The organism is Actinoallomurus oryzae, assembly GCF_039541955.1.
Taxonomy (GTDB): Bacteria; Actinomycetota; Actinomycetes; order Streptosporangiales; family Streptosporangiaceae; genus Actinoallomurus; species Actinoallomurus oryzae.
On the sequence record NZ_BAABHF010000017.1, the window covers coordinates 167,148 to 282,490 of the forward strand.

Annotated in this window: 99 protein-coding genes and 3 pseudogenes (2 of these 102 cut by a window edge); 47 read left to right on the forward strand and 55 right to left on the reverse strand. The window is 71.5% G+C overall.

What is annotated here, in order from left to right; all coding sequences use genetic code 11:
• Together ABEA10_RS51520 and ABEA10_RS13675 are read right to left on the reverse strand one after the other, a co-directional pair.
• Window positions 1-346 (reverse strand): annotated as a pseudogene (locus ABEA10_RS51520) (PhoH family protein) (its annotated part extends 308 nt beyond the left edge of the window); the annotation flags it as partial.
• A gap of 118 nt (window positions 347-464) precedes the next feature.
• Complete coding sequence (locus ABEA10_RS13675) at window positions 465-815, reverse strand: histidine triad nucleotide-binding protein (protein WP_329257135.1); 351 nt, start codon at window positions 813-815, stop codon at window positions 465-467.
• 361 nt (window positions 816-1,176) lie between these two features.
• On the opposite strand from ABEA10_RS13675, the gene ABEA10_RS13680 reads away from it, so the two are divergent.
• The gene (locus tag ABEA10_RS13680; protein WP_425550901.1) at window positions 1,177-1,761 is read left to right on the forward strand and encodes a SigE family RNA polymerase sigma factor; all 585 of its coding nucleotides are present in this window, start codon (window positions 1,177-1,179) and stop codon (window positions 1,759-1,761) included.
• Window positions 1,761-2,423, forward strand: a complete 663-nt coding sequence (locus ABEA10_RS13685; RefSeq protein WP_345462698.1) for a hypothetical protein — start codon at window positions 1,761-1,763, stop codon at window positions 2,421-2,423. Before ABEA10_RS13680 ends, ABEA10_RS13685 begins: the two co-directional genes overlap by 1 nt.
• 43 nt (window positions 2,424-2,466) lie before the next feature.
• Here the strand turns inward: ABEA10_RS13685 and ABEA10_RS13690 are convergent, their stop codons facing one another.
• Window positions 2,467-3,198: a 16S rRNA (uracil(1498)-N(3))-methyltransferase gene (locus ABEA10_RS13690; protein WP_345462701.1), complete on the reverse strand. Its 732-nt coding sequence runs from the start codon at window positions 3,196-3,198 to the stop codon at window positions 2,467-2,469.
• A gap of 87 nt (window positions 3,199-3,285) precedes the next feature.
• Here ABEA10_RS13690 and ABEA10_RS13695 point away from each other — a divergent pair, with 87 nt between their 5' ends.
• Window positions 3,286-3,597, forward strand: coding sequence for a YciI family protein (locus tag ABEA10_RS13695; RefSeq protein ID WP_345462704.1), 312 nt, complete (start codon window positions 3,286-3,288; stop codon window positions 3,595-3,597).
• A gap of 84 nt (window positions 3,598-3,681) precedes the next feature.
• Here ABEA10_RS13695 and dnaJ read toward each other — a convergent pair whose 3' ends face one another.
• Both dnaJ and hrcA read right to left on the reverse strand, forming a co-directional pair.
• Window positions 3,682-4,812, reverse strand: a complete 1,131-nt coding sequence (gene dnaJ / locus ABEA10_RS13700; protein WP_345462707.1) for a molecular chaperone DnaJ — start codon at window positions 4,810-4,812, stop codon at window positions 3,682-3,684.
• Complete coding sequence (gene hrcA, locus ABEA10_RS13705; RefSeq protein ID WP_345462710.1) at window positions 4,813-5,826, reverse strand: heat-inducible transcriptional repressor HrcA; 1,014 nt, start codon at window positions 5,824-5,826, stop codon at window positions 4,813-4,815.
• Between the two features lie 257 nt (window positions 5,827-6,083).
• Between hrcA and ABEA10_RS13710 the strand changes: the two genes are divergently transcribed.
• From ABEA10_RS13710 to ABEA10_RS13720, 3 genes are all read left to right on the forward strand, one after another.
• A complete protein-coding gene (locus ABEA10_RS13710; protein WP_345462713.1) occupies window positions 6,084-6,908 on the forward strand; it encodes a DUF3097 domain-containing protein in 825 nt (274 codons plus the stop codon).
• Window positions 6,909-7,041: 133 nt separating this feature from the next.
• Window positions 7,042-7,698: a magnetosome magnetite crystal formation protein family gene (locus ABEA10_RS13715; RefSeq protein WP_345462716.1), complete on the forward strand. Its 657-nt coding sequence runs from the start codon at window positions 7,042-7,044 to the stop codon at window positions 7,696-7,698.
• Window positions 7,699-7,707: 9 nt separating this feature from the next.
• Window positions 7,708-8,328 carry a DUF4870 domain-containing protein gene (locus ABEA10_RS13720; RefSeq protein ID WP_345462719.1) on the forward strand — a complete coding sequence of 207 codons (621 nt, stop codon included), beginning with the start codon at window positions 7,708-7,710 and terminating at the stop codon, window positions 8,326-8,328.
• On the opposite strand, the gene hemW is transcribed toward ABEA10_RS13720, so the two are convergent.
• From hemW to lepA, 4 genes are all read right to left on the reverse strand, one after another.
• Window positions 8,321-9,529: a radical SAM family heme chaperone HemW gene (gene hemW / locus ABEA10_RS13725; protein WP_345462722.1), complete on the reverse strand. Its 1,209-nt coding sequence runs from the start codon at window positions 9,527-9,529 to the stop codon at window positions 8,321-8,323. The genes ABEA10_RS13720 and hemW overlap by 8 nt on opposite strands.
• Before the next feature lie 99 nt (window positions 9,530-9,628).
• On the reverse strand, window positions 9,629-10,105 hold the full coding sequence (locus ABEA10_RS13730; RefSeq protein ID WP_345462725.1) for an ATP-binding protein: 477 nt from the start codon (window positions 10,103-10,105) through the stop codon (window positions 9,629-9,631).
• Window positions 10,106-10,244: 139 nt separating this feature from the next.
• Window positions 10,245-11,105, reverse strand: a complete 861-nt coding sequence (locus ABEA10_RS13735; RefSeq protein WP_345462728.1) for an LLM class F420-dependent oxidoreductase — start codon at window positions 11,103-11,105, stop codon at window positions 10,245-10,247.
• Window positions 11,106-11,162: 57 nt separating this feature from the next.
• Window positions 11,163-12,992, reverse strand: coding sequence for a translation elongation factor 4 (lepA, locus tag ABEA10_RS13740; RefSeq protein ID WP_345462731.1), 1,830 nt, complete (start codon window positions 12,990-12,992; stop codon window positions 11,163-11,165).
• Window positions 12,993-13,129: 137 nt separating this feature from the next.
• On the opposite strand from lepA, the gene ABEA10_RS13745 reads away from it, so the two are divergent.
• On the forward strand, window positions 13,130-14,074 hold the full coding sequence (locus ABEA10_RS13745; RefSeq protein ID WP_345462735.1) for a phosphotransferase family protein: 945 nt from the start codon (window positions 13,130-13,132) through the stop codon (window positions 14,072-14,074).
• A gap of 82 nt (window positions 14,075-14,156) precedes the next feature.
• Complete coding sequence (gene rpsT / locus ABEA10_RS13750; RefSeq protein ID WP_345462738.1) at window positions 14,157-14,426, forward strand: 30S ribosomal protein S20; 270 nt, start codon at window positions 14,157-14,159, stop codon at window positions 14,424-14,426.
• Window positions 14,427-14,488: 62 nt separating this feature from the next.
• Here the strand turns inward: rpsT and ABEA10_RS13755 are convergent, their stop codons facing one another.
• From ABEA10_RS13755 to ABEA10_RS13775, 5 genes are all read right to left on the reverse strand, one after another.
• Complete coding sequence (locus ABEA10_RS13755) at window positions 14,489-15,238, reverse strand: N-acetyltransferase (protein WP_345462741.1); 750 nt, start codon at window positions 15,236-15,238, stop codon at window positions 14,489-14,491.
• 111 nt (window positions 15,239-15,349) lie between these two features.
• Window positions 15,350-15,856 carry a hypothetical protein gene (locus tag ABEA10_RS13760; RefSeq protein WP_345462744.1) on the reverse strand — a complete coding sequence of 169 codons (507 nt, stop codon included), beginning with the start codon at window positions 15,854-15,856 and terminating at the stop codon, window positions 15,350-15,352.
• 65 nt (window positions 15,857-15,921) lie between these two features.
• A complete protein-coding gene (locus ABEA10_RS13765; protein ID WP_345462747.1) occupies window positions 15,922-16,137 on the reverse strand; it encodes a hypothetical protein in 216 nt (71 codons plus the stop codon).
• Between the two features lie 42 nt (window positions 16,138-16,179).
• Complete coding sequence (gene holA / locus ABEA10_RS13770; protein ID WP_345462750.1) at window positions 16,180-17,139, reverse strand: DNA polymerase III subunit delta; 960 nt, start codon at window positions 17,137-17,139, stop codon at window positions 16,180-16,182.
• Window positions 17,140-17,572: 433 nt separating this feature from the next.
• Window positions 17,573-18,061 (reverse strand): nitroreductase/quinone reductase family protein, encoded by a 489-nt coding sequence (locus ABEA10_RS13775; RefSeq protein ID WP_345462754.1) that lies wholly within the window; start codon window positions 18,059-18,061, stop codon window positions 17,573-17,575.
• 118 nt (window positions 18,062-18,179) lie between these two features.
• On the opposite strand from ABEA10_RS13775, the gene ABEA10_RS13780 reads away from it, so the two are divergent.
• Window positions 18,180-19,178, forward strand: coding sequence for an LLM class flavin-dependent oxidoreductase (locus tag ABEA10_RS13780; protein WP_345462757.1), 999 nt, complete (start codon window positions 18,180-18,182; stop codon window positions 19,176-19,178).
• 153 nt (window positions 19,179-19,331) lie between these two features.
• Here ABEA10_RS13780 and ABEA10_RS13785 read toward each other — a convergent pair whose 3' ends face one another.
• Both ABEA10_RS13785 and ABEA10_RS13790 read right to left on the reverse strand, forming a co-directional pair.
• Window positions 19,332-22,682 carry an NACHT N-terminal Helical domain 1-containing protein gene (locus tag ABEA10_RS13785; RefSeq protein WP_345462760.1) on the reverse strand — a complete coding sequence of 1,117 codons (3,351 nt, stop codon included), beginning with the start codon at window positions 22,680-22,682 and terminating at the stop codon, window positions 19,332-19,334.
• A gap of 296 nt (window positions 22,683-22,978) precedes the next feature.
• Window positions 22,979-25,492, reverse strand: a complete 2,514-nt coding sequence (locus ABEA10_RS13790; RefSeq protein ID WP_345462763.1) for a ComEC/Rec2 family competence protein — start codon at window positions 25,490-25,492, stop codon at window positions 22,979-22,981.
• 152 nt (window positions 25,493-25,644) lie between these two features.
• On the opposite strand from ABEA10_RS13790, the gene ABEA10_RS13795 reads away from it, so the two are divergent.
• Window positions 25,645-26,514, forward strand: coding sequence for an RNA-guided endonuclease TnpB family protein (locus ABEA10_RS13795; protein ID WP_345462766.1), 870 nt, complete (start codon window positions 25,645-25,647; stop codon window positions 26,512-26,514).
• A gap of 30 nt (window positions 26,515-26,544) precedes the next feature.
• On the opposite strand, the gene ABEA10_RS13800 is transcribed toward ABEA10_RS13795, so the two are convergent.
• The gene (locus ABEA10_RS13800) at window positions 26,545-27,372 is read right to left on the reverse strand and encodes a ComEA family DNA-binding protein (protein WP_345462769.1); all 828 of its coding nucleotides are present in this window, start codon (window positions 27,370-27,372) and stop codon (window positions 26,545-26,547) included.
• Between the two features lie 364 nt (window positions 27,373-27,736).
• Between ABEA10_RS13800 and ABEA10_RS13805 the strand changes: the two genes are divergently transcribed.
• Window positions 27,737-29,368, forward strand: a complete 1,632-nt coding sequence (locus ABEA10_RS13805) for a carboxylesterase/lipase family protein (RefSeq protein ID WP_345462772.1) — start codon at window positions 27,737-27,739, stop codon at window positions 29,366-29,368.
• Between the two features lie 40 nt (window positions 29,369-29,408).
• Here the strand turns inward: ABEA10_RS13805 and ABEA10_RS13810 are convergent, their stop codons facing one another.
• The 3 genes from ABEA10_RS13810 to ABEA10_RS13820 all read right to left on the reverse strand — a co-directional run bounded on the left by ABEA10_RS13810 (window position 29,409) and on the right by ABEA10_RS13820 (window position 31,735).
• The gene (locus ABEA10_RS13810; RefSeq protein ID WP_345462775.1) at window positions 29,409-30,251 is read right to left on the reverse strand and encodes a DegV family protein; all 843 of its coding nucleotides are present in this window, start codon (window positions 30,249-30,251) and stop codon (window positions 29,409-29,411) included.
• Between the two features lie 31 nt (window positions 30,252-30,282).
• Window positions 30,283-30,798, reverse strand: coding sequence for a TrmH family RNA methyltransferase (locus tag ABEA10_RS13815; protein WP_329257042.1), 516 nt, complete (start codon window positions 30,796-30,798; stop codon window positions 30,283-30,285).
• A 142-nt stretch (window positions 30,799-30,940) separates the two neighbouring features.
• Window positions 30,941-31,735: a hypothetical protein gene (locus ABEA10_RS13820; protein ID WP_345462782.1), complete on the reverse strand. Its 795-nt coding sequence runs from the start codon at window positions 31,733-31,735 to the stop codon at window positions 30,941-30,943.
• A gap of 132 nt (window positions 31,736-31,867) precedes the next feature.
• Here ABEA10_RS13820 and ABEA10_RS13825 point away from each other — a divergent pair.
• Window positions 31,868-32,266, forward strand: a pseudogene (locus ABEA10_RS13825) (GyrI-like domain-containing protein); the annotation flags it as partial.
• Between the two features lie 55 nt (window positions 32,267-32,321).
• Here the strand turns inward: ABEA10_RS13825 and ABEA10_RS13830 are convergent.
• Both ABEA10_RS13830 and ABEA10_RS13835 read right to left on the reverse strand, forming a co-directional pair.
• The gene (locus ABEA10_RS13830; protein ID WP_345462785.1) at window positions 32,322-33,008 is read right to left on the reverse strand and encodes an alpha/beta hydrolase; all 687 of its coding nucleotides are present in this window, start codon (window positions 33,006-33,008) and stop codon (window positions 32,322-32,324) included.
• Window positions 33,008-33,139: a hypothetical protein gene (locus tag ABEA10_RS13835; protein WP_345462788.1), complete on the reverse strand. Its 132-nt coding sequence runs from the start codon at window positions 33,137-33,139 to the stop codon at window positions 33,008-33,010. The genes ABEA10_RS13830 and ABEA10_RS13835 overlap by 1 nt, the downstream gene beginning before the upstream one ends.
• A 55-nt stretch (window positions 33,140-33,194) precedes the next feature.
• Between ABEA10_RS13835 and ABEA10_RS13840 the strand changes: the two genes are divergently transcribed.
• Window positions 33,195-33,860: a winged helix-turn-helix transcriptional regulator gene (locus tag ABEA10_RS13840; RefSeq protein WP_345462791.1), complete on the forward strand. Its 666-nt coding sequence runs from the start codon at window positions 33,195-33,197 to the stop codon at window positions 33,858-33,860.
• Window positions 33,861-33,888: 28 nt separating this feature from the next.
• Here the strand turns inward: ABEA10_RS13840 and hutI are convergent, their stop codons facing one another.
• Together hutI and hflX are read right to left on the reverse strand one after the other, a co-directional pair.
• Window positions 33,889-35,100: an imidazolonepropionase gene (hutI, locus tag ABEA10_RS13845; RefSeq protein ID WP_285580707.1), complete on the reverse strand. Its 1,212-nt coding sequence runs from the start codon at window positions 35,098-35,100 to the stop codon at window positions 33,889-33,891.
• A 425-nt stretch (window positions 35,101-35,525) separates the two neighbouring features.
• Window positions 35,526-36,929, reverse strand: coding sequence for a GTPase HflX (gene hflX / locus ABEA10_RS13850; RefSeq protein ID WP_329257029.1), 1,404 nt, complete (start codon window positions 36,927-36,929; stop codon window positions 35,526-35,528).
• A gap of 290 nt (window positions 36,930-37,219) precedes the next feature.
• Here hflX and aceB point away from each other — a divergent pair, with 290 nt between their 5' ends.
• The 11 genes from aceB (at window position 37,220) to ABEA10_RS13905 (ending at window position 53,260) form a co-directional block, all read left to right on the forward strand.
• The gene (gene aceB / locus ABEA10_RS13855) at window positions 37,220-38,821 is read left to right on the forward strand and encodes a malate synthase A (protein WP_345462802.1); all 1,602 of its coding nucleotides are present in this window, start codon (window positions 37,220-37,222) and stop codon (window positions 38,819-38,821) included.
• A gap of 128 nt (window positions 38,822-38,949) precedes the next feature.
• Entirely contained in the window at window positions 38,950-40,407 is a 1,458-nt protein-coding gene (locus ABEA10_RS13860) for an FAD-linked oxidase C-terminal domain-containing protein (protein WP_425550902.1), read from the forward strand.
• The gene (locus ABEA10_RS13865) at window positions 40,407-41,567 is read left to right on the forward strand and encodes an FAD-binding oxidoreductase (protein ID WP_345462808.1); all 1,161 of its coding nucleotides are present in this window, start codon (window positions 40,407-40,409) and stop codon (window positions 41,565-41,567) included. The genes ABEA10_RS13860 and ABEA10_RS13865 overlap by 1 nt, the downstream gene beginning before the upstream one ends.
• Window positions 41,567-42,829 carry a (Fe-S)-binding protein gene (locus ABEA10_RS13870; protein WP_345462812.1) on the forward strand — a complete coding sequence of 421 codons (1,263 nt, stop codon included), beginning with the start codon at window positions 41,567-41,569 and terminating at the stop codon, window positions 42,827-42,829. The genes ABEA10_RS13865 and ABEA10_RS13870 overlap by 1 nt, the downstream gene beginning before the upstream one ends.
• A gap of 6 nt (window positions 42,830-42,835) precedes the next feature.
• Window positions 42,836-44,485: an L-lactate permease gene (locus ABEA10_RS13875; RefSeq protein ID WP_345462815.1), complete on the forward strand. Its 1,650-nt coding sequence runs from the start codon at window positions 42,836-42,838 to the stop codon at window positions 44,483-44,485.
• 229 nt (window positions 44,486-44,714) lie between these two features.
• The gene (locus ABEA10_RS13880; protein ID WP_345462819.1) at window positions 44,715-45,335 is read left to right on the forward strand and encodes a hypothetical protein; all 621 of its coding nucleotides are present in this window, start codon (window positions 44,715-44,717) and stop codon (window positions 45,333-45,335) included.
• A 77-nt stretch (window positions 45,336-45,412) separates the two neighbouring features.
• The gene (locus ABEA10_RS13885) at window positions 45,413-46,075 is read left to right on the forward strand and encodes a response regulator transcription factor (protein WP_425550907.1); all 663 of its coding nucleotides are present in this window, start codon (window positions 45,413-45,415) and stop codon (window positions 46,073-46,075) included.
• Between the two features lie 29 nt (window positions 46,076-46,104).
• Entirely contained in the window at window positions 46,105-47,487 is a 1,383-nt protein-coding gene (locus tag ABEA10_RS13890) for a HAMP domain-containing sensor histidine kinase (RefSeq protein ID WP_345462825.1), read from the forward strand.
• A 137-nt stretch (window positions 47,488-47,624) separates the two neighbouring features.
• Complete coding sequence (locus ABEA10_RS13895) at window positions 47,625-48,854, forward strand: bifunctional glycosyltransferase family 2/GtrA family protein (RefSeq protein ID WP_345462829.1); 1,230 nt, start codon at window positions 47,625-47,627, stop codon at window positions 48,852-48,854.
• On the forward strand, window positions 48,851-51,787 hold the full coding sequence (locus tag ABEA10_RS13900) for a glycosyltransferase family 39 protein (protein ID WP_345462832.1): 2,937 nt from the start codon (window positions 48,851-48,853) through the stop codon (window positions 51,785-51,787). The genes ABEA10_RS13895 and ABEA10_RS13900 overlap by 4 nt, the downstream gene beginning before the upstream one ends.
• A gap of 1,281 nt (window positions 51,788-53,068) precedes the next feature.
• Window positions 53,069-53,260: a hypothetical protein gene (locus ABEA10_RS13905; RefSeq protein WP_345462835.1), complete on the forward strand. Its 192-nt coding sequence runs from the start codon at window positions 53,069-53,071 to the stop codon at window positions 53,258-53,260.
• A gap of 284 nt (window positions 53,261-53,544) precedes the next feature.
• On the opposite strand, the gene ABEA10_RS13910 is transcribed toward ABEA10_RS13905, so the two are convergent.
• The 9 genes from ABEA10_RS13910 to ABEA10_RS13945 all read right to left on the reverse strand — a co-directional run bounded on the left by ABEA10_RS13910 (window position 53,545) and on the right by ABEA10_RS13945 (window position 64,439).
• Window positions 53,545-55,200 carry an ABC transporter family substrate-binding protein gene (locus ABEA10_RS13910; RefSeq protein WP_345462838.1) on the reverse strand — a complete coding sequence of 552 codons (1,656 nt, stop codon included), beginning with the start codon at window positions 55,198-55,200 and terminating at the stop codon, window positions 53,545-53,547.
• A gap of 158 nt (window positions 55,201-55,358) precedes the next feature.
• Window positions 55,359-55,805, reverse strand: coding sequence for an ABC transporter ATP-binding protein (locus tag ABEA10_RS51115; protein WP_425550903.1), 447 nt, complete (start codon window positions 55,803-55,805; stop codon window positions 55,359-55,361).
• A gap of 393 nt (window positions 55,806-56,198) precedes the next feature.
• Complete coding sequence (locus ABEA10_RS13915; protein ID WP_345462841.1) at window positions 56,199-58,022, reverse strand: dipeptide ABC transporter ATP-binding protein; 1,824 nt, start codon at window positions 58,020-58,022, stop codon at window positions 56,199-56,201.
• Between the two features lie 94 nt (window positions 58,023-58,116).
• Window positions 58,117-58,878, reverse strand: coding sequence for an ABC transporter permease (locus ABEA10_RS13920; protein WP_345462844.1), 762 nt, complete (start codon window positions 58,876-58,878; stop codon window positions 58,117-58,119).
• A gap of 199 nt (window positions 58,879-59,077) precedes the next feature.
• Window positions 59,078-60,028: an ABC transporter permease gene (locus ABEA10_RS13925; protein ID WP_345462847.1), complete on the reverse strand. Its 951-nt coding sequence runs from the start codon at window positions 60,026-60,028 to the stop codon at window positions 59,078-59,080.
• Between the two features lie 91 nt (window positions 60,029-60,119).
• Window positions 60,120-61,154, reverse strand: coding sequence for an acyl-CoA dehydrogenase family protein (locus ABEA10_RS13930; protein WP_345462850.1), 1,035 nt, complete (start codon window positions 61,152-61,154; stop codon window positions 60,120-60,122).
• 3 nt (window positions 61,155-61,157) lie between these two features.
• The gene (locus ABEA10_RS13935; RefSeq protein ID WP_329256979.1) at window positions 61,158-62,324 is read right to left on the reverse strand and encodes an acyl-CoA dehydrogenase family protein; all 1,167 of its coding nucleotides are present in this window, start codon (window positions 62,322-62,324) and stop codon (window positions 61,158-61,160) included.
• Between the two features lie 13 nt (window positions 62,325-62,337).
• A complete protein-coding gene (locus ABEA10_RS13940) occupies window positions 62,338-62,931 on the reverse strand; it encodes a TetR/AcrR family transcriptional regulator (protein WP_345462858.1) in 594 nt (197 codons plus the stop codon).
• Window positions 62,932-62,984: 53 nt separating this feature from the next.
• Window positions 62,985-64,439: an MFS transporter gene (locus ABEA10_RS13945; RefSeq protein WP_345462861.1), complete on the reverse strand. Its 1,455-nt coding sequence runs from the start codon at window positions 64,437-64,439 to the stop codon at window positions 62,985-62,987.
• Between the two features lie 98 nt (window positions 64,440-64,537).
• Between ABEA10_RS13945 and ABEA10_RS13950 the strand changes: the two genes are divergently transcribed.
• Complete coding sequence (locus tag ABEA10_RS13950; protein WP_345462864.1) at window positions 64,538-65,128, forward strand: TetR/AcrR family transcriptional regulator; 591 nt, start codon at window positions 64,538-64,540, stop codon at window positions 65,126-65,128.
• Between the two features lie 83 nt (window positions 65,129-65,211).
• On the opposite strand, the gene dapF is transcribed toward ABEA10_RS13950, so the two are convergent.
• A complete protein-coding gene (dapF, locus tag ABEA10_RS13955; protein WP_345462867.1) occupies window positions 65,212-66,009 on the reverse strand; it encodes a diaminopimelate epimerase in 798 nt (265 codons plus the stop codon).
• The gene (gene miaA, locus ABEA10_RS13960; RefSeq protein ID WP_345463091.1) at window positions 65,997-66,893 is read right to left on the reverse strand and encodes a tRNA (adenosine(37)-N6)-dimethylallyltransferase MiaA; all 897 of its coding nucleotides are present in this window, start codon (window positions 66,891-66,893) and stop codon (window positions 65,997-65,999) included. The genes dapF and miaA overlap by 13 nt, the downstream gene beginning before the upstream one ends.
• A 139-nt stretch (window positions 66,894-67,032) precedes the next feature.
• Here miaA and ABEA10_RS13965 point away from each other — a divergent pair, with 139 nt between their 5' ends.
• The gene (locus ABEA10_RS13965; protein WP_345462870.1) at window positions 67,033-67,236 is read left to right on the forward strand and encodes an antitoxin; all 204 of its coding nucleotides are present in this window, start codon (window positions 67,033-67,035) and stop codon (window positions 67,234-67,236) included.
• Window positions 67,237-67,275: 39 nt separating this feature from the next.
• Here the strand turns inward: ABEA10_RS13965 and miaB are convergent, their stop codons facing one another.
• Window positions 67,276-68,760, reverse strand: a complete 1,485-nt coding sequence (gene miaB / locus ABEA10_RS13970) for a tRNA (N6-isopentenyl adenosine(37)-C2)-methylthiotransferase MiaB (protein WP_345462873.1) — start codon at window positions 68,758-68,760, stop codon at window positions 67,276-67,278.
• A gap of 165 nt (window positions 68,761-68,925) precedes the next feature.
• Between miaB and ABEA10_RS13975 the strand changes: the two genes are divergently transcribed.
• The 4 genes from ABEA10_RS13975 to ABEA10_RS13990 all read left to right on the forward strand — a co-directional run bounded on the left by ABEA10_RS13975 (window position 68,926) and on the right by ABEA10_RS13990 (window position 72,325).
• Window positions 68,926-69,708 (forward strand): amino acid ABC transporter ATP-binding protein, encoded by a 783-nt coding sequence (locus ABEA10_RS13975; protein ID WP_329256960.1) that lies wholly within the window; start codon window positions 68,926-68,928, stop codon window positions 69,706-69,708.
• 57 nt (window positions 69,709-69,765) lie between these two features.
• On the forward strand, window positions 69,766-70,623 hold the full coding sequence (locus tag ABEA10_RS13980) for a glutamate ABC transporter substrate-binding protein (RefSeq protein WP_345462878.1): 858 nt from the start codon (window positions 69,766-69,768) through the stop codon (window positions 70,621-70,623).
• Between the two features lie 68 nt (window positions 70,624-70,691).
• On the forward strand, window positions 70,692-71,381 hold the full coding sequence (locus ABEA10_RS13985) for an amino acid ABC transporter permease (RefSeq protein ID WP_425550904.1): 690 nt from the start codon (window positions 70,692-70,694) through the stop codon (window positions 71,379-71,381).
• On the forward strand, window positions 71,378-72,325 hold the full coding sequence (locus ABEA10_RS13990) for an amino acid ABC transporter permease (RefSeq protein WP_345462881.1): 948 nt from the start codon (window positions 71,378-71,380) through the stop codon (window positions 72,323-72,325). The genes ABEA10_RS13985 and ABEA10_RS13990 overlap by 4 nt, the downstream gene beginning before the upstream one ends.
• 108 nt (window positions 72,326-72,433) lie before the next feature.
• Here ABEA10_RS13990 and ABEA10_RS13995 read toward each other — a convergent pair whose 3' ends face one another.
• Window positions 72,434-73,276 carry an MOSC domain-containing protein gene (locus ABEA10_RS13995; RefSeq protein ID WP_345462884.1) on the reverse strand — a complete coding sequence of 281 codons (843 nt, stop codon included), beginning with the start codon at window positions 73,274-73,276 and terminating at the stop codon, window positions 72,434-72,436.
• A gap of 283 nt (window positions 73,277-73,559) precedes the next feature.
• Here ABEA10_RS13995 and ABEA10_RS14000 point away from each other — a divergent pair, with 283 nt between their 5' ends.
• Window positions 73,560-75,572: a S9 family peptidase gene (locus ABEA10_RS14000; RefSeq protein ID WP_345462887.1), complete on the forward strand. Its 2,013-nt coding sequence runs from the start codon at window positions 73,560-73,562 to the stop codon at window positions 75,570-75,572.
• Window positions 75,573-75,928: 356 nt separating this feature from the next.
• Window positions 75,929-76,063 (forward strand): hypothetical protein, encoded by a 135-nt coding sequence (locus ABEA10_RS14005; RefSeq protein ID WP_345462890.1) that lies wholly within the window; start codon window positions 75,929-75,931, stop codon window positions 76,061-76,063.
• Window positions 76,064-76,139: 76 nt separating this feature from the next.
• Here the strand turns inward: ABEA10_RS14005 and ABEA10_RS14010 are convergent, their stop codons facing one another.
• Window positions 76,140-76,691, reverse strand: coding sequence for a TetR/AcrR family transcriptional regulator (locus ABEA10_RS14010; protein WP_345462893.1), 552 nt, complete (start codon window positions 76,689-76,691; stop codon window positions 76,140-76,142).
• A gap of 190 nt (window positions 76,692-76,881) precedes the next feature.
• On the opposite strand from ABEA10_RS14010, the gene ABEA10_RS14015 reads away from it, so the two are divergent.
• Window positions 76,882-78,063, forward strand: a complete 1,182-nt coding sequence (locus ABEA10_RS14015; RefSeq protein WP_345462896.1) for a 4-hydroxybenzoate 3-monooxygenase — start codon at window positions 76,882-76,884, stop codon at window positions 78,061-78,063.
• A gap of 277 nt (window positions 78,064-78,340) precedes the next feature.
• Here the strand turns inward: ABEA10_RS14015 and ABEA10_RS14020 are convergent, their stop codons facing one another.
• The 4 genes from ABEA10_RS14020 to recA all read right to left on the reverse strand — a co-directional run bounded on the left by ABEA10_RS14020 (window position 78,341) and on the right by recA (window position 83,439).
• Window positions 78,341-78,502 carry a hypothetical protein gene (locus ABEA10_RS14020; RefSeq protein ID WP_345462899.1) on the reverse strand — a complete coding sequence of 54 codons (162 nt, stop codon included), beginning with the start codon at window positions 78,500-78,502 and terminating at the stop codon, window positions 78,341-78,343.
• Window positions 78,503-78,533: 31 nt separating this feature from the next.
• On the reverse strand, window positions 78,534-80,123 hold the full coding sequence (rny, locus tag ABEA10_RS14025; RefSeq protein ID WP_345462902.1) for a ribonuclease Y: 1,590 nt from the start codon (window positions 80,121-80,123) through the stop codon (window positions 78,534-78,536).
• 475 nt (window positions 80,124-80,598) lie between these two features.
• Window positions 80,599-81,069 (reverse strand): regulatory protein RecX, encoded by a 471-nt coding sequence (locus tag ABEA10_RS14030; protein ID WP_425550908.1) that lies wholly within the window; start codon window positions 81,067-81,069, stop codon window positions 80,599-80,601.
• Window positions 81,070-82,311: 1,242 nt separating this feature from the next.
• Window positions 82,312-83,439: a recombinase RecA gene (gene recA / locus ABEA10_RS14035; protein WP_345462908.1), complete on the reverse strand. Its 1,128-nt coding sequence runs from the start codon at window positions 83,437-83,439 to the stop codon at window positions 82,312-82,314.
• A 198-nt stretch (window positions 83,440-83,637) separates the two neighbouring features.
• Between recA and ABEA10_RS14040 the strand changes: the two genes are divergently transcribed.
• The 4 genes from ABEA10_RS14040 (at window position 83,638) to ABEA10_RS14055 (ending at window position 86,531) form a co-directional block, all read left to right on the forward strand.
• Entirely contained in the window at window positions 83,638-84,498 is an 861-nt protein-coding gene (locus ABEA10_RS14040) for an ATP-grasp domain-containing protein (RefSeq protein ID WP_345462911.1), read from the forward strand.
• A gap of 116 nt (window positions 84,499-84,614) precedes the next feature.
• Entirely contained in the window at window positions 84,615-84,917 is a 303-nt protein-coding gene (locus ABEA10_RS14045; protein ID WP_345462914.1) for a hypothetical protein, read from the forward strand.
• Window positions 84,918-84,919: 2 nt separating this feature from the next.
• Window positions 84,920-86,062: a glutathionylspermidine synthase family protein gene (locus tag ABEA10_RS14050; RefSeq protein ID WP_345462916.1), complete on the forward strand. Its 1,143-nt coding sequence runs from the start codon at window positions 84,920-84,922 to the stop codon at window positions 86,060-86,062.
• A 19-nt stretch (window positions 86,063-86,081) separates the two neighbouring features.
• A complete protein-coding gene (locus ABEA10_RS14055) occupies window positions 86,082-86,531 on the forward strand; it encodes a DUF350 domain-containing protein (protein ID WP_329256933.1) in 450 nt (149 codons plus the stop codon).
• Window positions 86,532-86,590: 59 nt separating this feature from the next.
• On the opposite strand, the gene ABEA10_RS14060 is transcribed toward ABEA10_RS14055, so the two are convergent.
• The gene (locus tag ABEA10_RS14060; protein WP_329256928.1) at window positions 86,591-86,785 is read right to left on the reverse strand and encodes a DUF3046 domain-containing protein; all 195 of its coding nucleotides are present in this window, start codon (window positions 86,783-86,785) and stop codon (window positions 86,591-86,593) included.
• A 55-nt stretch (window positions 86,786-86,840) separates the two neighbouring features.
• Here ABEA10_RS14060 and ABEA10_RS14065 point away from each other — a divergent pair, with 55 nt between their 5' ends.
• The gene (locus ABEA10_RS14065; RefSeq protein WP_345462920.1) at window positions 86,841-91,313 is read left to right on the forward strand and encodes an ATP-dependent helicase; all 4,473 of its coding nucleotides are present in this window, start codon (window positions 86,841-86,843) and stop codon (window positions 91,311-91,313) included.
• 152 nt (window positions 91,314-91,465) lie between these two features.
• Entirely contained in the window at window positions 91,466-92,026 is a 561-nt protein-coding gene (locus ABEA10_RS14070; RefSeq protein WP_345462922.1) for a GrpB family protein, read from the forward strand.
• Between the two features lie 1,066 nt (window positions 92,027-93,092).
• Here ABEA10_RS14070 and ABEA10_RS14075 read toward each other — a convergent pair.
• On the reverse strand, window positions 93,093-93,368 hold the full coding sequence (locus ABEA10_RS14075; RefSeq protein WP_345462925.1) for a hypothetical protein: 276 nt from the start codon (window positions 93,366-93,368) through the stop codon (window positions 93,093-93,095).
• Between the two features lie 482 nt (window positions 93,369-93,850).
• On the opposite strand from ABEA10_RS14075, the pseudogene ABEA10_RS14085 reads away from it, so the two are divergent.
• Both ABEA10_RS14085 and ABEA10_RS14090 read left to right on the forward strand, forming a co-directional pair.
• Window positions 93,851-94,076 (forward strand): annotated as a pseudogene (locus tag ABEA10_RS14085) (aldehyde dehydrogenase family protein); the annotation flags it as partial.
• 107 nt (window positions 94,077-94,183) lie between these two features.
• Window positions 94,184-95,221 carry a questin oxidase family protein gene (locus ABEA10_RS14090; protein ID WP_345462928.1) on the forward strand — a complete coding sequence of 346 codons (1,038 nt, stop codon included), beginning with the start codon at window positions 94,184-94,186 and terminating at the stop codon, window positions 95,219-95,221.
• A 118-nt stretch (window positions 95,222-95,339) separates the two neighbouring features.
• Here ABEA10_RS14090 and ABEA10_RS14095 read toward each other — a convergent pair whose 3' ends face one another.
• From ABEA10_RS14095 to ABEA10_RS14105, 3 genes are all read right to left on the reverse strand, one after another.
• Complete coding sequence (locus ABEA10_RS14095) at window positions 95,340-96,266, reverse strand: hypothetical protein (RefSeq protein ID WP_345462931.1); 927 nt, start codon at window positions 96,264-96,266, stop codon at window positions 95,340-95,342.
• A gap of 62 nt (window positions 96,267-96,328) precedes the next feature.
• Window positions 96,329-98,008, reverse strand: coding sequence for a serine/threonine protein kinase (locus ABEA10_RS14100; protein WP_345462934.1), 1,680 nt, complete (start codon window positions 98,006-98,008; stop codon window positions 96,329-96,331).
• A gap of 124 nt (window positions 98,009-98,132) precedes the next feature.
• Window positions 98,133-99,314, reverse strand: a complete 1,182-nt coding sequence (locus ABEA10_RS14105) for an ROK family transcriptional regulator (RefSeq protein WP_345462937.1) — start codon at window positions 99,312-99,314, stop codon at window positions 98,133-98,135.
• 206 nt (window positions 99,315-99,520) lie between these two features.
• Between ABEA10_RS14105 and ABEA10_RS14110 the strand changes: the two genes are divergently transcribed.
• The 6 genes from ABEA10_RS14110 to ABEA10_RS14135 all read left to right on the forward strand — a co-directional run bounded on the left by ABEA10_RS14110 (window position 99,521) and on the right by ABEA10_RS14135 (window position 105,694).
• Window positions 99,521-100,807 (forward strand): extracellular solute-binding protein, encoded by a 1,287-nt coding sequence (locus tag ABEA10_RS14110; RefSeq protein ID WP_345462940.1) that lies wholly within the window; start codon window positions 99,521-99,523, stop codon window positions 100,805-100,807.
• Window positions 100,808-100,816: 9 nt separating this feature from the next.
• A complete protein-coding gene (locus ABEA10_RS14115) occupies window positions 100,817-101,791 on the forward strand; it encodes a carbohydrate ABC transporter permease (RefSeq protein WP_345462943.1) in 975 nt (324 codons plus the stop codon).
• Window positions 101,788-102,630, forward strand: a complete 843-nt coding sequence (locus tag ABEA10_RS14120; protein ID WP_329256902.1) for a carbohydrate ABC transporter permease — start codon at window positions 101,788-101,790, stop codon at window positions 102,628-102,630. Before ABEA10_RS14115 ends, ABEA10_RS14120 begins: the two co-directional genes overlap by 4 nt.
• 295 nt (window positions 102,631-102,925) lie before the next feature.
• Window positions 102,926-104,407 (forward strand): glycoside hydrolase family 3 protein, encoded by a 1,482-nt coding sequence (locus ABEA10_RS14125; RefSeq protein ID WP_345462948.1) that lies wholly within the window; start codon window positions 102,926-102,928, stop codon window positions 104,405-104,407.
• A gap of 7 nt (window positions 104,408-104,414) precedes the next feature.
• Complete coding sequence (locus ABEA10_RS14130) at window positions 104,415-104,882, forward strand: RrF2 family transcriptional regulator (protein ID WP_345462951.1); 468 nt, start codon at window positions 104,415-104,417, stop codon at window positions 104,880-104,882.
• 32 nt (window positions 104,883-104,914) lie between these two features.
• Window positions 104,915-105,694, forward strand: a complete 780-nt coding sequence (locus ABEA10_RS14135) for an Fpg/Nei family DNA glycosylase (RefSeq protein ID WP_345462954.1) — start codon at window positions 104,915-104,917, stop codon at window positions 105,692-105,694.
• Between the two features lie 7 nt (window positions 105,695-105,701).
• Here the strand turns inward: ABEA10_RS14135 and ABEA10_RS14140 are convergent, their stop codons facing one another.
• From ABEA10_RS14140 to ABEA10_RS14175, 8 genes are all read right to left on the reverse strand, one after another.
• Window positions 105,702-106,169, reverse strand: coding sequence for a Dps family protein (locus tag ABEA10_RS14140; protein WP_345462957.1), 468 nt, complete (start codon window positions 106,167-106,169; stop codon window positions 105,702-105,704).
• A gap of 171 nt (window positions 106,170-106,340) precedes the next feature.
• A complete protein-coding gene (locus ABEA10_RS14145; protein ID WP_285580770.1) occupies window positions 106,341-106,709 on the reverse strand; it encodes a helix-turn-helix domain-containing protein in 369 nt (122 codons plus the stop codon).
• Between the two features lie 112 nt (window positions 106,710-106,821).
• Window positions 106,822-108,102, reverse strand: a complete 1,281-nt coding sequence (locus tag ABEA10_RS14150) for a CinA family nicotinamide mononucleotide deamidase-related protein (RefSeq protein ID WP_345462961.1) — start codon at window positions 108,100-108,102, stop codon at window positions 106,822-106,824.
• On the reverse strand, window positions 108,068-108,691 hold the full coding sequence (locus ABEA10_RS14155; protein ID WP_345462964.1) for a CDP-alcohol phosphatidyltransferase family protein: 624 nt from the start codon (window positions 108,689-108,691) through the stop codon (window positions 108,068-108,070). Before ABEA10_RS14155 ends, ABEA10_RS14150 begins: the two co-directional genes overlap by 35 nt.
• Window positions 108,688-110,112, reverse strand: coding sequence for a 30S ribosomal protein S12 methylthiotransferase RimO (gene rimO, locus ABEA10_RS14160; RefSeq protein ID WP_345462967.1), 1,425 nt, complete (start codon window positions 110,110-110,112; stop codon window positions 108,688-108,690). The genes ABEA10_RS14155 and rimO overlap by 4 nt, the downstream gene beginning before the upstream one ends.
• A 180-nt stretch (window positions 110,113-110,292) precedes the next feature.
• Window positions 110,293-111,159 carry a helix-turn-helix domain-containing protein gene (locus ABEA10_RS14165; protein ID WP_345462970.1) on the reverse strand — a complete coding sequence of 289 codons (867 nt, stop codon included), beginning with the start codon at window positions 111,157-111,159 and terminating at the stop codon, window positions 110,293-110,295.
• Between the two features lie 137 nt (window positions 111,160-111,296).
• Window positions 111,297-113,870, reverse strand: a complete 2,574-nt coding sequence (locus ABEA10_RS14170; RefSeq protein WP_345462973.1) for an FtsK/SpoIIIE family DNA translocase — start codon at window positions 113,868-113,870, stop codon at window positions 111,297-111,299.
• 162 nt (window positions 113,871-114,032) lie between these two features.
• On the reverse strand, window positions 114,033-115,343 hold the 3' portion of the coding sequence (locus ABEA10_RS14175) for a ribonuclease J (RefSeq protein ID WP_345462976.1). 369 nt of this gene lie beyond the right edge of the window; only the last 1,311 of its 1,680 coding nucleotides appear in the window; its start codon lies off the right edge, out of view; its stop codon occupies window positions 114,033-114,035.

Below are 115,343 nucleotides of genomic sequence, written 5' to 3' on the forward strand. Positions count from 1 at the left end.
GGATGTCGAGGGTGAGCACCTCGGCGGGGCGTTCGGCGGTCTCGGCGCGGAGCATCGCCACGCTGCGTTCGATCGCGTCGGGCGTGATCGGCGTGCCGGTCTTGAGCAGGTCGAGCAGCTCTTCGAAGAGCTTGGCGACGAGCTCGGTCTCCTCGGCGGGGCCGGTGATCGTGATCTCGTTGCCACGGACGTGGACGTCGCTGGCGAAGGTCTTCTCGACGACGTCGAGAAGCTCGTCGCGCGAGCCGAGCAGGGCGACCATCGAGAGGTCGTCCGGAATCACGATCTTGACTTGCGTGCGCGCGCTGTCCGGTGCGGCGTCAGCGGTGTGAGTTGAATCGGCCATAGGCCCGGCCTTGCGGCCTTTCCGTCCCTGCCTTCCGGTTGTGTGCGGTCCCCGGCTGCGTCGTACTCATGGTACCGGCACGGGGCCAACCATTTTCGGGTCGCTCACCAGCGGTAAGTCACCCGGGCGGCCAGTTGAGGCCGCGCCCGCCGAGCACGTGGGCGTGCACGTGGAAGACGGTTTGGCCCGCTCCAGGGCCGGTGTTGAAGACCACCCGGTAACCGGACTCGGCGACTCCCTCGGCGACCGCCACCTCGTGCGTGCCGCGTACGAGCTCGGCGAGCAGGCCGGCGTCGGAGGAGGCGAGGTCGGCCGCGGTCGGGTGGTGGGCCTTGGGAACCACCAGCACGTGGGTGGGCGCTTGCGGGTTGATGTCGCGAAATGCCAGCGTACGGTCGGTCTCGCGGACCACGGTCGCCGGCACGTCACCAGACACGATCTTGCAGAACAAGCAGTCCTGTTCTGTCACGGAACCCTCCTCACGCCCCATGGGTCTGCGCATGTTATCGCGGTCCAGGGACAGGACCGCCGCCGTCGGAGCCGCGAACGGCCGGCGCCCTCACCACAGGCGGATCCGCGGTGCCGCCCGGCCCGTACGGGACGCGTCTACGAATCGTTACGCGCACGGGGCGTCGCTATGGCCCAGAACCCCCCTCCTCTGGTTAGGGTTGCTGTCGCGAACCCCCGGCGCGCACGGGCCTCCAGCCCCATCAGATCTCCCCGATCCGTGCCCCGGGCCCTGTTCGCGGGAACTTGCGGATCCGGCGTGGTCTCTAACAGAGAAGGCACATGCCGGGCAACTGATGGGCGGGATAAAGGCGAGACGAGGTATGCCCCTTCGTAAACCTCACAGTGAGGGTGCGCGTCCCACTGATGTGACCGAAACCCTCGTAGCCAGGAGCACGGCGGGAGCTGTGGCGGTCGCCTGGGACGCAGACCAGGCGGTCACCGCTCTCTACAGTGCCCACTACCGCTCGTTGGTACGTCTCGCGACGCTGCTCGTACGCGACGTCGCGACGGCGGAAGAGGTGGTTCAGGACGCGTTCGTGGCCATGCACGGCGCATGGCGGCGGCTGCGCGAGCCCGACAAGGCTCTGTCGTACCTACGGCAGTCCGTGGTGAACCGGTCGCGGTCAGTGTTGCGGCACCGTGCCGTCGTGGAGAAGTACGCCCCCAAGGGGCTTCCCGACGCGCCGAGCGCGGAGAACGGCGCGATCGTGGAGCTCGAGCGCTCCGCGGTCGTGAAAGCACTCGGCGCTCTGCCGAATCGGCAGCGCGAAGCGCTGGTGCTTCGTTATTACGGCGATCTGTCCGAAGCGGAGATCGCCAAGACGATGGGCATCAGCCGGGGGGCCGTCAAGAGCCACACCGCGCGCGGTATGGCCGCGCTACGCAGCGTCCTGGAGCAGCAGTAATGACCCAACCCTTCGACGACGAGTACGGCGACCGTCTTCGCCGTGCCCTGCACGCGGAGGCGGAAGCGGTCACGCCCTCTGCGGAGGGACTCGAGCGCATTCGCGCCAAGATCAACCAGCGGCACGAGCGGCGCTTCGGCGTCTTCTCCCTGTCCGCTTCCTGGTTGCGTCCGCTGGCGGCCGTCGCCGCCGCCGCCGTCGTGTGCGTCGTCGCGCTATCCGTCACACCCGGCCTGGCCAACTTCGTCCAGACCGGCCACTTCAGCCCGGACTCCGGCGGCCACAAGGGAAATTCGGCGGCCACCGACGGTCACTCCCAGGGCCAACCGCCACCGGGCGGTCCGTCGACTCCCAATCCGAGCTCCTCCCCCAGTCCGACCTCGATCCACCCGTCCGACTCGGGCAAGCACGTGGTCACCGGCACGTGCCCGCCCGGCGAGACCACGGTCACGCCCACCGCCACGCCGACGCCCGACGGCCCGGTCCACGTCGGCCCGAGCGCGCGCGTGACGTGCCAGGCGCCCCCTGGCGGCGGCACCACGACACCACCGAGTTCGGGCGGGACGACCCCGCCGACGGAGTCGTCCCCGCCGGCCGCCCCGTCGAGCGACCAGCCGACGTCGGACTCGGCCCCCACGACGGCGCCGAACCAGTCGCCCTGACCCGGTGGCGCCGTCCCGGAAACATCCGGCACGGCGCCGCCGGTCACCAGCGGCCCGTGCGGCTCAGCAGCACCGAGGCGGCGGCCACGCCCGCCGTCGAGGTGCGCAGCACCGTCGGGCCGAGCACGGACGGCACGCCGCCCGCCGCCGCGAACGCCGCGACCTCCTCGTCGGTCAGGCCGCCCTCCGGGCCGACGACCAGGACGATGTCTCCGGTGTCGGGCACCGGCAGGCCGCTCAGCGGGTGTTCGGCCTCCTCGTGCAGCACCACCGCCAGCCGCGCGTCCGCGACCCGCGCGACCGCGTCGGCGGTGGTGGCCAGGTCGGTGACCTCCGGAAGCCAGGCGCGACGGGCCTGCTTGGCGGCCTCCCGCGCCGTGCTGCGCCAGCGCGCGAGGGCCTTGGCCCGGCGTTCGGGACGCCACTGGGTCACGCAGCGCGCCGCCGCCCAGGGGACGATCACGTCCACCCCGACCTCGGTCATCGTCTCGACCGCCAGCTCTCCGCGGTCGCCCTTGGGCAGGGCCTGCACCACCACGATCCGCGGGTCCGGGCGGGGGACGTGCCGGCGTACGCGGGCCTCGAGGTGGAGGCTGTCCCGTGCGGCGGAGGTCACGACGCACTCGACGAGCCGGCCCTCTCCGTCGCCGAGGTCGACCCGCTCCCCCGGCCGCAGCCGGCGTACGGCCGCCGCGTGGCGCCCCTCGGGCCCGTCGAGGACGATCCGGTCGGACTCCAGGCGGGCGGGATCGCTGAGGAAGAGGGGTGGGCTCATGGCCCCGATCGTAGGCGTGCGGCGGGATCGAGTAGGCCCGCGGCCGTCGCGACGGCAGAGCGGATGAGACGGCGGAGGGCGGAACGAATGCATTTCCTGGTCATCGCTTACGACCACCCTGGTGAGGAAGGGCGGCGGCGCCGTGCCGCCGCCCGCGAGCGACATCTGGCGCAGGCCGCGTCGATGAGCGAGGTCGAAGCCGTGTTCGGCACGGCCATCCTCGACGATGACGGCGCCATGATCGGCTCGATGCTGGTGATGGCGGCCGAGTCCCGGGCGGCGTTGGACTCGTGGTTGCGGGTCGAGCCCTACGTGGTCGAGGACGTCTGGCGTGAGGTGCGCGTCAACCGGTGCGCGATAGGACCTTCGTTCCTACCGGCCGGCGAAACCTCCCCATGACCTCTGCCCCGGCGGCCGAGGACGCGTGAGCCGACGCGCCCCCGGTTCCGCCTTGAAGGGGAGCCGGGGGCGTCGTCTGCGGTCTCAGCGGCCGTTGAAGGCGTCGCGCAGCCGGGAGAAGAAGCCCTGCTGTCCGGGGGAGAACTTGCCGGGCGGGCGCTCCTCGCCGCGCAGCACGGCCAGGCGGCGCAGGAGCTCCTCCTGCTCCTCGTCGAGCTTGGTGGGCGTCTCGATGTTCACGTGGATCATCAGGTCGCCGCGGCCGTTCTCGTTGAGGTGCTTGACGCCCCGTCCGTACATCGGGATCTGCTGGCCGGACTGCGTGCCGGGCCGGATGTCGATTTCCTCCGGGCCGTCGAGGGTCTCCACGGTCAGCGACGTGCCGAGCGCGGCGGCGGTCATCGGCACCTGGACGGTGCAGTGCAGGTCGTCGCCCTGCCGCTCGAAGATCGCGTGCGGGCGTTCGACGATCTCCAGGAACAGGTCGCCGGCCGGGCCTCCGCCCGGGCCGACCTCGCCCTCGCCGGCGAGCTGGATGTGCGTGCCGTTCTCCACGCCGGCCGGGATGCGGACCTTGATCGTACGGCGGGTGCGGACCCGGCCGTCACCGGAGCACTCGGGGCACGGGGTGCGGATCACGCTGCCGTAGCCGCCGCACTGCGGGCAGGCGCGGGAGGTCATGACCTGGCCGAGGAAGGACCGGGTGACCTGCTGCACCTCGCCACGGCCGTGGCACATGTCGCAGGTCTCCGGCTGGGTGCCGGGCGCGGTGCCGGCTCCCGTGCAGTTGGTGCAGACGATCGCGGTGTCGACGGTCAGCTCGCGCGTGGTGCCGAACGCGGTCTCGGCCAGGTCGAGCTCGACGCGGATCGTGCCGTTGCGGCCGCGGCGCGCCCGGCTGCGCGGACCGCGCTGGGTCTGCGTGCCGAAGAAGGCGTCCATGATGTCGCTGAACGGGAAGCCCGCCCCGAATCCGCCGCCCGCGGCGCCGCCGCCGGGCGCGAAGGGGTCCGCGCCCAGGTCGTACATCTCGCGCTTCTTGGGGTCGGAGAGCACCTCGTACGCCTGGGTGATCTCCTTGAACCGGTCCTGGGTCTCGGGATCGGGGTTGACGTCCGGGTGCAGCTCTCGTGCGAGTCTGCGGTAGGCCTTCTTGATCTCGTCCGCACCCGCGTCGCGGCGTACTCCGAGGGTCGCGTAGTAGTCGTTCGCCACTTATGACCCCGCCAGTATCTGACCGACGTAACGTGCCACTGCGCGTACCGCTCCCATCGTGCCGGGGTAGTCCATCCGCGTCGGGCCGAGCACGCCGAGCCGCGCCACGGTCTGGTCGCCGGCGCCGTATCCGCTGGCGACCACCGAGGTCGTGAACAGGCTCTCGTGGGGATTCTCGGTGCCGATCCGTACGGTGAGGCCGGCGGGATCACCCATCTCGCCGAGCAGCCGCATCAGGACGACCTGTTCTTCCAAGGCCTCCAGCACCTCGCGGAGGCTCTGGGACAAGTCGGCGCGGGCGAGGTTCGCCGCGCCGGCGATGACGATCTTTTCTTCGTGTTTCTCGATCAGCGTCTCGAGCAGCACCGACAGCACGGTCGCGGCGAGCGGCCGTTCGTCGGGCGGCAGCCGGTCGGGCACCTCGGCGACGACGCCGGGCACGTCGTTCAGCCAGCAGCCGTCGAGGTGGGCGTTGAGCAGCGCGCGCAGGTGCGCGATGGACTCCTCCGAGACGCCCTCGGGCATCTCGATGGTCCGCTGCTCGACCCGGCCGGTGTTGGTGATGATGACCAGCAGCAGCCGCTCCGGGCCGATCGGCACCAGCTCGACGTGGCGTACCGCCGAGCGCGTGAGCGAGGGGTACTGCACGACGGCGACCTGCCGGGTCAGCTGCGCCAGCAGCCGTACGGTGCGGGTCACGACGTCGTCGAGGTCGTAGGCGCCGCCGAGGAACGTCTCGATGGCGCGCCGCTCCGCCACGGACAGCGGCTTGATCGTCGACAGCCGGTCGACGAAGAGCCGGTATCCCTTGTCGGTGGGCACGCGGCCCGCGCTCGTGTGCGGCTGGGCGATGTAGCCCTGCTCCTCGAGCATCGCCATGTCGTTACGGATCGTGGCCGGGGAGACGCCGAGATTGTGCCGGTCGGCCAGCGCCTTGGAACCCACGGGTTCATTGGTGGACACGTAGTCCTCAACGATGGCACGGAGCACCGCCAGCTTGCGATCGTCGAGCACGCACTCACCTCCCACGGTCGGCTTGGCACTCCACGTTCTTGAGTGCCAAGTGTACGGCGATCGGCGACCTTCGCGGTGAGTCGGCGGCGATGAACGACGGCGCGAATGGGTCGCTTCCTCAGATCGCCACGCAGTGGCGCAACGCCGTGCGCCACACCGGTATTCCGGCGTTCGCGGTGGCGTCGGCGCGCAAGCGTACCGGTTCGCGGGCGTGTTGGTCCCGGCTCGGCCGGGTTGGTCCCGGTACGTTGCGGCCCGTGCGGAGCAAGGATTACGGCGATGACGTTCTCGCGGGCGACTGGCGGCGTCCGCGCAAGGGCCAGATCCCCGAGATCGCGGCCGAGCCCGGCCTGGTGGCCGAAGATCCCTCCAGCGGCTTCTGCGGTGCGGTCGTGGCCTGTGCGAAGGACGCGGTGACCCTGGAGGACCGATTCGGCAAGCGGCGGGTGTTCCCGCTCGCCAAGGCCGGGTTCCTGATCGACGGCAAGCCGGTGACGCTCGTCCGCCCCACGTCAGCGCCGGGCCGTGCGCTGTCGGCCTCCGGCTCCGTCGCGGTACGGGACCTGCGCGCCCGGGTCGCACGGGAGAGCCGCATCTACGTCGAGGGCAAGCACGACGCGGAGCTGGTGGAGAAGATCTGGGGTCACGACCTGCGCGTCGAGGGGGTGGTCGTGGAGTTCCTCGAGGGCGTCGACCACCTGCCGGAGATCGCCGAGGAGTTCGGCCCCGGACCGGGCCGCCGCCTGGGCGTGCTGGTGGACCACCTGGTCACGGGCTCGAAGGAGTCGCGGATCGCCGACCAGGTCGCGTCGCCGTACGTTCTGGTCACCGGGCATCCGTTCATCGACATCTGGCAGGCGGTCAAGCCGGCCGCGCTCGGCATCCGCGCCTGGCCGGACGTCCCGCGCGGCGTTCCGTGGAAGGAGGGCGTGATCGCGGCGCTCGGCTGGAAGGGCGAGCCGGGCGAGGTCTGGCAGACCATCCTCGGCCGGGTGCGCAGCTACACGGACCTGGAGCCCGCGCTCCTCGGCCGGGTCGAGGAGCTGATCGACTTCGTCACCGATCCCTCGGCCGACGACTGACCGCGCGGCCCCCGGCGGGCGCCTGACCACGTGACCCCACAGGCGACGGCTGACCGCGCGGTCTCCCCGGCCGGCGGCTGACCGCGCAACCATCCGCGGCGCGCCCGCGTCTCATAGACTGCGACACCGCATCATGGGGACATTTCAGCACCTGTCCCTGCCGGAGGGGGCACGCGCGATGACCTACGGCCAGCACCACGGCGGGCCGCCGTACGCGGGACAGCCGCACGGCCGGCCACCGCATGGGCAGCCGCCGTACGGGCAACCGCCGTACGGCCCGCCGCCGGACGAGCCGGGACAGCCGCCGTACGGGCCGCCGCAGTACCCCCGGCCGGGGTACGCGCTTCCGGGGCATCCGGCGCCGCCCGGCCACGGGCTGCCGCCCCAGGGACACCACGACCCGTACTCCGGGCAGCCCACGCGCCGCCGCCGGCCGGAGACGCCGACCGGCGGGCCGGTCGACGACGAGGACGAGCGCTGGGCGGTACCCGCCTACGTCGGGATGTTCGTGTCCGGCTTCGTCGCCCCGGCCGTCGTCCTGGCCGCCAAGGGACGGACGTCGAACTTCGCGCGTTTCCACGCGACACAGGCGCTCAACCTGTTCGTGGCGATGTTCGTCTGCACGTCTCTGTCGCTCCTGCTGGCCTACTTCAAGGGACCGGACTGGCTGCCGCTCGTGCTGCTCGCGCTGGCGGCCGACTGCTTCTTCGTGATCAGAGCGGCGATCGGCGCGAACCGCTGCGAGTGGTACCGTCTGCCCGCGCTCGTCGCCTGGCGCATCTTCCGGTGAGGAGTCTCCATGGCCGATTCCGAGCACGAGAGTGAGCCGCCGCACGACGGCTGGCACCCTCCGTCGGGTCCCGCCGGCCCGCCGCCTCCCGACGCTCCTCCGTGGCCGCCGTACGGCGGCGCTCCCCCGCCTCCTCCCGGCCCGGGCCCCTACCACGGCCCACCGCCCGGCTACCACGGCCCACCGCCGGGCTACACCGGTCCGCCTCCGGGTTCCGGCGGCCCGCCGCCGGGCGGGTACTACGGTCCGCCGCCCCCGTACGGGCCGGGCATCACCGGGCCGGACGACACGACGTGGGCTCTCCTGGGGTACCTGGGCCAGTTCCTCATCGGCTTCATCGCCCCGCTGATCGTCTATCTGGCCCGCAAGGACCAGTCGCCGTTCGTCCGCTTTCACGGCGCGCAGGCCCTCAACCTGGCTCTGAGCTACCTGGCCGTCTTCTTCGGCGCCATCGCCATCGCCATCATCGGCGGGGCGGCGCGGATGCCCGCGGTGGCGATCGTCGCGATCCTGCTGATGTTCGCCTTCGCCATCGTGCACCTCGTGTACCTGATCGTCGGTGCGGTCAAGGCCGGCCGTCGCGAGATGTACCCGATCCCGACGTGGCTCTGCTGGCGGATGATCAGGTGAGGTCGCGGACGACGGCGTCGGCCAGGAGTCGTCCGCGCAGGGTGAGCACGGCGCGCCCCGCGTCGTACGCCTCGGGGACCAGCAGGCCGTCGCCGACCGCACGGCGGACCGCGGCCGGGTCGTCGAACAGGCCGAGCGGGCAGCCGTCCGCCAGCCGCAGCTCCAGCATGATGCGTTCGAAGCGGCGGTCGGCGTCCTCCAGCACCTCGCGGGCGTGCGCGGGGGTGGTCTCCTCCGCGAGCCGGGAGGCGTACGCGGCCGGGTGCTTGACGTTCCACCAGCGTGTGCCGCCGACGTGGCTGTGCGCGCCGGGGCCCACGCCCCACCAGTCGCCACCGGTCCAGTAGAGCAGGTTGTGGCGGCAGCGGGCCTCCTCGCTCGCCGCCCAGTTGGAGATCTCGTACCAGCCGAGGCCGTGCCCGGTGAGAGCGGCCTCGGCGGCGAGGTAGCGGTCGGCCATCGCGTCGTCGTCGGGCTGGGCCAGCTCACCGCGGCGCACCCGCGCGGCCAGGCGGGTGCCCTCCTCGACGATCAGGGCGTACGCGGAGACGTGGTCGGGCCCGGCGGCGACCGCGGCGTCGAGGCTGGCCTGCCAGTCGGCGTCGCTCTCGCCCGGCGTGCCGTAGATCAGGTCGAGGTTGACGTGGTCGAACCCGGCCTCCCGCGCCCAGGTCACGCACTGCTGCGGTCGGCCCGGGGTGTGCGTGCGGTCGAGCACGGCCAGGACGTGCTCCCGTACGCTCTGCATGCCGAACGACACGCGGGTGAAGCCCGCCTCGCGCAGCTCGGTCAGGTACGCCGGGCCGGCCGTCTCGGGGTTGGACTCGGTGGTGACCTCCGCGCCGGCGGCCAGCCCGAACTCCTTGCCGATCGCCTCCAGCACCCGGCCGAGGTCGCCCGCGGGCAGCAGCGTGGGCGTGCCGCCGCCGACGAACACCGTCTCCACCGGCAGGTCGACGTCGCCCAGCACACGCCGCGCCATGCGGATCTCGGCGATCGCCGTGTCGGCGTAGGACTCGCGTGAGGCACCGCGGAGTTCGGTCGCGGTGTAGGTGTTGAAGTCGCAGTAGCCGCAGCGCGTGACGCAGAACGGCACGTGCACGTAGAAGCCGAACGGCCGGCCGCCCAGGCCGGTCAGGGCGCTCGCGGGCAGCGCTCCGTCTCTCGGAACCGGGTCCCCGTCGGGCAGCGTCGATGGCACGTCTCAAGTGTGCCGCCCCCGGGAGGGTGCCCGCGCCGTGGCCCTGCCCGGAACCCCACCCGCATCGCTCGCGGCGGGCGAGGTTCTCCGGGCGGTCCCTCAGGCGCCGGGGACCGGCAGAGACCAGGACGCGGCGCGGAACTCCGCCCACACCGTCGTACGCCCGGAGTGCTCGGTCACCCCCCAGGCGTCCGCGAGCGCGTCGACGATCAGGATGCCCCGGCCGCTCTCCGCCTGAGCGTCGCGGCGGATCCGCGGCCGGCCCGCCGTCGTGCCGTCGTTGGTGACCTCGGCGCGGACGACCTCCCCGTACGCGGACAGGCCGATGGTGATCTGTCCCCCGTCGCCGCTCGGCGTGTGCACGATCGCGTTGGTGGCGAGCTCGCTCACCCCCAGGGCGACCTTCTCCAGAGCGGGATGCCGCGACCCGAGCGTCTCGCGTACGAACCGGCGGCCGTTCGCCACCGAACGCTCGACGCCCGGCAGGGTGATGGTGCTGCGCGGCGCCGTGTCCCCCGCGGCGCCGCCATCCACATCGCGCGGGGAGCCGTCACGGTGAACCCCCCGCCCTGCCATAGCAGCGTCCAATCTTCCTCCCGTCGAACCGCGACCACGGCGTGTCTACCCTCGTGTGACGCAAAAACACCGAATCTCGTTCCGGTGGCCGGGTGAGGACCGTCGATCAGGCCGGCCCGCCGTTTCGCGGGAGGCGGTCTCAGGCGTGCTGCCGCAGCTCCAGCCCGTCGGCGAGCTCGCGCCACTGCGACCGGGGCAGGGACCCCTGCTCGTCGGTCGTGACCTGCAGGACCACATGATCGGCACCGGCCTCGCGGTGCGCGGCGATCCGCTCGCGGATCGCGTCCATGCCGCCCCAGGCGAACAGGGCGTCGACCAGCCGGTCGCTGCCGCCGTCGCGGAGGTCGTCGTCGGTGAAGCCGTAGCGGCGCAGGTTGCTCGTGTAGTTCGGCAGCTTGAGGTAGCCCGCGAGGCGGCCGCGCGCGGTGGTGCGGGCGCGTTCGGGATCGGTCTGGAGGACGACCTTCATCTCCGGGGCCAGCAGCGGGTCCGGCCCGAGGATCTCGCGGGCGGTGGCGGTGTGCTCGGGGGTGATGAGGTACGGGTGGGCGCCCGCGGCGCGGTCCCGTGACAGCGCGAGCATGCGGGGCCCGAGCGCGGCGAGCACCCGGCCGTCCTTGGGCGACCCGGCCGCGTCGAGCCGGTCGAGGAAGCCCACCATCGCGGAGTACGGCTTGGAGTAGTCCTTGGCCAGGGCGCCGTGGCTGGCGCCGAGGCCGAGCAGGAAGCGGCCGGGGTACTCGGCGGCGACGGCGGCCTGTTCCTCGGCCACCTCGGCGGCCTCGTAGTCCCAGATGCTCAGGATGCCGGTCGCGACGACGACGCGGGAGGTCGCCGCCAGGAGCGGGCGCGCGTGGCGTACGCCGGGACTGGCGCCGAGCCAGATCGCGCCGTAGCCGAGCTCCTCCAGCTCCGCCGCGGCCTCACGTATCTCGCCCGCGGCGCGCGGGTCCTCGTCGCGCAGCCCGGCGTCCCAGATGCCGATCCGGCCCAGTTCCATGTCCGGCTCCACCCTTCGGTCGACTTGTGAGAGGCGACAACCCGGCCGGACGGCGCGTTATTTCTTGCCCTTCTCCGGAGCGGCCGTGGTGGACAGGGCGGCGACGAAGGCCTCCTGCGGGACGTCGACCCGGCCGATCGTCTTCATCCGCTTCTTGCCCTCCTTCTGCTTCTCCAGCAGCTTGCGCTTACGGGAGATGTCACCGCCGTAGCACTTGGCGAGGACGTCCTTGCGGATGGCGCGGATGTTCTCGCGGGCGATGATCCGCGAACCGACCGCGGCCTGGATCGGCACCTCGAACTGCTGGCGCGGGATCAGCTCCTTGAGCTTGGCCGTCATCATCAGGCCGTACTCGCGGGACTTGTCCTTGTGCACGATCTGGCTGAACGCGTCCACCGACTCGCCCTGGAGCAGGATGTCGACCTTGACCAGGTCGGCCTCCTGCTCGCCGCTGGGCTCGTAGTCGAGCGAGGCGTATCCGCGTGTACGGGACTTCAGCTGGTCGAAGAAGTCGAAGATGATCTCGGCCAGCGGCAGCGTGTAGCGGATCTCGACGCGGTCCTCGGACAGGTAGTCCATGCCGAGCAGCACGCCGCGGCGGCTCTGGCACAGCTCCATGATCGCGCCGATGTGCTCGGCCGGCGACAGGAGCGTGGCCCGCACCACCGGCTCGTACACCGTGTTGATCTTTCCCTCGGGGAACTCGCTCGGGTTGGTGACCCGGTGCTCCTCGCCGTTCTCCATCACGACGCGGTAGACGACGTTCGGCGCGGTGGAGATCAGCGACAGGTCGAACTCCCGCTCGAGCCGCTCGCGGACGATCTCCATGTGCAGCAGGCCCAGGAACCCGCAGCGGAACCCGAAGCCGAGCGCCAGCGAGGTCTCCGGCTCGTACACGAGCGCGGCGTCGTTGAGCCGCAGCTTGTCGAGGGCGTCGCGCAGCTCGGGGTAGTCGTCGCCGTCCACGGGATAGAGGCCGGAGAAGACCATGGGCCGGGGGTTGCGGTAGCCGCCGAGAGGGTCGTCGGCCCGGCGGCTCGCGCTGGTCACCGTGTCGCCGACGCGTGCCTGGCGGACGTCCTTCACGCCGGTGATGAGGTAGCCGACCTCGCCGACCCCGAGCCCGTCGACCGGCTTGGGCTCGGGCGAGATCACCCCCACCTCGAGGGTGTCGTGCGCCGCGCCGGTGGACATCATGAGGCTCTTCTCACGCCGCGACAGGCGCCCGTCGACCACCCGTACGTAGGTGACGACGCCGCGGTAGGTGTCGTACACCGAGTCGAAGATCAGCGCCCGCGCGGGCCCGTCGGGGTCGCCCGTCGGCGGCGGCACGGTCGCGACGATGTTGTCGAGCAGGTCCGCGACGCCCTCGCCGGTCTTACCGGAGACCCGCAGGACCTCGGACGGGTCGCAGCCGATGATCCCGGCGATCTCCTCGGCGTACTTGTCCGGCTGCGCGGCCGGCAGGTCGATCTTGTTGAGGACCGGGATGATGTGCAGGTCCGCCTCGAGCGCGAGGTAGAGGTTGGCGAGCGTCTGCGCCTCGATGCCCTGGGCGGCGTCCACGAGGAGCACCGCGCCCTCACACGCCTCGAGCGACCGGGAGACCTCGTAGGAGAAGTCGACGTGCCCGGGGGTGTCGATGAGGTTGAGGACGTAGTCCTTCCACGGCAGGCGCACGGCCTGGCTCTTGATGGTGATGCCGCGCTCACGCTCGATGTCCATGCGGTCGAGGTACTGCGCGCGCATCTGGCGCTCCTCGACCACACCGGTGAGCTGCAGCATGCGGTCGGCGAGCGTCGACTTGCCATGGTCGATGTGCGCGATGATGCAGAAGTTGCGAATCACCGCGGGATCGGTGTGGGTCTGGTTCGGTACGGGCGGCACCGGCGTCCTCGGGAAGTGATGGAACTAGCGTTATCCATGGTCCCATGCCGCGCGCGATGCTCGGTTCCGCGCCCGCCCGGACCCCGCGTCTCCTCCCAGTCGTTGAAGGGGCGGCGGAAGTCGGCGAGGATCCGGACATGGCTTCGCCTCCACCCGCCGCCGGCCCGCGGCTGGCCTGGGCCGCCCTGCCGGCGTCCGTACGGTCGGCCGTCGAGGCACGCGCGGGCGCGGCCGTCGTACGGGCACGCGACCAGCGGGGCGGGTTCTCGCCCGGCGTGGCGGCGCGGCTGCTGCTGGAGGACGGGCGCCGGTTGTTCGTCAAGGCGGTGGCGCCGTCGATCAATCCGGTCTCCCCGGACCTCCACCGCGGCGAGGCCCGTACGCTCGCCGCACTGCCGGCCACCGCGCCCGCGCCGCGCCTGCTCTGGAGTTACGACGACGGTGACTGGGTGGTGCTCGGCATCGAGGACGTCGAGGGGCGTACGCCCGCGCTGCCGTGGCGCCGCGACGACCTCGACCGGGTCGTGGCGGCGGTCGCGGCGATGGCGCGGGCACTGACCCCGGCACCAGAGGGCTTTCCCGCCGTGGCGGAGAAGATGGACGCCGCGTTCACCGGCTGGCGGACGCTCGCCGCGGACCCGCCGCCGGACCTGGGCCCGTGGGAGTCGCGGCGGCTCGACCGGCTCGCCGCGGTGGAGGAGTCGTGGAGCGATCACGTGGCCGGCGACACGCTCCTCCACCTCGACCTGCGCGCCGACAACGTGCTGCTCGACCGCTCCGGCGGCGTGCACGTCGTCGACTGGGCCCACGCGTGCGTGGGCGCGCCCTGGGTCGATCTCGCGCTGCTCCTGGCCGAGGTGGACGATCCGGCCGCCGACGAGATCCTCGCCGATGCCGGAGCACCTCGCGAGGGCGTGGACGCGCTGCTGTGCGCGTTCGCCGGGCTGCTGGCCGAGCACTGCCGCCGCCCGTCCCCGCCCGGCCTGCCGACGATCCGCGCCTACCAGCGCGCGTACGCTGAGAGCACGATCGGCTGGCTGGCACGACGCTGGGAATCCGGTTCGGTTTGGGCGTTGGAGTAGGGCTTGGTAGGCTGTCCCACTGCGTGTGGGCGCGTTAGGTCCCGCGCCCCATCCCATCGACTTCATACCTGAGGCTTCTTTCGTGGCGAACATCAAGTCCCAGATCAAGCGGAACAAGCAGAACGAAAAGGCTCGTCTGCGTAACAAGGCGGTCAAGTCGGAGCTGAAGACCGAGATCCGCAAGTTCCGCGAGGCCGCGGAGTCGGGCGACGCCGACGCGGCCAACGCCCAGCTGCGCGTCGCGCTCCGCAAGCTCGACAAGGCCGCCAGCAAGGGCGTCATCCACAAGAACCAGGCCGCCAACCGCAAGTCGGCGATCGCCAAGCGCGCCGCCGCCCTGCAGGCCAAGTAAGGTTCTGAAGCTCTTCTGACGCCGCGCCCGACCGGGCGCGGCGTCGTTGTGCTGTCTCGACGTCAGGACAGCCGGTGGCGCACCCAGACGCACGGTTCGCAGTAGACCGCGTGACCATGCACGGTTTCGCAGTGCACCGGGACCAACGCGCCCGGCACCTCGACGGGGCCGGTGGTGTCGAACGGCAGCCCGGTCCAGGCGCGCCAGTCCGCGATGCTCCCGGCGATGGTCATCGCCCGTGCCGACGTCCCGGTGATCCGGCCCCCGGCCCGGACATGGACCCGTAGCCACGGATCGACCGGCAGGCCGTCCTCGCGGCGCAGGTTCGCGTAGTCGACGATCGACATCTGCGGATGATGATGTTTGGCATTGGGCCTCACCGGCGCGACCAGGTCGGCGTAGCCCTGGTCAGCGGCGTTGCGGCGCATCGCGGCGAGCATGATCGATGACATGCCCTTGCCCTTGAGATCCGCCCGGACGGAGATCTCCAGTGCGGACACCATCGTGCCTCGACGGCGGACCGACCGGTCGCGCGCCGCGATGAGAACGACCTGGTCCCAGCCACCGGCCGGAAGTGACTCCTCTGGGTCACTCGCCCAGGTGAACGGCACGCTGTAGCCCTTGGCGACCAGGCGGTCCGGACGGTTCCGGTCGATCGCGATCAGCACGAACTCGGGGTAGGCCGTGACGGCGTCGCCGTAGTACAGCGGAGCGACCGGATCCTGCCGCATGAACGCGGGCCAGTCGTTGAAGTCCTCCAGCAGCGGCACGAGGTCGGGCCGCTGCGCTGCGGTGGTCACCAGTAGATCCATGGTGCCGCTCCCTCGTGCTCCCGGGTCCAGGCCCGGCGCACGCTACCGAGCCGGCCCCGGGCACGCACCTGGTTTTCGCCGGCGCCGGGATCGCGCCCCGTGGGTGATGGTTCAGGGGGTCGCGGGCCAGGAGCCGGTGATCTGCCGGTCGAGTTCCGCCCAGGTGGCGACCGGGTGTACCCAGCCGGGCGGCGTGGCGGGCTGGGGGCCGAACAGGTACAGGTGCGGCACCAGTCCCCGCAGGGTCGTGTGCACCGAGAGGCGGTCGTCGACCATGTGGGTGATGCCGAGTTCGGCGCAGTGGCCGGCCTTGTCGGCGCGTTTTCGGCAGAAGCGGACGTGCTGCGGTGCGATTCCCGTGCGCCGGTAGAAATCGTGGCGGTCGAGCCATTCCAGCGTGCGGCGTTGAATGCGCTCGCCGCACTTCGATATCACCCAGACACGGCCGCCGAAGCGGTCGACCAGTCCCGGCAGCGTCTCGAACATGCCCTCCGTGGCCGGGGACCGCATCGCCTCCTCGGCGTCTCCGTCGAGGAAGGCGGTGTCCGCCTCACCCGATTCCGCCGCGCCGCCGTGGATGACCCGGCCGAAATCCACTCCCAGGCGCGGTTGTGTCATGACATTCATCGCACCAGATTGCGGCATATCCCGCCCGGCGGTAAACCGATTATCCCGACCGCCGTCTAACGGCCGAATCCATTGATATACCGCTCGACCGCCCGCCGGTCGTATCCCCGGAACACCACGTCGAACAACGGAGGCGGCCCGCCGGGCCGGGGACCGGTGGTGCCGCCCGTCGTCAGATTTCGTACGTACTCGTCCACCTGCCGCCGGTCGTACCCTCGCCAGACGACCGGGAAGTCCGGTCCTTGCGCCGCAGGCTCCCACAGCTCTTCCACGCGCTCACCCGTCCTGACCCGGCGCCCGCCCACCGAGGCGCGTCAGCGCGTGCCGCGGGCGGCGACGATCTGGTTGATCGCCTTCTCCAGAGCGTATGCCGGATCGGCACCCGCGCCCTTCACTTGAGCATCGGTCTCGGCCACCACCTGGAGGGCCTGCGCGACGCCCTCCGGGGTCCAGCCGCGCAGCTGCTGCCGTACGCGGTCGACCTTCCACGGCGGCATGCCCAGCTCCTTGGCGAGCCCGGCGCCGCGCAGCCCGCGGGGAGCGCCGCCGACCTTGGCGAGTGAACGGACGCCCTGAGCCAGCGCGCTCGTGATCAGCACCGGGGCGACGCCCGTGGCCAGGGCCCAGCGCAGCTGTTCGAGCGCGTCCGCGAGCTTGCCCTCCACCGCGCGGTCGGCGACGTTGAATCCGCTGACCTCCGCGCGCCCGCGGTGGTAGCGCGCGACCGCCGCGTCGCCGACCTTGCCGCCGGTGTCGGCGACGAGCTGGCTGCAGGCGCTGGCGAGCTCACGCAGGTCGTTGCCCACGGCGTCGAGCAGGCTGCGCGCGGCGTCCTCACCGATGCTGCCGCCGGCCCGGCGTACCTCGGACCGTACGAACGCGACCCGCTCCCCCGGCCGGGTGATCTTCTGACAGGTCACCTTGCGCGCGCCCGCCTTGGTGAGGGCGTCGACCAGCGCCTTGCCCTTGACACCGCCCGCGTGCACGACGACGAAGTCGATGTCGTCGGCGGGATCCCGGGCGTACGCGCCGATCTCGGCGATCAGGTCCTTGCCGAAGTCCTGCGCGGAGCGGAGCACGACGACCCGGCCCCCACCGAACAGCGACGGCGACGTCAGCTCGGCGAGCGCCCCGCGGTTCAGCGTCGCCGGGGTCAGCTCGTGCACGTCGACATCGGACTCGCGCGCGCGTGCGGCGCTGACGACGTCGGCGATCGCCCGGTCGACCAGCAGTTCTTCGTCACCGACGATCAGGGTGAGGCGTTCGGAGGACACGCTTGCAGCATGCCATGCCACGAGGATCCCCCGCGCCGTACCGGCGACTTCAGCCATTGCCCGGCGGCCGGATCCCACAACGGCGACTTCGCGGTGATGCTGCTCGCCAACGGCCGCACCATCCGTCCTCGCCGACACCGACGGGCCCGCGGCCTGGACATGGCGCGGGCGCCGTCCTGCTGCGCGCCAGAGCCGCGGCCGCCCCGTGCCGAACCGCGGCCACGACCGACCAGGAGCCGCACTCCGACACGACACGGGCAGGCCACAACCGTGCGCGGGGCGGTGGCGGGACCACACGATGACCGCGTCGCAGCGGCACGGTCTCCGCCGCGCGACCGGCGGCCCCGGCGCCGCCCGCGGCCAGGCTGTCGCCGCCGAGCACGCGGGCGCGACCGGCCGGGGAACCGTGAAGGGGCGCGTTCGGTGGCTGTCGTCAGCCGGTGCCGGCGGGTACGTGTGGGCGGAAGGCGACGGCGCGTACCGGACCGAGGTCGTCGTTCTTCGGGTCGGGTGGCAGCGGGAACACCGTCGTCAGCAGCCGCCAGCCGAGCGGATGCGTCTCGCTGAGGGAGACGAGCAGCGAACGGCACTCCTCGGCGGGCAGGAAGCGGTGCTCGGGCTCGGCGAACCGGAGATGGCCGATGCGCAGTTCGAGCGCGCGGCCGGCGCGGATGTTGCGCACCCAGTCGGCGCGGTTCCCCCATGCGGCGACCACGACGACCTCGCCGGTCTCGTGGTCGAGACGGGCGACCTCCAGCACGGTCTCGCGGCGCAGCCCGGTGAGCCGTCCCTGGTGGGCCAGATAGAGGAAGCGCTTGCCGAGAAGGAAACCCAGGTCGCGGCGGTACACCCAACGCGGTGCCCGCAGAGCGTGGAGCAACAACCCCTCGGGTCTACGGGCGCCGGACGCTTCTCGGCTCATCGTCCAATAATGCCCGATCGAATCCGGGATGGGCGCTTGGAACGAGCTCGTCCGGATCTCGTGCGGCCTCCGGCGGGACGGCGGGAATCGCCATTACCCGCGGCCGGTTACGTGGTACATGGCCGAATTCAGTGATGTGCGCTGGTCAGTGCTGGACCTCGTGCCGGTGAGCACGGCGACGACCCCCGCGGAGGCGTTGCGGGCGTCCGTCGATCTCGCCCCGGTGGTGGAACGGCTCGGTTACCACCGCCTGTGGGTGGCCGAGCACCACGGCATGCCCGGTATCGCCAGTTCTTCCCCCGCCGTCCTCATCGCGCATCTCGCGGAGGCCACGACGACCCTCCGGGTGGGTTCGGGCGGCGTGATGCTGCCGAATCACGCGCCGCTGGTCGTGGCGGAACAGTTCGGCACGCTGGAGGCGCTGCACCCGGGCCGCATCGACCTGGGCATCGGCCGCGCACCGGGCACGGACCAGGCGACGGCGTACGCCCTGCGCCGCAGCCCCGACCTGAGCGCCGACGCGTTCCCCGAGGACCTGGCCCAGTTGCGGGCGTTCCTCGACGGCACGTACCCGCGGATCCGCGCGGTGCCCACCGGCGCCAACCCGCCGGCCGTCTGGCTCCTGGGCTCGAGCGGGTACAGCGCGCAGCTCGCGGGCGTTCTCGGCCTGCCGTTCGCGTTCGCGCACCACTTCAGCGCCCGGTTCACCGATCCCGCGCTGGAGCTGTACCGGTCGAGCTTCGAACCGGCCGGTGGCCTGGACCGGCCGTACGCGATGGTGACCGCGGCGGTGTTCGCCGCCGACACCGATGAGGAGGCACAGCGCCTCGCCGCCCCGCAGGGCCTGTCGATCCTGCGGCTGCGCTCGGGCAATCCGGGCCTGCTGCCGACTCCGGAGGAGGCACAGGCGTACGAGTACACGGCGCAGGAGCGCGAGGCGATCGCGGCGTTCACCGAGTCGCACATCGTGGGCGGCCCGGACACCGTCCGCAAGGGTCTGCTGGAACTGCTCGAACGCACCCGTCCGCAGGAACTCATGGTCTCCATGAACATCGGCGACCCGACCGCCCGCCGCCGCTCGTACGAGATCGTCGCGGAGATCGCCGAAGACCTCTGACCGCCCGGCCCCGACACCGGCGACGCCCGCGCCGCACCTCGCCGTGCTGCCGTACGGTACGAGCCGGCCTCCGGCCCGCCACCCGGACACGCCTACGGTTCCCACGGTCCGTGGCTCACCGTACGGCGGCCCCGAACGACCACCCATCGGTGTTCAGTCGGCGCGGAGGCGGCGGCCGAGTGACGTTGCGTTGCGTACGTCCTGGCGCTTGCGGACGTAGACCGTGACGTGCCGATTGTCCGCGAGGGGCGCCAGGTCCACGCCGGGGGCGATGTTCGCGATGAAGAGCTCACTCAGCTCGGGCAGGGCGGCCAGCGGGGCCAAATCGGTGACGTTTTCGCAGGCACGGAGCCAGAGCGTCTTCAGCTGAGCCAGTTCGCCGATCGGCGTCAGGTCGGCGATGTTCGTGTCCTCCAGGTCGAGGAAGGTGAGTCCGCGCATCTGGGCCAGCGGGGTGAAGTCGGTGATGGCACGGCAGCCCCACAGACCGAGTTCGCGCGGATTCAGCGGGACGAGCTGCCCGAGGTCTTCCAGCCGGGGCGAATGGTTGAGCAGCAGAGTCCTGACGCGGGGCATGCGCTCGGCCAGGGTCTCAAGGCCGGTGCTCAGGGAGGACGCCCGCAGCGCGAGCTGGGTGAGCGACCGGGGAACGGGCAGGTCGCGGATGTCCTCCAACGCGTGGCAGTTGGTCAGGGTCAGCGACGTCAGCGAACCCTGCTCGCGCAGCGGGGACAGGTCCGTGACGTTCGTCAACCGGCCGAGAAGCAGCTGCCGCAGCTCCGGAAGGCCCCGGACGAAGTGCAGGTCGGTGATGCCGTGGGCGGTCAGCGCAAGGGCGTGGAGCCTTCGCAGCCGATGCAACGGCGTGAAGTCCTCCACGCTCGCTTCGGTGGAGACGGTGAGGTCTTCGAGGGTCTCGGCGTAGGCCGTGAGCGGCTCCAGGCCGCCGGAGCGCAACCCGTGGATCGACAGCCGTGTGAACGGCTTGTCCAGGTCGCTAAGGAGGGACAGGTCGTCCATGACCTGCGGGTCGAGGTGGAGCGACGTCAGCCGCCGGAGATGGCGTGCCGCGGGGAGCAGACGCGGCTCCGACAGGCGGAGGCTTCCGGCGATCAACGGCGCGTCGGCCAGGACCTCCGAGGCGTACCGGTCCGCGTCGAAGTACTCCCAGCCCTTGACCAGTTCCTCCTGCACCTCCTCCCGGGGATCCGCTCCGTACCCGGCGAGCAGGTCGAGAGCGCCGGGCCCGTTGACCAGCCACGCGGTGCGGACGACGGCTCGGGCCGCCGCGGCGGACAGCCCGTCCGGTGTACGGGGAAGGCGGTCGAGGATCGGCTCGCCGACGTTCGACAGCGAACGGGCGGAGGCCAGGTCGCGCGGCGGGACGAGGTCGTCGAGGCAGTTCTCGATGTCCCCGCGCAGCTCGCCGGGGATGGCGGGGAGGGTCTCCAGGCATCCGGCGACCAGCAGTTTCAGCCGCCGCGCGTTACGCGGCTCCGCGCGGGCCCGGGCGAGCAGGCCGCCCAGCAGCTCCGCGCGCTGCGGCGCGTTGGCGTGGCCCGCGGCCATGATGATGGTCTCGTGCCACTGGTCCTTGTGCGCCTGGGCGACCAGCGGTTCCAGGTCGCCGTCGTCGGCGAACTGCTTGGCGGTGAGGTATTCCTGCACGGTCCGGTGCACGAAGTCGATCCGGCCGGGCACGGGCTCGCGCAGGACACCGCTGCGCTCCAGGAGGTGGGCGAGCACGGCCTCGGCGTCGCCCGGTGCGCTCGGCATCGCGGCGAGCTTCTCGGCGGTCCGGCGGATCACCGCGTCTCTCGGCAGCTCGGTGCGTCCGGTGATCGACAGACGCCAGGCGAGCTCCTGCAGGATCAGCAGTTTGTGCGCGCGCTGGAGCGTGATGCCGTCGTCGGCCTGGATCTGGCGTTCGACGTCACGGCGCTCGAGCAGGAGCTCGAGCGCCGCCGCGTACAGGCCCATCCGGTCGCGCGGCAGCTGTTTCTCCCGGTCGAGGTTGAGCGCGCAGAGCATCGCGGCGAGCAGCGGGCTGCCGGCGAGCGCGCGCAGGTGAGGCGCCGACTCCATGCGCGCCAGCAGCGCCGCCTCGAAGCCCGGCAGTTGCTCCGGCGCGCACGGAAGGTCCCCCGCGTCACGGACCGCGGCGTGCCAGTGCCGGATCAGTGCCTTGATGTCGTCGGGTGTCATCCGCTCCAGCAGCGCGGTCGTGAACCCCTCCGCCCCGAGCCAGTCGGCCCCGGCCGCCGCGGGCCGCGACGTGACCACGACGCGCAGCCCCGGATACTGGGCGATGAGGCCGGCGAGCCACGGGCGTACGGCCCGTCGCTGCGCGCTCGGCAGCTCGTCGACTCCGTCGACCATGAGCAGAACGCGGCCGTCCTGGAGACGGCGGTGCACCCAGCCGGCCGGCATCAGCCCGGCGATGGAGTCCGCCACCCCTTCGAGGAACCGCTCTGGCGGCGGCAGCGCACGCCCGGTGTGGCTGCGCAGCTTGATCAGGAACGGCACGCGGCCGTTCCATTCCGCGAGATCCCCGGTGAAGGTGCCCCGGGCGGCGGAGATCGCCAGCCAGCGGAGCAGGGTGCTCTTGCCGGACCCCGCCTCACCTCTGATGAGCGTCAGCGGGGCGCGGGCCAGCGCGGCCTCCACCCGGAGCGTCGCCTCGCCGGGCTCGCGCTCGCGCGTGCGCCATTCGTCGAGGTGCGGCGTGCGAATGGTGCGGCGCCGGCGGTCGCCGGTGGGGTCGCCGGCCGAGACGCTGAGGCTGATGTAGGCCACGCTCAGCGTCGTACGGGGACGGTAACGCTCGACGCGCACGCCGAAGAGCTCGAGAACGTCGAGGGTGACGCTGATGTGCTCGAGGTAGCGGCGGCGGAACGCCTCGTCGGTCGCCGCGCCCTCCGGAGCGTCGAGCGTGCGGACCGGCAGACGGGCCAGGAGCAGTTCGACCTGTTCGGAGACGCTGGAGAGACGTGCGAGCGCCTCGGTGGAGGCCCGGGGCCCGAACAGCGGCAGCTGCTGGACGATGCGCACGAAGCAGTCACAGCATTCGTCCAGCACGACGTCGTACAGACGGGCACCCGTGTGTCCGAGCTGAGCCTCGATGCGGCGCTGGGGCAGGCCCGCGCGGATCCGGGCGGCGACGCGCGCGGGGTCCAGGTCCGCAGCGAACAGCGCGCGGTCGGACAGATCGGCGTCGCTCAGCGTCAGCACGACTTCCGCGAGCGCGGCCGCCTTGCCGCCCTCGTCCAGCCCGCCGTACTCATGGCCGCACACGGCGAGCAGCCGTTCGGCGAACTGGTCGGCGACGTCGGCGACCTGGCGTTCGAACCGCCGGCGCGCGATCCGGTCGGGGAACCGCGCCCGGGTCAGCTCGATGAGGTCCTTGCCCCGGTCTCTCTCGCCGGCACGGGCGGTGAGCCATGCCTGCGCCAGATGGCTCCCCAGCGCCTTGCCGACCGCGACCGCCGCGGTTTCCAGCGTCATCCAGGCCTCCCGCAGCCAGAGCGTGAGGGCATTATCGAGGAATAGGAGGACACGAGCACATACGCCCGCCCACACCCGGCGGAGGCCACGTGTACCCCGGAGGGCGGCGCGCCCGGCCATGAGCCCGCCTTCGCCGGAGGCGGCGACCGCCCAGGGCCGTGCCCTCGGTCCGCCCGGCCCCAGTCCTTTTTTCGCCGGAGGTTCGACCGGTTCCCCCGGTTCGCCCGGCCACGGACCTTCCTTCACCGGAGGATGCGGCCGCCGGAACGTGCCTGCGGTTTCCTCACTTCGCACTGTCATGGTCTGTTCCTCCGGGTCACGACGGCGGGGCCTGAGGGGGAGCCGATGACGGCGACGTCGCCGTCACGGTCGGTGCGGTAGACGCGCTCGCCGAGACGGGCCAGCGCGGACATGGTCGACGGCGCCGGATGGCCGTAGTCGTTGCCCGCCCCCACGGAGGCGATCGCCACCCGGGCGCGCACGGCGGCGAGGAAGGCCGGATCCTGATGTGACGAGCCGTGGTGCGGGATCTTCAGCACCTGTGCGGAGGGAACACCGGCCGCCAGGAGCTCGCGCTGCGCCTCGATCTCGACGTCGCCGGAGAGCATGACGCTGAGGTGCGGCCAGCGCGCGAGCATGACGATGCTGGCGTTGTTGACCGTCGTGCCGGTGTCCCGCTCGGTCACGCGCGCGGTGCTGAGAGGGCCGAGGACGGCCAGGGTGAGCGGGCCGACCGTCCAGACGTCCCCGATGCCGGCCGTGCGGGGCGTCCGGCCGTTCAGGAGGTGCCGCTCCTCACCGTCGCTGTCCGGGCTCGTCATGACGGTGCCGACGACCCGGCCGCGCAGCACCCCGGGCAGGCCGTCGATGTGGTCGGCGTGCGGATGGGTGAGGACCAGCAGCGGAACGGTGTGGACCCCGAGGTCGTGCAGGCACCGGTCCATCGCCCGCGGATCGGGGCCGGTGTCGACGACGACGGCCTGCCCGGGGCCGGTGGACAGCGCCAGCCCGTCGCCCTGACCGACGTCGCAGGCCACGAACAGCCAGCCGCGCGGCGGCCAGGAGGGCGCGAAGACGTGCATGCCGACGGCGATGAGCGCGACGCCCGCCAGGACCGCCGCGGCGATGCCGCGGGGCAACGGCCTGCGGAGCACGAGGACACCCGCGAGGACGGCGGCGAGCAGGAGCGTGACGCCCGTGAGGCCGGCCGGCCATCCGATCACCGCGTACGGCATCGAGGCGAAGAACCGGGCGACGCTCGTGATCCAGCCGACGGCCAGGCCCGCCGGCCACACGATGAGGCGGGCGGCGCCGAGGGAGAACGGCGCGACCGTCGCGGCGAGGACGCCGAGCAGCGTCGCGGGCGCGACGGCCGGAGCGGCGAGGAGGTTGGCCGGTATCGCGGACAGGCTGACGCCGGTGCCGAGCATCGCGAGCAGGGGCGCGCAGGCGAGATGCGCGGCGGCGGACACGGCGAGAGCCTCGGCGAGGCCTCGTGGCATCCGCCCGCTGAGCCGGTCGCGCCAGGCCGGGGCGAGCACGAGGATGCCCGCCGTCGCGAACGCCGAGAGCGCGAAGCCGTACGACCGGGCCAGCTCCGGATCGGCGAGAACGAGGACCAGGACGGCGGCGCAGAGCGCGGGAACGCCCTGGCGCTCGCGCCCGCCGACCACCGCGACCAGTGCGACGCCGCCCATGACGGCGGCACGCAGCACGCTCGGCGAGGGACGCGCCAGCACGACGAAGCCGACGATGGCGGCGCCGGCGAGCAGCGGGCCCGCCCGCCGGCCCAGCCCCGCGAACCGGCCGAGGCCGAGCACGGCACCCAGGATCAGCGAGAGGTTCTCGCCGCTGACGGCCATGAGGTGGGTGAGCCCGGCCTTCTCGAACGCGTCGGCCAGGTCGGGCCGGAGCAGCGAGGTGTCGCCGTCGACCATGCCGGGCAGCACTCCGCGCTGGTCGCCCGGCAGGTGACTCACCGCGGCCCGCAGCCGCAGGCGGATGGCGCCGGCCACACGTTGTGGCATCGAGGGCGCCCCGAGCGTCGTCGGCGGGCCGCGGACCAGGGCGATGGCCGCCAGGAGTCGACCGCCGTGCGGCGTCGTCAGGCGAGCGGTGAAGCGGACGTGACGGCTCGGCAGCAGCCCCTTCCAGGACGGGCCCGCGGCGAAGACGAGGACGGGCACCCGTACGCGCTGGGATCCGACCCGCTCGACGCGGACAGGGACGATCACCGTTTCGCGGTGGTGGACCGCACCGGTCTTGACGACCGTTTTCGGGTCGCCGGTCACGACCGCGTCGAGACGGGCCGTGGACTCGCGCTTCGCCAACGCGCGCACCGGCCCGGACGCGACGGCCGCCAGCCGCGCCCCGACGCCGAGCGCGGAGGCCGCGACGCAGATCAGGACGGCCGCCGTCGCCGTACGCATCGCACCGAAGCGCTCAGGGCGACGGACCTCGTCCGGAGACCGGGCCGGAAGCGCCGGGTCCGCCGCGGCCGGGACGTCACGGTCTTGGGGCGCACGGCTGTGTGCGGAACGGAGGCGAGCATCCGCCGGAGCCGGGCGAGCGAAGGCGCGCCCGATCGGCCGGATGAGCAGGACGGCGACCGCGGTCAGAGAAGCTCCGGCGACGAGGTACGCGACCGCGGCACTCACGCCGAGCAGGATCAGCGCCGTCAGCCAGGCCGCGGCGGCCGGACCGACGAGCCGCAGATCGGGCCCGGCGGGAACGGGAGATGGGTGCTCCCCCGGCGGCGCATCACCCGCCGCGGGAGTCAGACGTTCGTCGTCCGTCGGCGGGGCGTTCATCCGAATCCTTCGAGGAAAGCCCGTCCTTCAGGGCGGGGAGAATCGGTCCCCTGCGGGGCAGGGCGTGGGTAGCCGCATCGCCGCCACGATGCGGCGTTCACCTCCCGAAAACCCGGTACACGGTCACACATTGACGCGATGGTTCGCGGTCTGTGACCGCCCGTCGTGTGAAGCGTGCTTTCAAGTACCGCTTCTGTCCCACCGATGTGCAGGCAGCGGAGCCGTCGCGCACGTTCGGGTGCGTGCGGAAGGTCTACAACCTGGCGCTGGAGGCCCGCACCGACGCCTGGCGGTCGCGCCGCGAACACGTCGGCCACAAGGCCACCGCGGCGATGTTGACGGTGTGGAAGAAGACCGAGGAACCGGCGTTCTTGAACGAGGTGTCCTCGGTTCCGCTCCAGCAGGCGCTGACCTTGTCCACTGGGGAGAAGGTCACGAACCCCCGGCACGAGCGCCGCGACCGCAAACGCTTGGCCCGGGCGCAGCGGGAGTTGTCTCGTAAGGCCGAGGGGGATGGATCCAACCGGGCCAAGGCCCGGCGCAGGGTCGCCTGCATCCACGCGCGGATCGCCGACCGGCGCCGTGACGGTCTGCACAAGCTCACCACTCGGCTCGTTCGTGAGAGCCAAACGATCGTGATCGAGGATCTGACCGTCCGGAACATGCTGAAGAACGGCCATCTGGCGCGCGCCATCTCCGACGCCGCATGGTCGGAGTTCCAGAGCATGCTGAAGTACAAAGCGACCTGGTACGGCCGCGAGGTGATCATGGTCGACCGCTGGTTCCCCTCCTCCAAACCGTGCTCGGTCTGCGGCGACGTGGCCCGCACGCTGCCCTTGGACGTCCGCATATGGACGTGCGGCTGCGGCACGACTCACGACCGGGACGTGAACGCGGCGAAGAACCTTCTGGCCGCTGGGCCGGCGGTGTCGGCCTGTGGAGCCGGTGTAAGACCTCAACGGGGCTCCTCCCGGTCGGGGCTGTCGGCACTGAAACAGGAAGCCCTACAGCGCGAGCCGTAGGAAACCCCCTCGTCCACGAGAGGGAGGAAGTCAAACCCGGACGAGGTCCTTCACATCGGCGAACTTGGCCTCGCCGATGCCCGACACCTGCCGCAGCTCGTCGACCGAGCGGAAGCCGCCGTGCTGGGTGCGGTAGTCGACGATGCGCTGGGCCAGCACCGGGCCCACGCCCGGTAGCTGGTCGAGCTGACCGGCCGTCGCGGTGTTCAGGTCGAGCGGGGCGCCGGGCACCGAGGTCCCCGAAGCGCCGGGTGCGGCCGGCGGGGGCGCCCCGGGCGCGGGGGTGGCGGTGACGCCGACGAGGATCTGCTCGCCGTCGACGACCCGGCGGGCCAGGTTGAGGGTGCCGGTCTTGGCACCGGGCCGGACGCCGCCCGCCTCCTTGATGGCGTCGATGACCCTCGATCCGGCGGGCAGAGTGACGACGCCGGGGTGGCGGACCTTTCCCGCCACGTCGACGACCAGGACGGCCGGGGTGGGAGAGGGCGTGGCGGCGACCGCCGGCGCCGCGGCCGTCTGCGCCGCGGCCGTCTGCGCCGCGGGGTGGACGACGGGTGCCCGGACCGGCTGCGGCCTGGGCCGCGACCACCAGAAGAAGGCACCCGCCACCAAGGCGGCCAGCAGCCCGACCAGCGCCAGCACCCGCACACCGGGCAGGCCGGGGTCCAGGCGCGGACGGCCACGCCGGGCGTCGTCCTCCATCCAGGCGGCACCCTCTTCCGGGTCGTCGGGCGAAGCGCGTAACGCCGCCGCAGGAGGGCCTTGCGATGGCGGCACGGGCCCGCCGCCGAACGACCGCGGCGCCCGGAACGCCTCACGAAGCCGGTCGAGCGCGGAGGGATCCATCGGATGTTTCATGGCCGAGAAGCTAATCGGGCCGATACCCAGAGCGACAGACCGAAAGCGATCTGTGGATAACTCGGAGATCGAGGCGACGCGCCGCGTGGCTGCCACGAGCTCGGGCGGCCCGTACCGAACGACCGCTCACCCCGGTGGCGGACACGGCCGAGGCAGGTCGCGCGGCACGTACACAGGACGCGACCAGAGCGTTCGCGCCGCCCCATGCCGCCGGTCCGGGCACGATGCCTCGCCGCGGTCGGCGGAACGTGCGGGCGTGGTGGTGGCAGGTCCACCACGCACCGAGTTTCAGCCCCACTGACACCGCCTGCCCCGTGCCGGAGAGTCGTGCGTACCTGATCCGGCACGACACCGAGGGGTTCTCATGGGGCAGCGACCAGCCCGTTCGACGGTACGGCGCATCATCGGCGGAACGTCCATCCGTATGGCGGCGGCGGCCGGGATCGCCGGCGCGCTCGCCGCCGGGCTCGCCGGGCCCGCGCTCGGAGCGCAGAGGAACGGTGACCCCGCCGTCGTCCGCGTCGGCGACGGGCTCGTACGCGGCAGCGTCGGTGACGGGTACCGGCGGTTCGACGGGATTCCCTACGCCGCGCCGCCCGTCGGCGGCCTGCGGTGGGCCTCGCCGCAGCCGCCGCGACGATGGTCCGGTGTACGCGAGGCCACCGAGCCGCGCGGCTCGTGCCCGCAGACCGCCGGGTTCCTCGGGGACCCGGCCAGCGCCGACGAGGACTGCCTCTACCTGAACGTCACCACCCCCGCGAACAGCCACGGCAAGAAGCTCCCCGTCATGTTCTGGATCCACGGCGGCGGCTTCTACTCCGGCTCCGGCAGCCTGTACGGCGCCCAGCGCCTGGCCACCGAGGGCAACGTGGTCGTCGTCACGCTCAACTACCGGCTGGGGGTCTTCGGCTTCCTCGACCACCCGGCGCTGGACGGCGCGGGGGGCGAGTCGGGCGACTACGGGATCGAGGACCAGCAGGCCGCGCTGCGCTGGGTGCGGCGGAACGCCGCGGCGTTCGGCGGAGACGCGGGCAACGTGACGCTCTTCGGCGAGTCGGCCGGCGGCGTGAGCACCTGCGCGCACCTGGCCTCCCCCGCCTCGGCCGGGCTGTTCCGCCGCGCGATCGTGCAGAGCGGCCCGTGCACGATGGCCTCGGAGTGGCCCTACCCCGACGGAAACTGGGTCGTACGGCCGCGGGCGACCGCGGAGAAGCAGGGCGAGGAGGTCGCCGCCAGGCTCGGCTGCGAGCAGAACACCGTCGCGTGCCTGCGCGGCAAATCGGTGGCCGAGCTGCTCGACGCCTCCGACGGCGGTCAGGGGTACGGGCCGGCGGCGGGAGGCGGCGTACTGCCCCTGTCCCCGAAGACGGCGCTGGCCACCGGCCGGTTCAACCGGGTGCCGGTGATCCACGGCACCACCCACGACGAGCACCGCACGTTCGTCGCCGCCATCGAGACGTTCACCGGGCACACCGTCACCGACGCCGACTACCGGCAGGACATCGAGGACTTCTTCGGCAAGGACAAGGCGGCCGAGGTCTTGAAGGAGTACCCGGCCGCCGCGTACGAGTCGCCGAGTGTGGCCCTCTCGACCGTCTGGACCGACTCCGCCTGGGCCTGCACGGCGCTGGACACCGACCGGCTGCTCGGCGCCCGCGTGCCCACGTACGCGTACGAGTTCTCCGACGCGACGGCGCCGTGGGCGAGCGACGGGTCCTCACCGAGCTTCGCGACCGGCGCGTTCCACGCCTCCGAGCTGCAGTACCTGTTCGCCGACGAACAGTTCCGCACCCCGCTGAACGCCGGTCAGCGGCGGCTGTCGGAGCAGATGATCCGCTACTGGACGAACTTCGCGCACACCGGCGACCCGAACGGCGGCGGCACGACGGCCTGGCCTCGCTTCGCCGGGACGAACGTACGGTCCCTGACCACCGGTGGGGACGCGCAGGCCGACCTGTCGACCGAGCACCGCTGCGGGTTCTGGAAGTCGTTGTGACACGCGAACGGCGGCCGGGGTGCACTCCCGGCCGCCGTTTCTAGAACCGCCGCCGCGACACCACCACGCCGAGCATCCCCGGCCCGACGTGTGCGCCCACGACCGGACCCGCCTCGCCGACGTACAGCTCGAACAGCCGGGGGATGCGCTCGCGCAGCCGCGCCGCGAGGGCGGCGGCCCGCGAGGAGGCCGCCACGTGCTGGACGGCCACGTCGACCTCCCGGTCCCCGGCGAGTTCGACCGCGAGTTCCTCCAGCCGGGCGAGCGCCCGCGAGGTCGTCCGCACCTTCTCCAGCGGCGCGATCCGCCCGCCCGTGATGCGCAGCAGCGGCTTGATCATCAACGCCGAGCCCAGCAGGCTCGCCGCCGCGCCGATGCGGCCGCCGCGGCGCAGATGCTCCAGGGTGTCGACGTAGAACAGCGAGCGCGTGGCGCGTACGCGGCGCATCGCGGCGTCCGCGACCTCGTCCAGGCCGGCGCCTGACGCGGCGGCCTCGGCCGCCGCCATGACCCCGAACCCCAGCCCCATCCCGATCGAACGGCTGTCCACCACCCGGACGGGGATCGGCGCGTCATCCGCGGCGAGGCGGGCGCTGTCCACGGTGCCCGACATCTCGCCGGAAAGGTGCACGGACGCGACCGCCCGCGCACCGGCGCCGGCCGCCTCCTCGTACGCGCGGCCGAAGCGTTCGGGTGAGGGCCGCGACGTCGTGAGCGCCCGCCAGTCGCGCGGCCCCTCGGACGCCGTACGGCCCCGGCCCTCCTCACGGACGTCGCCGCCGGCCGCGACCTGGAGCGGAACGACTCTCACACCGTGCGCGGAGACGACGTCCTCCGGAAGATACGCGGTGGAGTCGGTGACGATCGCGACCGCTGCTCCCATGCCCGGAGTCTAGGACCCCGTCCGGCGGCGCCTACGACATCCCGGCCAGTTTGTAGAGGACGAGCGAGCCCGCGACCGCGACGTTCAGGCTCGCTCCCGTGCCGACCATCGGGATCTCCACCACCTCGTCCAGCAGGTCGAGCGCCTCGGGCGGGATGCCCGTTCGCTCGTTCCCGAGGACCGCGACCGTACGGCCGCGGGCCATCGGCAGGTCGGCGAGGCGTACGGCGTCCTCCGCGAGCTCGACGCCGATGACGTGGGTGTCGCGTTGGTTCCGCAGCCACCGCAACGGCCCGTGGACCCAGTGGACGCAGGACCGCTCGCGCAGCGTGTCGCCGCGGGCGAGCGCCTCGGGCACCCACGGAAGGCGGGGTACGGCCATGCAGGCGCCGACGGCGTCACACGTGCGCAGGAGAGTGCCGAGGTTGGCTCCGTGCAGGGGCCACAGCGGAGCGACGATCAGATGGTCCCAGCAGCGATGCGAACGCCGCCGGCGCGCTTGGTGCAGGTCGCGGGGCGTGCGCACCCGGATCGACCGCGCGCTCACCGCTCCCGGGCGGTGACGCCCCCTGTCGCGAGAGTCATGAGAAGTGCGCCCTTTCAGCGGCGGGCGCGGGCCATCGACGAGCATGTCGGTCACCCGAATGATAACCCCGCCGGACATCCCCGGAGCGAGGCCGGACACCGCGTCAGACCCGACGGCGAGCGTGCCGCGCCGCCACGGCCGTCGCGAGAAGGAGACCGGCCAGCGCGGCGTGGTAGAGGACGTCCTGGGGGCTGACCGGACGGTGCGGATCGTCGAGGTAGCCGAGGACGGCGGGGAGGAGGTAGACGGCGGAGGCCAGGAGCCGGCGAAGGTCGCGGGCGGCCACGGTCGCGCACAGGCCCGCGGCCATCAGCCCCAGCTCGAGGAAGGCCATGAGCTCCCTCGGGCCCACCGTGAGAGACAGGGAGTCGACCAGAATGGCGGCCGGGACGACGAGCCACCACCGGGCGCGCGGACACGCGTGGCGCCGTACGGCGAGGACGAGCAGGACGCCCGCCAGCAGCCAGAGCGACGCGCCGAACCGCACGTCGGTGCTCTGCACGCGCATCCACGGGAAGACGCCCACGCCGTTCTGAACGGCGGCGAACACGGCGATCGGCGCCGCCACCCGGAACCGGCCGTACAGCACGGTCGCGACCAGCAGCGCGAACACGGCGGGCCGTAGCGGCCAGTCCGGCAGCTCCGGTGTCACAGCGCCGAACGCGGCGACGGCCAGGGCCAGGGCCGCGAGATGCAGACCATCGGCCCACCAGCGGAGCGGGAGGTCCACCCGTCGCCGCGCGCGGGCGGCGAACGCGCCGCGCACCAGCGCCACGCTCTCCCGCGCCGAGGACGTACGACGGTCCGCACCGGTCTCGAGCAGCGTGCCGAGCAGTTCGTCGCGGTGACCGGCGGGGTAGGCGCGCAGCAGCAGCCGGTACCAGCGCTCCGCGCTCACGGGTGCACCGGCCGGAGTCGTACGATGCTCGCCGCCGCCGCCATCCGCGCGGCCTCCTTCGTGACGGCCGCGACGCCGTCGTCTCGGTGATGCGGAAGTAGGCTCACCGCCGTCGCCGCGAGCTACGAGCCCGGCGACATCGGGCCGGTCATCCAGCCGCTCTACCCCGAACTCGACCGCCGCTTGGCCCGGGCCGGCGTCACGGCGACCGGGCCGGGCATCGCCTACTACGAGGACTCCCCCGACGGCACGATCGTCGTGCACGCGTGCCTGCCGGTCGCGGTGCGGCCGGGTGAGGAGTGCGACTTCGCGGTCCTGGACCTGCCGGGGATCGCGTCGGCCGCGACGATCGTGCACCGGGGACCGATGGACGCGGTCGTCGCGAGCGAGCAGCTCCTGGCGCGCTGGATCGAGGCCCGCGGCCACCGCTCCGCCGCGTACGCGCGTGAGCTGTACCTGGACTGTCCGTCCGGCTCTCCCGAGCGGTGGGTCACCGAGCTGCAGGTGCCGATCGAGCCGGCGACCGCCTGACGGACCCGGGTCGCGCGTTCCAGGAGCCGCTCCTGGAACGCGCGGCGGGGGCGGGTCAGCCGGCCGTGACCTCCAGGCGGTAGGACTCCAGACGGTCCGCGAGGTCCTTGGGACGGCTCAGCGCGGGCAGGTGGCCGCCGTCCATCTCGTCCGGGACGATGGCCAGCCGTTCGCGTACGACGCGGCGCTGGAACGACGCGGGAAAGAACCGGTCGTGGCGGCACAGCAGGAAACGCGTCGGGACGTCCGGCCACGCCTCCAGCGGCCACGGGTCCGTCCACATCGAGGCCGACTCGCTCCGCTGCTCGCGTGCCATCGTCTCGGCGGCGATCTCCGGGGGAACGTCGTGAAAGAAGCCCTCCACCAGGTCGAACTCCGGTGAGCGCCCGTCGCGGACGGCCTGTTCGCGGCGGGCCCGCTCCGCACCGGTGTTCTCCCACCAGTCCCCCGCCGTCTCGCCGGGCGTGGGAACCATCGCGGCGAGCATCACCAGCAGCCGCACCGGCACGCGGTCGCACACCAGCGGGCCGGTGAAGCCGCCCAGCGACTGCGCCACCACGACCAGGTCCGTACGGCCGCCGATGGCCGAGACGACCGTGTCGGTGTACCCGGCCAGGCCGGCGGCGGCGTCGCTCGGCAGCTCGGGCGCCACCACGTCATGGCCCCGCCCGCGCAGCTCGGGGACGAGCCGCTGCCAGTACGAGGCGTCGCCCGCGCCGTGGATCAGGACGTAGGTGGCCATCAGCGCCCCCTCACCTGGAACTCCTCGACGCTCTCGCCGCCGGGGAAGCGCGTACGGAAGCCGATGACGCCGGCCCACGACGGCCGCGCCCGCAGTGCCGCGATCTCGTGCGCGCCCGCGAAGGTCGGCATGACGAGCATGTTGCTCCTAAAAGAGGAGTAATCGGTCCTGGATAAGATAGCAACCGTGTCCGACAAACGTCGATACGACGATCCGTGCGGGATCGCTCGCGGCCTCAATGTGATCGGGGAGCGCTGGGCACTCCTCGTGGTGCGCGAGCTGGTGTTCGGCCCCAAGCGCTTCACCGACCTGCACCGCGGCCTGCCCACGGCGAGCCAGAACGTCCTGTCCCAGCGTCTGCGGGAGCTCGAGGCCGCCGACGTCGTCCGCCGCCGCAGGCTCGGCCCGCCGGCGGCCACCTGGGTGTACGAGCTGACCGAATGGGGCCGCGATCTGGAACCGGTGCTGTTCCACCTCGCCCGCTGGGGCAGCCGGTCGCCACTGACCTGCGGCAACGAGCTCAGCGCCGACGCGCTGATGTTCGCGCTGAGGACCGGCTTCGACGCGGACGCCGCCCGGGACGGGACCTATGAGATCCGTCTCGGCGACGACCGCTTCCACGCCGTGGTCACGGACGGGCGGCTACGGCTCGAACGCGGAACGGCGGACGAGCCGGACGCGGTGCTCGTCACCGACGTCACCACGCTGAGGTCGGTGGTGTTCGGCGACCGTGGCCTCCGCGAGGCCGTGGATGACGGGACGCTGCACGTCGAGCGCGATGAAGAGGCCGCCGCCCGCTTCGCCGCGAGTTTCCGCCGCCCGGCACCGCTGAAGCCGGCCCAGACACGATAGTAGGTCTCGTTAGCGGGCCGGCGTTGGCTCAGACCTGGACGGGGACGCCGCCGCGCCAGACGCGCTGGGCGCGGAGGCCGAACGCCCACGCGAAGGCGCCCTCGTGGTCGGCGTCCCAGAGCACGATGTCGGCGTACATGCCGGGGGCGAGCGCGCCGCGGTCGGACACGCGCAGGGCGGCCGCGCCGCCGAGCGTCGCGGCCCGCAGCGCCTCGTTGACGCTGAGGCCGAACATCGCGACGGACAGGCCGACGACGAGGGGCATCGAGGTGATGCCGCACTGACCCGGGTTGTGGTCGGTGCCGAGCGCGAGCGTCACACCGCGGTCGAGCAGGGCGCGCACGGGCGGGGTGCGGCCGTTGTGCAGGGCGCTGCCCGGGCAGATCGTCGCGGCGACGCCTCCGTGGTGGAGCGCCTTGATGTCGTCCTCGTTGGCCTCGGTCAGCAGGTCGGCCGACGCGCAGCCGACCTCGGCGGCGACCTGCGCGGCGCCGACGCGCTCGTTGGCGCAGGCGTGGATGCGGGCCTTGAGCCCGACCCGCTGGCCGGTCATCAGCAGGACGCGGGCCTCGTCGGGCGTGAAGTGGCCCTCGTCGCAGTAGACGTCGATGCTGTCGGCACCGGCCGCGGCGGCGTCGCCGGCCCAGAGGCGAACGGCCTCGATGTAGTCGCGGCGGCGGCCGAAGTATTCGGGCGGCAGGACGTGCGCGGCGAGGAAGGTGGCGTGGATGCGCGGCATCGACGGCTCTTCCTCGAGCGAGCGCAGCATCCGGATGTCGGCCAGCTCACCGTCGCGGGTGAGGTGGTAGCCGGTCTTGGCCTCGATGGTGGTCGTGCCGGCGCAGATCCACTGGCGGAGCCGCTCGCGGACGTTGTTGCAGAGGGTCCAGGGGTCGGTGCCGCGGGTCACGGTGACCGTGGAGGCGACACCGCCGCCGGCCGCGACGATCTCGTTGTTGGTCGAGCCGCTGGTGCGCATGGCGAGCTCGGCCCAGCGGTTGCCCGCGTAGACCGGGTGGGAGTGCGCGTCGATCAGTCCTGGGGTGACGAGGCCGCCGCCGAGGTTCTCGACGTGGTCGACGTCGACGATGTCGTCGATGACACCCGGGACGCTCTGGGGCAGGTCCGAGGCGGGCCCCGCCCAGACGATGCGGTCGTCGTGCACGAGAATCGCGGCGTTGCTGCACACGTCGGTGCCGGTCCACAGGCGACCGATGTTCGTCAGCAAACGTACGGTCATTGCATCACCGCCCGGCTACGCCACTGCGCCGGTGAAGGGTGTCCGGACGCCATGCAGCGGGTCACCTGCTCTCGCTCGACTAACGACGGCAACGCTGCCGACGGACCCAAGTGCGGTTAAGGAGGTGGCCATGAGACCACCTGGAGCAACGAACCCGGAAAACTCGGTTTCGTCACGGTAGTGCACCGACGCCCCCCTGTACAGCCTTTGGCCGTATACCACTGCTCGACCGCCCCAACGGCCGACTGTTACAGGCGCTTTGAAGATACCTCAGAAAGAGACGGCGGTCGGGGCGAACGACGAAGATGACCGAGACCGATTCACCACCCGGAATCGATCGCGCTCGTCACGGCCGTACGGCCGCTTCCCGACCACACGAAACCCTCGTCCGCCACGTGCGGCGGGCGAGGGTCCCGGGTGTTCGCTCAGACCTGAGCGGAGGCGTACGGCTCCAGCTCGGCCGCCAGGCGGTCGGGCACCCGGACGTGCAGCGCGGTGCCCTCGGCGGTGTGCTCCTGGGAGAGCACCTCGCCGGTGTCGTGCGCCCGGGCGACCAGGTCGCCGCGATCGTAGGGCACCAGGGCACGCACCTCGCGCTCGGCGCGCGGGAGCGCGTCCTCGATCGCCTGGAGCAGCTCGTCGACGCCGGCGCCGGTGCGCGCCGAGACGACGACGCTGTGCGGCTCGTGCCGGCGGAGCCGGGCGAGCGTCATCTCGTCGGCGAGGTCGGCCTTGTTGATGACGACGAGTTCGGGGACGTCGGCGCCGCCGATCTCGCGCAGCACCTCGCGCACGGCGGCGATCTGCGCCTCCGGGTCGGCGTCGGAGCCGTCGACCACGTGGAGGATCAGGTCGGCATCGGTGACCTCCTCCAGCGTCGAGCGGAACGCCTCGACGAGCTGGTGCGGCAGATGACGGACGAACCCGACCGTATCCGCGAGCGTGATGGCGCGGCCGTTCGGCGTGCTCGCCCGGCGCACCGTCGGGTCGAGGGTGGCGAACAGGGCGTTCTCCACCAGCACGCCCGCGCCGGTGAGGCGGTTGAGCAGGCTGGACTTGCCCGCGTTGGTGTAACCGGCGATGGCGACCGCGGGCACCGCGCGGGTGCGCCGCCGGGACCGCATGGTGTCGCGGGCCTTGCCCATCTCGTTGATCTGGCGGCGCAGCTTGGCCATGCGGGTGCGGATGCGCCGCCGGTCCAGCTCGATCTTGGTCTCACCGGGGCCGCGGCCACCGATGCCGACACCGCCGGCGGCACGGCCACCGACCTGCCGGGACAGGTTGCCACCCCAGCCGCGCAGGCGCGGCAGGAGGTATTCGAGCTGGGCCAGCTCGACCTGCGCCTTGCCCTCACGGCTGCTGGCGTGCTGGGCGAAGATGTCCAGGATCAGGGCGGTGCGGTCGATGACCTTGACCTGGACGATCTCCTCCAGACGGCGCAGCTGGCTGGGCGCCAGCTCTCCGTCGCAGATCACGGTGTCGGCGCCCGTGGAGATCACGACGTCGCGCAGCTCCAGCGCCTTGCCGGAGCCGACGTACGTCGCGGGGTCGGGGCGCGAGCGCCGCTGGATCATGCCCTCGAGGATCTGCGATCCGGCGGTCTCGGCGAGAAGCGCCAGCTCGCGCAGGGAGTTCTCGGCGTGGGCCTCGTCGCCGTCGGTCCACACACCGATCAGGACGACGCGTTCGAGCCGGAGGGCCCGGTATTCGACCTCGGTGATGTCGCGGAGCTCGGTGGACAGACCGGCGACACGGCGTAGCGCCTGCCGGTCTTCGAGATCGAGCTCACCGGTCAGCGGCTCTGGCTCTTCGTAGGAAAAAGTAGACATCTTCCCCCATGTCAACGCCGGAACGTGCCCGGATCTTCCCCTGATGCTGCCACGTGCGCGCGTTTCGCACACCTAGATATCGACACGGGAGGTCGGTCGGGGCGGGTTGGTCGGGGAGGCACGAAGGTCGGTCGGGGCGGGTTGGTCGGGGAGACACGAGTCGGCTACCCGCCACCGGCCGCCCACGCGGGTAGGAGGGAGAGGCGGACCCTCTTTGACCGGCCCGCAAGGACGTTAATAGGCTTTCCACTAAGCAGAAGAGAAATTTCACTATACGAAAGGGTAGGCAGATGGCTGGACCCGCAGGCGTGGAGCTGACCGGCTCCGTCGACGATCGGTTCGGGGAGATCCTCACGCCCGAGGCGCTGGGCTTTCTCGCCACCCTCCAGCGCGAGTTCGGCGCGCGGCGCCGCGAGTTGCTCGGCCTCCGTGCCGAGCGTCAGGAGGAGCTGGCCCGCGGCGGCACGCTCGACTTCCCCGCCGACACCGCCGACATCCGTCAGGACGACACCTGGCGCGTGGCCGACCCGGCGCCCGGCCTGGAGGACCGGCGGGTCGAGATCACCGGGCCGACGGACCGCAAGATGACGATCAACGCGCTCAACTCGGGCGCGAAGGTCTGGCTCGCCGACTTCGAGGACGCCAACACGCCGCTCTGGGAGAACATGGTCGGCGGCCAGCTCAACCTCCGGGACGCCCTCGACCGCACCATCGACTTCGAGACCGGCGGGAAGTCCTACACGCTGAAGCCGGACGAGGAACTGGCCACCATCGTCGTGCGGCCGCGCGGCTGGCATCTGGACGAGAAGCACGTCCTCGTGGACGGCGAGCGCATGTCCGGCTCCCTGTTCGACTTCGGCCTCTACTTCTTCCACTGCGCGCGGCGCCAGCTCGACAAGGGCAAGGGCCCGTACTTCTATCTGCCGAAGATGGAGAGCCGGCACGAGGCGCGTCTCTGGAACGACGTCTTCAACCTCGCCCAGGACCTCCTGGAGATCCCGCGCGGCACGATCCGGGCGACCGTGCTGATCGAGACCATCCCGGCCGCGTTCGAGATGGAGGAGATCCTCTACGAGCTGCGGGACCACTCGGCGGGGCTCAACGCCGGCCGGTGGGACTACCTGTTCTCGGTGATCAAGAAGTTCCGCTCGCGCGGCCGGCAGTTCCTGCTGCCCGAGCGCAACGCGATCACGATGACCGCCCCGTTCATGCGGGCGTACACCGAGCTCCTGGTGCGCACGTGCCACAAGCGCGGCGCGCACGCGATCGGCGGCATGGCGGCCTTCATCCCCTCGCGCCGCGACGAGGAGGTCAACAAGGCCGCGTTCGAGAAGGTGCGGGCCGACAAGACCCGCGAGTCCGAGGACGGCTTCGACGGGTCCTGGGTCGCCCACCCCGGCATGGTCGACATCTGCCGCGAGGTCTTCGACGGCGTCCTCGGCGACCGCCCGAACCAGCGCGACCGGCTTCGCGAGGACGTCTCGGTGGCCGCCTCCGACCTGCTGGCGGTGGAGAAGACGCCCGGTGAGATCACCGAGGCGGGGCTGCGCAACAACATCAGCGTCGGCCTGCAGTACATCGCGACGTGGCTGGGCGGCAACGGCGCGGTGGGCATCTTCAACCTGATGGAGGACGCCGCGACCGCCGAGATCGCGCGTTCGCAGGTCTGGCAGTGGATCCACAACGACGTCGAGCTCGCCGAGGGCCCGAAGGTCACGCCGGAGCTGGTCGAGCGGCTGATCGACGAGGAGCTCGGCAAGATCCGCGAGTCGTACGGGGACGCGTACGACGAGAAGCGCTTCGCCGAAGCGGTGAGCCTGTTCAAGGAGGTCGCGCTCGCCGACGAGTACGCCGACTTCCTGACCGTCCCGGCCTACGAGCGGATGCCCTGACGACCGCGCCCCGGAGTTCCCGGACTCCGGGGCGTTTCCGCAGGTCGTAGCCCGTACGCACGACGTACGGCAAGGGTCAGATCACACCTTGGTACCGATTAGTTTGGATCCGTTCCGAAAGGTCAAGGATGGGTGATGTGTCTACAGCAGGGCTTGACGGGCTCGCAGAGCGGCTGAGGGTCGTCGCCGGGGCCGGCAACGTCATCACCGACCCTGCGGAGCTGCGCACGTACGAGTGCGACGGGCTGACCTACCACCGGGCGACGCCGGGCATCGTGGTGCTGCCGGACAGCGCCGAGCAGATCGCCGAGATCGTCCGGGCCTGCGCCGCCGAGGGCGTGCCGTACATCGCGCGCGGTTCCGGCACCGGGCTGTCGGGCGGCGCGCTCCCCCGCACCGACGGCGTGCTGATCGTCACCTCCCGCATGCGGCGGATCCTTGAGATCGACATCGACGACGAACGCGCCGTCGTCGAGCCGGGCGTGATCAACCTCGACGTCACCAAGGCCGTACGGCCGCAGGGGTACTACTACGCGCCCGACCCCTCCAGCCAGCAGATCTGCTCGATCGGCGGCAACGTGGCGGAGAACTCCGGCGGTGCCCACTGCCTGAAGTACGGCTTCACCGTCAACCACGTGCTCGCCTGCGAGGTCGTCACGCCCGACGGAGAGATCGTGGAGATCACCGAAGCGCCGGGCTACGACCTGCTCGGCGCGTTCGTCGGCTCGGAGGGCACGCTCGGCATCACCACCAAGATCACCGTACGGCTCACGCGCCTGCCGGAGAAGGTCGAGACGCTGCTGGCCGCCTTCGACACCATCGAGAGCGCGGGCGAGGCGGTCTCGGCGATCATCTCCGCGGGCGTGGTGCCCGCGGCGATCGAGATGATGGACGCGCTGTCCATCGAGGCGGCCGAGGCCGCGGTGGCCTGTAACTATCCGCCCGGCGCCGGCGCGGTGCTCATCGTCGAGCTGGACGGGCCCGCCGCCGAGGTGGACTACCAGTTCGCGCAGGTCAAGGAGTTGTGCGCCGCGGCGTTCGAGATCCGGGTGGCCGCCGACGACACCGAGCGGGCCCTGATCTGGCGCGGCCGCAAGTCCGCGTTCGCGGCGGTGGGGCGGATCAGCCCCGACTACATCGTGCAGGACGGCGTCATTCCCCGTACGGCCCTGCCCGAGGTGCTGGCCAGGATCGACGAGCTGTCGGGCGACAGCGGGGTCCGGGTCGCGAACGTCTTCCACGCCGGCGACGGCAACCTGCACCCGCTGGTGCTGTTCGACGACGCGGTGCCGGGCGCGGGCGAGCGCGCCGAGCTGGTCTCGGGCCAGATCCTCGACCTGTGCATCGAACACGGCGGGTCGATCACCGGCGAGCACGGCGTGGGCGTCGACAAGGCCAAGCACATGCCCCGGATGTTCACCGAGGAGGACCTCGACACCATGCAGATGGTGCGGTGCGCCTTCGACCCGGAGGGCCTGTGCAACCCCGGCAAGGTGTACCCGACCCCACGGCTGTGCGGCGAGGTGCCGGGCCGCCGCACCAGGATCCATCCGCTCGTCGAGAGCGGGAAGGCGGACCTGTTCTGATGGCGCCCGTGATCGACGCCCTCGCCAAGGCGTGCGAGGTCCGCCCCGCCGAGCTCCAAGACACCGTCCAGGGCGTCGCCGCCTCGTACGTGGCCGCGCCCGCGAGCGTGGCGGAGGCGAGCGAGCTGATGCGCGCCGCCGCCGAGCACCGCCTCGCCGTCGTGCCGCGCGGCGCCGGCACCAAGCTGCACTGGGGCGCGCCGCCCGAACGCTGTGACCTGATCGTCGAGATGCGACGGCTCGGGCGGCTGATCGAACACGCGTCGGGCGACCTGGTCGTCAAGGCCGAGGCCGGGTTGCCCCTGCGGGACCTGCAGGAGGCCGTCTCCGGCACGCGCCAGCAGCTCGCCCTCGACGCCCTGGTGCCGGGCGCCACGGTCGGCGGGGCGCTCGCCACCGCCACGGCCGGTCCCCGCCGGCTCCTGTACGGCTCGGCGCGCGACCTGCTCATCGGGATCACGGTCGTGCGCGCCGACGGGGTGGTCGCGCACGCCGGTGGCAAGGTGGTCAAGAACGTCGCCGGCTACGACCTCGGCAAGCTGTTCACCGGCTCGCGCGGCACCCTCGGTCTGATCGCCGAGGCGGCGTTCCGGCTGCACCCGCTCCCGCAGGCCAGCGCGTACGTCTCGGCGACCGTCGCGGACGCGGGCCAGGCGCTGGAGCTGACGCGGGCGCTGCTGCGCTCCTCGCTCGTGCCCTCGGCCATCGAGGTGGACGGGCCGGACCCGATCACCGTGACCGTGCTGCTGGAGGGGTTCGCCGGCGGCGTGCCGGCGCGCGCCGAGGCGGCGCGCGACCTCATCGGCGGCCAGGTCGCGGACGGGCCGCCGGACTGGTGGGGACGGCTGCCGGACGGCGAGGTGCTCGCCGAGGTGCGCGCCGCGCCCTCGAAGCTCACCGCGATCTTCCAGGAGGCGCCCGCGCACGTCCGCGGCTCCGCCGGGCGCGGTGTCTGGCACGTCGGGCTGCCCGCCGGCGACGCGGAGCAGACCCTGGACCGCCTGCGGCGCCACGGCAGCGCCGTCGTGCTGTCCGCGCCGGACGGCACGGCGCTCGACCGGTGGGGGTCGGTGCCCGCCCTGCCGCTGATGCGGCGCGTCAAGGACCAGTTCGATCCGGAGCACCGCCTGTCGCCCGGACGCTTCGCAGGGGGGATCTAGTGGAGGACTTCCGCGAGTTGCTCGACGACTGCGTGCACTGCGGGTTCTGCCTGCCCACGTGCCCGACGTACCAGCTGTGGGGCGAGGAGATGGACTCCCCGCGCGGGCGGATCCACCTGATGAGCCAGCACGAACAGGGCGCGCCGCTCTCCGGCCCGATGATCGAGCACTTCGACCGCTGTCTCGGCTGCATGGCCTGCGTGACCGCCTGCCCGTCGGGCGTCAAGTACGACCGGCTCATCGAGGTCACCCGGGCCCAGGTCGAGGACGAACAGCCGCGCGGCCGCACCGACCGCCTGCTCCGCGAGGCGATCTTCGCGTTCTTCCCGTACCCGAAGCGGCTGCGTCTTCTGCGCGGGCCGCTCCGCGCGTACCAGGCGTCCAGGATCAACATGGCGCCCCTGCTCAACCGGATCTCGCCGACGCTGGCGGCCATGGAGCGGCTGGCACCGCCGCGCGCCACTCATGTGCGCCTGCCCGAACGCGTCCCCGCGCGTGGCGAGCGCCGCGCCGTCGTCGGCATGCTGACCGGCTGCGTACAGCGGGAGTTCTTCCCCGGGGTCAACGCCGCGACCGCCCGTATCTTGGCGATGGAGGGCTGCGACGTCGTCATCCCCAAAAACCAGGGCTGCTGCGGAGCGCTGTCGCTGCACTCCGGGCGGGCCGCGGAGGCCAGGGCGTTCGCCAAGAAGACCATCGAGTCGTTCGCGGACGTCGACGTCGTCGTCGTCAACGCGGCCGGGTGCGGGTCGGCGATGAAGGACTACGGCGACGTGCTGGCCGACGAGCCGGAGTGGGCGGAGCGCGCACGGGAGTTCTCGGCCAAGACGCGCGACCTCACCGAGTACCTCGCCGAGCTGGGACCGCGCGCCACCCGCCATCCGCTGGAGATGACGGTCGCGTACCACGACGCCTGCCACCTCGCCCACGCCCAGGGCATCCGCCGCCAGCCGCGTGCGCTGCTCGCGGACATCCCCGGGCTGGAGATCCGCGAGATCGCCGACCCGGAGATCTGCTGCGGCTCGGCGGGCGTCTACAACCTGCTGCAGCCCGAGGCCGCCGGTGAGCTCGGGGACCGCAAGGCCGCGAACGTGTCGGCGACCGGAGCCGGCCTGCTCGTGGCCGCCAATCCCGGCTGCTCGCTGCAGATCGCCACGGCGCTGCGCCGCCGGGGCGAGGAGATCGCGGTGGCACACACCGCGGAAGTGCTCGACGCGTCCATTCGGGGGATCGGCAAGGAGCAGTTCTCCCGTCGGAGGTGACCCCCGTTGTATCGCCAAGTACTAGACCCCGTCGCCCATTCCCTGGGGTGGAGTTCGCTGGTCTCGGCGCTCCCCCTGCTCACCCTGTTCGTGCTACTCGGCATCGTGCGGATGCGCGCGTGGCTGGCCTCGGTCATCGCCCTGGCCGTGTCCCTGGTCATCGCGATCTGGGCGTACAGCATGCCCGTCGGCCAGGCGTTCCTGGCCGGCAGCGAGGGCGCGGTGTTCGGGTTCTTCCCGATCCTGTGGATCGTCATCAACGCGATCTGGATCTACACCATGACCGTGGAGACCGGGCACTTCGACGTGCTCCGGCGGACGTTCACACAGGTCAGTGACGACCAGCGCATCCAGGCGATCATCATCGCGTTCTCCTTCGGGGCGCTGCTGGAGGCCCTGGCCGGGTTCGGCACGCCGGTGGCGATCACCTCGGTCATGCTCATCGCGATGGGCTTCAAGCCGCTCAAGGCCGCGGTGGTCGCGCTGGTCGCCAACACGGCGCCGGTCGCGTTCGGCGCGATGGCCATCCCGGTCATCACCCTCGGCGGCGTGACGCACATGTCGAGCGACGCCCTCGGCTCCATGGTCGGCCACCAGACGCCGATCCTGTCGGTGTTCGTGCCGCTCGTGCTGGTGTTCATCGTCGACGGCCGCCGCGGCCTCGCGCAGACGTGGGTCGCGGCGCTGACCGCGGGCCTGGCGTTCGGGCTCGCTCAGTGGATCACCTCGAACCACCTGTCGGTGCCGCTCACCGACATCGTCGCGTCGCTGTTCTCGGTGATCGTCCTCGTCGCGCTGCTGCGCGTCTGGCAGCCGGGTGAGACGCTCGGCGGCGCCGAGCCGCGTACGGTCGTCGCGGGCGGGGCGGCCGACGAGCCGACGCCGGAGTTCGCCGGCCGGGTGGCGCACCCGGACTCGCGGGCGGAGATCGTACGGGCCTGGGCACCGTACGCGATCATCATCGTGGTCTTCGTGCTCGCGCAGATCGACCCGATCAAGGGCTGGCTCGACGCCCCGACCAGGACGGTGAACTGGCCCGGCCTGCACATCACCGGCGCCTCCGGCAAGGTGTCCACACTGCCACAGTTCAAGATCAACTGGCTGAGCGCGGCGGGGAGCCTGCTGCTCATCTCCGGGGTGCTCAGCGCGATCGCGCTGAAGATCAGCGTGGGGCGGGCGCTGCGCGCGTACTGGGCCACGCTCGTGCAGCTGCGCTGGGCGATCGTCACCGTCATGGCGGTGCTGGGCCTCGCGTACGTGATGAACGCCTCCGGCCAGACGATCACGCTCGGCACCTGGATGGCGGGCGCCGGCGGCTTCTTCGCCTTCCTCTCCCCCGTGCTCGGCTGGCTCGGCACCGCGGTCACCGGCTCGGACACCTCCTCCAACTCGCTCTTCGGCGCCCTGCAGGTGGCGGCAGCGGGCAAGGCGAACCTGTCCCCGCTGCTGATGGCGGCCTCCAACAGCTCCGGCGGCGTGCTCGGGAAGATGGTCTCGCCACAGAACCTCGCGATCGCCGCGGCGGCCGTCGGCATGGACGGCAAGGAGGGCGACATCTTCCGCCGCGTGATCCTGTGGAGCCTGGTCTTCCTCGCCGGGATGTGCGTGCTCGCGCTGTTGCAGTCCGTCGCGGTCCTGTCATGGATGGTGCCCTGACCAGGAGTCATCCGGGCAGTGGCGGAATTTCCGCAGGGCGATTTGTTATGTTTTGAGGCCTTGTTCAGCGGTGCTCCGCGACGTCGTCGCGGAGCACCGCCGACCGCCGACCCGGGACCTGGAAGCCATGGCACGGAGTCACTCACACAGAAGCAGCCATAGAAGAAAGAGACAGACCCGGCGCGCCCGACGCCTCGGCATCGCGGGAGGCGCCACCGGCGTCCTCGGCGTGGCCGCGGTGGCCGGCCTCATCGTCGTCGTGCGCGCGCACGGCGACCACCGCACGCCGGCGCCCCGTACGGTCGCCGCCCGGACGGCGACGCACGGCTCCGACGGCCTGTCGCGGCTCAAGACCGGCACCCGGCTCGACGTCAGCACGCCGGACGGCTATTCGTACTCTCTGGCCGCGGTCAAGGCCGGGACGGGCGATCGGCCGCTCGCCAGCACGACGGCGCGGCCCGCGGACGGCACCACGCTCGGGTACGCCGACTACGTGATCACCAACACGGGCAACGACGCCGCGCTGCTGGACTTCCCCGCCGACCTGTTCGTCAAGCGGTCCCGGGTGCCGGCGAGCGTGCTGGCCGAGAACCGCTGCATGCCGCAGCCGGGCGCGCCCTCGGACATGTGCACGCTGCCCGACCACACCGACGTGGTCAACACGCTCGGCTTCGCGCCACCGCGCTCGGAGGACGGCGACCAGTACATCCCGGCGGGGGCGAGCTACCTCGTACGGGTCGCCACCGACATGCCGGTCGAGAGCTCCGTCTCACCGACCGACCTGAGGCTGTACGTGTGGAACCCGCGCTTCGTGCCGGACCGGCGCGCGGTCGAGGTGCCCCTCCCCTGACCGGGTGAGATTTGGATGAGAAAGCTTCTTCCCTGGTCAGAGCGGTCTCAGCGCGATATACCGTCATTGACGTGCGAATCCTGGTCGTAGACGACGAACCCGCAGTCCGTGAATCTCTGGCGAGCAGCCTCGCCTTCGAGGACTATGAGGTCGTCACGGCCGCCGACGGCGCGTCGGCCCTCGACGAACTCGACCGGGCCCAGCCCGACCTGGCCATCCTGGACATCCTGATGCCCCGCATGGACGGCCTCACCGCGTGCCGGCGCCTGCGCGCCCGCGGAGAGACGCTGCCGGTGCTCATGCTGACCGCCCGTGACACGGTCGGCGACCGGGTGACCGGGCTGGACGCCGGCGCGGACGACTACCTCGTCAAGCCGTTCGACCTGGACGAACTCCTCGCGCGGGTACGGGCGCTGCTACGCCGCAGCGTGGTGACGGCCCGCGGCGGCGAGATCCTGGAGTACGCCGGCCTGCGGATGAACACCGTGACCCGCGAGGTGAGCCGCGACGGCCGCGCGCTGGAGCTGACCCGCACCGAGTACTCCCTGCTGGAGCTCTTCCTCACCCACCCGCGCCAGGTGCTCACCCGCGAGCAGATCCTCAAGGCCGTGTGGGGCTTCGACTTCGAGCCGTCGTCCAACTCCCTGGACGTGTACGTCATGTACCTGCGCCGCAAGATGGGCGAGCCGCGGCTGATCAACACCGTCCGCGGCGTCGGCTACGTCCTGCGTTCCCCGTGACGAGCCCGCCTTGGGAGGGATCTTGAGCGATGAAAAGGCATCTGTCCTTGCGCACCCGGCTCGCCGTGCTGACCAGTCTCGCCGTCGCCGTGGCCGTGGCGGCCTGCGCGGTCGGCTGCTGGTTCGTCGTACGCGGACGGCTGATCGACCAGCTCGACCAGTCGTTGTCGGCAGGGCCGCGCGCCGGCGGCCCGCCCGGTTCTGACGCGAGGCCCGGATCGGCGCGCTCCATCTGCGACATGCAGCCGCGGAAGGACGATCCCTTCCGCGGGTACCAGCCGACGCTGCAGGTCATCTCGCCGGACGGCACCTACTGCAGCTCGCCCGGAACCTCTCCGCTGAAGGTCGTACCCGGCGACGTCGCGATCGCCCGCGGCCAGAAACCGGCCTCCTACCGGGACGGTGAGACCGTGGACGGCACGCCGATGCGGGTGTTCACGCGCCGCGACCCCGACGGCTTCGCGGTGTCGGTGGCCAAGCCGCGCACCCAGGTCGACGAGTCGCTGAACAGCCTGGCCCTGCTGCTCGTCGCGGTGTCGGCCGTCGGCGTGGTCGGGGCGGCGGTCGCGGGCCTTCTCATCGCCCGCGCGGGGCTGGCGCCCGTGGACCGGCTGACCGACGTGGTCGAGCACATCGCCCGTACCGAGGACCTGGACACCGCCATCCCGGTCGAGGGCCGCGACGAGATCGCCCGGCTGAGCCGGTCGTTCAACAGCATGACCCGTGCGCTCGCCGGATCGCGCGAGCGGCAGCAGCGGCTGATCGTGGACGCCGGCCACGAGCTGCGCACGCCCCTGACCAGCCTGCGCACCAACGTCGATCTGATGCTCCGCAGCGAGGAGACCGGCCGTCCGCTGCCCGACGACGGCAAGAAACGGCTGCTGGTCAACGTGAAGGCGCAGCTCGTGGAGCTGACGAGCCTGGTCGGCGACCTGCTCGACCTGGCGCGGGACGAGGACGTCGCCGACGTGGGCCCGGTCGCGCTGCACGAGGTGGCCGGCAACGCCGTGCGCCGCGTACGCCCGCGAGGGCCGACGTTGCGGATCGAGGCGCAGATCTCGCCGTGGTACGTGCGCGGGGACGCCGCGGCGTTGGAACGTGCCCTGGTGAACCTCCTGGACAACGCCATCAAGTTCAGCCCGCCGGGCGGCACCGTGGCGGTCCGCCTCCGCGACGGCGAGCTGACCGTACGGGACCAGGGGCCGGGCATCCCGGAGGAGGACCGGCCGTACGTCTTCGACCGGTTCTGGCGTTCGCCGTCCGCGCGGGGGCTGCCGGGATCGGGCCTGGGGCTGGCCATCGCGGCCCGTGCCGTACGCGAGGCGGGCGGGGAGATCCGGCTGGATCCGGCGCCCGGCGGCGGCACGGAGGCGTGGATGAAGCTGCCCGGAACCCTGGTTCCGGCTTCTTGACCCGCTTTCTCATCGGGGGTTAAGAAACGGCTCACTCGGCTCCCACGCTCACCCGCGACCTTGGTCGTCATGAGCGAACGGAGTGAGCGAATCGATGAGCACGCGCGCCTGGTCCCTCCTCCGACGAAGGAGGACTCATGAGCGAGATTTCCCTGTCGGCCGGGCCGCAGGCGCGGCTCGGCGTGATCTCCGAGCCGCGCGGGCCTCTCATCGAGATCGCGATCCCGGTCTACAACGAAGAACACATCCTGGCCGCCAGCGTGCGACGCCTCCAGACCTACCTGCTCGAGACGTTCCCGTACCGGTTCGTGATCACGATCGTCGACAATGCGAGTACGGACGGGACGTGGGATGTCGCCTCGCGGCTGGCGTTGCGGTTCTCCGAGGTCGAGGCCGTACGGCTGCCCCAGAAGGGGCGCGGCCGGGCGCTGCGGCACGTGTGGGGCACCAGCGTGGCCGACGTCGTGGCGTACATGGACGTGGACCTGTCCACGGACCTCGACGCGTTCCTGCCGCTGATCGCACCCCTCGTGTCCGGCCACAGCGACCTGGCCATCGGCAGCCGCCTGTCCCGCGGCTCGGCGGTCGTCCGCGGACCGCGCCGCGAGGTGATCTCCCGGATCTACAACCTGATGCTCCGCACGACGCTCGCGGCCCGGTTCTCGGACGCGCAGTGCGGGTTCAAGGCGGGCCGGGCCGAGGTCGTACGGGCGCTGCTGCCGGCGGTGGAGGACGAAGAGTGGTTCTTCGACACCGAGTTGCTGCTGCTCGCGGAGCGGAACGGGCTGCGGATCCACGAGGTGCCGGTCGACTGGGTCGATGACCCGGACAGCCGCGTCGACGTCGTGCGTACCGCCCTGGACGACCTGCGCGGGATGCTGCGCATGGGCCGCCGATGGCTCGCCGGGGCGCTGCGGGTCCAGGTGCCGTCGCGGCGGCTGCCCGCCGGGATGCGGGCTCAGGTGCCGAGCTTCGCGGTCATCGGGATCATCAGCACGATCGCCCAGCTCGTCCTGTACGGACTGTTGCGCCTTTTCACGCCGGTCGTCCTGGCGAATGTGGTCTCCTATTTCCTCGCCGCGATCGCCAACACGGCCGCCAACCGGCGGTTCACCTTCGGGGTGGTCGGCACCCGGCGAATCGTCCGGCACCAGCTCGAAGGCGGGGTCGCGTTCCTCGTGGGGCTCGGGGTGAGCACGCTCGGGCTGTTCGCGGTGCACGCCGCGTGGCCGCACGCGTCGCGGTTCGTCGAGCTGGCCGCGCTGCTGGCGCTGAACCTGTTCGCCGCGGCGATCCGCTTCGCGCTGCTGCGCGCGTGGGTGTTCCACCCCCGGCGGACGCCGGACCTGGAAGAGGAGAACCGATGAGTGTCCTTTCGCCACACCGCTCCACCCCCGCGGTGGACGCCGGGCCCGCCGCCGAGCGGCGCTCCGGCGACCCGTGGTGGGCCAGGGGGGCACTCGGCGGGGTGCTGCTGCTCGCGGCGCTCCTGTACGGCTGGGGCCTGTCGGGTTATGCCAACGAGTACTACTCCGCGGCGGTGCGCAGCGGCGCGGAGAGCTGGAAGGCGTTCTTCTTCGGCTCGCTGGACTCCGCGTCCTTCATCACCGTGGACAAGCCGCCGATGGCGCTGTGGGCGCAGGAGCTGACCGCGCGGGTCATCGGGTACGGAAGCTGGAGCCTGCTGCTGCCCGAAGTCGTCATGGGCGTCGCCGCGGTCTTCGTGCTGTACGTGACGGTGCGGCGCGTCTTCGGCCCGGTCGCCGGCCTGGTGGCCGCGCTGGTGATGGCGCTGACGCCGATCACGGTCGCGATCAACCGGGACAACAACCCCGACACGCTGCTCGTGCTGTTGCTGCTGCTCTCGGCGTGGGCGTGCCAGCGCGCCGTCGCGTCGGGGCGGCTGCGCTGGCTGGTCGCCTCGGCGTTCTTCCTGGGCTGCGGCTTCAACACCAAGATGCTCCAGGCGTACCTGCTGCTTCCGGCGCTGGCCCTCGTCTACCTGCTGTTCGCCCCGGGCGGCCGGCTGCGTCGCGTGTGGCACCTCCTGGCGTCCGGGGTCGTCCTCGCGGTCTCCAGCTTCTGGTGGATGGTCGTGGTGGACCTGATCCCGGCCTCCTCCCGCCCGTACATCGGCGGCAGCACGGACGGCACGGTCTGGGACCTGGTGATCGGCTACAACGGCCTCGGCCGGGTCACGGGCAACGAGGGCGGCGGCCGGAGCGGACCGCCCGGCGGGGGTCAGGGCGCGAGCTTCGCGGGCGCGTCCGGGCTGGGGCGGCTGTTCAACGACACGGTCGGCGGCCAGATCTCGTGGCTGCTGCCGTTCGCGGCCCTCGTACTGGTCGTAGGCGTGGTGACCTTGTGGAAACGCCCGCGCACGGACCTCGCGCGGGCGGCCGTCGTGCTGTGGGGCGGCTGGCTGGTGGTCCACTTCGTCATCTTCAGCTTCTCCGACGGCACGATGCATCCGTACTACACGACCGCCCTCGCACCGGCCGTGGGCGCACTGACCGGCATCGGCGGGGTCCTGTCGCTGCGGGCGTACCGGTCTTCGAGCCTCCGCCGAGGCGCGGCACTCGCCGGTGATTCCTCAGGCGGGATGCCGAGCGGGGATGTCTCGGGCGCAGCGCTGGGCGGGGACGCCCCAGGCGGGGCGCTGGGCAGGAACGCCTCGGGCGCAGCGCTGGGCGGGGACGCCCCAGGCGGGGCGCTGGGCAGGGACGCCTCGGGCGCAGCGCTGGGCGGCCGTCATCGGACCTCCGACGGTACGCCGGACACCGACTCGCCGGTGATGGCCGGGCGTGGAGAGGACGGCTGGGCCGACGACGGACGGACCGTGGACGTCCGGTGCCGGGCCGGCCGGGGTGAACCCGCCGACACCGCCGAACCGGGCGTCTCCCGACCGGGCGTCTCCAGTCTCGACGGGCGAAGCCGGTGGAACTCGCTCGCGTGGAACTGGTCGCTACCGCTGGGTGTCGCCGTGACGGGCGGCTGGTCGTTCGCCCTGCTCCGGCGCACGCCGAGCTGGAACCCCTGGCTGTCGTGGACGGTTCTCGCGCTGACCGTACTCGCGGTCGCGGGCCTGGTCGTGGCCCTCACCGGCGGCGCCGTCGGGCTCGCCCGGCGTACATCCCGCCACGCTCCGGCGGATGTACGACGAGGTCCGGACACGACCGTAACGCGGCCGACGACGGACGCGACCACCACACGACCGGGGACGGACGCGACCACCGCACAACCGGGGACGGACGCGACCACCGCACAACCGGAGGCGGACGCGACCGCCGCACAACCGGGGACGGGCGTGACCGCCGCACAACCGGAGGCGGACGCGACCACCGCGCGGTCGGCGGACGGCCGTGGTCCGGCCGCGTCCACAACAGTGGAATCCGCCCCGGACGACTCGTCGTCGGCCACCGCCGGGTCCTCATCGGCGGATGGTCCGGCGCCCATCACCCCTGGGGCGGAGGCGGTGACCTCGTCGGCGGCGGTCGGCGACGGCTCCACGAAGGCGCGTTTCCGGTCGAAGCCGGCCCGGGTCGCCGTGGTCGCCGCTATCACCGGAATGGTCGCGGGCCTGGCCGGACCCGCGGCGTACGCGGTCTCCGCCGCCGCTTCCAGCTCCAACGGCACCAATCCCCTCGCGGGCCCGTCGGGCGGTTTCGGCATGTTCGGCGGCCCGGGGATGCGCGGCGGCAACGGCCGGCTTCCGGCGGACGCGCGGCGGACGATGGAGGGCCGGTTCCCCGGCGGCATGCCACCGGGCGCAGCCGGTGACTCCGGTGACTCGGGCGCCCCAGGCATGCCGGGTGAGGCGCCTGGCGGCAGTACGGGCCGGCCCAACGGCGACGGCGGGCAGGGCGGCTTCCCAGGCGGACGCGGAGGTTTCCCCGGTGGCGGCGGGGGCTTCCCCGGGGGAGGCGGCCCAGGCGGCGAGGCGAACACCCAGCTCATTTCGTACCTGCAGAAGAACCGGGGCGGCGCCACCTGGCTGCTGGCGGTCTCCAGCGCCATGAGCGCCTCGTCGATCATCATCAAGACCGGCGAGCCGGTCATGGCCATGGGCGGCTTCACGGGCAGCGATCCGGCGATGACCGTGTCGAAGCTCCAGCAGTACGTGAAGAGCGGAAAGCTGCGCTTCGTGATGGTAGGCGGAGGCGGCCCAGGCGGCGGCGGTTCGGACGTGACCACCTGGGTCACCAAGAACTGCCAGGCCGTGAAGGCATCGGAGTACGGCGGAACGTCGACCTCGTCGGCGCAGCAACAGAACTCCCAGGGCCTCTACCGCTGCACCTGACCCGTCCACCCGGCTGGGCGGTGCTCGGACGACATGACCACCGTCTGAGCACCGCCCAGCCGACGCGTTCCCGAAACGCGACGCTCATCCCACGTTTCCGACGCGCCGGCCAGGCGGGGCTTTGTCCGTAATGATCTCGACGTTCGGCTCAGGAGCGCCGATCCGGGCGTATTGGCTTCGCGTGCGATGTGGGGAGTCGGTAAGGGCAAGGCTCGCAGCGGCCGGGGCCCCGGCGGCTCCGTCAGGGCGGCCGTGAACTGGTCGAAGCCGCACTGACGCTCGTCGGCGGCGTGGCGCATTCCACCGAACGCACCGTCGCCACCCACCGAACGCACCCCGGCACCGCCCCGCCCAACATCCTCCACACACCCTCACCGAACACGTCCCCGCCGCCATCACCCGACGCACGCCCACATCCCCAGCGGACGCAGTTCCGCACCACTTACCCAACGACCTCGCTGCACCCACCCAACGAACCCGCACCGCTCGCTCAACGACCCCGCACCGCCCACCGAACGCAACCGCTCGCACCGCCCACCGAAGACACCACTCGCAGCACCCGCCGAACGTACGCCTGTTACGGCGTCTTCGAAGGCACATCAACCCACAAGAGGCCGCGGCGTACGGCGGTCTGGCGCCGCGTCGACCGGCTGTGGCGGACCAGGGCCCGCCAAGACGTCGCCTCCGCCGACCTCGCGACGCGTACGGGCGTCTCGACCGCTGCGGCGCCCCCGGCGCGCAGCACCCGAGGCACGGCCGGTGGACCCCGCGCGAGACCCTGGGAGGGCCGGTGGCCCACGAGGCCCCGGTCCGGCCGACGGACCCCGCGTGAGGAACCGCCCGACACTGCCGGACACCGCGGCTGGAAACCCACCGCGTTCAGGCGGGACGGAATTTCGCCGACACTCGCGAACACGGTCCGCTACCAGTCGTTTACTATTTCGACATACGATCTTTGGGATCTGGTGCCTCGGCGGCTTTGCCGCAGGTAAACAGGATGGTTTCGTGGCCGCAACCGGTCAGCGTCGGGCAAGCCGATGTAAAGAGCACGTCACGCGCCCATGACAGGTCGTCATCGGCCGCGAGATTCCTCGACTTGGGGGCTTCTCACCATGGGCGACGGCCATTAGCATCGCAGCACTGAACACCGTGGGCAGAAGGGTGCCGACGATGGCGGGACTTTTGTTTGACAACCCGTTCTATGGAAAGCTCGCCCAGGCTGTAAATGGCGTCCGGAAGGATGCCATCGATCTTGAACGAATGCTCAATAGATCATTCGACATGGCTCAACGAACACAGCTGAACGCGGGCTATGAGAACAACGTCGACACGCAGCGCAGACAGCTCCGGTGGGCTCTCATCAGCATCGTTCAGGCCGCCGAGGACGCTCTGCAGAACACTCCGATGAAGGTCACGGCCGAGGAGGCCGCGCTCGGAGGCAAGGGCCCGTACGGCGCGCCGAGCTTCTGGTAACCCCAGAGCCCGACACCCGGCGAACCGACGAGACCACCTCGACGGCAAGAACCCACACGCCACACCGAGCTTCTGGTAAACCCCAAAGCCCGACACCCGGCGAACCGACGAGACCACCTCGACGGCAAGAACCCACACGCCACACCGAGCTTCCGGCAACCCCCCAAGCCCGACATCCGGCGAACCCGTCCCCGCGCGGAGGGCCGCGGTCGGCCGGCCGACAGCTGGGAAAGCCGGATGGCCGACGAAAACGGCGGACGCACGCGACGGCGGCTTTCCGCGTGTCATCGGCGGAAGCCGACGTCGGGCCAGGCCGGGGTGTAAAGGCCGAAGGCGCCCCAGTTCACGAGGGTTCGCCGCGCCGGGACGATCTGCGGACGCTGGTACAAGGTCACCGAATGCACTTCACCCCAGATCAACCGGTCGGCCTCATTCGCGTACCGGCGGGCCTTCGCCGGGTTCAGTTCTTCGGTGGCGCGGTCGAGAAGGGCGTCGAGCGACGCCGATCCGACCCGGGCGACGTTCTGCCGAACGTCGTTTCCGCGTGGTCTGCCGTAGATCGGCCGCAGATTCGAGATCGGGAACGGACCGCCGATCCAGGAGAACGGCGCGAGATCGTACGCGCCAGGAATGAGATACCGGTCGAAGAAATCGCTGTCGGGCACCGGCCGCAGCTCCAGCCGTACGCCCACCCGCCTCAGCATGACCTGGATCAGCTCACCGCTCTGGCGGCCCGTCGCAGCGCTCGCCGGGTAGACGTACCGCAGCGTCAGCGGGCGGCCGTCCTTCAGCCGTGACCGCCCACGCGTCCGCCAGCCCGCCCGATCGAGCAGGCGTCCGGCGCCTACCGGGTCGTAGGTGTCCAGGTCGCCCGCGTTGTCCCGGTAGCCCTCCTGGGTGTTGACGAAGGCGTGGTCGTTCAGGAGGAGCACCGGCCAGTCCAGTCCGGCCAGGGCCGACCGGGCGAGCGCGCGGCGGTCGATGGCCATCGCCACGGCCCGGCGTACGTTCACGTCGGCCAGTGCCGGCGTCGCGCCGTTGAAGGTGAGCTGGCTGAAGTCCGGGCCGGCCGCCCGCCGGACGACGGCGCCGGGGACCTGTCGCGCGCGCCGGTACGCCGCCGCGTCCGTGCCGGCGTCGAACGCGTCGATCTCTCCGCTCGCGAACGCCCCGGGCATGGCATCGCGCGCAAGGTACCGGAAGACGACCCGGTCGAGCCGGGCCCGGGGTCCCCACCAGTGAGCGTCACGGACGATGGTGACGGCCTGGGCGGTGCGATCGATGCTCTCGGGCCGGAACGGGCCGGCGGTGACCGGAATGTGGCCCGACCACGCGTGGTCCCAGGCCGACGGATCGCTGATCGTCCTGGCCGGGTACAGCGGGCTGAACAGGCTCCGCCACTCTCCGAACGGCCGGTCGAAGGTCACCACGACCTGCCGGTCGTTCGCCCCACGGGTGACCTGCCGAATCCGGTCGTACCCGGTGGACGTGGTGATCTGGTACGCCCTGTCACTGCCGCGACAGGCCCGCCACAGCGCCAGGAAGTCGCGGTAGCCGAGCGGTGTGCCGTCGGACCATCGGGCCATCGGATTGAGGTCGTAGGTCACGACCTGTCTCGGCCTCTTGCGGGTGACCTCGGCCCGTACCAGGTAGGACGGGTCGGCGGTGACCCTGCCACGCTGGTCGGAACGGAACAGCCAGGGCATCAGCGCGCCGAGGATCCGCGCCGTGTCGAGGTCGGCGCCGCCCAGGTGCCAGTAGTTCCACTGGGTGGGGAACTCCGTCGTCGCGAGCCGCAGCGTGCCACCGTCCCGCACGCGTTCACGCGGCATCGGCGCGATGTCGTACGCACCGATCCGCGACACCGGACGCGCGGGCGCTTGCGCCGGCGCGCACGCGGCCACGACCAACAGGAGCAGAGCGATCGGCGCAAATTTCACCAACCCGCTCCTCGACCGCCGGAAACCACCCACGAGCCCGCCGCCAGCCGCCCCACAAGCCCGCCGCGACCGTCCCAGAGGTAACCCAGGCCGTCGCCGAAGCGACGACGCGCCCACGATCACACGCAGCAAGCCCAAAGCGATCGGCGTGGATTCCATCAGAACTCTCCTTGCTCGGGGCAGTGGCAGGCCACGGCATGGTCGGGGGTGAGATGTCGGAGGCCGAAACCCTCCTCGGCGCGCTTTCCGCAGCCGTGCGCCGTAAGCGCCAGGGACACCGCGCAGGGGGCGCGGAACCGGCAACCGGATGGATCGGGCAGCGGCTCCCGTACCTTCCATTCCGGCCGCTCACCGTGCGAATTCGGAAGGGGGACGGCGCCAAGCAGAGTCCGGGTGTACGGGTGGGCGTGGCGTACACCGCGTCGGTCCGCGTGGATCTCATCGGTGCCCTCCTCGCCCTGCGAAGTGGCGATCGGGAGCGAGATGGCCCAGAAGGGGGTCTTCCTCAGCGCACTGGCGACGGTCGTGCGCCGGGAACACCGGGCGGCGGGCGCGAAACCGGGCGACCACCAGGTGGGTGGCGTAGCGACTCCCGTACCTCCCATTGCGGCCGCGTTCACAGTGCGGGTGCGGCAGCGGGACGGCGTCGAGCAGCGTCCGGACGTGCGGGCACACGGGCGTGGGGTACACCGCGTCGGTCGGCCTAAATCTCATCGGGACTCTCCTCGTCCTGCGAAGTGGCAGGCCACAGCATGATCGGAGGCGAGATGGCGGAGGCCGGGATCCTCCTCGCCGCGCTGGCCGCAGTCGCACGCCGGGAACGTTGGCGACAGCGGGCCCCGCGTGAGGAATGGCAGCCGACAGGTGGATCGGGCGACTCCCCGTACCTTCCACCCAGGCCGCTCGCGGTGCGGGCCCGGAAGCGGGATGACGCCGAGCAGCGTCCGGGCGTACGGATGCACGGGCACGGGGGTACACCGCGTCGGTCCGCGTGGATCTCATCGGAGCTCTCCTCGTCCTGCGAAGTGGCAGGCCACAGCGTGATCGAGAGCGAGATGGCGGAGAACGGGGTTCTCCTCGGCGCACTGGCGACGGTCATGCGCCGTGAGCGCCGGGAACACCGGGCAGCGGGCACGGAACCGGCAACCGCCAGGGGGATCGGGTAACGGCTCCCGTACCTCCCGCTCCGGCCGTTCACCGTGTGGGCGCAGCAGCGGGACGGCGTCGAGCAGCGTCCGGGTGTACGGGTGGGCGGGCGTGGTGTACACGGCGTGGGCATCGCCGAGCTCCACGATGCGCCCGTGGCGCATGACGGCGACGCGGTCGGCCAGTCGGCGGAGGGCGGCCAGGTCGTGTGCGGCGATCAGGTAGGCCAGGCCCAGGCGTGTCTTCAGGTCGCGGAGCAGTTCGATGATGCCCGCCCGGGTGGAGACGTCGAGCGCCGAGAACGGCTCGTCGAGGAGCAGGAGCCGTGGGTCGAGGGCGAGCGCGCGGGCGATGCCGACGCGCTGACGCTGTCCGCCGGACAGTTCGCCCGGCCGGCGTCCGGCGTGTGCGGGGGCGAGTCCGACGAGGCGCAGGAGTTCGGGGACGCGGGCGGAGGTCTCCGGCCGGGTGCGGCCGTGGGCGCGCAGGGGTTCGGCGAGGATGGCGCCGGCCGTCATGCGCGGGTCGAGTGCGGCGGCGGAGTCCTGGAAGACCAGTTGCACGTCGCGGTGGAGTTCGCGGCGCCTTCTGGCGGACAGACTCGCGGTGTCATGGCCGAACACCACGCCGGTCCTGAGGGCGGCGATCTCCTTGAGCGTGGTCGTCTTGCCGCACCCGGACTCGCCCACCAGGCCCAGCGCCTCGCCCGCGCGGACGTCGAAACCGACGCCGTCGACCGCGCGCACCACACGGGCCCGCCGCAGCGTCCCGCGCACCGGATGCTCTTTGACCAGTCCATCCACCACGAGAACGCGCGGTGTGGCCGCCCTGCCGCCCGGCGCCGGCCGGCCCGGCGGGGCATCGGTCATGGGTGCCGAGACGACGTCCACACGGCCGGGGCGCGGGGCAGAGCGAAGCAGCGCGGCCGTGCGGGGCATGGACGGGTCGGTCGAGGCCGTCGCCGCCGGACCGACTTCGACCGTACGGCCGGCGTGCATCACCATGATGCGGTCGGCGCGCTCGACGGCGAGCCCGAGGTCGTGGGTGATGAGCACGAGAGCCGCGTCCGTACGGCGCTGAACGGCCCGGAGAGAGTCGAGCACCTGAGCCTGCACCGGTGGGTCGAGGCCGGCGGTCGGCTCGTCGGCGACGATCACGGACGGGTCGGCGGCCATCGCCACGGCGATCATCGCCCGGCGGCTCTGGCCTCCGGAGAGCTGATGCGGGTACGCGCGGGCGACCGTGGCGGCCTCCTGGACACCGGCGAGCCTCAGCAGCTCGGCCGCCCGCGTGGCCGCCGCGCGCCGGGACACGCGGCGGTGGGCGCGGACCGCCTCGGCGATCTGCGCGCCGATCCGGTACACGGGAGTGAACGCGTGGTCCTGGAAGACCACCGCGATCTCATCGCCGCGGACGGCGGCGAGATCGCGTTCGGGCAGACCGAGGAGCTCGCGCCCGCGCAGCCGTACCGAGCCCTCGACCCGCGCGGACGCGGGCAGCAGGCCGACGAGCGCGAGGGCGGTCGCGGACTTGCCGGCCCCGGACTCGCCGACGACCGCCAGCACCTCTCCCGCCGCCACGCCGAACTCCACGTCGCGCACCGCGCGGACCCCGCTAGCGAACGTGACGCGCAGCCCGGACACCTCAAGCACCGGCCCGGCGCCCCCGGCCCTCACCACGGGCTCCCCAGAGCATCACGCAGCCCATCGCCGGGCAGCGCAGCGGCGGCCACGCGTTCCACGACGATCAACGACAGCCCGAACCCGGCCCTCATGACGGGCTCGCCAGAGTGTCGCGCAGGCCGTCGCCGATGAGGGTGGTGGCGAGGACGAGGAGGATCAGCGCGGTCACCGGGGGCAGGAACAGCCAGGGAAAGGTGCCGGCCGACGGTGCGCCGTCCGCGATGATCGTGCCCAGTGAGACGTCGGGCGGCCGTGCTCCGAAGCCGAGGTAGGACAGGCTGGTCTCGGCGATGACGGCGGTGCTGACGTTGAGCGTCGCGTCCACGATCAGCAGCGGCAGCAGGCCCGGGACGATGTGACGGACGATGATCGTCACCGGCCGGACGCCGAGGAAGCGGGCGGCGAGGACGTACTCCTGGTCACGCAGGGTGAGGGTCATCCCCCGGACGACGCGCGCGGTGACCATCCACATGAAGGCGGCGAGCAGCGGTGCGAGGACGGGCAGGTCCGCGCCGCGGAGCGCCGGGGCCAGCGTCGCGACGACGAGGAGGGGCGGCAGGACGAGGAGGAGCTCGACGACGCTCATCAGCCCGCGGTCGGCCCAGCCGCCGAAGTATCCGGCGACGGCCCCCGTCACCGTCGCGAGCCCGGTCGCGGAGACGGCGACGACCAGGCCGGTGACCAGTGACGCGCGCAGCCCCCGCAGCGTCACGGCGTACATGTCCCGGCCGGTCTGCGTCGTCCCCAGCCAGTGACGGGCGGACGGCGGACGGCGGAACGCGGTGAGGTCCACGCCGTCCCACGTCCACGACGTGAGATACGGCCCGGCGAACGCGAGCACCAGGAGCACCCCGAGCAGACCGAGCCCCAGACGAACCCGGCCACCACGAAAGGCGCGGAACCGCCGGTGGATCGGAGACCGCCGGTGCGCCCCGCCCCGGCGGGAACCGGAAGCGTGCGGGGCCGAGGCCGTCGTTTCCGGAGTCTCTGGCGCACGGGCGGGTCCGCCGGGAGGCCCCGGCGTGCGAGCGATCATGCGGCTGCCCCGGTCATGGCCGCGCCCGGGGGTCGAGGGCCACGTGGGCCAGGTCGGCGAGCAGACCGACGGCGGCGATCGCCATCGCCGCCGCGCAGCCGCAGGCGGCGACCGCGTTCACGTCGTCGCCCGCGATCGAGTCGATCAGCCACTCCCCCAGCCCGTGCCAGGCGAAGACCTTCTCCGTGACGGCCGTGCCGGTCAGCAGGGCGGCGAAGTCGTACGCCGCGAAGGTCGTCATCGGCGCCACCGTCACCCGCAGGGCGTGGCGGCGTAACGCCGTGCGCCGGCGCAGGCCCCGGGCCATCGCCGCGCGGACACAGCCCGAATTCAGCGCGTCGAGGAGCAGCCCTCGCTGGTAGCGGGCGCACATCGCGGCCTGGCCGAGCGCGAGCACGGTGGCGGGCAGGAGCAGATGACGCAGCCGGTCGGCCGCCGGCCCCGCGGCACCCGGGGTGTATTCGCCCGTCCACGCGAAGACCGGCGCACCGGTCCAGGAGTTCACGCTCTGGGCGGCCGTCTGGAGGAGCACCGCCAGGGCGAACGCCGGGGTCGCCATCGTCACCAGCGCGCCCGCGGTGATCAGGCGGTCGAGCGCGCCCTGCGGGCGGCAGGCCCTCACGGCGCCCAGCAGCACTCCCCCGGCCCAGCCCAGCGCACCGCCCGCCGCGACGAGACGCAGGCTGGCCCCCGCACGCCGGAGCAGCTCGCCGCGCACCGGCACGCCGTCGAGCGTCGCGCCGAAGTCGCCGCGCGCCACCCCCGACGCCCAGGTCGCGTAACGACGGGCCGGCGGCCCGTCGAGCCCGAGCGACGCCAGCCGGGCCGAGACCGCCGCACGGGGCGGTCTCGGGCTCCGGCCCTCCAGCGAGGCGCGTGGGTCGAGGGCGAGCGTGGCCGCGAAGTAGGCCAGGCTCGCCCCGGCGACCGCGAGCACCAGCCGGCCCAGGCAACGGCGCAGCACGACCAGACCTCCCGCAGCGACGACGGCGACTGCGGAAAGTTATCGCAAAGTCACGCTATGACAACAGCAGGCGGGAGTGCCTGTGGACAACTCAGTCGAGCAGGAACGCCGCGACCTCCGCACGCTGGGAACGCGCCGGTCCGTCGAACGCCGCCAGCCACTGCGCGCGCTTGTAGTACCGATGCAGCACGTGTTCCCAGGTGAAGCCGATGCCGCCATGCCCCTGGATGGCGTTCTCGCAGGCGAACACCGCGGCGGACCCGGCCAGGGCCTTGGCGGCCAGGCACGCCTGCCGGGCCATCTCGTCGTCCTCCGACACACACCACGCCGCCCAGTAGGCGAGCGACCGCGCCTCCTGCAACTGCACGTAGACGTTCGACGCCTTGTGCGACACCGCCTGGTACACGCCGATCGGCTTGCCGAACTGCTCGCGCTCCTTGGCATAGGCGACGAGCAGGTCCAGGGCGCGCTGCGCGACACCGACGCCCTCCAGCGCCAGCGCCGCGTACGCGCGGTCGCGGATACGGCCCAGCAGGACGCGCGCCTCCTCGCCGGAGGCCAGCGCACGCGCCGGCGCCGAGGAGAACCGCACGTCCGCCACCCGCCGCGTGCCGTCGATGGTCGAGCGCGGCGTCACCTCGGCGTCGCCCGCCTCCACCGCGTACAGCCCGTCGGCCGCGACGACGACGAACAGGTCGGCCACGGCACCGTCGGGCACGAGCGTCTTGGCACCGGTCAGACGGCCGTCGGAGACCGACGTCTCCACCGGGTCCAGCAGCGCCTGCGGACGCCCCGGCTCGGCCCAGGCGAGCGTCGCCTTCAGCGCGCCCGACGCGACGCGCTTGCCCGCCTCGGCGTCCAGCGCGGGCGCGGCGAGGGCGACGGTCGAGAAGTACGGCGCGGGCAGCGGCCGGTACCCGGTCTCCTCGAACAGGACGGCCTGGTCGAGGAAGGTCAGGTCCTGGTCCAGCCAGCCCATCGAGGCGAGCCTGCCCCAGACGTCCTCATCGACGCCGGCCGAGGAGTCGGCGATCTCCGCCAGGCGCGCGTCGTCGTACCGGGAGGCGAGGAACTCGCGGGCGAAGCCGCGCAGTTGCTCCTGCTCTTCGGAGAACGCGAAGTCCATCGGTCAACGTCCCTTCGGCAGGCCGAGGACACGCTCGGCGATGATGTTGCGCAGGATCTCCGATGTGCCGGCCTCGATGGTGTTGCCGCGCGAGCGGAGCTGCCAGTACTGCCAGAAGCCGTTCCAGGGCGCGTCGTCGGAGACCAGGCCGTTCAGCCCGAACACCGACTGGGCGAGTGAGGTCAGCCGCTGGTTCGCCTCGCTCCAGGCCAGCTTGACGCCCGAGCCCTCCGGCCCGGGGATGCCGGTCTCCAGGAGAGTGGTCAGCGACCGGTAGTTGGTGAAGCGCAGCGACTGCATCTCGATCCACTCGCGGGCGACGGCGTCGCGGATCACCGGGTCGTCGGCGGGGCGGCGGCCGTCGGGCCCGGGCTCCTTGACCAGCTTGATCAGCTGGTTCACCATTCGTTCGAGCTCGGCGGAGAGCGCGAACCCGAGCGTGCCGCGCTCGTGCAGCAGCGTGGTCATCGCGACCTTCCACCCGTCGCCGGGCGACCCCAGGATCGACGAGCGCGGCACCCGTACGTCGTCGAAGAAGATCTCGTTGAACTCCGGGTCGCCGGTGATCTGCACCAGCGGCCGTACGGTGACGCCCGGCGCGTGCATGTCCACGATGAGGTACGACAGGCCGGCGTGCTTGGGCGCCGACGGGTCGGTGCGGACGACGAGGATGCAGAAGTCGGCCTTGTGCGCGTAGGAGGACCAGACCTTCTGCCCGTTGACCACCCAGTGGTCGCCGTCGAGGACCGCGCTCGTACGGCCGGAGGCGAGGTCGGAGCCGGAGCCGGGTTCGGAGAAGCCCTGGCACCAGATCTCCGAGCCGTCCAGCAGCGGTCGCAGGTAGCGCTCCTTCTGCTCCGGAGTGCCCCACGCGATGATCGTCGGCCCGGCCATGTTGAGGCCGATCACGCCCGGATGGCCGGGCGCGTTGGCCCGCGACATCTCCTCCAGGTAGATCGCCTGGTACGTCGGGGACAGCCCGCGCCCGCCGTACTCCGACGGCCACGTCAGCCCGACGTACCCGGCCTGGTAGAGCTCGCCGCCCCAGCGCCGCAGCGCGTCGAAGTCGCCCCGGCCCCCTTCGAGCGGCCGGCCGGCCCAGTGCTCGGAGAGCCAGGAGCGGAGCTCCGCGCGGAACGCCGCCTCCTCCGGTGTGTCGTGAAAGTCCACTCTGGGGCCTCCCTCAGATACCGATCGCCCGGCAGTACAGCCGGGTGAGCTGCTCCACATCGCCGTCGTCGTACGGCCGCCCGAGCACGAACCAGGTGTACGCGGTGCGCCCGATCATGGTGGCGAGGGCCACCGCGGCCGTACGGGGATCGACGTCGGCCGGAACCAGACCGGCCTCCTGCCAGCCGCGGATCGCGCGCTCCTGGCGGTCGTAGAACACGCCCCAGGCTCGCAGGTACGTCTCGCGCATCGCCGGGGAGAACGTCGCGACCTGCTCGAACACGGCCATCAGCCGGGCGTTCTCACGGTAGGCGCGCAGGTAGGCGCGGTTGGCGCGGGCGATGCGCGCCTCGGGTCCGTCGCCGTCCAGCGGCTCGGCCCGCATGACGGTGAGCAGGCCGCGCAGCATCTCGTCGATCAGCTCCGCGAAGATCGCGTCCTTGTCGGCGAAGTGGGTGTAGAAGCTGCCGTACGCGACGCCGGCCCGGTCGCAGATCTCGCTGATCTTGGCGTCGAGGAAGCCGCGCTCCTCGAACACCTCGCGGGCGCCTCGGAGGAGCGCGGCTCGGGTCCGCTCCGCTCGGGCCTGCCGCTTGACCTGGGTCACGGCGACATCATAACCGAAACCGATTCGGTAATCGCCCAGGGCGAGCGACGGGATCAGGCCTTCGGGCGCGGGGTGTTCATCAGCACGGCGAGGATCACCGCGGACACGGCGAGGATCACGGCCGCCGCCAGGAAGCCGTGGGTGAAGCCGTGCACCAGACCGGCCTTGACAAGCCGGGGATCCCGCCCATGCGCGCGCAGGTAGCCGGACGTCGCGCTGGTCGCGATCGTGTTGAGCAGCGCCACACCGATCGAACCGCCGACCTGCTGGGCGGTGTTCGCGGTGGCCGAGGCGACGCCGGAGTCCCGCGCGCCGACCTCGTGCGTGGCGTAATTCATCGCCGGGGCCATCACCACGCCCATGCCCAGACCCACCAGGATCTGGGCGGGCAGCGCCCCGGAGGCGTACGAGGTGCCCGTGTCCAGGTGGACCAGCCAGCCGAGGCCGGCCGCGGCGAGGAGCAGCCCCGGCGCCATCAGGGTACGCGGCGGCACCCGGGGCAGCAGGCGGGAGGCGACGCCGCCGGCCGAGACCAGCACGGCCGCGGTCAGCGGCAGGAAGGCCACGCCGGTGCGGACCGGTGAGTACCCCTTGACCACCTGCAGGTGATACGTGAGCAGCAGGAGCGTGCCGAACATCGCGATCATCGCCACCGCCACACCGAAGTACGCGCTCCCCCGCGTACGGTCCCAGACGACCCGCAGCGGGAGCAGCGGGTGCGCCACACGGCTCTCCACCACGGCGAACACCGCGAGCAGCACGACACCTCCGGCCAGCAGGCCGACCACGGGCCCGGAACCCCAGCCGTCGGTCTCGGCGCGGCTGCACCCGTACACGAAGGCGACGAGCCCGCAGACGGCGAGGACCGCGCCGGGCACGTCGAGACGCGCCCGGGCGGAGCCGCGGTCGGCCGGCAGGACGTACCAGCCGAACGCGGACAGCACGGCGATCGGGACGTTCACGTACAGGCACCAGCGCCAGTCCAGGTACTCGGTCAGCAGTCCGCCGAGGATGAGGCCGATCGCACCCCCGCCCGCCGCGATCGCCCCGAAGACGCCGAACGCCCTGGCCCGCTCGTCCGGGCGGGTGAAGGTCACCGCGAGCAGCGAGAGCGCCGAGGGCGCGAGCAGCGCGCCGAACGCCCCCTGGCAGGCCCGAGCCGCCAGCAGCACGCCGAAGCCGGGAGCGGCGCCGCCGAGGGCCGAGGCCCCGGCGAAGCCGAACAGGCCGACGAGGAAGGCACGTCGACGCCCGGCGTGGTCGGCGATCCGGCCGCCCAGCAGGAGCAGGCCGCCGAACGCTAGTGTGTACGCGGTGATGATCCACTGCCGGTCGGCGTCGGACACGCCGAGGTCACGCTGGGCCGACGGCAGGGCGATGTTCACGATGGTGGCGTCCAGCACGATCATGAGCTGGGCCAGGCAGATGAACACCAGCGCCACCCAGCGGCGGTGTCCGGGCTCCTCCACCGCGCGCGGTTCGGACACGTCCGCAGAGCGCTGTTCCATGACAGCCTCCATAAATCGGATGTTCGTTCTCTTTTGGTGCGACCGTCGCACCACGGCGGCGGCTTGTCAAGAACGGACGTTCGTTTTAGTTTTGCCCTATGCCTCGAGTCAGCGACGAGCACCTCGAACGCCGGCGGCAGCAGATCCTCGACGCCGCCCGGCGCTGCTTCATCCGCAAGGGCTTCCACCTGACGTCCATGCAGGACGTCTTCGCCGAGTCGGGGCTGTCGGCCGGGGCCGTCTACCGCTACTTCAAGAGCAAGAACGAGATCATCCACGCGATCGCCACCGAACGGCAGGGCATCGCGGTGCAGCTCCTCGAGAGGATCCTCAAGGAGGACCCGCTTCCGCCGTTCGAAGAGATCATCGAGCGGTTCCTGACGCTGGTGCAGTCGATGCTCGACGACGGCACGCTCCGGGTGGCGCCGCAGGTCTGGGCCGAGGCCCTGCACGATCCGACGTACCGTGAGATCGTCTCCGGACTGTTCGTCGGCCTGCGGTCCTCGTGGACGTCACTGGCCGTCCGCATGCGCGACGCCGGCCGGCTGCCCGAAGGCGCCGATCCGGAGGCCATAGGCACGTCGCTGATGTGCCTGATGCCGGGGTTCGTCATGCAACGTCTGCTGGTGGGCGACGTCGACGCCACGGTCGTGACCGCGGGGATCCGCGGGCTCGCGGACGCGCGCTGACCCTCCGCCGCCAAGACCGGACACGAGACGGCACTTCGGAACAGTGAACGCGCCGACGAGCGTCCGCGTGGATCGCCGGTCGTTCAGCCGAGGTGCAACTCGCCCTCGGCGACCAGGACCGCGGGACCGCTCAGGAAGCTGGTCTCGCCGTCCAGCGTCACCGTGACCACGCCACCGAGAACGGCCACCTCCCAGGTGCCCTCGGTGCGGCCCTCCGCGTGCGCGGCGGCGACCGCCGTCGCGACCGCTCCCGTGCCGCACGACCGCGTCTCCCCCGACCCGCGCTCGTGCACGCGCATCTCCACCCGGCCCTGACCCGCCGGGCGGAACAGCTCCACGTTGACGCCCTCGGGGAAGAAGCCGGCGTCCACCTCGGGCGCCCGGGTCAGGTCGAGGCCGGACACCGGCTCGCTGATCGCGCAGGCCAGGTGCGGGTTGCCCATCGAGACGCCCAGGCCCTCGTACACGCGCCCGGACACCGTCGCCCGGCTGTTCCCAAGGATCTTCGGCGCGCCCATGTCGACGGTGACGTCGCCGGCGGCCCCCAGGCGGGCGACGCGCATGCCGCCGCGGGTGGCGATCCGCAGGTCGCCCGGGGCCGCCAGGCCCGCCTCGACCAGGTAACGGGCGAACACCCGCACGCCGTTGCCGCACATCTCCGCCACGCCGCCGTCGGCGTTGCGGTAGTCCATGAACCACTCGGGATCACCGTCGCGGCCGAGCGCCTTGGAACGGACGACCCGCAGCACCCCGTCGGCGCCGATTCCCGCTCTGCGGTCGCAGATCGCGGCGACCAGATCCGGCGTCAGGTCGAGCGCGCCGTCGAGGTCGGGCAGGATCACGAAGTCGTTCTCGGTTCCGTGCCCCTTCACGAATCGCATGCACTGATCGTATCCAGCGCGTGGTCGACCGAGGCGTCGTACCCGATCCAGCGCACCCGCGGATCGCGGCGGAACCAGGACTCCTGCCGGCGGGCGAACCTCCTCGTCGACCGCACGGTCTCCTCCCGCGCCCGCTCCTCGCTCCACTCCCCCGCCAGGAACCGGAGCACCTGGGCGTAGCCGAGCGCACGGCTCGCGGTGAACCCTTCGCGCAGCCCGTACGGCTCCAGCCGCCGTACCTCCTCCACGAGCCCCGCGGACCACATCCGGTCCACCCGCAGCGCGATGCGCTCGTCCAGTTCGGGGCGGGGAACGGCCAGTCCGAGCTGTGTGGCGTACTCCTTGGCCTCGTCATAGGACGGCATCGAGGCGCTGAACGGCCGCCCGGTCATCTCGATCACCTCCAGCGCCCGGACGACGCGCCGCCCGTTGCTGGGCAGGATCGACGCGGCCGCCGCCGGGTCACGCTCGGCGAGCCGCGCGTGCATCGCCGCCGGGCCCACCTCGGCGAGCGAAGCCTCCAGCCGGGCCCGCAGCTCCGGATCGGTGCCGGGAAAGTCCAGGTCGTCGATGACCGCGCGAATGTAGAGTCCCGACCCTCCGACCAGCAGCGGCACGCGCCCACGCCCGTGGATCTCCACGATCGCCCGCCGTGCCAGGCGCTGGTACTCCGCGACACTCGCGGTCTCGGTGACGTCCCAGATGTCCAACAGGTGGTGCGGGACGCCCCGCCGCTCCTCTTCGGTGAGCTTGGCCGTGCCGATGTCCATGCCGCGGTAGAGCTGCATCGAGTCGGCGTTGACGATCTCACCGCCGAGCCGCAGGGCGAGCTCCACCGCCAGATCGGACTTTCCCGCGGCGGTGGGCCCGACGACGGCGACGATGTTCGTCCCCGCGAGGTCGTCGTGGCCGTGCGGTCTGATCGTTCGCGTCACATGCTAATTCTGGCCCCACCTCGGGTATGGCATCCCACATGACGGCATCGGCGGTCGATGCCCGGACAGGACCGCTTGGGGGGATCCCATGTCCATCGTGGACAAGGTGAAGGAGTTTCTTGGCCAGCACGGCGACCGGGTCGACAAGGCCGTCGACAAGGCCGGCGACATGATCGACGAGAAGACCGGCGGAAAGTACGCCGACAAGGTCGACAAGGCGCAGGAGCAGGCCAAGAAGACGGCGGCCCAGTGGGGTGAGGAGGGCAGGCAGCAGCAGCCACCCCAGCCCTGATCGTTCACGGGCCCGGCGGGCCGTCCGGAGACCGGTACGTCAGCGGCAGGACGGTGCCGTCGGAGCCTGCTCGGGCCGGCCGATGCCCGGCATGCCGAGGGAGACGGCCTTCGACGGCTCGGACACGCGGCGTCCCCACGCGTCGCCGGCGGGGGTGCGCCGTACGTGGCGCACCGGGCCGTCCGCGACCAGGTGGTGCGGCGCGGCGTACGTGACGTCCACCGTGACCACGTCGCCGGGCCGAGCCGTCTCCTCGGCGGTGAAGTGGACGAGGCGGTTGTCGGGCGCCCGGCCGGACATGCGGTGCGTGCGCTCGTCCTTGCGGCCCTCTCCCTCGGCGACCAGGACCTCCAGCGTGCGCCCGACCTGCTTCTTGTTCTCCGCCCAGGAGATCTCCTCCTGCAGCGCGACCAGCCGGTCGTACCGCTCCCGTACGACCTCCTTGGGGATCTGCCCGTCCATCGTCGCGGCCGGGGTGCCGGGCCGCTTGGAGTACTGGAAGGTGAACGCGCCGGAGAACCGCGCCTCGCGTACGACGTGGAGGGTCTGTTCGAAGTCCTCGTCGGTCTCGCCGGGGAAGCCGACGATGATGTCGGTGGTGATGGCGGCCTCGGGGATCGCGGCGCGGACCCGCTCGATGATGCCGAGGTAACGCTCCTGCCGGTACGAGCGGCGCATCGCCTTGAGCACCCGGTCGGAGCCGGACTGCAGCGGCATGTGCAGCGACGGCATGACGTTGGGCGTCTCGGCCATCGCCGCGATCACGTCGTCGGTGAAGTCGCGCGGGTGCGGTGACGTGAAACGCACCCGCTCCAGGCCCTTGACCTCCCCGCAGGCGCGCAGCAGACCCGCGAACGCCCCCCGGTCGCCGAACTCCGCCCCGTAGGAGTTGACGTTCTGACCGAGCAGCGTGATCTCCAGGACGCCCTCGGCGACGAGCGCCTCGATCTCGGCGAGGATCTCGCCCGGCCGCCGGTCGGTCTCCTTGCCGCGCAGCGAGGGCACGATGCAGAAGGTGCAGGTGTTGTTGCAGCCCACCGAGATGGACACCCACGCGGCGTACGGGGACTCGCGGCGCGTCGGCAGAGTGCTGGGGAACGCCTCCAGCGACTCCTTGATCTCGACCTGCGCCTCCTGCCGCACCCGCGCGCGTTCGAGCAGCACCGGCAGCGACCCGATGTTGTGGGTGCCGAACACCACGTCGACCCAGGGCGCGCGCCGGACGATCGTGTCGCGGTCCTTCTGGGCGAGGCAGCCGCCGACGGCGATCTGCATGCCGGCGTGGCCCTCCTTGACCGGCCGCAGGTGGCCCAGGTTGCCGTAGAGCCGGTTGTCGGCGTTCTCGCGGACCGCGCAGGTGTTGAAGACGACGACGTCGGGCGTCGCGCCCTCGGCCGCGCGCGCGTATCCGGCGTCTTCGAGCAGCCCCGCGAGCCGCTCGGAGTCGTGCACGTTCATCTGGCACCCGTACGTGCGTATCTGGTACGTGCGGGCGTGGTCGTCGAAAGTCGTGGGCGCGTTCATCTCAAGAGAAAGGGTACGCGGGCCCGGCGCCCCGGCGGGACCGACTGATCCACCGAACCGAACGCCCATCAGGGGGAACGGAGGGGTACCAGGGGCGAACAACGTGATCGGATCGGTATATCAAGGGACTGGTTGCGTTCTTCGGATCACGTACGCTTTGCGGGCATGACCGACACCGGCAAGGCGGCCCAGGAGGCCGACGTGAGTGGCGGCGGACCGCTCGTCGTACTTGAGAACGTCAACAAGTACTTCGGTGAATTGCACGTCCTGAAGGACATCGATCTCACCATCCACCGAGGCGAGGTCGTGGTCGTGATCGGTCCGTCGGGCGGCGGCAAGTCCACCTTGTGCCGCACGATCAATCGGCTGGAGCCGATCGACGACGGGACCATTCGGATCGACGGGCAGCCGCTGCCCGAAGACGGCAAGGAGCTCGCACAGCTCAGAGCCGATGTCGGCATGGTCTTCCAGTCGTTCAATCTGTTCGCGCACAAGACGATCCTGCAGAACGTCACTCTCGGCCCCACGAAGGTGAAGAAAACCCCGGCCGCCGAAGCGGAGAAGTACGCGATGGAACTTCTCGAACGGGTGGGGATCGCGAGCCAGGCCGAGAAGTACCCGGCGCAGCTCTCCGGCGGACAGCAGCAGCGTGCCGCGATCGCGCGGGCGCTCGCCATGCGGCCCAAGGTGATGCTCTTCGACGAGCCCACCTCCGCGCTCGACCCGGAAATGATCAAAGAAGTGCTCGACGTCATGACCAATCTCGCCGCCGAGGGAATGACCATGGTCGTGGTGACCCACGAGATGGGCTTCGCTCGCGCGTCGGCCAACAAGGTGGTCTTCATGGCGGATGGGCAGATCGTCGAGGAGAACACTCCGGAAGAGTTCTTCACGAACGCCCGAAGCGATCGCGCGAAGGATTTCCTTTCCAAGATTCTGACGCACTGATTTGTCATGAAACGCGCCGGCCGCTCCCCCGTGCCGGCTCGAAAGCAGAGGAAGATCATGCGAGTACGTCATTTCGGTGTTGCCGTCGCCGCGCTGGCCGTCGCCACGATGGGTGTCACGGGTTGCGGAGCCAAGAAGGCCGGTTCGGTCGTCGACAAGGCCAAGGACCAGAAGAAGCTGACGATCGGCGTGAAGTTCGACCAGCCGAGCATCGGGCTGAAGAAGCCCGACGGCACCGTCGAGGGCTTCGACGTCGACGTGGCCAAGTACATCGCGGGCAAGCTGGGCGTCCAGGAGAAGAACATCACCTGGAAGGAAACGATCTCCGCCAACCGCGAGACGTTCCTCAAGAACGGCACCGACGACCTGGTGATCGCCAGTTACTCGATCACTCAGGCGCGCCTTCCGCTGGTCACCTTCGGCGGCCCGTACCTGGTGCCCCACCAGGACATCCTGGTCCGCGCCAACGACACCTCGATCAAGACGTTCGCCGATCTCAAGGGCAAGCGGGTCTGCCAGGTCTCCGGCTCCAACTCCTGGAAGAACCTCACCGAGGGCACCAACAAGTTCAACCAGAAGATCGCGATCAAGCTGGTGCCGGCCAACGCGTACGAGGAGTGCATCACCAAGCTCAAGGGCGGCTCGCTCGACGCGGTCTCCACCGACAGCACCATTCTCGCCGGCTACGCCGCGCGTGAGGGTTCGTCGGTGAAGGTCGACAACGTGCCGTTCACCGACGAGAAGTACGGCGTCGGCATCAAGAAGGGCGACATCAAGACCTGCAACGCCGTCAACAAGGCGATCACCGACATGTACGCCGACGGAACGGCCAAGAAGCTCATCGACAAGTGGTTCACCCCGGAGGGCCTGCAGTTCGACACGACCAAGCCCCCGGCTTTCCAGGGCTGCAGCTGAACCGTAGCGACCCAGCGCGCCGGTGAGCTCATCCGCTCACCGGCGCCGTTTCGATCCGGTGGAGACCCATGAATTTGCACGCGCTGTTGGACTTCGGTCCGCTGCAGCAAGAATTCGGCACCGTCATGAAGGCGTTCTGGGGGACGATCCGGCTCGCCCTCCTGTCGGGCATCGGCTCGCTGGTCCTCGGCACCGTGCTCGCCTCGATGCGGGTCTCGCCGACCCCGGTGCTGCGGGCGGCCGGCGGCCTGTACGTCTACATATTCCGTAACACGCCGCTCACGCTCGTGCTGCTGTTCTGCAGCCTCGGCCTGAGCGACACGCTGCACCTGCAGATCTCCCAGGACCCGAGCACGAACGGCTTCTGGCTGGCGACGATCGGCCTGACCATCTACACGGCGTCGTTCGTCTGCGAGTCGCTGCGAGCCGGCATCAACACCGTGCCGCTCGGGCAGGCGGAGGCGGCCCGGTCGATCGGGCTCACCTTCACCCAGTCGCTGCGCCTGGTCGTGCTGCCACAGGCCTTCCGCACGGTGATCGCCCCGCTGGGCAGCGTGTTCATCGCAATGATCAAGAACACCACGGTGGCGCTCGCGGCGGGTTACTTCGAGGCGTCGGCGCAGATGAAGCAGATGTTCGACACGTACGGCGGCACCATCCCGATCTTCCTCGGCTTCGCGATCGGGTTCATGGTGCTGACCCTCCCGACCGGCTTCTTCTTCGGCTGGCTCTCCAAGCGACTGGCGGTGGCCCGATGACCCTGTCCATGGACACCCAGTCGGACGCCTCGGCGCGGCGGCCGACCAAGAACAAGCCCTCGGTCCTGTTCGACGCCCCCGGTCCGCGGGCGCGGCTGCGCAACAACATCATGACGCTCGTCGCGGCCGTGGTGCTGCTCTTCATCGCCTACCTGATCATCGCGCGGCTGGATGACCAGCACCAGTTCGACGGCAAGCTCTGGAAGCCGTTCACCGAGAAGGTCGTCTGGACCAAGCAGATCCTCCCCGGCCTCGGGGGCACCCTCAAGGCGGCGGCGGTCGCGGCGGTGTTCGCCCTGGTGTTCGGCGTGGTCTTCGGCCTCGGCCGGCTGTCGGAGCACAAGTGGATCAGCGTTCCGGCCGGGGCGGTGGTGGAGTTCTTCCGCGCCATCCCCCTGCTGATCATGATCTTCTTCGCGCAGGCGGGCCCGCCCGCGATCATGGACGCGTTCGATCGGGTCCTGCCGCCGGTCTCGGCGTTTCTGGCCCTCGTCATCGGCCTGACGCTCTACAACGGGTCGGTGCTCGCGGAGATCTTCCGCTCCGGCATCAACTCGATCCCCAAGGGCCAGTCCGAGGCGGGCTACTCGATCGGCCTGCGCAGGAGCGGCGTGCTGCTGCGGATCCTGGTGCCGCAGGCGATCACCGCGATGATGCCGGCGGTCGTGAGCCAACTGGTCGTGCTGCTGAAGGACACCGCGCTGGGCTACATCGTCGCCTACAACGACCTGCTCAACAGCGGCCTGCGCGTCGTCTCGAGCAACTTCGGCAACACCATCCCGTCGATCATCGTGATCGCGGTGATCTACATCATCATCAACATCGCGCTCGGCCTGCTCGCGACGTGGCTGGAGAAGCGCAGCCGGCGCAGCCGCAAGAGCGCGGCCCGCACCCTCAACACGGCCGCGGGCGCTCCGCCGGCGGTCGGCATGGGCTCCGCCTGACAGGCCGCCCGGAACCCTCGCCCGTCGTACGGCAGGGCATGGGGCTCCGGGCGGCGTCCGACTCTCCGAGGCCGGGACCGGTGGCGCGTCCACCGGTCCCGGCCTCGTCTATCCGGGCCGTGGGTCGCCGAGTTCGGACTCGGCCCAGGCGAGGACGGTCCAGGCGTCGCCCACCGCGAGCCTTCCGGGGCGCAGCACCGAGAACTTGGCGCCGAACGCCACGCCCCCGGCGGCGGCGCGCCGGTACGTGGCGAGGGTGCGGAGCGGCTCGGGGCCGGACCGTACCCCGCGCCGCTGGTCGACCAGCGTGACGGCGCAGCGGATCGCGAGCCGGGCGTACCCGAGTTCGGCGTCGCCGGCGACGACGCGGTCCGCCCGGTCCTCCAGGTGCGGCTCGTCCCATCCGTCGATCACGATGTTCGGGCGGAACCGCGACATCGGCACCGGCGGCCCGGGAACGCGCCGGTTCAGCTCGTCCAGCGTGGCGCGCGAGAGGGCGTGCACCGGGCTGCTGTCGGCATAGCCGGAGGTGCCGGGGACCCGGCCGCCGGTGGTTCTGTCGTGATCCGGCGGCACCCGTACGAGCCTGCTCGCCGCGCCGAGCATCGACGAGAGCCACGCGGCGGCCTCGTCGCCCTGGTCGACGCCCCCGTACAGCGTGCCGAAGAGCTCCACCTTCCCGCCGGGAGAGTCCCGGTCGACCGCGATGTCCAGGTCGTCGAGTCCGGGCGCGCGCAGGACGAGGTGTTCGCCGCCGGGGGCGATGGCGGGCCGGATGAGCGCCAGCCGGGGGTCCCGGCGCTGGCTGCGGAACCTCCCGTCGCGGTCGACCACCATGAACGCGCGGTCGTGGGCCAGGCCCGCCTCGGTCAGCGTCGCCTCGCCCAGCGGCACGCCGGCACAGCCCTTGACCGGATAGGAGATCAGCTCGCTGATCGACGCCGTCGTCATCGCCCTCCCTCCCCTACCGCGAAGTTAGGGGGACCGCCGGAGCCGACGCCAGAGACGGCGGTGGTATCTGACAGCGATTCGTCAGGTTCGCACCTCGCCTGCGGAGGCGAGGACCTGCTCGCCGGGGCCGGCCGAGGGCACCGTCCCGTGCGCGACGGGCCGATACGCCGTTTCGAAGGACCGAAACCCGGCGGGGAGCCGCCCGGGCCCGGCTCCAACTTTTAACAAGCTCAAGTGCGGGGTCGTGGCCCCATTGTCCCCCGGTTTGCGAGACGATTCCGATATGACCGCTCGTGCGACCGCCCCCTATGGATCCTGGCCCTCCCCCATCTCCGCCGCCGACGTCGCGAGGGCACGCCTGCGCCTTGGTTACCCCACCATCCACGGCGATCGTGTGTGGTGGCAGGAGACCCGTCCGGAGAGGGGCGGGCGTACCACGATCGTGCGGTCCGGCACCGACCTGCTCCCGGCGCCATGGGACGCCCGCACACGCGTACATGAGTACGGCGGGCGGTCCTATCTTCCCCTGCCGGACGGTGACCTGGTCTTCGCCAACTACTCCGACCAGCGGCTCTACCGGCTCGCCGAGGGCCGCACCCCGCTGCCGCTGACGCCGGAGCCGGCCGAGCCGTCGGGGCTGCGGTACGCCGACTTCACGCTGTCGCCCGACGGCCGGCACATCTGGTGCGTCCAGGAGAGCCACGCCTCCGGCACCGTACGGCGGGCCATCGTCGCGGTCCCGCTGAGCGGCGCGGCGACCCAGGATCCCGGGGCGATCCGCGAACTCGTCCACGGCGCCGACTTCTACGCCTTCCCCACGCCCTCCCCCGACGGCGGGCACCTCGCGTGGGTGCAGTGGAGCCACCCGAGGATGCCGTGGGACGGCACCGAGCTGCGCGTCGCCGCCTTCGAGGCCGACGGCACGCTCGGACGCCCCCGTACGGTCAAGGGCGGGCTGAACGAGTCGGCGCTGGCACCCACCTGGCTGAACGAGAACAGCCTCTACGTCGTCTCGGACTGGCCCGGCTGGTGGAACCTGTACGAGATCGGCCTGCGCGGCGAGTCTCCGCAGGCGATGTACCCGGCCGAGGAGGAGTTCGCCGGGCCGCTGTGGAACCTCGGCGGCCGCCCGTACGCCCTCCTCGACGACGGGCGCATCGCGGTGCTGCACGGGCAGGGCGACCAGCGGCTCGGGGTGTACGACCCGGAGACCGCGGAGCTGACCGACTTCGACCTGCCCTACACCGACTGGAAGCTCCAGGTGTCCGCCGACGGCACCACCATCGTGGGGATCGCCGGCGCCCCGGACATCCCCTGGTCCGTGGTGGCGGTGAACGCCGACAGCGGAGAGGCCACGGTGCTGCGGGCGGAGCTGGACACGCCGCCCGATCCCGCCTACCTGCCGCTGCCGCGCGCTCAGGAGCTCGAAGGGCCGTTCGGGCGGCCGGTGCACGCCTATGTGTACCCGCCGTCCAATCCCACCGCCCAGGCGCCCGAGGGCGAGTTGCCGCCGTACATCGTGTTCGTGCACGGCGGGCCGACCGACCACTCCACGAGCGTGCTGGACCTGGAGATCGCGTACTTCACCAGCCGGGGCCTCGGCGTCATCGACGTCAACTACGGGGGCTCGACCGGCTACGGCCGCTCGTACCGCGAGCGGCTGCGGCGCCAGTGGGGCGTCGTCGACGTCGAGGACACCGTCGCGGCGGCCCAGGCGCTGGTGGACGGCGGCACGGCCGACCCGAACCGCCTGGCCGTCCGCGGCGCGAGCGCCGGCGGATGGACCACGCTGTGCGCGATCACGCAGAGCACGCTGTTCAAGGCCGGCACGTCCTACTTCGGCATCGCCGACCCGCAGAGCTGGCTGAAGGAGACCCACGACTTCGAGTCGACCTACCTGTACGGGCTGATCGGGCCGGTTCCGGGATTCGAGCGGACATACGAGGAGCGCTCGCCGCTCGCGCGGGCCTCCGGGACGGCCTGTCCGGTGCTGCTGCTGCAGGGCCTGGACGACCCGGTCGTCTCTCCCCCGCAGTCCGAACGCTTCGCGGACGCGGTGGCGGCCAAGGACATCCCGTACGCGTACCGGGCGTTCGAGGGCGAGTCCCACGGCTTCCGGCGGGCCGACACGGTGATCGCCTCGTTGGAGGCGGAGCTGGCGTTCTACGGTCAGACGCTCGGCTTCGACCCGAAGGACGTGCCGGCGATCGAGCTGACCGTGGGACGGCGACCGGTCCAGCCGCCGCCCGCGCCGCCCGCGGCTTCCGAGCCCGCGGCGCCCACGCCCGAGCAGTGATCGCGCTCCGTCCGGCACGACAGCACGCGTCGTGCCGGGCGGGCACCCGAGACCCGCGGGCCGTACCCTCCGCTCTGAGTGGTCACCGCGTCGCGCCGTAACGCGGCGGTGCCCCTCGTGCCCTGCGGGTGCCCGAGGACCACCACAGGCCGCACGCCCCACCCCGCCTGGTCACCGCGTCACGCCGTAATACGGCCGCGCCCCCAGTGGTACCTGGGCCGGTTCATGCCGGGCCCTTCTCCTGGACCGGCGCCGACCGGGCCGCTCACCTGGCCGGGTTCGCCTACGCCCGCAGCACATCCTGCGCCTGGCACGCCACACGGACGCCGCCGTCACTGCCGACGGCTTGAAGATCCGTGACGAGTACGTCGCCCGGCTCCCCGTTCGTGCGCCACCACACCAACGTGCTGGGGCGGCACTCATTCCAGCTTCCCGGCCTGCCCGGCGGCCTGCGGCCCCTGCGCGACAAGAACGCTACAGACGAGGTGTGACGGCATGGCGACGGCCCGCACCGACGGCGCGGCCTCCGGCCGAGCGCGTCATCCAGGTGGCGGGAGGTACCAGGTGTCAGCGCGGTACGCCGAGGCCGTCGAGGACGATGCCCACAGCCCGGTCGAGTGCTTCGCCTTCGCTGAGGCCCGTGGCGTATGCGAGGGCGCGCAGCAGAAGGGAGACGTCGTCTCCGGTGACCTCGGGCCGTGCGGCGCCGACGGCCTGGGCGCGGTGGAGCGCGCCGTCGAGGGCCGCACGGAAGGCGTCAGCCGCCTCAGTGACCGGCCGGGACAGGCCCTCTCCGTCGTCGTGTGGGGGCAGCAGGTCCAGCAAGGTCATTTTCACCGGCCCGGCTGCCGCGAGGGTCCTCAACAGGGAGGCGAAGGCTTTGCCGGCGTCCGGGCCGTCGGTGAGCCGCAGGGCCTCGGCGGTCAGCTTCTCCAGGTAGCGAACCGCGGTCGCCTCGATCAGGTCCTGCTTGGTGGCGAAGTTGCGGAAGACCGTGGCGATGCTGACCCCGGCCCGCTGGGCGACCTCGTCGGTAGAGGCGGCGGCCCCCTTCTCGGCGAACACATGCTCGGCGGCCAGCAGGACCTTCTCCCTGTTGGCAGCCCCATCGCGGCGCATATCAGACCCCTTTTGCAAACGTAGTAAGCACTACGTATGATGCGTAGTGAAGGCTTCGCTTAAGGGTATGTCGCCGCGTCCCCGTGCGCCAAACGTCCGGAGCGGGCCGTCTCCGGGGACTGTCACCGCAGCGCGGCAGCGAGCGCAAAAGGCGGCTTGCCCAGAACCACAGCACTAAGGAGCACCATCCATGTCCGTTATGGACGAAAACACCACTGTCGTGATCGTGGGCTCGGGTGTCGCCGGCCTCACTCTCGGCAACTTCCTCCTGCGCAGCGGGATCGACTGCGTCGTACTGGAGCGGCGAAGCCGCGAGTACGTCGAGCAGCGCCAGCGTGCAGGGGTCATCGACTCCCGGGCCGCGCGCATGTTCCGCGAGTGGGGCCTGGCGGACCGGGTTATCGGCGGCGTCCCCTTCGAGCCGGTGCTGAACTTCCGCATCGACGGCGAGACGCGGCCCTTCAAGTACGTGACCGACGACCTCGGCGACGGGCGCTTCTGCCCCCAGCAAGTACTCGTGCGCAACCTCATCGACGTGTTCGTCAGCGACGGCGGCGACCTCCGCTTCGAGGCCGAGGACGTGGCGCCGGAGGACATCACCGGCCCTCGACCGCGCGTGCGCTACCGCGACAGCTCAGGCGTGACACGCACCATCACCTGCGACTTCATCGCCGGCTGCGACGGAGACCACGGCGTCTGCCGGGCGAGCATCCCCGAGGAGGAGCTGACCCGCCACTCCCACGAGTACGGGTACGCCTGGTTGACCGTACTGGCTGAGGCCCCCGCCAACCACCAGTCCATGATGGCGATTCACGACCGGGGATTCGCCGGCCAGTTCGCCCGCGGTCCCCAGGCGAGCCGCTTCTACCTCCAGTGCCCTCTGGACACTGCTGTCGAGGAGTGGACGGACGACCGTATCTGGGGAGAGATCGATGCGCGCTTCGGCGAACCGATCGCCGTGAAGGGACGGATCTCCAGCAAGACACTGGTGCCACTGCGCAGTGTCGTCCACGACCCGATGAGCTACGGCCACCTGTACCTGCTCGGTGACGCCGCGCACATCGTGCCGCCCATGAGCGCCAAGGGCATGAATCTGGCCCTGCACGACGCCGACGTGTTCGCCGCGGCCGTCCGGCAGCAGGTCAAGGAGCAGGACACGAGCCTGCTGGAGGCGTACTCCGCCACCTGCCTGAAGCACGTTTGGAACTACCAGGCGTTCGCCGCATGGTTCACCGACCTCATGCACGACGCGGGGGACGTCTTCTACCACGGTGAGTTCCGGCGCCGCCTGGCGCGCACCGAGTTCGAGCGCCTCTACGACTCGGAGACCGCCAACCGGCTCTTCGGCGAGTTCCTCACCGGCCTGAACTGAGACAGGCGACGACCTTCCGCGGGGGCGGGTAGGCGGTGGGTGACGAACATCGGCCCTCGGCTCCTGCCGCGGCAGGAGCCGGGCGGTGCCGGCGTCCCAGTAGGCGGTCTCCGGCACGAAGTCCTCGCGCGCCTGCCCGCGGCGGCGGGCCTTGCTCCGGGCGCCCTTGGCCTTGACCGGGCAGCGGCGCGCCGCGAGGTCCAGGTCCTCCCCGATCTGCCTCCTCCCCCAGCCGGCCCGGCGGCCGGCCGGTCCGGCGGGGTGTGCGGACATGACCTCAATCCCTATCCCCGACCCGGGCAGCACTGCCGTCGGTGTTCTTGCGTTCGGAGGGCAGCAGCGGGGCTTCGGGCCGGGTGTGGTCGTCGCCGAACTGGCCCCACACGTCTTCGACGAACCAGCGCAGCGTCACTCCGGTGCTCTCACCCCGCCTGGTCACCGCATCACGCCGTAACGCGCGGCCGTGTCCGTCAGCGGGCGAACTCCGTGGCTCGCGACTCGCGTACAACGGTGATCCGGATCTGCCCCGGGTAGGTCAGCTCCTCTTCGACCTGCTTGGCGATGTCGTGCGCGATGACCTGGGCCTGGATGTCGTCGACCGAGTCCGGCCGGACCATGACGCGGATCTCGCGGCCCGCCTGCATGGCGAAGACCTTCTCCACGCCGTCGCGCTCGGTGGCGATCTCCTCGAGTCGCTCCAGCCGCTTGACGTACGCCTCGAGCGACTCGCGGCGGGCGCCCGGGCGTCCACCGCTGATCGCGTCGGCGGCCTGGGTGAGCACGGCCTCGACCGTACGGACCTCCACCTCGTTGTGGTGGGCCTCGATCGCGTGCACGACCTCCTCGTCCTCGCCGTACCGGCGAGCGATCTCGGCGCCGATGAGCGCGTGGCTGCCCTCGACCTCGTGGGTGAGCGCCTTGCCGATGTCGTGCAGGAGGGTGCAGCGTTTCAGCAGGGCCGTCGGAAGGCGCAGCTCGGCGGCCATGATCCCGGCGATGTGCGCCGACTCGATCAGGTGCTTCAGGACGTTCTGCCCGTACGAGGTGCGGTAGCGCAGCTGGCCGAGCAGAGCGATGAGCTCGGGGTGCATGTCGGTGATGCCGAGCTCGACCAGGGCGTCCTCGCCCGCGCGTACGCACAGCTGCTCGACCTCGGCCTTGCTGTGGTCGTAGATCTCCTCGATGCGCTGCGGGTGGATCCGGCCGTCGAGGACAAGCTTTTCCAGAGTGAGCCGGCCGACCTCGCGGCGTACGGGATCGAAGCAGCTCAGCAGGACGGCCTCGGGGGTGTCGTCGATGATGAGGTTGACGCCGGTGGCCGTCTCGAACGCCCGGATGTTGCGGCCCTCACGGCCGATGATGCGGCCCTTCATCTCGTCGCTCGGCAGGTGGAGGACCGAGACGACGGACTCGGCGGTCTGCTCGGTGGCCACCCGCTGGATCGCCAGCGTCACGATCTTTCTCGCGCGCTTCTCGCCCTGCTCGCGTGCCTCGTTCTCGATGTCGCGGACGATCAGCGCCGCCTCGCGCTTGGCCTGGTTCTCGATCACCGCGACGAGCTCGGTCTTGGCCTGCTCGGCGGTGAGCCCGGCGGCCTGTTCGAGGACCTGGCGGCGTTCTTCGTCGATCCGCTCCAGCTCGGCCCGGCGCTCTTTCAGGGACTGTTTCAGCTCGTCCAGCTTCTGGCCGCGCTCCTCGAGGCGCCGCATCTCGTCGTCGAGCCGCTGCTCGCGCTCGGCGAGCCGGATCTCTCGCCTCTCGAGATCCTCACGGACCGGCCGGAGATCGTCCTTGAGCGACCTGATCTCCTTCTCGGCGTCTTCGCGCGCCGCCGCGGAGACCTCTTTGGCCTTCGCCGCGGCTTCGGAAACGATCTCCTGCGCCTCCGCCTTCGCCCGCGCTACGATCTCGTCCGCGTCCCGATGAGCGTTGATCTCCTCTTCGCTCGGCACGGTGCTGTCGGAGCCTCCCCGCCCGGGGAGCCGCTGAAGCACGACGACGACAAAGGTGACGAACGCCACGATGATGACCAGTGCCGCACCTATGACAACCCAGATCACGGCACTGACCCCTTTCCTCGACACGGAGACCGCCCAACACCAGGGCGGCGTGCGAGGGGCTACGAGCGCGCCACGGGTATGCCGGACCGCCGACGGATGCCGGGCAGGGCACAACCGTCCGGGGCCCAAGGCTTCCGCCTGGAACCCTGCAATCCGTACCAACCGGCCATTGGGGGGAGCCGGCCGGATTACCTCTCAGCTCGTCAACGTCTGCGGTCGTATGGCAATCCGCACTGCGCGGAGTAACTCCTCACTGCCGTAACCGTAAGCGTCGAGGAGGTAATGGGCAAGGAAAGACTCCTCGTTCGGGACGATTCGTTGCATGTGGCAACCGAATCCCCATAACTCCCGCCGACGGCCCGGGACGCCCGCTCCCGGCACCCCGACCGCGTGACCGCACCACCGACGCGCGACCGAGCACCCCAAAGCCTCGGCCCAACCCGCAGGTCAATGCCTCTCCCCCAGGTGTTCGCGGTCATTCGTCCGTGGGAACGCCGGGGTCGTCGATGCCTTCCTGTTCGAGGGCTTCGCGGATGAGGCGATAGGCGAGCCCGCTGGGGTATCCCTTGCGGGCGAGGACGCCGAGGATGCGCCGGGTGCGCTTGACCGGGTCGAGGCCACGGGTAGCGGCCATGCGCTTGGCGATGAGTTCGCGGGCGGCGGCCTCTTCCTGTTCGGGGTCGAGCTCCTCGACGGCCTCGTTGACCGTTTCGTCGGCGACGCCGCGCCGCCGCAGCTCGGCCGCGAGTGCCCGCCGGGCGAGGCCGCGGCCGGTGTGCCGCGACTGCACCCACGCCCGTGCGAAGGCGGCATCGTCGATCAGGCCGACCTCGGTGTACCGGCCCAGCACCCGCTCGGCCACCTCGTCGTCCACACCCTTATTCCGCAACGCGTCCGCGAGCTGCGCCCGCGTGCGAGGTGAGAAGCTGAGCAGCCGCAGACAGATCTCGCGTGCCTCCGCCTCCGGATCGGCGGGCGGCCCGCCCGCCTCGCGACCGGAACCCTCCCAGCGGCCAGAACCCTCCCCGCGGCCGAAGCGCGCTTCGCCTCCGGAGGAGTGCTCTTCGCCGCCTCGGCGCGCACGCCTGGACGTCCGTCCACCTGTCCGTCCGCCTTTTCGCCGCCCGGAAGCCGCACCACGCCCACCCGACCCAGATGCCGGACCGCCGGCGTACGGCGTGGGCGGGGCCTCCCCTTCCCCACCGGCCGGAAGAGGGTCGGCCGAAGTTCCGCCGGGCTCCCCTGCGGGGCCGGTGGCGCCGGTGGCCCAGCCGGACCGGGTGCGTCCGGCCGAAGAACGCGCCCGCTCACCGCCGGCCCAGCCGGGCCCGGTGCCCTCAGGAGAGGACCGCCGCCGCTCACCGGCAGGAGGGGTGGCTCCAGTGGCCCAGCCGGGCGCCGGATCGGCGGGATCCAAGCCGTCAGACCCGGCACCGGTCTCATCGGCGGACATGACACCTCCGAACTCTTCGATCGAACCGGGCACCGAAGGCATGCCGGGCGAAACCCGGCACCGGGAGTTCCAGGGGATCACCCCCCTGGGCAAGTACAAAGGGCCCCGGCGAAGCTGACCGAAGGCCGGCGAGCAGCCCGAGCCTCCGAGCAAAGCCCGGCACCGGGGGTCCCAGAGGGCCGCCCCCCTGGGCAAGTACAAAGAGCCCCGGCCAAGCTGACCGAAGGCCAGCGAATAGCCCGAGCCGCCCGGCGAAGCCCGGCACCAGAAGTCCCAGGGGATCGCCCCTGGGCAAGTACAAAAGGGCCCCGGCGAAGCCGACCGAAGGCCGGCGAGTAGCCCGAGCCTCCGAGCGAAGCCCGGCGCCGGGGTTCCAGAGAGCCACCCCCCTGGGCAAGTACAAAAGGCTCCAGCGAAGCTAACCGAAGGTCAGCGAGCAGCCCAGGCCGCCGGGCGAAGCCCGGCATCGGGGGTTCCAGGGGGTCGCCCCCTGGACAGGCACAAAGGGCTCCGGCGAAGCCGACCGGAGGTCAGCGAGCAGCCCGAGCACCGACCCCGGCATCCGTGTCAGAACTCCTGAGCGGGGGCGACGCCACCGGGGAAGGTGCCCGCGCCGGTGTCGATCCGGTGCGGGATGTGACGCCGCCGCCCGCCAGGAGGCTTTCACGGGCCCGCCTTGCCCGACCCGAGCCATGCCGCCCCTGCGCCCGGCCTCGGCATTTCAGCGCGCCGGGCTCAGGCGTCACCGGGCTTCGGGGTGCTCTTGGAGCCGCGCTTGGCCGGGGCGGTCTTGCCCGCCGCCGCGCCCGCCACGGCCGGGGCCGGAGCCGGGGTCTCCGCCGCAGGTGTCGCGGGGTCGGCGTCGAGCTTCGGGCCCACCCCGAGCTTCTCCTTGATCTTCTTCTCCAGCTCGTTGGCGAGGTCGGGGTTCTCCCGCAGGAAGTTGCGGGCGTTCTCCTTGCCCTGCCCGAGCTGGTCGCTCTCGTAGGTGTACCAGGCGCCGGACTTGCGGACGAAGCCGTGCTCGACGCCCATGTCGATGAGGCCGCCCTCGCGGCTGATGCCCACGCCGTACAGGATGTCGAAGTCGGCGACCTTGAACGGCGGGGCCATCTTGTTCTTCACGACCTTGACGCGGGTGCGGTTACCGACGGCGTCGGTGCCGTCCTTCATCGTCTCGATGCGCCGAATGTCGAGACGGACCGACGCGTAGAACTTCAGCGCCTTGCCGCCCGTCGTCGTCTCGGGTGAGCCGAACATGACGCCGACCTTTTCCCGCAGCTGGTTGAGGAAGATCGCTGTGGTCTTGGTCTGGTTGATGGCGCCGGTGAGCTTGCGGAGCGCCTGCGACATGAGGCGGGCCTGGAGACCGACGTGGCTGTCGCCCATCTCGCCCTCGATCTCGGCGCGGGGCACGAGGGCCGCGACGGAGTCGATGACCACGACGTCGATCGCGCCGGAGCGGATCAGCATGTCGGTGATCTCCAGGGCCTGCTCCCCCGTGTCCGGCTGGGAGACGAGGAGCGCGTCGATGTCGACGCCGATCTTCTTCGCGTACTCCGGGTCGAGCGCGTGCTCGGCGTCGACGAACGCGGCGATGCCGCCGTTCTTCTGCGCACTCGCGACCGCGTGGAGCGCGAGGGTGGTCTTACCGGAGGACTCCGGGCCGTAGATCTCGACGACGCGGCCGCGCGGGAGGCCGCCGATGCCGAGGGCCACGTCGAGGGCGATCGATCCGGTCGGGATCACCTCGACCGGAGGGCGCCCCTCCTGGCCCAGCCGCATGACGGAACCCTTGCCGAACTGCCGCTCGATCTGGGCGAGCGCCGCCTCGAGGGCCTTCTCGCGATCGTTTGCTGCCATGTGAGGTGTCCCTGTGAAAATCGGTGACTGATGTTGACGGGTGCGACGTTACGGGGCCGCACCGACAGTTTTCGAGAGTCCGGGCCACCGTTGTGGATTACGCCGCCCGTTGCGGTCAACTCTAGCCGAACACGTGTTCGATCATGGTCGGACACTCAGAAAGTCCGGTGAACTTGGCTTACGCTGAGGCGCAGGATCATGCCGGTCACCATTCTCATGTGCGCCGACCCGCTCAACCCCCGGCGGGTCGACGAACACTTCGCGCGGGAGGCCGAGTCCGTGCGCGCGCTCGGCGGATCCGTCGCGCTCATCGACCATGACGCCCTCCAGCAGGGCGACGCCGCCATGGCCGCACACCGTGTACCGCGCGACCTCGGCACGGCCTGGTACCGCGGATGGATGCTGACGTCCGTGCAGTACACCGCCCTGGCCTCGGCGCTCGGCGCGCGCGGGGTCACGATGGCGGTGCCGCCGGACGGCTACCAGAAGGCGCACGAGCTGCCGGGCTGGTACGACACGTTCGCCGGCGTCACCCCCGCGAGCGTGTGGCTGCCGGCGCGTCCCGGCACACCTCCGGACAAGGACCGCCTGGCCCGGCTCGTACGCCCGCTCGCCAAGGGCCCGGCGATCGTCAAGGACTACGTGAAGTCGCGCAAGCACGAGTGGGACGACGCCTGCTTCGTGCCCGACGTCACCGACGTCGACCGGCTGCACGCGGTCGTCTCGCGTTTCGTCGAGCTCCAGGGCGACTTCCTGGCCGGCGGCATCGTGGTCCGCGAGTTCGAGACGTACGAGGGCGGCGAGGCGCGCGTCTGGTGGGTCGATGGAGAGCCGGTTCTTGTCGGACCGCATCCGGACACGCCGGAGGTGCGCCCACGCCCACTCACGGACGCGGTCGCGCCCTGCGTACGCTCGCTCGGCTGCCGGTTCATCACCACTGACCTGGCACGACGTGCGGACGGCACCTGGCGGGTGGTGGAGACCGGCGACGGCCAGGTGAGCGACCTTCCCACGGGAACGGAACCGGCCGACCTTTATCTGAGTTTTCCCATTCGTTGAACCGATCCTGCCGATCGACCGTCCCACCTCTACACTTACCGGGCACTAACCCTGGAATCGGAGGGTCGTCGGCAATGCCTTCCAAAGCCGCCGGTCGGCGGATGCGCTCAGGCGCCGTGCAGCTGAGCGCCCTGAGCGTCCTGTCGCTGACCCTCGTCGCCTGCTCGTCCAGCACGAGGGCGAGCTGCGTCGACGGCTGGAACTCCCACGGCGGCTCCTACCGCGTCGTCCCCGACTACTACTGCGACAACGGGGGCTCGTACGGCCGCTACTACTGGTATTACGGCGGCCGTTACCACGGCGGATACATCTCGCACGGCAGCACCATCCGCCCGCGCGGCAGCAAGATCACCTCGCGCGGTGGCCGGGTGATCTCACGCGGCGGCTTCGGCGGCCACTCCGGCTCCCACGGAGGCTGAGCGTGCGACGCGAGTTCTCCGACCCGCGCGCGAACTGGGCTCAGATCATCGAGTCGCAGGGCCTCGCGTACCACCGCACCTCCCACCCTGAGCACCTGAACCGTCCGTACTGGGACGAGTCCGTGCACTACGTCTTCCCCATGGACGAGGTCCTCGCGCTGGAGTCGGTGGTCGAGGAACTCCACCAGATGTGCCTGGCCGCGGTGGAGCACGTCGTGAGCACCGGCCGGTACGACGTGTTCGGCATCCCGCCCTGGGTGCGCCCGCTGATCGAGGCGTCGTGGCGGCGGCGCGACCCGCACCTGTACGGGCGGTTCGACCTCTGGTACGACGGCGAGGGCCCGGCGAAGCTGCTGGAGTACAACGCCGACACCCCGACCGCGCTCGTGGAGAGCTCGATCATCCAGTGGTACTGGCTGCAGGACGTCTACCCCGGCGACGACCAGTGGAACTCCGTCCACGAGCGTCTCGTCGACCGGTGGAAGCAGATCGCCCCGCCCTCCCCCGTGCACTTCGCCTGGACGACCGAGGACGAGACCGGCGAAGAGCTCATGACCATCGCGTACCTGCAGGAGACGGCCGAGCAGGCCGGTGTACGGGCGAGCGCGATCGCCATGGAGGACGTCGGCTGGCACGCCCTCAACGAGCGTTTCGTCGACCTGGACGAGGCGGAGATCCGCACGCTCTGCAAGCTCTATCCGTGGGAGTGGATCGTCTCCGAGCCGTTCGGCCGGCACATCCCGCGGGCGGCGTGGATCGAGCCGATCTGGAAGATGCTCCTGTCGAACAAGGCGCTCCTCGTCGTGCTCTGGGAGCTGTACCCGGGCCATCCGAACCTGCTGCCGGCCTTCCTCGGCACGCCGAGCACGCTGACGTCCTACATCCGCAAGCCGCTGCTGGGCCGCGAGGGCGCGAGCATGAGCATCGTGACGCCCGAGGGCGTACAGACGACGACCACCGGTGAGTACGGCGCGGAGGGCTTCGTCTACCAGGAGTTCTGCCCGCTGCCCGACTTCGACGGCGAGCACCCCGTGCTGGGCGCGTGGGTCGTGGGCGACGAGTCGGCGGGCCTCGGCATCCGTGAGACGTCCGGCCTCATCACCGACGACACCTCATCCTTCGTACCCCACCGCATCGACGACTGAGTCCTACAGGGAGACCGACATGTATCTGGCGTTCTCGGACGGCTTCGGCACGGCTCTGGGCAAGGGCGCCGGCGCGATCGCCGCGTACACGGCCCTCGGCCTGGTGCTGCTGGTCATCGGGTTCCTCGCGGTCGACCTCGCGACTCCGGGCCGGCTGACCACGATCATCCGGACGAACCGGAACGCCAACGCGACGCTGCTGGCCGTCTGCGGGGTCTCGGCCGTGGGCCTGGTGGTGGCCGCGTCGATCTTCGCCTCCGGTGGGAAGCTCCTCGAAGGACTGATCGCGACCCTGGTGTGGGGTCTCGTGGGCATCGTGGCGCAGCTGGTCGCCTCGGTGATCGTCCGTTACCTGCTGGGCGTGGACGTGGCGGGGCTGATGGCCAAGGAGAAGCTCGAGCCGTCGGCGATCCTGCTCGGTGCCACCCAGGCGACCGTCGGGCTGATCACCGCGATCGCCGTCATCTGAGGTCTGCGCCGCGAGCCGCGTCGGACCGGCCCGCGCCTCGGCGAGCGGCCGATCGATGGTCACCGCAGCTTCTGGGGTACGTCGAACGTGGCGCAGACGGCCTGCCAGACCTCCTTGGCACCGACGCCGTCGGCCAGGGCCTGCTCGATCGTGCGGCCGCCGAGCTCGGCCATGACGTAGTCCTTGGCCACGCTCTCGGCGTAATTTTCGCCGAACTGCTGGCTCATCCGGTCCCAGAACACGGTTAGACGCACTCTTCCACGCTATCGGGCGGACGGTCCTGTCAGTGCCCGGAGGCATCATGGCACCATGACACCGCTCGACCGCTTCTCCGACGCCGCGCGCGCCTGGTTCGCCGGGGCGTTCGCCGCGCCCACGGCGGCGCAGGAGGGCGCGTGGGAGGCGATCGCGCAGGGCGACAACACGCTCGTCGTGGCGCCGACCGGTTCGGGCAAGACGCTCGCGGCGTTCCTCTGGTCGCTCGACCGGCTCGCCACGGCACCGCCGCCGGAGGACCCCAAGCGCCGCTGCCGGGTGCTCTACGTCTCGCCGCTCAAGGCGCTGGCCGTCGACATCGAGCGCAACCTGCGGGCGCCGCTGACCGGGCTGCGGCAGACCTCCCAGCGGCTGGGCCTGCCCGAGCCCGACGTTCGCGTGTCCGTACGCTCCGGCGACACCCCGGCGGACGAGCGCCGCCGGTTCGCCGTTAAGCCGTCCGACATCCTGATCACGACGCCCGAGTCGCTGTTCCTCATGCTGACCTCGCAGGCGCGCGAGGCGCTGCGCGGCGTCGAGACCGTGATCGTCGACGAGGTGCACGCCGTCGCGGGCACCAAGCGCGGCGCCCATCTCGCCCTCTCCCTGGAGCGGCTCGACGCCCTGCTGGAGCGGCCGGCCCAGCGCATCGGGCTCTCGGCGACCGTACGACCGGTGGAGGAGGTCGCGACGTTCCTCGGCGGCACGCGGCCCGCCACCGTGGTCCAGCCGCCGCACGAGAAAGAGGTCGAGCTCGAGATCGTCGTACCGCTGGCCGACATGACCGAGCTGGGGCAGCCGGTCGAGGACCTGTCCGGGGCGGCGGCCGGAGAGCCCAACCGCGCGTCGATCTGGCCGCACGTGGAGGCGCGGGTGCTCGACCTGGTCGAGGCGCACCGCTCGACGATCGTCTTCGCCAACTCGCGACGGCTGGCCGAGCGGCTGAGCGGGCGCCTCAACGAGCTGGCCCGCGAGCGCGTCGAGGGGGAGCTGCCCGAGGAGGACGTGCCCGCCGAGATGATGGCGCAGGCCGGGGCCTCGCGGGGCGCGCCGGCCGATGTCGTGCGCGCGCACCACGGGTCGGTGTCGAAGGAGGAGCGGGCCGGCATCGAGGAGGCGCTCAAGGCCGGGCGGCTCCCCGGCGTGGTCGCGACCTCCAGCCTCGAGCTGGGCATCGACATGGGCGCGGTCGACCTCGTCGTCCAGGTCGAGTCGCCGCCGTCGGTGGCCGGCGGGCTGCAGCGCATCGGCCGGGCCGGGCACCAGGTCGGCGCGGTCTCACGCGGCGTGATCTTCCCGAAGTACCGGGGCGACCTGGTGCAGACCGCGGTCGTGGCCGAGCGCATGCGCGAGGGCCGCATCGAGGAGCTGCGCTATCCCCGCAATCCCCTCGACGTGCTCGCCCAGCAGATCGTCGCGATGGCCGGCATGGACGAGTGGCCGGTCGACGAGCTGGAGACGCTCGTACGCCGCGCGGCGCCGTTCGCCACACTGCCGCGTTCGGTGCTGGAGGCGACGCTCGACATGCTGGCCGGGCGCTACCCGAGCGACGAGTTCGGTGAGCTGCGGCCACGGCTCGTGTGGGATCGCGTCGCCGGGGTGCTGCGCGGGCGTCCGGGGGCGCAGCGTCTCGCGGTGACCAGCGGCGGCACGATCCCCGACCGGGGCCTGTTCGGCGTCTTCCTCGTCGGCGAGAAGTCCTCCCGGGTCGGCGAGCTGGACGAGGAGATGGTGTACGAGTCGCGGGTCGGCGACGTGTTCGTGCTCGGCGCCAGCTCCTGGCGCATCGAGGACATCACGCCCGACCGGGTGCTCGTCTCCCCCGCTCCGGGGCGGCCGGGCAAGCTGCCGTTCTGGCACGGCGACGCGCCGGGGCGGCCGGCCGAGCTGGGCCGCGCCCTGGGGGCGTTCAGCCGTGAGCTGTCGGCGCTGCCGCCCGAGCGGGCGCGCGAGCGCGTACGCGCCGCGGGCCTGGACGAGTGGGCGGCCGACAACCTGCTCGCCTACCTCGCCGAGCAGCGCGAGGCGACCGGTTACGTCCCGGACGACCGCACGCTGGTGGTCGAGCGGTTCCGCGACGAGCTCGGCGACTGGCGGCTCGTGGTGCACTCCCCGTACGGGGCGCTCGTGCACGCGCCCTGGGCGCTGGCGATGGCGTCGCGGCTGCGCGAGCGGTACGGCGTGGACGCGCAGGCCGCGCACTCCGACGACGGCATCGTGCTGCGCATCCCCGACACGGGTGAGGCCGTGACTCCGCCGGCCGGCGACCTCGCGATCTTCGACCCGGACGAGATCGAGCAGATCGTCACCGACGAGCTGGGCGGGTCGGCGCTGTTCGCGTCGCGGTTCCGCGAGTGCGCGGCGCGGGCGCTGCTGCTGCCGCGGCACCGCCCGGGCAAGCGGATGCCGCTGTGGCAGCAACGGCAGCGGGCGGCGCAGCTGCTGTCGGTGGCCAGCAAGTACGCCTCGTTCCCGATCGTGCTGGAGACCGTGCGCGAGTGCCTGCAGGACGTCTTCGACGTGCCCGGGCTGGTGACGCTGATGCGCGACCTGGCCGGGCGCAAGGCTCGCCTGGTCGAGGTCGAGACGCCGATGCCCTCGCCGTACGCCCGGTCGCTGCTGTTCAGCTACGTCGGCGCGTTCATGTACGAGGGCGACGCGCCGCTCGCCGAGCGGCGGGCCCAGGCGCTGGCGCTCGACTCGACGCTGCTGGCCGAGCTGCTCGGCCAGGCGAACCTCCGTGAGCTGCTCGATCCCGAGGTGGTCGCCGAGGTGTCGCAAGAGCTGCAGCGGCTGCCGTCCTCGCGGCACGCCCGCGACGTCGAGGGCGCCGCCGACCTGCTGCGCGAGCTGGGGCCGCTGGCGACCTCGGAGCTGACCGCGCGGGGGGTCGCTCCGCGGTGGCTCGCCGAGCTGGAGGAGTCGCATCGCGCGATCCGGGTGCGGATCGCCGGTGAGGAGCGGTGGGCGGCGATCGAGGACGCCGGGCGGTTGCGCGACGCGCTCGGCGTGCCGCTGCCGGTCGGCGTACCGGAGGCGTTCCTGGAGCCGGTCGCCGATCCGCTGGCCGACCTGCTGAGCCGCTACGCGCGCACCCACGGGCCGTTCCACGCGGGTGACGTGGCCGCGCGCTTCGGGCTGGGCGTGGCGGTGGTGACCGGCGGGCTGCACCGGCTGGCCGACCGGGTGTCGGAGGGCGAGTTCACGCCGGGCGCCCGAGGCACGGAGTGGTGCGACACCGGGGTGCTGCGGCTGCTGCGCCGCCGGTCGCTGGCGCGCCTGCGGGCCGAGGTCGAGCCGTCGCCGCACGACGCGCTGGCGCGGTTCCTGCCCGCGTGGCACGGCATAGGGTCCTCGCGGCTGCGGGGTCTCGACGCGCTCGTGCAGGCCGTCGAGCAGTTGCAGGGCGCCGCGGTGCCGGCGTCGGCGCTGGAGTCACTGGTGCTGCCGGCGCGGGTGCCGGACTACTCCCCCGCTCTGCTGGACGAGCTGACCGCGTCCGGAGAGGTGATCTGGACGGGTCAGGGCGGGCTGCCGGGCGGTGACGGGTGGGTGTCGCTGTACCTCGCCGACACCGCTCCCCTCCTCATGGCCGAGCCCGCCGAGATCACGCTGACGCCGCTGCACGAGAAGGTCCTGGACGCGCTCGGTGACGGCGGCGCGGTGTTCTTCCGCACGCTGTCCGACCGGGTCGGCTCGCTGAACGACGCCGACCTCGTCGCGGCGCTGTGGGACCTGGTGTGGGCGGGACACCTGACCAACGACACGCTGGCGCCACTGCGGGCGCGCCTGGGGTCGAGCCGCACGACGCATCGGCCGCGCGCCCGCCGGCGCCGGCCGGCCATGCCGTCCCGTACGGGCCCGCCGACGGTCGCGGGCCGCTGGTGGACGCTGCCGGAGCGGTCGGACGACACCACGCGACGCGGCCACGCCCTGGCCGAGACCCTGCTCGACCGCTACGGCATCGTCATCCGCGGCGCCGTGATGGCCGAACGCACACCGGGCGGCTTCGCCGCCGTGTATCCGGTGCTGCGCGCGTTCGAGGAGACGGGCCGGTGCCGCCGGGGTTACTTCGTCGAAGGCCTGGGCGCCGCCCAGTTCGCCCTGCCCGGCGCGGTCGACCGGCTGCGCGCCACCCAGCGTCCGGACGACGAGCGGGCCCGCGCCCTGGTCCTCGCCGCGACCGACCCGGCGAACCCCTACGGCGCCGCCCTGCCATGGCCTGAACGCCCGGGCGAGGCCGCGAGCGGCCACAAGCCGGGCCGCAAGGCGGGCGCGTTGGTGGTCATGGTGGAGGGCCGCCTGGTGCTGTACGTCGAACGCGGCGGCAAGACCCTGCTGTCCTGGGAAGAGACCGACCTGCAACCGGCCGTCGACGCCCTGGCCCTGGCGGTCCGCGAGGGCGCCCTGGGCCGCCTCACCGTCGAACGCGCCGACGGCGAGTCGATCAACGACTCCCCACTGGCGGCAGCGCTGGAGGCCGCCGGCTTCCACCCGACCCCCCGCGGCCTACGCCTCCGCGCATAACGCCACTCCGCCCCACCCGCGAGCGCGCGCATGACGAGCAGTACGGCGGCCGGCGTTGGGCTTGTGAGCTGTGGTTCGGGTGCGGGAGTCCTTGCGCGGTCAATGCGGGCGGCCGGTTCAGGTCCGATCGCTGCGCCGTTAGGCTGCTGTGAGTGATCACGGTCGTCGACTATGACCCTGCCTGGCCGCGGCGGTTCGAGGCTCTGCGGCAGGAGTACGCGCGGGCGATGGCGGCGGCTGGTGTGCCAGTCGTGGCGATCGAGCACGTCGGGAGTACGTCGGTTCCCGGCCTGGCCGCCAAGCCGATCATCGATTGCGACATCGTCGTCGCACCGGCGGATGTCGAGGCCGCCGCGGCGGTGCTGGTAGGGCTCGGTTTCAGGCCGCTGGGAGAACTGGGGATCCCACAGCGGTGGGCGTTCAAGGAGCCGGCCCGGCTGACGGGCACCAGTACCTACGTGATCGTTGAGGGGTCGCTGTCGCTGCGTAATCACCTGTGCGTGCGCGACGTGCTGCGCTCCAGCGCTGCGCTGCGGGAGGAGTACGCCGCGGTGAAGAAGCGGGTCGCTGCGACGGCGGCGGATATCGATGAGTATGGCCGCGGCAAGAACGCGGTCCTTCAGAGGATTCTCGCGGCGGGCGGCCTGAGCGAGGCTGAGCGGGCGTCGATCGATGGCAACCAGGTGCCGTCACACAAGGAGCTTCCCCGCTAGTACGGTGGCCGGCCGTTTGTCGGTTTGACCTGGTGGGATGCAGTGGGAGAGTCCGTACTCGCGGGTGCAGCGCCCATGACGAGCCACGCACTAGCCGGACGACCGCAGGCCACCGACTCCCGCCGGCTCCCCGAAGTCTCCGGCTCCGCACATGAGACCTCCACACCCGCCCTCCCGCCTCACCCCCGAACGCGCCCACGGTGAGCCGGCGAGCAATCCCCCACCGGCCACCACGCCGCACACCGCACGCCGCTCATCGCACACCGCACACCGCACACCGCACACCGCACACCGCAAGCCGTACACCGCACGCCGTCGGCTTTCCTCCGTTCCGAAGCCCGCCTACGCGCGCACCTGCCCTCCCACTTCACCGTCGGACGCGTCGGCGGCCGGCCGAGCACGATTGCCCCTTAGGCGACATCTCCGTAGATCTCCTCCACCGCCGGCGCATCGTCTGTGCCCTCAATCCCGTGCGGCTCCTTCAGGGACGGCCGCCATCTCACCGGATTCCTCGGGAACGAGGTTATCCACAGGCCGGCATTCACATCTCGAAATGCCAGCGCGGCCGGATATTCTTTTCTTGAACGAGGAGGGGAGAAGGCGCGATGGCAGCCTCAGCGAGTTCGACGTATGAATATCCAGGATTCGGTTCGGTCGACTTAGCCACTACCGTTCGAACACCGACGAGGCTCAATCGGCCGTGCCGACATATATCCGATCATGCCCGGGCGGCCGGATGATCACCGCGAACAGGACCAAGAAGGCTCGTAGGGCCAGTCGGTGTCCGCTGTGCCAGGGCCCGGTGCTCATCGGTCAGCACATCGCCCGCCTGGGGCTCACCTGGGTCCATACCGGCTGCGCGATAGCGCGCATGTAACGAACATCGAAAGCAGAATAGGCGCACTCAAGCCAAGCGTAAGCACCAAATGGCAATGGCAGGATCAGAGGCGAGTCGACTGTGGATGTCCAATGATTCGTGACGGCCCTATGCCGCATCAAGACACCTGACGCATCCCCACGTTCGGGCGTGCGCCGAATTACGGTTGCCCATCGGGTGGCTTCGCTATTACAAGCGGGTCTCGACGAAGTAGGTGGCGGTGCAGTCGATCGGCTCGTCGGCGCCGCCACCTCGCAGCCCCCTGACGTCGATACCGAGCAGTTCGTCGGCGCCATAGTCGCACAACTCGTTAGATGTCGTTTCATTCGGCATGGTCTGTCGGGTTTCTGCCGCGTCGATGGCGGAGCGGCTGGTTCCTGATGAGCCGTGGGAGTTGTTCCGGAGCCGTGCCGTCCAGGCCGACGCTGATCCACTGGGATGGGCCCGGATGGTCGGTGCACGCACCGCTGACCGCCTTCGACCCGCGCGTGGGTCACCACGGCGCGTCGGTCCACCGGTGGATGCCGCGGCCCGGCGGCCGGGCCCCGCCATGGCCCGGCCGCCGGGCCCCGCCATGGCGGGGCCCACGGCGCCCTCACCGGTGTTCGGACCCCGCCGGCGGTGGGACACGGGCACAAAGGCGGCAGCCGACTCCGGCACAACGATCGGCAGGTGCTGGCGGCGATCGTCTTCATGGCGATATCGGGCTGCGTCTGGAGGCAGCTCCTACCGGCCTTCGAGGTGTCCTGGCATGCGCCTGGAGACAGCTCTCACCGGTTCGAGGTGTCCTGGCATGCGCCTGGAGACAGCTCCCACCGGTTCGAGGTGTCCTGGCATGCGCCTGGAGACAGCTCCCGCCGATCTTCGAGGTGTCCTGGCAGACGGGTTGCCGGAGGTTCGCCGGGTGAAGCGCCGCCTGAGTGTGGACCGAGCTGTATGTATCGGACCCGGCGCTCGTGGCGGGCAACACCGTCGTGCTCAAGCCCTCCGATACGACACCGGTCACGACGCTGGTGCCGGCCGAGATCGCGGTCGAGTTCATCCCGCCCGGCGTGCTCAACGTCCTCTGCGGCGACCGCGGCACCGGGCGGCGCCGTGGCCCGCCGGATTCCGCAGATGGGCTCCGTCACCGGATCCGTACGCCGGGGTGCGCGATCGACTCGGTCAGCGTCCGGAGTGTGGCCAGGGAGGTCGGCGACGAGCCCTACGCCCGATGGCGGAAGACGGTTCGGTCTCTGAGCCGATGATCGCAGGTCAGCACCTGGTTAGCGTCAGGTCGTATGAGCAACGATGGCACACTCGACGAGGCGTACGAACGGCTGCATCGGACCGGGCCGGAGTTCGAAGGCTGGCTGTCCAACCACGGTCCCATGGCGGTGGAATCCATGGTCAGGCGCGGACACGCGCGCCAGGTACACCGCTGGCTGGATCGGTACGTCCGGCGGCTGGACGAACTGCCACGCGGCACCTCGCCCGTCACCGCCGACGGCTGGCGTGCGGCGCTGGGCGATCCGCACCGTCTCGGTGACTGGTTGGTGTTCTTCGAGCGCGAGGTGACCGAACGGCCTTGGCGTACGGTGCTGGAGACGTGGTGGCCGCGGCTTCTGCCCGGTATCGCGGCCGGTGCCACCCATGGAGTGATCCGTACCGGTCACGCGGTCCACGCCCTGCTGGACCACGAGGACGGGCCGCGTCTGGCCGAGCTCGGTCAGGCCCTCGGCTACTGGGCGGCGCGCTGGCAGCAGGTCCCGTCGGCCGTCCCGTCCGGAACCGCCGGTCCGGCGTCCGCTCTCGCCGCCGTTCCGCGGGTTCCCGACCAGAAGGCCGGCATCAACCATCGGCTCGGTCAGCTCGCCGACCTGGCCGGCTGGCCGACCGCGCTCGCCGCGCTCCGGCCCGCCACCGACGCCGGGCAGGCCCGGGACCTGCTGGCCGAGCTGACGACGGCCGCCGCCCTGCACTACCTCCCGAACGCCCACGGCTCGGCGGTCATGCTGGTTCACGCCGCGACCGCGCCCATGGCCGTCCTGCGCACGCTGCCGGCGCTTCCCCGCGCCCAGTGGGTCCCGAGCCTGCACGCGGCCTGGGCGGCCAGTGCGGCGGTGACCGCGGCCTACACCCCCGCGGCACCCACGCCCCGCCACAGCCTGCCCACCGCCCCGGAATCGGCCGACGAGGTGTTCGAGCGGGCCGTCCGCCATCAGGACGAACACGTCATCAAACTCGCCGACACCTGCCTCGACGTCCACCAGCGCACGGGCCACCCCGACACGCTCGCCGCGGTCGTTCGCGCGACCGAGCTGATCAACGAGCCTTGACCGAGCGCCCCGATAAGGGCACCGTCGGCGCCGGTCCTAATGGTCGAAGCTCCGCCCGGCAGGGTGAACTACGGACGGCGGTCCCCAGCGGAACCGATCCCGGCAGTGCCCGCGGCGTTCAGTCGTTCTGGGTGACCACGGCGGCGAGCCCGCAGGGAGTGTGCAGGAAGAGGTAGATGGCACCCTCCGCGACGTCGTTCGCCAGAACGTCCGACGGGGCCACGTCTCCGACGTACGCCATCACCTTCCCGCAGGCCGGGCAGGCGGGATATTCGGGATCCTGGAGCCACCACGGCCGGCCGCCGAGCGCGGACCCGTCGGCGAAATGCAGGTCGGGGAGCTGCTCGCCCGGGGTGAGCCGGACCCGCGGCGGCGGCTCGGCCACCAGGACCCTCCCGTCCGGGGATTCGCCGGTGTACGCGGACCAGGCCGCTCCGCCGTCAGGGGTCACGTCCACGTATTTCGTTCCATGGAGCGCGCAGAGGAAGCAGGTGACGATCCGCAGGCGACCCCGCCACGACGTGTGGGCGAGCGCGCCGGCGACCCGAGGGTCCGCGGTGTCGACGTCGAGGGCGGTCCACAACTCGCCACCGCACCATGGACAGCGGTCGGATGACGGCGCCGTCGTCCCCGTGGGAGCCAGCCCGTACGCCGTCGTGCCGCAGATCTCGCGAGCGCGTCCGTCATCGTCGAAGTCCCAGCCGGATCCGGCCAGGAAGGACGCCAGGACGCCCGCCTCGATGCCGGGCGGCGGCTCCTTCAGCCACCTCACGAAGGCCGCCTCGACCACCGGGCCACGGGTTTCGGCGAGCACCCGGAACAGCTGGAAGTTCCTCGTGACGCCCATGTCGATCCGCGCGACCGCCGCGCGCTGCACATCCTCGCCGGCCGCGCGGAACATCCTCTCCGGTAGGTAGACGTCCGCGTCGAGCAGCCGTACGAGGTGGGGCCGTAGTGCCGCGAGGTCGTCCTCGGTCGCCTCTTCCAGTTCCCAGGCGGCGTCGTCGTCGCCGGACAGGACGCGATCCACGAGCTCAGCGATCATGGAAACGAGACGGTATCAATCGCTGCTCGTACATCACCCACGCGGACCGGGAAGACGGCCGTTCACTTGCCGCAGTGGCTCCAGCCGCTGGTCCACTTGGCCGTCTTCGACGCGCCGCCCCACATCACGCACTTACCTCGTGCCGGCAGGCGGATCGGGCCCGCGTAGAACGGGAAGGAGCCCGATCGGCTCTCCCGGCTTCCGCCCTTGACCACGAGCGACGCGCTCAAGAAGACCTTGCCCGACGAGCGCGGCACCATGGTGACCACGCAGTTGGCGCCGGCCTTCGCGTTGTAGAGCAGGTAGGCCCGTGCCTCTCCCAGCCCGTGTGTCTCGATGACGCGGTAGCCGCTGCCGCACAGACGCTGGGGTTTGTACGGGTTGGCGCGGACGGTCTTCCGGGGAGTCGGGTGCCGCGAGGGCGTACGGGACGGCGACGGAGTACGGCTCCTCACCGGGCGGTGGGAGCTTCGTTGAGTCGGCGGCGGGGCGGCGGTGTTCGAGGGGGCGCCGCCGTCCGAGTCGTTCGTGGCGGCCAGCGCGCCGATGCCGGCGCCCAGGACGATGAGCCCCGCCGCCACGGCGCCGATGACCAGGCCGGTACGGCCCTTGCGCCGGGGCGGCCGGCCCGGCGAGCCCGGCTGACCGGGGAAGCCGGTGCCCGGCCCACCGGGGGAGGCGGGTCCGGCCGCCGGTGCGGGACCGGCGGCGGGAAGCCGCATGGTCGCCCCGGGATGCGGGGGCCCGGGCATGCCGTTCCCCGGCGGGGAGCCCGGAGACGGCATCCGCTCGGTCGCCCCGGCTCCACCGATTCCGGCCGCACCCAGTCCGGCCGCACCCAGTCCGCTCGCACCCGCCGGGTCGGCCGTGGTGCGGCTCGCCGGAGAGATGCTCGGAGCGGACGGGCCGGGGTTCCCGCTCCGGGACACGTTGTGGCCCATCAGCTCGTCCATCAGCTGACGCGCCGTGGGGCGCCGGGACGGGTCCTTGGACAGGCATGCGGCCACGGCGGAGCGGAGGCGGCCGTCCAGGGCGCCGAGGTCCGGCTCCGCGTGGAGGATGCGATTGATCACCTGCGGGATGGAGCGGTGGCCGAAGGCGGGCGCGCCGCTCGCCGCGTAGACCATCGTGACCGCCCACGCGAACATGTCCGTGTGCGGGGCGATCGTGCCCTCGGCGAGCTGTTCCGGTGCCATGAAGGCAGGGGTGCCGACGACCTGGCTGACGGCGCTCGTCATGGTGCCGCTGGCGTCCAGGGCCCGGGCGATGCCGAAGTCGATCACGACCGGGCCGTCCGGGCCCATGAGGACGTTGCCCGGCTTGAAGTCGCGGTGGACCACCCCCGCCTGGTGGATCGCGGCCAGGGCGGTCGCGGTGTTGACCGCCAGCCGGTCGAGTGCCGACCCGCGGCGCGGGCCCTCGTCGCGGACCAGGCGTTGCAACGACGGGCCGGGCACGTACTCGCTGACGATGTACGGGCGGTCTCCGGCCATCCCGACGGACAGGACCTGCGCGGTGCAGAAGCGGGCGACCCGCTTGGTCACCTCCACCTCGCGTACGAAGCGGGCGCGGGCCGGCTCGTCCTCGATCAGCTGGGCGTGCAGCAGCTTGATGGCGACCTGGCCGGCCGCGCCGCGGCCCAGGTAGACGACGCCCTGCCCGCCTTCTCCGAGCCGGCCGGTCACGTCGTAGTCCCCCAGACGACGGGGATCCCCGTCGCCGAGCGGCTGGACGTTCACCACGGGCGGCCTCCCAAGCGCGACATTTGGACGCCCGGAGAACCTATCAACGCCCTCCGTCACAGGGGGCGACTACCTCCGACCCGTGCCGCAGGTCACCCTTTTCCGGAGAGCCGCGCGAAGAGGGTCAGCTCCCGCTGGAGAACACGTCGTCGCGGGCACGGTCCAGCGCGGCCAGCAGGGCGCCTTTCAGCACCGGATTGCCCACGACCTGGCTCAGGGCCACCCGTGGACTGGTCGGGCAGATGCGGCCCACGGCGTCCTGGATCCGGCCGACCAGGCGTTCTCCGCCGGCCCGGCCGAGCTCGCCGGAGATCAGGATCAGCTCCGGGTCCAGCACGATCGTCACCGACGCCACCCCGTACGCCAGCCGCGTCGCCAGGGCGTCCAGGAACGGGCCGCCCGACGCTCCGGCCGAGGCCGCGGCGCGTACGCACTCGGTGGCGGTCGGTTCGTCGAAACCGTGCTCCCTCGCCAGGTCACGTACGGCGTCCGCGCCGGCGAGCGCGCCCAGGCCGCCGCCCAGCGCGGGCATCCCCCAGGTGACCGACTCGGTGTCCTTCTCCGGCAGGGCCGCGCCCGGGACCGGCAGGTAACCGATCTCTCCGGCGCCGCCGGAGAAGCCGCGGTGCAGACGGCCGCCGAGCACGACCGCGAGACCCAGGCCGCGGTCGGCCCACAGCAGGGCGAAGTCGTCCACGTCGCGCGCGGCGCCGCACTCCTTCTCCGCGAGCGCGCCCAGGTTGACGTCGTTCTCGATCACGACGGGCAGGCGCAGGTCGCGGCGGAGGGCCTCCAGGACGCCCGCGTGCCAGTGCGGCAGGTCGTAGATGAACTGCACGTCGCCGGTACGCGGGTCGACGACGCCCGGCGTGCCGATGACGAGGGCGTGCAGTTTGGCCAGCGGCACCTTCGCGGTGCGGCACGCCTTGACCACGGCGTTGTGCACCAGCGAGACGGCGTCGTCGCCCGGTTCGACGGTGATCTCGGCGGCGGTGTGGCCGGTGATGTCGGCGATGCCCGCCGTGACGCCGTGTGGGCCGACGTCGAGACCGGCCACGTACGCGCTGGAGGGGACGACCGCGTACAGCGCGGCGTTGGGGCCACGGCCTCCGGCCTGCTCGCCCACGACGGCGACCAGACCGCGTTGTTCGAGCCGGGACAGCAGTTGGGACGCGGTCACCTTCGACAGCCCCGTGCGCTCCCCGATCTGCGTACGCGTGAGGGGCCCCGAGCTCACCAGGAGATCCAGCGCGGATCTGTCATTCAGTTCGCGCAGGAGCCTTGGCGTCCCCGGGCGACTCGCCATCTCCGGCCACCTTCCATCTCGATCCGCTAACGGCTCTTCTTGGTTAGGAAACTTTCCTGTTAGTTTAGGCCACAGTAGTTCACGCAGTCCCCTCCCCCATAATCCGGCAGACCCGCAGCCCCGAATGTAGGCAGGCGCCCCCGCGACCGCGCGTACGGCATGACGCATGAATACCACGGTCGGGCGGTACCGAAGGGAGTTCCATTGTGAGGTACACCAGGGCCGCCGCGGCGGCCGTCGCGCTCGCCGTGGCCGTGACCGGCTGCGGCGGCAAGAAGAAGGCCGACGACAACGCCAAGGGCGCGGACCCTGCCAAGATCGTCGTCTGGCAGATGGGTGACGGCAGTCCCGAACAGACCAAGTTCCTGGACGGCGTCGCGGCGGAGTTCCACCAGAAGCACCCGAAGACCGCGGTGCAGGTGCAGTACATCCCCTGGCCGCAGGCCACGCAGAAGTTCCAGACCGCGATCGCCGGCGGCTCGGGTCCGGACGTGACCGAGGTCGGCAACACCGACGTTCAGTCCTGGGCCGAGCAGGGCGCCTTCGCCGACGTCACCGACAAGGTGAGCTCCTGGGCCGAGGGCAAGACCCTGAGCAAGAACGCCCTCGCCAACGACCAGCTGGACGGCAAGACCTACGCCGTGCCGTGGTACGGCGGCGTGCGCGCCGTGTGGTACCACAAGGACTGGTTCACCAAGCTGGGCATCCAGCCGCCCAAGACCTGGGCGGACCTCGTGACCGCGGCAAAGACGATCCAGGACAAGAAGCACGTGCCCGGCATCGCCGCGCCGAGCGACTTCACCAACGGCATCCTCAGCTTCGTATGGGCCAACGGCGGCGACGTCGCCACCAAGCAGGGCGACAAGTGGGTCGGCACCCTGGAGCAGCCGCAGGCCAAGGAGGCCATCGAGTTCTACGCCGGCCTGGTCACCAAGGACAAGGTCGCGCCGGACAAGTACGTCGGCAAGAACGAGCTGCAGGGCCCGCAGCAGGACTTCGCCCTCGGCAAGATCGGCATGTACATGGACGGCAGCTGGGCGCTCCCCCAGCTGGAGAAGGTCAACAAGAAGGACGAGAAGAACTGGGGCGTCTTCCCGATCCCCGGCAAGACCGGCGGCCTCGCCCCCGTGTTCTCCGGCGGCTCCGACCTGGCCGTCTGGAAGGACAGCAAGTACAAGGACGTCGCGTTCGACTACCTGACCACGCTGGACAGCAAGAAGAACTCCAAGGCGTTCGCCGACACGCTGAAGTTCCTGCCGCAGTTCACCGACATCCTGCAGAGCGGTGCGTACCAGAGCGACCCGATCATGGGCCCGTTCGCGCAGGCCGCGGCCTCCGGCGTGAAGTTCACCCCCACGAGCAAGGGCTGGGCCGACTACGAGGGCTCCAAGAAGGTGCTGCCGAACGCCGTCAAGGCCATCATGCAGGGCAAGTCGGCCGACGATGAGCTGAAGAAGGCCGACGAGCAGGCCGGGACCCTGCTCAACCAGTAAGGGGTCCGCATGCTCGACACCGTCCAGACGGTGCGGCGCCCGCCGGGCCGGACCTCGTCCGGCCCGGCACGGTCCGCACGCCGCCGCCCGCGCTTCGGGCCGTACCTGCTGATCCTGCCGGCGCTCGTCACCATCGCCGTGCTGCTGATCTGGCCGGTGGCGCAGATCGCGCGGATGTCGTTCCAGAAGGTCGGCCTCCGCCAGCTCCGCGGCGAGCCCGCGGAGAACGTCGGGCTCGACAACTACCGCCAGATCCTCGGTGACGACGAGTTCTGGGCGGCGCTCCGGCACACGCTCCTGTTCGCGGCCGTCGCCGTCGCCGCCACGCTGGTCGTCGGCACGCTCGTCGGCCTGCTGCTGAACCGCCTCGGCCGGCGGATGTCCGCGTTCGTCGCGGGCGGCGTGCTCATCGCCTGGGCGACGCCCCCGGTCACCGCGGCGGTCATCTTCGCCTGGCTGTTCGGCACCACCGGAGGCCTGGTCGGGTGGTTCCTCGACCTGCTGCCGAACTGGCTCGTCGGCGGCGGCTGGCAGAACTACAACTGGTTCTCCTCCCCGCTGCCGGACTACACGGTGCTGACCATCTGCGTGGTCTGGATGTCCTTCCCGTTCGTCGCCGTCTCGGTGCTGGCGGGGCTGCGGACGGTGCCGGGCGAGCTGTACGAGGCGGCCAGGGTGGACGGGTCGAGCGCCTGGAACACCTTCTGGAAGATCACCTTCCCGCTGCTGCGACCCGTCTTCGGCGTGCTGCTGACCATGTCGGTGATCTGGGACTTCCGCGTGTTCACCCAGCTGTTCGTCCTGTCCGGGCTCGCCAACAGCGACTCGTTCAACCTCTCGCTGTACGGCTACTCCGAGGCGTTCGGCTCGCTGAACGCCAAGTACGGCCTGGGCTCGGCGATCGCCATGGTCCTCACGGTGCTCGTGCTGATCGTCACCGCCGTCCACACCCGGATGATCGTCCGTCAGGAGGGAGTCGCATGAGGTCGCGCAGGCTCCGCCGGATCGCGCTGAACACCGCCGGTATCGCGGTGTTCGTCGTCTCGGCCTTCCCGGTGTTCTGGATGGTCTCCACGGCGTTCAAGCCGAACCAGGAGATCTTCAGCTCCACCCCGCACCCGGTGCCGTTCCATCCGACGCTGCGCCATTTCGACTTCGTGCTCAACGGCGGCATCGCCGGCGTGTCGTTCTGGCACTACTTCGTCAACAGCCTCGCGGTGGCGGTCGGGACGGTGCTGGTGTCCGGGCTGCTCGCGCTGCTGGCCGCGACGGCGGTCGCCCGGTACCGCTTCCGGTTCCGTACGACGTTCCTGATCGTGCTGCTCGTGGTCCAGATGGTGCCGTGCGAGGCGCTGGTCATCCCGATGTTCATCGACCTCAAGCGGCTGGAGCTGCTCAACAGCCTGATCGGTCTCATGGTGGTGTACATCGGGTTCGCGCTGCCGTTCGGCACGTGGATGCTGCGCGGCTTCGTCGCGGCGGTGCCGCGCGAGCTGGAGGAGGCCGCCGCCCTCGACGGGGCGGGACCGATCCGGACCTTCTTCCGGATCCTGCTGCCACTCGTCGCGCCCGGCCTCGTCGCGACCAGCATCTTCTCCTTCATCACGGCGTGGAACGAACTGATCTTCGCCTACACCTTCCTGAAGGACCAGGACAAGGCCACGTTGCCGATCATGTTGCAGTTCTTCTTCGGCCGGTCCGGCAACGACTGGGGTCCGATCATGGCCGCGTCGACGCTGCTCACGCTGCCGGTCATCGCCTTCTTCCTCGTCGTCCAGCGCCGCATGGTGTCCGGGCTGGTCGCCGGGGCGGTGAAGGGATGACCGCACCGCGACAGCCTCGCCGGGCACGTACAGAGATTGAGCGATCAATGAGTGAGCGGAGCGAACGAATCAAACAACACGCGTGCCCGGTCACTCCTCCGACGAAGGAGGGCCCATGAGTGAGCGAAGCGAACGAATCAAACAACACGCGTGCCTGGTCACTCCTCCGACGAAGGAGGGCCCATGAGTGAGCGAAGCGAACGAATCAAACAACACGCGTGCCTGGTCTCTCCTCCGACGAAGGAGGGCTCATGAGTGAGAAGCCGCTGATGGAAAGAGGAACGGTGAGCGACCGATGAGCGACCTGTCTCTGGAGAGGCTCGTCAACGCCACTCTGCTCGTGCCGTTCCCCGGCGCCGCCGCGCCCCGCTGGGTGTTGGAGGGGCTCGAGCGGGGCGTGAGCGGCGTCACCCTGTTCGCCATCAACGGCAACGTGCCGGGAGCGGGCGAACTGGCCGCGCTCACCGCGCGGATGCGGCAGGTGGCCGACCCGCTGGTGTCGATCGACGAGGAGGGCGGCGACGTGACCCGCCTCGCGCACGAGACGGGCAGCCCGTACCCGGGCAGTGCCGCGCTCGGCGCCCTCGACGACCCCGCCGTCACGCGGCGGGTGCACCGTTCGCTCGGGGCGGAGCTGCGCGGCGCGGGCGTGAACCTCGACTTCGCCCCGTCCGCGGACGTCAACACCGCGGACGACAACCCCATCATCGGCACCCGAGCGTTCGGCTCGGATCCGGAACTGGTGGCGCGGCACATCACCGCCGCGGTGTCGGGCCTGCAGGAGGCCGGGATCGTGGCGTGCGCCAAGCACTTCCCCGGTCACGGCGCGACCTCGCAGGACTCCCACCTGGAGGTTCCGACGGTGGACGCGGACCTGCCGCTGCTCGAACGCCGCGAGATGGTGCCGTTCCGCGCGGCGATCGAGGCCGGCGTCCAGTCGGTCATGACGGCGCACATCCGGGTGCCGGCGCTCACCGGGGCGGCGCCGGCCACCTTCTCCTCCGCCGCGATCGAGGGGCTGCTGCGCGGCACGCTCGGGTACGAGGGCGTCGTCGTGACCGACGCTCTCGACATGCGGGCGGCCAGCGGTGCGATGGGCATCCCGGAGGCGGCGGTGCGCGCCCTCGAAGCGGGGGCGGACCTGCTCTGCCTCGGCTCCAAGGAGTTCGAGGACAGCGTGCACGCCATCCGCGAGCGGATCATGGAGGCGGTACGCGAGGGGCGGCTGTCCGGCGAACGCCTCGAACGGTCGGCGGAGCGCGTCGCGGCCCTGCGGGCCTGGCTCGCCGTGCCGCGCACGGCCGAGGTGGACCGCGCCGTCGGGCTGGAGGCGGCGCGCCGGGCGGTACGGGTCACCGGCTCGCCGTCGGTGTCAGCGAGCCCGCTGGTGCTGGAGCTGCAGGCGCCGTCCAACATCGCGGTCGGCCCGGTGCCGTGGGGGTTCTCGCCCTGGGTGCCGGACGCCCTGCCGGTCGACGCCGACGCGGCCGACCCGGGCGAGCTGCTGGCCCGCGCGACGGGACGTCCGCTCGTCATCGTCGTACGCGACGCGCACCGCTACGCCGGGCACCGCACGCTGGTCTCCGCTCTGGTGGCGGCGCGGTCCGACGCCGTGGTCGTGGAGATGGGCCTGCCGGTGTGGCGCCCGGAGGCGTCCGCGTACGTCGCGACCTACGGCGCGACTCGGGCGAACGCACGTGCGGCGGCCGAAATCATCGGACTGGTCGGTGAAGAATCGGAGGCGGGTGGCCCGATCACCTCATCCGAAGCGGGATAATCGGGTTATGAGACTGTCCGCCCGGGTCGATTATGCGCTTCGCGCAACAGCCGAGCTGGCCGTCGGCGGCGATCGTCCCGTCACGGCGGTCCAGCTCGCCGAGGCACAGCAGATACCGCCGAAGTTCCTTGAGAACATCCTCAGTCAGCTGCGCCGGGCCGGTCTGGTCCGCAGCCAGCGCGGCCCCGAGGGCGGCTACTGGCTGGCCCGCCCACCGGCCGAGATCTTCCTGGCCGACGTCATCCGGGCCATCGACGGGCCGCTCGTCGGCGTGCGCGGCGAGCGTCCCGAGCACCTCGGCTACGAAGGTCCCGCCAAGGCGCTGCAGCTCGTGTGGATCGCGCTGCGCGCGAGCGAACGCTTCATCCTCGAGCAGGTGAGCCTGGCCGACGTCGCCTCCGGCGAGCTGCCGCCCAGCGTGCACGCCCTGACCGAAGACCCGGCCGCATGGGACTCCCCGGCTTTCCGCCGCTGACGACAGGCCCTGGGCCTGGCGGCCGGTGAGCGATGCCCGAGGGTGACGTCGTCTGGGCCGCCGCCCGGCGCCTGCACGAGGCGCTGGCCGGGCGTGTGCTCACCCGCAGCGACTTCCGCGTCCCCCGGGCGGCCACCGCCGACCTCACCGGGCGCTCCGTCCTGGAGGTGGTTTCTCGCGGGAAGCACCTGCTCACCCGGGTCGAGGGCGGCCTCACCGTGCACACCCACCTGCGCATGGAGGGCACCTGGCGCATCCGGCCGGCGAGCGCGCCGGTGCCGCGCGACCACCGCGTACGCCTCGTGCTCGCCAACGCCGAATGGCAGGCCGTCGGGTACTCCCTGGGCGTCGTCGAACTCCTCCGCACCGCCCAGGAGTCACGGGCGGTCGGTCATCTCGGTCCCGACCTGCTCGGCCCCGACTGGGACCCGGCCGAGGCCGTACGCCGGCTGCGCGAGGATCCCTCCCGCCCGATCGGTGAGGCCCTGCTCGACCAGACCCGGCTCGCCGGCATCGGCAATCTCTACAAGGCCGAGACGCTGTTCCTGCGCGGCGTCGACCCCTGGCGTCCCGTCGGCGAGGTCGACGATCTGGACGGCATGGTGGAACTCGCCCGCCGCCTTCTGGACGCCAACAAGGCCCGCGTCGACCAGAGCACGACGGGCACGAAACGCCCCGGCGACACGACCTGGGTGTACGGACGGCGCACCTGCCGCCGCTGTGGGAGCCGCGTCAGGCGCGCCGACCAGGGCGGTCCGGCGCGCGAACGCGTCACCTTCTGGTGCCCCACCTGCCAGCCCGGCAGGGCCTGACCTGGGCTCAGCGCTGGACGGCGAACATCCAGTGCTGCTTGTCCAGGTCCTGGGCCGCCGCGATCAGGATGTCCTGCGTCACCAGGTCGGTGTCGTCGAGCTTCTCGATGCGCTCGCGGAAGCGCTTGCCCATCTCCCCCAGCATGTCGGTGATGGCGGCGATCACCTTGTCGTCGGGCAGCCACCCGGTCTCCAGCTGGTGCAGCTTGGTCTGCTCGGCCACCGTGCGTGCCCGGCCGTCCGGGTTGACGCCGATCGCGACCGCCCTTTCCGCGACCGTGTCCGCGTACTCACGCGCCAGGGCGACGACCTCGTCGAGCTGGAGATGAACCGAGCGGAAGCTGCGCCCGGTGAGGTTCCAGTGCGCCTGCTTGGCGGACAGGTGCAGGTCGATCAGGTCGATCAGCGTCTCCTGCAGTATCGCGCCGGTCGTCCTGCGCGCCTCATCCGAGAGCGAGCTCTTGACCGTCGTCATCGCCAGGTCTCCTTTCGCCAGAGTGACAATCTCACTACTGGCGGAACTTCCCCGCGATCCGGCGGATAACCGTGATGTGGGTTACGGAGAAGTCCGCTGGTCGGACGACGAATGCCCCGTTCCGTGCGGGCACGGAACGGGGCATCGCGATGCCGTGGGCAGGGCCTGGACTCAGGCCGCCACCATGTCGGCGCGGAGTGCGCTCTCGATCGTCTCCGGAGTTGCCGGGATGCTGTCCGCCGTAATGGGCTCGCCGTCGAGACGCTCGTGCTCCGGCGCGCCCGACATCACCGGCTCCTGCTGGAGCTCGGCCAGCGCCAGCTGGTCCGAGACGTCGCGCAGGACGTGTGAGAGGGGAACGCCGAGGGCCTTGCAGATCGAGGCGAGCAGCTCGGAAGAGGCTTCTTTCTGTCCTCGTTCGACCTCGGACAGATAACCCAGCGACACTCTCGCCGCCGCCGAAACCTCCCGGAGGGTACGGCCTTGGCGCAGCCGCAGCTGCCGGAGTACGTCGCCGAGCAGCTGACGAAGCAGGACCATGTCTCGCTCCCTCCGATGAGTCCTGACCCTTCTTGTGGTTCCACCGTACCTGTCTTGACGAGGCAGGTGGCAGACCGAAGCTTTCGTGTTCGCTTCCGACGTAACGCTGTAATCAGCCTGGTTCTTCCCGATCTTCCGCCCAGCCCGGCCACGGATCACTTCCCTCGAGACCGAGCATGACACGCCGCAGCAGGTCAAGGGCGTGTACGACGGTCATCTCCCGGACGATCGCGCGCGCTCGTTCGCCGTCGGCGGGCACCGGAAGGGCAGGAGAACGTGTCGCGACGGCGCCGCCGGAATCGGCCACCGCGACGTGTACGGTGCCCACCGGATGCCCGTCCTGGGGCTCCGGACCGGCCACGCCGGTCACCGCGAGGCCGTAGGAGGCGCCCAGGCGCTCCCGTGCGCCCCAGGCCATCGCCACCGCCACATCGGGATGCACGGCCCCGTGGGCGGCCAGGAGCTCCTCCGGCACGCCCAGCAGCGCGTGTTTCAGCGGCGTGGCGTAGGCGATCACCCCGCCGGCGAACGTCGCGGACGAGCCGGGCATGGCGGTCAGCCGCGCGCCCAGCAGCCCGCCGGTGAGCGACTCGGCCACGGCCACGGTCGCCTCACGCTCGGCCAGCAGGCCGTGCACGACGCGGTCGAGGGTCACCTCGCCCACGCCGTACAGCGCCGAGCCGAGCAGCTCGCGCGCCGCCGTCTGCGCGGCGGCCAGCCGGTCGGCGCCGCGCGCCTCGATCCGTACCCGCACCTCGCCGGGCGAGGCGTAATAGGCGAGCTTGACGCCCTCCATGGCCTCGACCGGGGCCAGCCGGTCGGCGACCACCGACTCCCAGATCGTCGCCGTGCGCAGCACACCGGCGGACACGACCGCACCGGCCAGCTCCGGAAGCACCGACTCCTCGGCGATCGCCCGCATCTCCGAGGGCACCCCGGGCAGCGCGTACACCACGCCGCCCGGCAGGCTCAGCCGCAGACCGGGGGCGCTTCCGGCCGGGTTGCGCAGCAGCGCGGCGCCCTCGGGCACGTCCGCCATGCGCAGGGCGTCCGGCCGCAGCGGCACGTGGCGTTCGGCGGCGCGGTCGCGCAGGAGGCGTTCGACACCGGGATCGCGGTGAAGCGTCACCCCGGCGGCGCGGGCCAGGGCCTCACGCGTCATGTCATCGGAGGTCGGCCCGAGACCACCCGTCATGATGACCGCGTCGGCGCGCCGCAGGGCCTCGCCCAGCGCTCCGGCGATGACGTCGAGATCGTCGGGGACCACCGTGCTGCGCGTGACCTCGGCGCCCGCCTCGGTCAGCCGCCAGCCGAGCCAGGTGGCGTTCCCGTTGGCGGTGTCGCCGCGCAGCAGCTCGTCACCGACCGTCAGCAGTTCGACTCGCACGGCCATCGACCCACAGCCTCCACGCCTTGACGACATAGTCCAGCCCGGTCACGACCGTGACGATCACGGCCGCGCCCATCGTCACCCACCGAAGCACGTCGATGGGGCCCGGCATCACATAGAACCCGATGGCGAGCACCTGAAGCATCGTTTTGAGCTTGCCGCCCCGGCTCGCCGCGATGACGCCGTACCGGATGACGACGAAGCGCAGCAGCGTGATGCCGGCCTCCCGCAGAAGGATCACGATGGTGACCCACCACCACAGGTCGCCCAGCAGCGACAGGCCGACCAGCGCCGACCCGGTCAGGGCCTTGTCCGCGATCGGATCGGCGATCTTGCCGAAGTCGGTGACGAGGTTCCGGCTGCGGGCGAGCTGCCCGTCGACGCGGTCGGTGAAGGAGGCCGCCGCGAAGACCGCCAGCGCCCCGATCCGCCACCAGGTGCCGTCGGTGAACAGCAGCCAGAGGAACACTGGCACGAGCAGCAGGCGCAGGACCGTCAGCAGGTTGGCGATGTTGAGCAGCCCGGCCTGCGGCACGGCCGGGGCGGCGATCGGATCGCGACCCGCCCCGATCGGTTCTTCGCCGGCCGTCAACGCTCGTCCACGACGGCGAGGAGGTCGACGCCCATCGCCTCGACGACGCGCGCCGCGACGATCTCGCCGACCGGCGCGTCGCCCTTGAGCGTCACCACGCCGTCGATCTCGGGGGCCTGGTGCGCCGCGCGGCCTTCGCCGGGCTCCTCCACGAGGACCTCGACGGCCTGGCCCAGGCGTTCTTCGGCGCGCTGGGCGGTCAGCTCCTCGGCGAGCACGGACAGGTCGGCGACCCTGGCGGCCACCTCGTCCGGCTCGACCTTGCCGGTGAAGCCGGCCGCCTCGGTGCCCTCCTCGTCGGAGTAGCCGAACACGCCGATCGCGTCGAGCCGCGCCTCGGTGAGGAACCGGGCGAGCTCGTCGACGTCCTCCTCGGTCTCGCCGGGGAAGCCGACGATGAAGTTGGACCGTACGCCGGCCTCCGGCGCGAGCTCACGGATGCGCTCCAGCAGGCCGAGGAAGCGCTCGGTGTCGCCGAACCGGCGCATCCGCCGCAGCAGCGGGCCGCTGGCGTGCTGGAAGGACAGGTCGAAGTAGGGCGCGACGCCGGGCGTCGTGGCGATCGTCTCCAGCAGGCCGGGGCGCAGCTCCGCGGGCTGGAGGTAGCTCACGCGTACGCGCTCGACGCCCTCCACCGCGGCGAGCTCGGGCAGCAGGGTCTCCAGCAGCCGCAGGTCACCCAGGTCCTTGCCGTACGAGGTGGAGTTCTCGCTGACGAGGATGATCTCGCGGACGCCCTGGCCGGCCAGCCAGCGCGCCTCCTCCAGCACCTCGGTCGGCCGCCGCGAGACGTACGCGCCGCGGAACGCCGGAATCGCGCAGAAGGTGCACCGCCGGTCGCAGCCGGAGGCGAGCTTGAGCGGCGCGGCCGGGCCACCGCCGAGCCGGCGGCGCAGCACCCGTGGCCCGGACGCCGGCGCGATCCCCTCCGGCAGGTCGGGCGCCGAACCGTGCCCGGGGACGTGCACGTGGGCGCCGGAGCGCTCGACCGGGCTCAGCGGCAGCAGCTTCCGGCGGTCCTGCGGCGTGTGGGAACGGTGCCCCCGGCCGGTCAGGACGTCGTCGAGCCGGTCGCCGATCGCGGCGTAGTCGTCGAAGCTCAGCACCGCGTCGGCCTCGGGGAGCGACTCGGCCAGCTCCGCGCCGTACCGCTCGGCGAGACAGCCCGCCGCGACGACCTTCGCACCGGAGTCGGCCGCGGCCAGCAGGGTGTCGATGGAGTCCTTCTTCGCGGCGTCGATGAAACCGCAGGTGTTGACGAGGACGACCGAGGCGTCACCGGAGTCGTCCAGCGTCCAGCCGGCGCTCTCGAGCCGCGCCGCGAGCTCCTCGGAGTCGACCTCGTTGCGGGCGCACCCGAGGGTGACGAGCGAGACGGAGCGGCGGTCCGCCGATGTCGCGGACTGGTCGGCGGTGCTCACGCGGAGCGCTCCCCTCTGGCCGGGCGCGCGGGGAGGGCGAGCACGGGCTCAGTTCGGCGGGTGGACATGCCCCATACGGTACTGGTCCCGCGAAGATGGCAGGAGGTCAGCCTTTACGCCGCACCCGCCAAGACGGCACGAGGTCAGCCATCACGCGGCACCCGCCACGACGGCAGAAGATCAGCCTCTGCGCTGCACCCGCGGAGAGGGGGCATGGCCGGTCTTGAACGAATCGCGCGGAGAGGGGGCGTGGCCGGCCTTGAGCGGATCGCGCGGGCCGTAGCTCAGCCGGATGACCTGTCCGGTCTCGCCGGGCGCGCCGACGTCCTTGCCGTTGACCGTCACGTGGACGCCGCCGCCGTTGCCGATCAGCAGCCGGATGCGCTTCTTGGACTTCCACTCTTCGGTCTGCCCGGCGCGGATGATGCCGCTGAACAGCTCCTTGCCCTTGGCGTCGCGGACGTTGAGCCAGCTCGCGCGCTTGGCCTTGACCCGGACGGTGACGTCTTTGCGCGGCGCCGGCGCCGGTGACGGCGAGGTGGCCCTGCTGCGGGGAGCAGGCGTGGCGGTCGCCGGGGCGGCCGCCCGCTGGGCGGAGCGGTGCTCGTCGTGCCCGGTCTCGACCCGGACGATGCCGTAGATCGCCACGAGGACGAGCGCGACGATCATGGCGGCGCTCCAGTTGGGCGCGCGCCGCTCGCGGAACCGTACGGGCGTCTCGGGCTCGAACGCCTGCCGTGCCGGGATCGCCTGCGGTGATCCGCCGTGTGCGTCGTCGTACTCGTCGATGAGGGGCTCGGGGTCGATCCCGGCGGCCCGGGCGATGCTGCGGATGTGCCCGCGCGCGTAGAAGTTTCCGCCGCACAGCGTGTAGTCGTCGCGCTCGATGGCGTTGATCACGGTCTCGCGGATGCGGGTGCGGTCGGCCACCTGACCGACGGTCAGCCCGGCGTCCCGGCGCGCCTTCGCGAGGGTGCCGCCGATGCTCGCGGCGCCTCCATCGTCAGCACCGTCGCCGACAACGGTTCCCTCGCTCCGCTCAGTCACGGCACCTCCTGGGAACCTCGTGGCGTATCACGCGATGACGTCGCCCGAATCGTCCTTCGCTACCGCTGAGTCTATGAAGGCCGACCGCCGGAAGCGACGTGCAACGCTGTATTGTCAGCTACCCAAGATCTCCGTCGCTACTCGCCGCGCAGCGATGCCAGAACGCCCGGCAGATCGTCGGGTTTGACCAAGACATCACGTGCCTTCGACCCCTCGCTGGGGCCGACGATGGAACGGCTCTCCAGAAGGTCCATGAGACGTCCTGCCTTGGCGAAACCGACGCGCAGCTTCCGCTGGAGCATCGAGGTCGAGCCGAACTGGCTGGAGACGATGAGCTCGGCGGCCTGGACGAGCAGCTCGAGGTCGTCGCCGATGTCCTCGTCGATCTCCTTCTTGCGCTGCTCGCTCGCCGCCACGTCCTCGCGGTAGTCGGGCTCGGCCTGCTTCTTGCAGTGCTCGACGACGTCATGGATCTCTTTTTCGGAGACGTAGGCGTTCTGCAGACGCATCGGCTTGCTCGCGCCCATCGGCAGGAACAGCGCGTCACCCTGGCCGACGAGCTTCTCCGCGCCGGGCTGGTCGAGGATGACGCGGCTGTCGGCCAGGCTGGAGGTGGCGAACGCCAGCCGCGACGGGACGTTCGCCTTGATCAGGCCGGTCACCACGTCGACGCTCGGCCGCTGGGTGGCGAGCACGAGGTGGATGCCCGCGGCGCGGGCGAGCTGGGTGATGCGCACGACGGAGTCCTCGACGTCGCGCGGCGCGACCATCATCAGGTCGGCCAGCTCGTCCACGATCACCAGGAGGTACGGGTAGGGCTGGTAGACGCGCTCGCTGCCCGGCGGAGCGGTGAGCTTGCCGGCCACCACGGCCTTGTTGAAGTCGTCGATGTGCCGGTATCCGGAGGCCGCCAGGTCGTCGTAGCGGCGGTCCATCTCCCCCACCACCCACTGCAGCGCCTCGGCCGCCTTCTTCGGGTTGGTGATGATCGGGGTGATCAGGTGCGGGATACCGGCGTAGGAGGTCAGCTCGACGCGCTTGGGATCGACGAGCACCATCCGTACCTCGTCCGGCGTGGCGCGCATGAGGATCGAGGTGATGAGCCCGTTGATGCACGTGGACTTACCGGCGCCGGTCGCGCCCGCGATGAGCATGTGCGGCATCTTGGCCAGGTTGGCCACGACCGTACGGCCCTCGACGTCCTTGCCGAGACCGACGACCATCGGGTGGTGGTCGTTGACCGCCACCGAGGCGCGCAGCGTGTCGCCGAGGCTGACGATGTCCTTGTCGGTGTTGGGGATCTCGACGCCGATCGCGGCCTTGCCGGGGATCGGCGAGATGATCCGCACGTCGGCGCTCTTGACCGCGAGCGCGATGTTCTTGGTCAGGGCGGTGATGCGCTCGACCTTGACCGCGGGCCCCAGCTCGATCTCGTACCGCGTGATCGTCGGGCCGCGGGTGAAGCCGGTCACCTGCGCGTCCACGCCGAACTGGTCGAGCACCTCGGACAGGGCGTTCACGACGGTGTCGTTGGCCTTGGTGCGCGGCTTGACGACGGATCCGGGCTTGAGCTTGCCGGCCGGCGGGAGCGTGTACGCGCCGCCGACGCCGGAGGAGGAGAGCGTGAGCTGCTCGGCGCTCTTCGGCGGCGGCGTGTGGTCCGGCGGCTCGGGCGGCGTGAAGACCTCGGTGGGCTCGGGCGGCTCGAAGAGTTCGTCGGCGAGGCTGGGCCCGTCGTCCTCCTCCTCGGCCTGGTCCGGCGCATCGGGTCCGGAGACGACCGGGGTGTCGTAGGGCTTCTTGTGGTCGCCGAGCTCGACGTCGCGCTTGCGAGAGCGCTTCTTGCCGCGCTCCGGCGCCTCCTCGGCGGCGGTCGCGTCGTCCTCGGGGATCAGCGGCTCGCGCAGCAGGATGCGGTCGCGGAACGCGGCGAGGCGCTCCGGCACCTGATGCACCGGTGTGGCGGTGACCACGAGCAGGCCGAACGCGGCGACCAGCAGCAGCAGCGGCACGGCGACCCAGCCGGTCACGGTGCTGGTGAGGGGCGCCGACAACAGCCAGCCGATGAGGCCGCCGGAGTCCTGCAGCGCGCGCTCGCCCGCGTCGGGGTACGGCGTGCCGTGCGCGGCGTGGACGACGCCCAGGATGCCGCCGATGAGCGCGGCGCAGCCGATGGTGAGGCGCCCGCCGTCGCCGTTGTGCCCCGGGTGGCGCAGCATCCGCCAGGCCAGCAGCGCGAACATCACCGGAAGCAGCCCGGCGAGCGTGCCGAAGCCGTCCCGCACGGCGCGGCCGAAGTACTTGATCAGGCCGGTGTGCGGCGTCCACCAGGTCGCGGCGGCGAGCACGATGGCCAGCCCGAGGTTGGCCAGGCCGACGCCGTCCCTGCGGTGCTCCTCGTCGAGGTCGCGCGCGCTCTGGCCGAACCGGCGCGCGAGCGCGCCGACGGAGCGGGCGACCATCAGCCACACCCCGGCGATGACGCGGTAGAGGCCGAGCATCAGCTGGCCGAGCGGGTCGGGCCGCTGCGGCCGGCTCTTGGCGGCCGGGCGTTTGGCGGCCGGCCGCTTGCCCGAGGACGCGGGGCGGCGGCCCGCCGGCGCCTTGCGGGCGGCCGGCTTGGCCGACGCGGGCTTGCGCGCCGGCGCCTTACGGGCGTTGCCACGCGTGCCTGAGGAGCCTTTGGCGCCTCCTGGCGTACGTGTGGCCATGATGGTGAGACTAACGGCTATGCCCGATGGGTTCCCCTGAGCGCGGACGGCGTGTCGCGCCGAAGCGGGCCCGCGAGGCGGCCGGCCGGAGCCGCCGGGCTCCCGGCCGATCTCTTCAAGAGACCCGCCGGGAGCCCCGCGTGCTGCGACGCGGCGAGGTGCTCAGACCTCGACGATCACCGGGATGATCATCGGACGGCGACCGAAGGACTCGTTCACCCAGCGGCCCGCCGTACGGCGGACGACCTGGCGGAGCTGGTGGATGTCGTTGATCCCCTCGGCGGCGGCGGTCTCCAGGACCTCTTCCAGCCGGGGGATCACGGCCTCGAAGCTCTCGATGCCGGCGCCGCGTGCGTGGATCTCCGGGCCCCCCAGCAGCTTGCCGCTGGAGGAGTCGATGACCACGACCACGGACACGAACCCCTCGTCGCCGAGGATGCGCCGGTCCTTCAGCGAGGTCTCGGTGATCTCGCCGACCGACAGGCCGTCGACGTAGACGTATCCGGCGCGGACCGCGCCGGCGATGGTGGCCTGCCCGTCGACCAGGTCGACCACGACGCCGTCCTCGGCGATGACGATGTTCTCATCCGGTACGCCGGTGAGAGCGGCCAGCCGGGCGTGCGCGCTGAGGTGCCGCCACTCGCCGTGCACCGGCATGAAGTTGCCCGGACGCGTCATGTTGAGCACGTACAGCAGCTCGCCGGCCGGCGCGTGCCCCGACACGTGCACCAGGGCGTTGCCCTTGTGCACGACGCGCGCGCCCCAGCGGGTCAGACCGTTGATCACGCGGTTGACGGCGGTCTCGTTGCCCGGGATGAGCGACGACGCGAGGATCACCGTGTCGCCCTGCTCGATGCGGATCTGGTGGTCGCGGTTGGCCATCCGCGACAGCGCCGACATCGGCTCGCCCTGCGAGCCGGTGCAGATCAGGACGATCTTCTCGGCGGGCAGGTCGTCCATCTCCTTCTGGTCGACCAGGATGCCGGCGGGCACCCGCAGGTAGCCGAGGTCACGCGCCACGCCCATGTTGCGCACCATCGACCGGCCGACGAAGCAGACCTTGCGGCCGTTCTCGTGCGCGGCGTCGAGCACCTGCTGCACGCGGTGCACGTGCGAGGCGAAGCAGGCGACGATGGCGCGCTTGCTCGCGATCCGCAGCACGTCGCCCAGCACGACGCCGATGTCGCGCTCGCTGGTGACGAACCCCGGGACCTCCGCGTTGGTGGAGTCCGACAGCAGCAGGTCGATGCCCTCGGCGCCGAGCCGGGCGAACCCGCCCAGGTCGGTGAGCCGCCCGTCCAGCGGGAGCTGGTCCATCTTGAAGTCGCCGGTCGTCAGGACCAGGCCCGCCGGCGTACGGATGGCGACCGCCAGCGCGTCCGGGATGGAGTGGTTGACCGCGAGGAACTCACAGGAGAACGGGCCGAACGACCGCGTCTCCCCCTCGCGGATCTGTACGGTGGTCGGCTTGAT

Coding starts and splice junctions, on each gene's coding strand:
- ABEA10_RS13785 (WP_345462760.1), bottom strand. CDS start 22,682: ATGACGCTGGAAACCGCGGCGGTCGCGGTCGGCAAGGCGCTGGGGAGC.
- ABEA10_RS14115 (WP_345462943.1), top strand. CDS start 100,817: ATGCTCGACACCGTCCAGACGGTGCGGCGCCCGCCGGGCCGGACCTCG.
- ABEA10_RS13860 (WP_425550902.1), top strand. CDS start 38,950: ATGGGTGATGTGTCTACAGCAGGGCTTGACGGGCTCGCAGAGCGGCTG.
- ABEA10_RS14095 (WP_345462931.1), bottom strand. CDS start 96,266: ATGATCGCTGAGCTCGTGGATCGCGTCCTGTCCGGCGACGACGACGCC.
- ABEA10_RS13990 (WP_345462881.1), top strand. CDS start 71,378: ATGACCCTGTCCATGGACACCCAGTCGGACGCCTCGGCGCGGCGGCCG.
- ABEA10_RS14015 (WP_345462896.1), top strand. CDS start 76,882: ATGTCCGTTATGGACGAAAACACCACTGTCGTGATCGTGGGCTCGGGT.
- ABEA10_RS13945 (WP_345462861.1), bottom strand. CDS start 64,439: ATGGAACAGCGCTCTGCGGACGTGTCCGAACCGCGCGCGGTGGAGGAG.
- ABEA10_RS13830 (WP_345462785.1), bottom strand. CDS start 33,008: ATGGCCACCTACGTCCTGATCCACGGCGCGGGCGACGCCTCGTACTGG.
- ABEA10_RS13835 (WP_345462788.1), bottom strand. CDS start 33,139: ATGCCGACCTTCGCGGGCGCGCACGAGATCGCGGCACTGCGGGCGCGG.
- ABEA10_RS13905 (WP_345462835.1), top strand. CDS start 53,069: ATGGCTCAACGAACACAGCTGAACGCGGGCTATGAGAACAACGTCGAC.
- ABEA10_RS13680 (WP_425550901.1), top strand. CDS start 1,177: ATGCCCCTTCGTAAACCTCACAGTGAGGGTGCGCGTCCCACTGATGTG.
- ABEA10_RS13790 (WP_345462763.1), bottom strand. CDS start 25,492: ATGAACGCCCCGCCGACGGACGACGAACGTCTGACTCCCGCGGCGGGT.
- ABEA10_RS13805 (WP_345462772.1), top strand. CDS start 27,737: ATGGGGCAGCGACCAGCCCGTTCGACGGTACGGCGCATCATCGGCGGA.
- ABEA10_RS14055 (WP_329256933.1), top strand. CDS start 86,082: ATGTATCTGGCGTTCTCGGACGGCTTCGGCACGGCTCTGGGCAAGGGC.
- ABEA10_RS13995 (WP_345462884.1), bottom strand. CDS start 73,276: ATGACGACGGCGTCGATCAGCGAGCTGATCTCCTATCCGGTCAAGGGC.
- dapF (WP_345462867.1), bottom strand. CDS start 66,009: ATGCGATTCGTGAAGGGGCACGGAACCGAGAACGACTTCGTGATCCTG.
- ABEA10_RS13975 (WP_329256960.1), top strand. CDS start 68,926: ATGACCGACACCGGCAAGGCGGCCCAGGAGGCCGACGTGAGTGGCGGC.
- ABEA10_RS13720 (WP_345462719.1), top strand. CDS start 7,708: ATGGCCGATTCCGAGCACGAGAGTGAGCCGCCGCACGACGGCTGGCAC.
- recA (WP_345462908.1), bottom strand. CDS start 83,439: ATGGCAGCAAACGATCGCGAGAAGGCCCTCGAGGCGGCGCTCGCCCAG.
- ABEA10_RS13950 (WP_345462864.1), top strand. CDS start 64,538: ATGCCTCGAGTCAGCGACGAGCACCTCGAACGCCGGCGGCAGCAGATC.
- ABEA10_RS13900 (WP_345462832.1), top strand. CDS start 48,851: ATGAGTGTCCTTTCGCCACACCGCTCCACCCCCGCGGTGGACGCCGGG.
- ABEA10_RS13685 (WP_345462698.1), top strand. CDS start 1,761: ATGACCCAACCCTTCGACGACGAGTACGGCGACCGTCTTCGCCGTGCC.
- miaB (WP_345462873.1), bottom strand. CDS start 68,760: ATGAACGCGCCCACGACTTTCGACGACCACGCCCGCACGTACCAGATA.
- ABEA10_RS14125 (WP_345462948.1), top strand. CDS start 102,926: ATGAGCGACCTGTCTCTGGAGAGGCTCGTCAACGCCACTCTGCTCGTG.
- ABEA10_RS13890 (WP_345462825.1), top strand. CDS start 46,105: ATGAAAAGGCATCTGTCCTTGCGCACCCGGCTCGCCGTGCTGACCAGT.
- ABEA10_RS14010 (WP_345462893.1), bottom strand. CDS start 76,691: ATGCGCCGCGATGGGGCTGCCAACAGGGAGAAGGTCCTGCTGGCCGCC.
- hutI (WP_285580707.1), bottom strand. CDS start 35,100: ATGACCGTACGTTTGCTGACGAACATCGGTCGCCTGTGGACCGGCACC.
- ABEA10_RS13800 (WP_345462769.1), bottom strand. CDS start 27,372: ATGAAACATCCGATGGATCCCTCCGCGCTCGACCGGCTTCGTGAGGCG.
- ABEA10_RS13865 (WP_345462808.1), top strand. CDS start 40,407: ATGGCGCCCGTGATCGACGCCCTCGCCAAGGCGTGCGAGGTCCGCCCC.
- ABEA10_RS14105 (WP_345462937.1), bottom strand. CDS start 99,314: ATGGCGAGTCGCCCGGGGACGCCAAGGCTCCTGCGCGAACTGAATGAC.
- ABEA10_RS13695 (WP_345462704.1), top strand. CDS start 3,286: ATGCATTTCCTGGTCATCGCTTACGACCACCCTGGTGAGGAAGGGCGG.
- aceB (WP_345462802.1), top strand. CDS start 37,220: ATGGCTGGACCCGCAGGCGTGGAGCTGACCGGCTCCGTCGACGATCGG.
- ABEA10_RS13780 (WP_345462757.1), top strand. CDS start 18,180: ATGGCCGAATTCAGTGATGTGCGCTGGTCAGTGCTGGACCTCGTGCCG.
- ABEA10_RS13755 (WP_345462741.1), bottom strand. CDS start 15,238: ATGGATCTACTGGTGACCACCGCAGCGCAGCGGCCCGACCTCGTGCCG.
- ABEA10_RS14140 (WP_345462957.1), bottom strand. CDS start 106,169: ATGACGACGGTCAAGAGCTCGCTCTCGGATGAGGCGCGCAGGACGACC.
- ABEA10_RS14150 (WP_345462961.1), bottom strand. CDS start 108,102: ATGGCCGTGCGAGTCGAACTGCTGACGGTCGGTGACGAGCTGCTGCGC.
- ABEA10_RS13985 (WP_425550904.1), top strand. CDS start 70,692: ATGAATTTGCACGCGCTGTTGGACTTCGGTCCGCTGCAGCAAGAATTC.
- ABEA10_RS14120 (WP_329256902.1), top strand. CDS start 101,788: ATGAGGTCGCGCAGGCTCCGCCGGATCGCGCTGAACACCGCCGGTATC.
- ABEA10_RS13930 (WP_345462850.1), bottom strand. CDS start 61,154: ATGGACTTCGCGTTCTCCGAAGAGCAGGAGCAACTGCGCGGCTTCGCC.
- ABEA10_RS13775 (WP_345462754.1), bottom strand. CDS start 18,061: ATGAGCCGAGAAGCGTCCGGCGCCCGTAGACCCGAGGGGTTGTTGCTC.
- ABEA10_RS51115 (WP_425550903.1), bottom strand. CDS start 55,805: ATGGGAGGTACGGGAGTCGCTACGCCACCCACCTGGTGGTCGCCCGGT.
- ABEA10_RS14090 (WP_345462928.1), top strand. CDS start 94,184: ATGAGCAACGATGGCACACTCGACGAGGCGTACGAACGGCTGCATCGG.
- ABEA10_RS14000 (WP_345462887.1), top strand. CDS start 73,560: ATGACCGCTCGTGCGACCGCCCCCTATGGATCCTGGCCCTCCCCCATC.
- ABEA10_RS14135 (WP_345462954.1), top strand. CDS start 104,915: ATGCCCGAGGGTGACGTCGTCTGGGCCGCCGCCCGGCGCCTGCACGAG.
- ABEA10_RS14040 (WP_345462911.1), top strand. CDS start 83,638: ATGCCGGTCACCATTCTCATGTGCGCCGACCCGCTCAACCCCCGGCGG.
- ABEA10_RS13810 (WP_345462775.1), bottom strand. CDS start 30,251: ATGGGAGCAGCGGTCGCGATCGTCACCGACTCCACCGCGTATCTTCCG.
- ABEA10_RS14145 (WP_285580770.1), bottom strand. CDS start 106,709: ATGGTCCTGCTTCGTCAGCTGCTCGGCGACGTACTCCGGCAGCTGCGG.
- hflX (WP_329257029.1), bottom strand. CDS start 36,929: ATGTCTACTTTTTCCTACGAAGAGCCAGAGCCGCTGACCGGTGAGCTC.
- ABEA10_RS13735 (WP_345462728.1), bottom strand. CDS start 11,105: ATGGAACTGGGCCGGATCGGCATCTGGGACGCCGGGCTGCGCGACGAG.
- ABEA10_RS13730 (WP_345462725.1), bottom strand. CDS start 10,105: ATGGCAGGGCGGGGGGTTCACCGTGACGGCTCCCCGCGCGATGTGGAT.
- ABEA10_RS13715 (WP_345462716.1), top strand. CDS start 7,042: ATGGGGACATTTCAGCACCTGTCCCTGCCGGAGGGGGCACGCGCGATG.
- ABEA10_RS13980 (WP_345462878.1), top strand. CDS start 69,766: ATGCGAGTACGTCATTTCGGTGTTGCCGTCGCCGCGCTGGCCGTCGCC.
- ABEA10_RS13690 (WP_345462701.1), bottom strand. CDS start 3,198: ATGAGCCCACCCCTCTTCCTCAGCGATCCCGCCCGCCTGGAGTCCGAC.
- ABEA10_RS14130 (WP_345462951.1), top strand. CDS start 104,415: ATGAGACTGTCCGCCCGGGTCGATTATGCGCTTCGCGCAACAGCCGAG.
- ABEA10_RS13760 (WP_345462744.1), bottom strand. CDS start 15,856: ATGACACAACCGCGCCTGGGAGTGGATTTCGGCCGGGTCATCCACGGC.
- ABEA10_RS13745 (WP_345462735.1), top strand. CDS start 13,130: ATGGCTTCGCCTCCACCCGCCGCCGGCCCGCGGCTGGCCTGGGCCGCC.
- ABEA10_RS14170 (WP_345462973.1), bottom strand. CDS start 113,870: ATGGCCACACGTACGCCAGGAGGCGCCAAAGGCTCCTCAGGCACGCGT.
- ABEA10_RS13895 (WP_345462829.1), top strand. CDS start 47,625: ATGAGCGAGATTTCCCTGTCGGCCGGGCCGCAGGCGCGGCTCGGCGTG.
- ABEA10_RS14065 (WP_345462920.1), top strand. CDS start 86,841: ATGACACCGCTCGACCGCTTCTCCGACGCCGCGCGCGCCTGGTTCGCC.
- ABEA10_RS13965 (WP_345462870.1), top strand. CDS start 67,033: ATGTCCATCGTGGACAAGGTGAAGGAGTTTCTTGGCCAGCACGGCGAC.